Below are 112,843 nucleotides of genomic sequence, written 5' to 3' on the forward strand. Positions count from 1 at the left end.
GGCTGGCGGTCGCGACTGACGTCGCTCCTACAGAGGTCCCGATCCACTGTAGGAGCGACGTCAGTCGCGACCGCTCTACGCCCCTGCCATGCCCGCAAAGCCCGGACATGCCGGGCCGCATCCGCTCACCCCCGCAACGCCAGCCACTTCCCCGCCATCCGCCGCATCGATTCGTCGGCGCCGGCGTCCTCGGCGATGCCGGCCACCGGCCGCCAGGCCAGGTCCAGCGACTCCTCGCTGACCACGAACGCCTCGTCGGCGCCGGCGCGCACCACGTAGCGCACGTCGTAGTGCCAATGGCCCGGCACGCCCTTGCGCTCGGGAATCCAGTGCCGGTCCAGGTCGAAGATCCGCGGCGACGGCAACCACAGCCCTGCCATTCCCGATTCCTCCTGCGCCTCGCGCAGCGCCACCCGCGCCAGGTCGCGATCGCCGTCGGCGTGCCCGCCCGGCTGCAACCAGCGGCCGAGCTTGCGGTGGTGCGTCAGCAGCACCCGCGCATCGTCGCCGGCGACCAGCCACGCGCTGCCGGTGAAGTGTCCGGCAAGGCGTTCGCGCACGAACGGGTCCTGCGGATCGTCCAGAAGTCCGGCGAACATGTCGGCCACGTCGGCTTCCTGCGGCCAGCGCCGGCGATAGTCCTGCAGCTGCTGCCGCAACGTCGATTCCCCATCCTGCATGCGCGTTCGTCCGCCTTTCGTAGCCAGCGGCGATTATCGCCGCTCATGCTGCAACCGCGCTTGTGGTGGATCGCCGGCTTTGGCAAGGTAAGGCGCTTGCACGGCTCCACCCGGAACGCCGCGCGCCACAACGGCCGGCGATGACGGATCGCCGGCCACCATCACCTGGGGAAGCAACCGAATGCTCAAGTCTCTGTTGAGGGTCAAACCGATCGAGCCTGCCGCTCACGTCGATGCCGGCGAACCCATCGAAGGCAGCCTGGAAGGCGAAGCGACACTCAAGAGGACTCTGACCGCGCGGCACCTGATCCTGCTGGGCATCGGCGCGGTGATCGGCGCCGGCATCTTCGTGCTCACCGGCCAGGCCGCGGCCAACCATGCCGGCCCGGCGGTGATGCTGTCGTTCGTGTTCGCCGGCCTGGCCTGCGCGCTCGCCGGCCTGTGCTACGCCGAGTTCGCGGCGATGATGCCGGTCTCCGGCAGCGCCTATTCCTATTCCTACGCGACCCTCGGCGAGGGCATGGCCTGGTTCATCGGCTGGTGCCTGGTGCTGGAATACCTGTTCGCCTCGGCCTCGGTCGCGGTCGGCTGGTCGGCGTACCTGATCAGCTTCCTGACCACCACGCTCAGCGTGCCGTTCCCGGACGCGCTGACCGCCGCCCCCATCGCCTGGACCGGCAGCGAGTTCGTCGCCTCCGGCAAGCTGTTCAACCTGCCGGCGGTGCTGATCGTGGCCGCGATCACCGGCCTGCTGTACGTCGGCGTGACCCAGTCCACCTTCGTCAACGCCATCATCGTGGCGATCAAGGTGACCGTGATCTGCCTGTTCATCGGCTTCGGCGCGATGCACATCGATCCGGCCAACTGGACCCCGTTCATCCCCGAGAACACCGGCGTGTCCGGCGAGTTCGGCTGGAGCGGCGTGTTCCGCGCGGCCACCATCGTGTTCTTCGCCTACATCGGCTTCGACGCGGTCTCCACCGCCGCCGGCGAGACCAAGGACCCGCAGCGCAACATGCCGATCGGCCTGCTCGGCTCGCTGGCGGTATGCACCCTGGTCTACATCGTGGTCTGCGCGGTGCTGACCGGGATGATGCCGTTCAACCTGCTGGGCACCGACAAGCCGGTGGCCACCGCGCTGGAGCCGTACGCGGACCTGGCGTGGCTGAAGACCGCGGTCGAGATCGGCGCCATCGCCGGCCTGTCCTCGGTGGTGCTGGTGATGATGATGGGCCAGACCCGCATCGCCTACACCATCTCCCGCGACGGCCTGCTGCCCAAGGTGCTCGGCAAGGTCCACGCCCGCTTCCGCACGCCCTACGTGGCCACCGTGATCGTCGGCGTGGTCGCCGCGGCGCTGGCCGGCATGGTGCCGCTGAACGTGCTCGGCGAACTGGTGTCGATGGGCACGCTGCTGGCCTTCGCCACGGTCTGCATCGGCGTGCTGGTGCTGCGCTATACCCGGCCGGAGATGCCGCGCCCGTTCCGCGTGCCGGCGGTGTGGCTGATCTGCCCGCTGGGCGCGCTGGCCTGCCTGTTCCTGTTCCTGCAGGCGTTCGCGGTGCACTGGCACCTGTTCGTCGGCTGGACCGTGCTGGGCGCGCTGATCTACCTGTTCTACGGCATGCGCCACAGCCGCCTCAACCAGGCCTGACCACCAGGGGCCGGCGCCAGCGCCGGCCCCTTCCTTTTCCCCCCATCCCATCGGTGCCCGATGTCCGACGCGCCCCGCAAAATCGGTCCGGTCCTGGCCACGTTCGTGGTGGCCAACAACATGATCGGCTCCGGCTTCTTCCTGCTCCCCGCCACCCTGGCCAAGTCCGGCGGCGTCACCGCGCTGAGCTGGCTGCTGGCCACGCTGCTGGCGGTGCTGCTGGGCAGCACCTTCGCCCGGCTGGCGCGCGACTATCCCAACCTGCAATCGCCCGACGACTACGTGCGCCCGTCGCTGGGCCGCGACATGGGCTTCCTGACCACCACCCTGTACTGGATCTCCTCGTGGATCGGCAACAACGCGATCGCGGTGGCGGCGTTCGGCTACCTGGTCATCCTGCTGCCGCTGGGCGACGGGCAGATGACCCGCGTGCTCGGCCAGATCGCGCTGATCTGGCTGATGTTCGCGCTGAACCTGCTCGGGCCGCGGCCGATCGCGCGCTTCCAGTCGATGTGCGTGGTGCTGGGGCTGCTGCCGGTGGCGGTGATCCTGATCTGGGGCTGGGGCAGTTTCGACCCGGAGCTGTACCGCGCGGCCTGGAACGTCTCCGGCCGTTCCGACGCCAGCGTCGTGTTCAGCTCGCTGGCACCGATCTTCTGGGCCTTCGTCGGCCTGGAGACCGGCGCGATGGTCGCCGGCGTGGTGCGCAACCCCGAGCGCAACGTGCCGCGCGCCACCCTCGGCGGCATCCTCATCGCCGGGCTGGTCTACCTGGTCTCCTCGGTGCTGATGATGGGCATCGTGCCGGTCGAGCTGCTGGCCGCGTCCAGCGCCCCGTTCGCGCTGGTGGCCGGGCAGATGTTCGGCGCCTGGGCCATTCCCATCATCGCCGCCGCCGCCGCGCTCAAGGCGACCGGCACGCTGGGCGGCTGGATGCTGGTCACCGGCGAGTCCGGCGCGCGCGCGGCCCATCGCGGCTTCCTGCCCTCGATCTTCGGAAAGCTGCGCCGCAACGGCTCGGCCGGCTGGGGCCTGTTCATCGTCGCCGTGTCGATGACCGCGCTGGCGATCATGACGCTCTCGCCCACCGTGTCCGGCCAGTTCGAGACGATCATCAACATGGTGGTGACGCTGGTGGTGATGGCCTACGCCGCCGCCGGCCTGAGCCTGATGCTCGGCACGCCGCAGCGGCCGGCCAGCGGCCGCGACCGCGTGGTCGGGATGGGCGCGCTGATCGCCTGCGGCCTGCTGGTCTACTCCACCCCGGCCGATACGCTGGTGGGCGGCGTGGTGATCGCGCTGCTGTCGCTGGCCGCCTACCGCGGCTTCTCCCGCCACCATCGCGCACTGCGGGCGGGCGCCGGCGACAGACGCTAGAATCGCCGCATGAACGACACCCCCCCGCCCTATGACGCGCTGCGCCTGCAATCGCTGGCGCAGCTGCTGATCGACAACATCCGCGAACTGGCGCAGGCCGGCTGGACCCCGGCCACCAGCAGCAACTTCTCGCACCGGCTGGACGCGCAGCACGCGGCGATCACCGTCTCCGGCCGCGACAAGGGCCGGTTGGTGGAAGACGACATCATGGTCGTGGATTTCGACGGCAACGCCGTCGGTCGGCCGCTGCGGCCGTCGGCCGAGACCCTGCTGCACACCCGCCTGTACCGTCGCTTCCCGGACGTGAACTGCGTGCTGCACACCCACTCGCCGGTGCAGACCATCGCCTCGCGCCTGTACGCGCCGCAGGGCCACATCCGCCTGGAAGGCTACGAGCTGCTCAAGGCCCTGCACGGCAACAGCACCCACGAAACCGCGGTGGACGTGCCGGTATTCGCCAATACCCAGGACATGAACGTGCTGTCGGCGCAGGTCGACGCGCTGCTGGACAAGCAGTCCATGTGGGGCTACCTGATCGACGGCCACGGCCTGTATGCGTGGGGCCGCGACATGGCCGAGGCGCGCCGCCACCTGGAAGCCTTCGAGTTCCTGCTGCACTGCGAACTGGAACTGCGCAGGCTGCGCGCGGGCCACTGATTCCCGTCTTCACCCGTACCGGTCGCGGCAGCGGTGCCGGCGACGTGAAACGGGCGTCACCGCTCAGATGGCGCCAGCGAGGCGAAACGCGGCGCGCGCCTGCGGCAAGGGCGCTCCGGCAACCATGGCGATCGGGCGTATCGTCATGGCGAAATCTGCTTTCCACGGCCGCCTCTGGCAACCGCGGCGACAGCTGATAATCTTTGGTCCCCCCACGCCACAGCCTACCGCCATGAGCCGACTGCGCATCTTCAACGACAATGCCCCCGACGCGCCGCTGCTGGACAGCCGCGACGGCGACGTCATCGCCGCCGAGCTGCAGAAGATCGGCGTCACCTTCGAGCGCTGGCAGGCCAGGCACCCGGTGGCGCCCGGCGCCAGCCAGGAAGAGGTGTTCGAGGCCTACCGCGAGGACATCGACCGGCTGGTGGCCCAGCACGGCTTCAAGAGCGTCGACGTGGCCTCCATCGCCCCGGACAACCCCAACCGCGAGGAGATCCGCAGGAAGTTCCTCGACGAGCACTACCACAAGGAAGACGAGGTGCGCTTCTTCGTCGCCGGCTCGGGCCTGTTCACCCTGCACGTGGACGACAAGGTGTACGAGGTGGAGTGCGTGAAGGACGACCTGATCTCGGTGCCCGACGGCACCACCCACTGGTTCGACATGGGCCCGGAACCCAGCTTCGCCGCGATCCGCTTCTTCACCGAGCCGGACGGCTGGGTCGGCCACTTCACCGGCACCGACATCGCGCAGAAATTCCCGCGCTACGAGCCCGCCGACCGCGGCGAGGCGGCCTGAACCATGGCGCGTCCGCTCGCGATCCTGACCGATGTCGAAGGCACCACCAGCAGCATCTCCTTCGTCAAGGAGGTGCTGTTCCCTTATGCCCGCAACGCCCTGCCCGGCTTCGTGCGCGAGCACGGCGACGAACCGCAGGTGCGGCGCTGGCTCGACGCGGTGGCCACCGAGATCGCCGCCAGCGCCTGCCAGGACGAGGTGATCGTCGAGACCCTGCAGGGCTGGATCGACCAGGACCGCAAGCACACCGCGCTCAAGGCGCTGCAGGGCATGATCTGGGAAGCCGGCTACCGCAACGGCGACTACACCGCGCACCTGTACCCGGAAGTGGCCGCGGTGCTGCGCGGCTGGCACGCGGCCGGCATCCCGCTGTACGTGTATTCCTCCGGCTCGGTGGCGGCGCAGAAGCTGTTCTTCGGCTACAGCGACGCCGGCGACCTGACCGGCCTGTTCTCCGGCAACTTCGACACCGAAGTCGGCGGCAAGCGCGAGGCCGCCAGCTACACCCGCATCGCCGGGACCATCGGCATCGCCCCGCACGACATCCTGTTCCTGTCCGACGTGGTCGAGGAACTGGACGCCGCGCGCGAAGCCGGCCTGCGCACCGTGCTGCTCGACCGCCTGCCCGATTACCCGATGCCGCGCACCGGCGATGCCACCCACGGCCACGCGCGGGCGGAGAATTTCGAGCAGGTCGCGCTGTAGCGCGATCCGCTGTGGACACGGCGGCGATCCCGCATCCGCTGGCCGTCCTGTCGCGACTTACGTCGCTCCTACAGAAGCCGGTGCCGTTGTAGGAGCGACGTAAGTCGCGAACGCCCGCACCGATCGTCATCTACACCCACACCGCATCCCAGTAGGAATACTCCCGCGGTGTCCTTGCCAATCGGGCACGAACCGGATTCATGACTAGGTAGCGAGCCGCAGCCAGTAATTCCTCGTCCTTGCGCAAGGCGTGATCGTGGAATCCGGAAGCCCATATCGGCCAGGCGATATGCGCCGGGAGGTTTCTTGCGGTGTTCGCTTTCAGGCGTTGAATCAGTGCCGACAGCGCCTCATGCTCGCCGAGCTGGACCAATCCATGCCAATGATCGGGCATCAATACCCAGGCCAGCAGCCGCGAACGTTGCCAAAGACATCCCGCGGTCATTGCACGGGCAGCTGCCATCGCACTGCAGGACTCAGCAAAAACCGGCTTGCGCCGGTGCGTGGTGAAGGTGATCAGATACACCTGATTGGGCAGGGAAACGCGCCCGCGTCGCAATGCGGCGTGCCCCTGAGGTACTGGTCTGGCGCGATTTTCCATGCACCGAGACTGCCATTGCCACAAGAGCCACGGCCATCGGGAAAGAGTCGCGATTTCCTGTAGGAAAACGTCGCGACTGACGTCGCTCCTACAGCGACGCCGGCATCCGGGCGATTCGCGTCCGGTGCCAGATTCGCCGGCAAGCGAAACGGCACGGCTGGCCATCACCCGGCCGCCACCCGGCGCCGGCTAGCGTTTCCGCATCCCGTGCCATGGCCGCACTCCCGGCCCTTCACAGACAGGCGTCCGCATGAGCATCGCTTCCCAGATCGGCCAGGCGCTCGCCGCCGAGTTTTCGCTTCCCGATGTCGGCACGCTCACGGTGATCGTCTCGCGCCTGCTCACCGCCATCGTGCTGGGCGCGGCGCTGGGACTGGAGCGCGAGAGCAAGGGCCGCGCCGCGGGCCTGAGGACCCACATCCTGGTTTCCATGGGTTCGGCGCTGTTCGTGCTGGCCCCGCTGCTGGCGGGCATCGCCCCCGGCGACGTGACGCGGGTCATGCAGGGCATCGTTTCGGGCATCGGCTTCCTCGGCGCCGGCGCCATCCTCAAGCTGGGGCGCGAGGAACGCGTGCAGGGCCTCACCACCGCCGCCGGCATCTGGATGACCGCCGCCATCGGCATGGCCGCCGGCATGGGCATGGAAATGGTGGCGCTGGCCACCACCCTCGCCGCGCTGCTGGTGGTCGGCGCGATCCCGCATGCGATGGCGGACCGGAAGGAAACCGACAGCGACGGGAAATGAGCAGGCGCGGACGGTTGCCCGCCCGCGCCTGCCGTCCTCAGCACAACGCGGTCATGCCTGCTTGCCGGCGATCCAAGCGTCGATCTTGGCTTCCAGCACGTCCAGCGGCACCGAGCCGTCCTTCAGCACCTCGGCGTGGAACCCGCGGATGTCGAACCCGTCGCCCAGCTGCTGCTCGGCGCGCGCGCGCAGTTCCTTGATCTTCAGCTCGCCGGTCTTGTAGGCCAGCGCCTGGCCCGGCCAGGCGATGTAGCGCTCGGCCTCGGCAACCGCGTCCGGCTCGCTGACCGAGGAGTTGGCGAACATGTAGTCCAGCACCTGCTGGCGGGTCCAGCCCTTGCTGTGCAGGCCGGTATCGACCACCAGCCGCACCGCGCGCCACAGCTCGCCCTGCAGGCGGCCGAAGTAGCTGTACGGGTCGGTGTAGACGCCCAGGTCCTTGCCCAGCCCCTCGGAATACAGGCCCCAGCCTTCGATGAAGGCGGTCTCGCCGCCGAAGCGGCGGAACGCCGGCACGCCTTCCAGTTCCTGCTGCAATGCCAGCTGGAAGTGGTGGCCGGGGATGGCCTCGTGCAGGAACAGGTCCTCCGCGTCCCAGGTCTTGCGGGTGGGCAGGTCGAACGTGTTGACGTAGAAGATGCCCGGACGGCTGCCGTCCTCGCTGGGCGTCATGTACTCGCCGCCGGCCGCAGACTGGGCGCGGAACGCTTCGATCGGGCGGATCTCGAAACCGGCCCTGGGCGTGAGCGAGAACAGCTCCGGCACCCTGGCCTCGATCTTCGCTTCCAGCGCCCGGTAGTGGGCCAGCAGCGCGTCTTCGGACGTGAACTCGAACCGCTTGTCGGTCTGCATGAACTTGAAGAAGTCCTGCAGCGAACCCTTGAAGCCGACCTGCTCCATCACCTTGTGCATTTCGCCGTGGATGCGCGCCACCTCGTCCAGGCCGATCTGGTGGATCTGTTCCGGGGTCTGCTCGGTGGTGGTGCTCTGCTTGGCGGCGAAGGCGTACCAGGCCTTGCCGTCGGGCAGCGCGTCCAGCCCCACCGTCTCGCGGGTGGCCGGCAGGTACTCGCTGGCGATGAAGTCGCGCTGGCGCTGCAGTGCCGGCATCAGCTCATCGGCGATCAGCGTGCGGTAGGCGGCGGTCAGCCGTTCCCGTTCCGCGGCCGGGAAATCCTCCGGCATCGCCTTGATCGGCCCCCAGAACTGGCTGTCCTCCGGCTTGGCGACGATGACCGCGTCCAGCTGCGGCAGCACCTTCTCCATCACCACCCGCGGCTGCACCACGCCGGCCTTCATGCCTTCGCGCATGTTGCCGATCTCGGTGTCCAGCAACACCGGCAGCCGGCCGGCGCGCGCCAGCCAGTTGTCGTAGTCCTTCACCGTCTTGAACGGCTGCGCCACCTGCCCCGAACCCAGCATCACCGCATAGCTGGCGATGCTGCCCATCTGGTTGACCGGCATCATCCAGCCCGGGAACTTCTCCGACTCCAGCGCGCTGCGGCGCTCGCGCACGAAGATGCGGTAGCTGAGCAGGTCCTGCCCCTGCAGCCCGGCCTCGCCGATGCCTTCCACCTTCTCCAGCCAGCGCTGGTTGAAGTCGTGGACCTGCTGGCGATATTCGGCCGATCCGAAATCGGGCAGCTGGTCGTCGTAGCGGTGGTCGCCCTGGAAGGTGGCCTGCACCGGGTTGAGCTTGAGCGTCTCCTCCCAGAACTCCGCGTACAGCGCCGTCAACTGCGGCGCCTTGTCCGCCTGCTGCGAGGCGGTGGGCGCGCCCTCCTGCGGGGACGGCGAACACGCGGTCAGGGCCGCGGCCAGGGACAGCGAAACGGCAAGCGCGAGCGGACGTAGGCTCATGGATTGTTCCAGGCGGGAGGAGGCGGCCAGCGTCGCCGGCCCGCATCCGCGCGGACAAGGGCCGAAGGTCACGCGCCGCGCCGGTATGCCGACACTGCCTCCGACCATCTGCACGGCGCCCCGGGCCAGGCGCCGCAACCCCCCGGTCATGCCGCCGGACGATCGCAAACGCCGGCATCGTCGTGGCGCACGCAAGCGGTCATAATTGCGCGCCGCGCCGGCCCGTTCCGGATCGCGCATCCCTTCCCTGCCCCCTCCGAATCGCGCCCCGGGCGCGGTCCGGTCCGCCTCACGCCCGTACCTGCGCATGAACAACTCCCGCCGCCCGCTGGGCTTCTGGTCCGCCACCGCCCTGGTCGTGGGCAGCATGATCGGCTCCGGCACCTTCCTCCTGCCCGCCGCGCTGGCGCCCTACGGCGCCGCCTCCACCCTCGGCTGGGGCATCACCCTGTGCGGCGCGCTGTTGCTGGCGGTCACCTTCGCCCAGCTGGCGCGGCGCTGGCCGCAGACCGGCGGTCCCTACGTGTTCGCCCGCAATGCCTTCGGCGAACTGCCCGGGTTCGTGATCGCCTGGAGCTACTGGATCTCGATCTGGTGCGCCATCGCCGCCATCGCCGTGGCCTTCGCTGGCAGCATCGGCGCCATCTTCCCCGTCCTCACCGCCACCCCGGTGCGCGCGGCCGCCTGCGCGCTGGCCGCGCTGTGGCTGTGCAGCGCCATCAACATCGCCGGCACCCGCCAGGCCGGACGCATGCAACTGCTCACCACGGTGCTGAAGGTGGTGCCACTGCTGCTGTTCGGCGGCATCGCGCTGTGGTTCGTCGACAGCAGCCACTACGTGCCGTTCAATCCCAGCGGCGAAAGCCTGCCGGCGGTGGCCAGCGCCACCGTCGCGCTGACGCTGTGGGCGATGATCGGCCTGGAAGCGGCCACCGTGCCGGCCGAAGCGGTGGACGACGCGCCGCGTACCGTCGCCCGCGCCACCGTGGCCGGCACCGCCATCGCCGGCATCGCCACCATCCTGGCCTGCACCACCGTGATCGGCCTGCTGCCGCTGGACGTGCTGAAGAACTCGTCGGCGCCGATGGCCGACGCCGCCGCCGCGCTGTGGGGACCGACCGCCGGCACCATCCTCGCGGTGGTGATGGCGATTTCCTGCCTGGGCGCGCTCAACGGCTGGATCCTGCTCTCGGCCCAGCTGCCGCTGGCCGCCGCCCGCGACGGCGTGCTGCCGCGCGCCTTCGCCCGCCTCAACGCCCGCGGCGCCCCGGCGTTCGGCGTGGTCGCCAGCAGCGTGCTCGCCACCGTGCTGGTGATGGCCAACTACAACCGCTCGCTGGTGCAGCTGTTCACCTTCTCGGTGCTGCTCTCCACCACCGCCACCCTGCTGCCGTACGTGGCCGGCGCCGCCGCCTGGCTGTGGCGCGGCAGCGGCGCGCCCACCCGCATCCTCGCCGCCGGCGCGCTGGCCTACAGCCTGTATGCCGTGGCCGGCGTGGGTGGCGAAGCGCTGCTGTGGGGCGGCGTATTGATCCTGGCCGGGTTGCCGATCTACTTCGGGCTGCGCTGGCGGCAAGCCCGCTGAAGCCGCATCAGTTGTCGTTGAGCCCGTAGGGCGCCCGCGTGTGCAGGCGCTCCTTCCAGGCGTTCTCGATCGGCACGATGTCCTCGGCCGGCAGATCGGGCGAAACCCGCTGCAGGATGCTGAAGACGAAGTCCTCCGGGTTGCGCCCGCGCAACAGCCGGTTGCCGCCGTCGCCGCTGGCGGCATAGTCCAGCCAACGTCCCAGCAGGTTCTCGCCACCGCTGGCGGAACCGACATACCCCAACCGCGCGGCCCGGTCGAAAATGAAGTAGATGCCGCGCCACTGCGCCAGCGCCTGGCGCCAGCTGGCCGGCAGCAGCTGCAGTTCGCGCCATCCCAGCGCCAGCGTCTGCCAGTCCGGCATCGCCTTCACCAGCAGGCTTTCCTCGTGGATCGCCTGCACCGGCAGCACGTTGCGTGCCGCCCAGCGCCACCACGATCGCTCGATCCCGCTCCATTCGATCACCAGCCGGCCTTTCAACGCCGCGCCTTGCTCCGTGGGCAGCAGTTCGAACCACAGCGGATCGCGCTCCTGCGGCCCGCGCGTTCCCAGCTCGCGCAATTCGGCGTTGCCCGGTAGCGTCCAGAACGCATCGGCGGCGACCCTGCGATGGCCGGCCACCTCGTACAACCCCACGAACACCGCCCGGCCCGGCGCATGCCCGATGAACGATGCCAGGTACCGTGCCTTCGCCAGCGCCGCTTCCACCTTCGGCCCGTGCTGCGACTGGTAGGCGTTGTAGACCTCGTGCCGCTCGGCCGCCAGCCATGGCAGCACCGCGCGCAGCTCCTTCTCGGTCGGGCGATGGCGCATGACCATCACCTGCTTCGGGTCGATGCCGGCCTTGGCGAGAAGATCGTTGAGTTCCAGCATGCGGCTACTCGTCCCCGGCCAGGAACCACACCGGCTTGAGCGGCAGGCGGCGGCGGGCGCTGTCGTCAAGCTGGCCGTAGTGGCGGGTCCACAGTTCGACCAGCCGGGTGATGTCGATCAGGGTGATGCGGCGGTGGCTCTGCCGCGCTTCCAGGTCGGCGTCCCTGGTGAAGCCGGACAGGGCCACGAACAGGCCGACGTCGCCCTCGCCCAGCACCGCCATGAAGCTGCGCAGGCCCATCACGTCGATCTTCGGCGAGTTGGCGTTGCGCTTGACCTGCACCTTGATCCGCGGCGGGCGGGTGCCCAGCGGGTCGTTGTAGGCGATCACGTCCACGCCGCCGTCCTTGCCGGGCGGGGCGATCCACGCCACGTGGTAGCCCATGGCAACGAGCAGCGCGCCCACCAGTTCCTGGAACTCGTAGGGCGGCATGTCGGCCAGGTAGTTCTCGATCTCGGACCAGGCCATTTCCTCGGCCTGCTCCAGGGTGATGCTGGCGGACTTCTCCACCGCCTCGTCGTCACCTTCGTCGGCCTCCGCCACCGGCTGCGCCTTCTTCCACTTGTGGTACAGCCGCACCGCCTCGCGGTAGAACTGCTCGCCGTCCGGATACTGCCGGAAGGCCAGCGCGCCCTCGCCGGTCACGCTCCAGATGCCCTTGTCCTTGACCAGCCAGCCGGCCTTGACCGTATCGACGGTGGCGAAACGGACGATCTTCTCGAAACGACGGCCGCCGGTGGGGTAGTCGCCGGCTTCATAGGGCGTCATCTCGACCTGGGCGGCCAGGGTGGCCAGGGCATCGGCCGCCTTCATTCCGTCGGGATGGGCCTGCAGGATGCCGAACAGCCTGCGCATCAGGAGGCCCGTCCGGGCCTTGGTCACTTCCGCCATCCCCACTCCCCCCTTTGGGATTCCTTGTCCGGTCGGGTCGCTCCACCGATCCGGCGCCTGTGTTTCCGGGCGCACCCGCGGCCCGGTTCCTTGGTCTCCGATTCTAGCGGGGTGGGTCCCGGACCGTGGGCTTGCGCAGGTTCAGGCATGGGTCGAGGGCTTGCCTCGTGCCGGGCAAGGCTTCTTCTTGTTTGCGGGGGTACACATTCCGGGACCTGCCCGGAAAGCTCGCGACTGACGTCGCTCCTGCAGGCAGCAGGAATATTTGCAGGAGCGACGCAAGTCGCGACAGGGCCACATGAAATTGCCGAGGAACGCTCGTCGGCCCCGAAGCCTGGCCGGGTCGGCGTGTACCTCTCCTCTTGCCAGAAGACGAACACAAAAAAGCGGGAGCCCCACCGGGGACTCCCGCCCTTTGTCCTGCTTTACGGCCTGCCGCTTACCAGATCCGCACGCGGTCTTCCGGGGCGATGTACAGCGGGTCCGTATCGGTCACATTGAAGGCCTCGTACCACGCGTCGATGTTGCGCAGCGGGGCGAAGGCGCGGATGTGGCCCGGCGAGTGGGTGCCGTTGACCAGCTGCTGGCGCAGCGCGTCGTCGCGCCACAGCGTGCGCCATACCTGCGCCCAGCCCATGAACAGGCGCTGCTCGCCGCTGAAGCCGTCGATCACCGGCGCCGGCTTGCCGTCCAGCGAGCGGCGGTAGGCCTCCAGCGCGATGGTCAGGCCGCCGAGGTCTCCGATGTTCTCGCCCATGGCCACCTTGCCGTTGATGTGCATGCCCGGCAGCTGCGGGAACTCGTAGGCCTCGTACTGGGCGCCGAGCTTGGCCGCCTGCACTTCGAACTTGGCCGCGTCCTCGGCGGTCCACCAGTCGCGCAGCACGCCGGCGCCGTCGGACTTGCGGCCCTGGTCGTCGAAGCCGTGGATGATCTCGTGGCCGATCACGCCGCCGATGCCGCCGTAGTTCACGGCCGGGTCGGCATCCGGGTCGAAGAACGGCGGCTGCAGGATCGCGGCCGGGAACACGATCTCGTTCTTGACCGAGTTGTAGTAGGCGTTGACGGTCTGCGGGGTCATGCCCCACTCGCCCTTGTCCACGTCCTTGCCCAGGCGGGCACGGCGGTATTCCCACTCGAAGCGGTTGGAGCGCAGCGCGTTGCCGAACACGTCGCCATTGCGGATCTCCAGCGCGCTGTAGTCGCGCCAGGTATCCGGATGGCCGATCTTCAGGCCGAAGCCCTTGAGCTTGGCGTGCGCCTCGGCCTTGGTGGCCGGGCTCATCCATTCCAGCGTGTCCAGGCGGGCGCCCATGGCGACCTTCACGTTGGCGACCAGCGCATCCATCTTGGCCTTGGCGTCGGCCGGGAAGTACAGCTCCACGTAGTCGCGGCCGATGGCCTCGCCCATCGCGTCTTCGGTGAAGGCCACCGCGCGCTTCCAGCGCTCGCGCTGCTGCGGCTGGCCGGAAAGGAATTTGGAACGGAACTCGAAGTGGGCATCGACGAAGGCCCGGGACAGCAGCGGCGCGGCGCCGTCGATGGTGTGGAACGCCTGCCAGGCCTGCAGCGTGGCCATGTCGGTCTCGCCGAAGATGGCCGCCAGCTTCGGAATCGCGCTGCTCTGGCGCACCACGGCTACCGGCGCCTGGTCCACGCCGGCGGCGGCGAAGAACTCGGCCCAGGCGAAGCCCGGCGCGTGCGCAGCGAAGCCCTTCAGTTCGACCGGGTTGTAGGTCTTGTCGCGGTCGCGGCTCTCGGCGCGGGTCCAATGGGCATCGGCGATGCGGGTCTCCAGGGCGAGGATGGCCTTGGCGTTGGCTTCCGGCCGGGGCCAGCCGCCCAGCTTGAGCATCTGCGCCACGTAGGCCTCATAGCGCTCGCGCTGCGGGGCGAAGTTGTCGCGCAGGTACATCTCGCGGTCGCCCAGGCCCAGGCCGGACTGGCCCAGGTACAGGGTGTAGCGGTCCGGGTTGCGCTGGTCGTCGGAGACCATCAGCGAGAACGGGCCACGGGTGAAACCTTCGCGGGCGCCGAGCAGGGTGGCCAGCGACCGGTGGTCCCTGGCTGCGCGGATGCTGGCCAGCAGCGGCTGCAGCGGCTTGTCGCCCAGCGCCTCGATGGTCGCCTCGTCCATGAAGCCCTGGTACAGCGCGGCGATCTTGGCCGCGTCGCCGTCGCTGGCCGGGTCGCCGAGCCGGTAGGTTTCCAGCAGCGCGTGCACGCGCTTCTCGGAAAGATCGCGCAGCATCAGGAACGAGCCGTAGCTGGACTTGTCGGCCGGGATCTCGGTTTCGCTGGCCCACTTGCCGTTCACGTAGCCGAAGAAATCGGCACCCGGCCTGACGCCGGTGTCCATGCCCGCGGTATCGATGCCCCAGCTGCCGTAGCGCTGCGTGGCGATGCTCTCGCCGCCGGACGCACCGGCGTCGTCGGCGAACAACGCCTGCGTGATGCAGGCCTCGTCGAGGCAGGTGCGGTCCTGGTGGGCCGATACCGGGCCGGCAACGCTCAGCGCCAGCAGGGTGGCCGTGGTCAGCAAGGTCTTCTTCAACATGGTTCTCCGTAAAGCGGTGGAATGGCGCGCGGCCGGGCAGCAAAGCGGGACAAGCATATCCAGCATCGCCCGGCGGCCCATGTGCCGAACGATAGAGGACAGCGCCGCTGGCCCGGGCCGGCGCGGGGACGCACTGTACAGGCCGCCGGGGCTTGGGCACTCTTGCCGCGCATGCACAGACACCCTGCCCTGCGTTCCCTGTTGCGGCACCTGAGACCGGTGGCGCTGGCCATCGCGCTGTCGGCCGGCGCGGCGCCCACCGTGGCCGGCGCCGCCGACCTGCCGGCATGGAAACCGACCACGCCCGCCCTGGAAGGTGCCGAGCTGGCGCGCCTGGACGCCGCACTGGGACAGCTGCAGCCGCAACGGCCGGGGATACCGGACCTGTACGTGCTGGGCGTGGCCGGCGATGCCGACGAGGACGTGTTCCGCAACGAGGTGCTGTACCTGCAGCAGCTGTCCGCGCAGCGCTTTGGCGCCGGGGGCCGCAGCATCGGCCTGATCAATCATCCCGAGAACCGCACCGCCGACACCCCCGCCCCCATCGCCACCTGGGAAAGCCTGGGCTACGCGCTCGATGCGCTGGGCCGGATGCTCGATCCGGACGAGGACATCCTGCTGCTGTACATGACCAGCCACGGGCTGGAGGACAGCTCCTTCTACCTGCAGACCGCTCCCGGGCAGGAGGACGTCATCGCCCCGGACGATCTGGCGCGACTGCTGGACGAGGCCGGCATCGGCAATGCGGTGATCGTGGTCTCCGCCTGCTACTCGGGTGGCTTCATCCCGGCGCTGCAATCGCCGCGGCGCATGGTGATCACCGCCGCCCGCCACGATCGCCCCTCGTTTGGCTGCGGCAACAGCGACAGCGCCACCTGGTTCGGTCGCGCGTTCCTGGTGGAAGCGCTGAACGAAACGCAGGACTTCAAGGCCGCCTTCCAACAGGCCAGGGCCGCCGTGCGCCGGCGCGAGAAGGAGGAAGGCGAGCTGCCTTCCGAACCGCAGTTCCAGGCGGGCAGGATGGTCGTGGCGGCACTGGAGAAATGGCGTGCGGAGCTGCCGGAAACCGCGGCGGTGCCCTACCCGTTCGTGCATCGTCCGACCGCCGCTGCGCCGGCGCCTGCGAACAGGACGACGTCGGGCCGGAGCAACCGGAAGGAACGATAGCGGTCGCTGCCTGGCCGCGGATTGCCGCGTCCGCGCCGCCAGCCGGGTCGCCGCCGTCCCTCCGCCGCATGGACTCCGGGCGCCGGAGCGCAAGGCGTCCCGCTGCGGCAAGCCGCGCTCAAGTGGCGGGCACGGGCCTGCCGGGCTGGAGGCGCATGCCCTCGCTGGCCTCGTCGTCGGCGCGGGCATGCGGCACCCGGCCCGGTTCGATGGCGTCCTTGCGGTCGCGCGGCTCCAGCACGGTGATGGAACGGGCAGCGATCGAAGTGACGGTGCCCGCGGGATCGCCGCGGCCGACGCGGCGGCCGCTGCTGCGCGGCTGGTCGGCGGTGGTCTCCCGCGGCAGTTCCATCACCTTGCCGCGGACCATGACGCGGTCGCCGCTGCGCACGCGCGGGCCCAGGCGCAGGGTGTATTCGCTTTCGGCGGGCAGGTTGAGGCTGGTGTCGTAGCCCTGGTCCAGCACGAACAGCGCGTCGGAGGTGGCCGGGTCGCCATCGCCCGCGTCCTGCACGAACCAGCCCACCACCTTGCCGCGGTTGCCCTCGCCCAGGGTCACGCCCACTTCCTGGGCGAAGTCGTCGGCATCGCCCGTCAGGTTGCGGACGACGATGCCTTCGATGGCCACGTCCCGGTCCAGCAACGGGCTGACGTCGCCGCTGCCCTGGACCTGGCCGATCGGCACGCGATCGGCGTCCATCGGCTCGGGCGGGTATCCGCCATCTTCCAGCGAGGGCAGCTTGCAGCCGGCCAGCATCAGGCCGGCCAGCGCGACGACGGCAACGGCCGGCGCACGATGGTCACGCATCACGGTGGTTCCCCCTGTTTCTCGTTGGCGACAAGCCTAGCCTGCGGCCCGGACATGGCCGGCGCGGGGCGGGACCGGCGCCGCGATCAGGGCTGCGCGGACTGCAGCCGGTAGCGGGTGCGGGCGCCGTACTCGCGCCCATCGAGCACGGCGCGCACTTCGACGTCGTGTTCGCCTTCGTCCAATGCGGTGGGCAACGCCCCGCGCCACAGGTGGGTGGACGGCGTGGCCTCGGGCGAGCGGTCGTAGCCGCGCAGGGACCCGGCCAGGTCGTCGGCGACGTTCTCCACCAGCAGCCGCGGGTCGGGCTGGTCCACCTTCTTCATCGGCTGCCAGTCGCCACCGTCGATGCGGTACTCGACCCGGGTACCGGCGTGGCCCATGTAGACGTTGGCGTACACGCCCCATGCCGGGTAGGCGCCCTTGCGCAGCACGCGCGGCGCATGCAGGGCGATCTGCTCGTCCTCCGGGGCGCGGGCGGCTCGGTACTCGACGCTGTAGCTGCCGTCGGCGGCCACGTTGAGCAGGCCGTAGCCGTTGGGCGTGCCGTCGCTCATGGTGGCATCGGGGATGCCCTGTTCGTCCTTCACCCCGGACCAGAACGCACCGCAGGCCGCGCCGACGTTGTACTCGTGCAGGCTGCCCTGCCCCTTCCAGCCGGCGGCGGCATCATGGAAGACGTGCTGCTGGGTATGGGTATGGGCGCTGAGCACCAGGCGCCTGGGGAAGCGCGCGAGCAGATCGAACAGGCGCTGGCGGTCGGCGGCGCGGAACCTGGGATCGAACAACGGCATGTGGATGCCGATCACCACCAGGCGGTCGGTATCGAGGGCGCCCAGGTAGCGTTCGAGGAAGCCGAACTGGTCCTCGCGGAAGCCGCCGATATAGGCCGGCCGGGCGCCGGGCGTGGCGACGATGTCGTCCAGGCCGATGAACACCATCTGCGGTTCCTCCCAGGCATAGGTGTCCGGGCCGAGGTGGCGGTGGTAGCTGCGCAGCGAATCGGCGTCGCCGGTGGCGTCCAGGTCCATGTCGTGGTTACCGGGCACGTGCAGCCACGGCACGCTCAACTCGGTGGTGGCGGCGGTGAGCAGCGGGTACAGCGCGGGATCGTCGTTGGTGATGTCGCCCAGGGTCATGCCCAGCTGCGCGCGATGCCGGCCGACCAGCGGCTGCACGATGTCGCGGCGGTAGTAGTCCACGTCCTGCACGCTGGAGGTCTGGCTGTCGGCCATGACCAGCGCCTGCAGCGTGGCCGGCGCCCCGGCCTGCGGCACCAGCGCGAACGGGCGGCACCTATCGGAACCGGCCTCGGTGTCGCCGTGGCCGGCCTGGCGCCAGATGTCGGGCAGGCCGTCGGCACGGGCCGCGGCGCGGTAGCCGGCCGGCTTGATCACGAACACCATGCCGGCATCGGCCGACGCAAGGCGATAGTCGCCGCGGGCGTCGGTGACGGCGATGTGCTCGCCGTCGGACACGCGCACGCCCGCCAGGCCGCGCTCGCCCGGCCCGCGCAGGCCGTCGCCGTCGGCATCCTCGAACACGCTGCCGCTCTGGCAGGGCGCGGCGGCGGCAAGGACGGGGGCAGTCGCCAGCAACAGGGCGGTCAGCAGCGGCAGGCGCATGGGAACTCCGGCGGGGTGAAGACGCGCCATTATCGCCGTTGCCGGTGTCGCCGGTTTTGCGGCGGCTGGCCGCGCCCCGGAAAAGCTTCCCGCCCGCGGAAGAGCGCCGCCATCGATTCCCCGACACCGCGATGGACCGCCGGGCGAGACGGGCCGCCCGGCACCGGTCAGCGGACGGCTTTCTCCGCCGCCTTGCCGTGGCGCTGCTCCAGCACCTCCACCGCGTCGTGCAGCGACAGGCTGCGCGCACGCAGCAGCACGATCAGGTGGAACAGCAGGTCGGCCGATTCGCCCAGCAGTTCCTCGTCGCGCTGGATCACGCCGGCCAGCGCGGTCTCCACGCCCTCCTCGCCCACCTTCTGCGCGATGCGGCGGATGCCCTTCTCGAACAGGCTGGTGGTGTAGCTGTTGAGCGGGCGGTCGTGCTCGCGCTGCTTGACCAGCGCATCGAGCGTGCCCAGGAAGTTGCCCGGGGCGCGGTGGAAGCAGCTGGCGCTTCCGGTGTGGCAGGTGGGGCCATGCGGATGGGCGGTGACCAGCAGGGTGTCGTTGTCGCAGTCGATGCGGATGTCCACCAGTTCCAGGTAGTGGCCGGAGGACTCGCCCTTGGTCCATAGCCGCTGCCTGCTGCGGCTGTAGAAGGTGACCCGGCCGCTGCGGCGGGTGGTGGCCAGCGCCTCGGCGTTCATGTAGCCGAGCATCAGCACGCGCAGCGTGGTGGCGTCCTGCACGATGGCCGGCACCAGCCCATCGCCCTTCTTCCAGTCCGGTGAGTACAGCGGGTCCACGGGACCGGAAACATCAATAGACATCGCGAACCTCGATCTGTTGCGTACGCAGGAACCGCTTGAGTTCCGGAATGGCGATATTGCCGCTGTGGAAGACGCTGGCGGCCAGTGCGCCGTCGACGTCGACCCGGTCGAACACGTCGGCGAAGTGTTGCATCTCGCCCGCGCCGCCGGAAGCGATCAGCGGCACATTGCAGGCGGCGCGCGCATGGCGCAGCTGTTCCAGGTCGTAGCCGCGGCGCACGCCGTCGCTGTCCATGCAGTTGAGCACCACCTCGCCGGCGCCGCGCTGCTGCACTTCGCGCAGCCAGTCCAGGGTGCGGATCGGTTCGGCGCGGGTCTTGCCGGGGTCGCCGGTGTAGGAACGCACCCGCCACTGGCCATCGGCCTCGCGGATGGAGTCGATGCCCACGACCACGCACTGCACGCCGAAGGCCTCGGCCAGTTCGCCGATCAGCGCCGGGCGCTCCAGCGCCGGCGAGTTGATCGAGATCTTGTCGGCACCGGCATGCAGCACGCGGCGTGCGGTCTCCACGTCGCGGATGCCGCCGGCCACGCAGAACGGGATGTCGATCAGGCGGGCGATCCGTTCGACCCAGGCGTAGTCGACCGAGCGCCCCTCGGGGCTGGCGCCGATGTCGTAGAACACCAATTCGTCGGCGCCCTGCCCGCGGTAGCGCATGGCCAGCTCGGCGATGTCGCCCATATCGACGTGGTCGCGGAAGCGCACGCCCTTGACCACGCGGCCGTCGCGCACGTCCAGGCAGGGAATGATGCGGCGGCTCAGCATGCCAGCGCCTCCTCCAGCTGCAGGCGGCCTTCCAGCAGCGCCTTGCCCAGCACCGCGCCGCCGCAGCCCGCGGCCCGGGCGGCGGCCACGTCGTCCGCGTCGCGCACGCCGCCGGAAGCCTGCACCGCCACGCCCGGCAGCGACGCGGCCAGGTGCGCGTACAGCGCGATGTTGGGGCCGGAGAGCATGCCGTCGCGGGCGATGTCGGTGCACAGCAGGTGCTTCATCCCCGCCTGTGCGTATCGGCCGGCCAGTTCGTCCAGGGTGAGGTCGGCGGTTTCGGTCCAGCCGTGCACCGGCAGCCGCCACACGCCGTCCTCGCCCTGGCGGGTATCCAGCGCGATGGTCAGCCGCTCCGGGCCGAACTCGTCCAGCCAGCCCAGCACCGCCGCGCTCTCGCGCACCGCGAGCGAACCGACCACCACCCGCGCGGCGCCGGCGTCGAGGATGCGCGCCACGTCGTCGCGGCTGCGCACGCCGCCGCCGGTCTGCACCTTCAGCCCGGTCCCGCGGACGATGTCGCCGAGCAGCGGCGCCAGGGTGTAGCCGCCGGCGCGGGCGGCATCCAGGTCGACCAGGTGCATCCAGCCGGCGCCGGCCGCGGCGAATGCCCGCGCGCGCGGCAGCACGTCGTCGCCGTAGCTGGTCTGCCTGTCGTAGTCGCCCTGCAGCAGCCGCACGACGCGGCCGTCGCGGATGTCCAGTGCCGGGTAGACGATGAAGCTCATGCGAAGTCGGTCTCGAGGAAGTTGCGCAGGATGCGCGCGCCGGTATCGGCCGAGCGCTCGGGGTGGAACTGCGCGCCGCAATAGCGGCCGCGCTGCACCACGGCGGTGAACAGGCCGCCGTGGTCGCAGGCGGCGACGCTGTCCGCGGTGAGCGGGGCGGCGTAGCTGTGCACGAAGTAGGCGCTGGCGCGCTCGGCCACGCCGTCGAGCAGCGGCGATTCGCGCAGCGGCAGCAGCCGGTTCCAGCCCATGTGCGGCACCCGGATGCCGGTGGCCGGATGCAGCCGCCGCACCACCCCGGGCACCAGCCCCAGGCATTCGACCTCGCCCTCTTCCGAGCGCTCGAACAGCAGCTGCATGCCCAGGCAGATGCCCAGCAGCGGCACCTGCAATTGCCGCAGCGGTTCGACCAGCCCCTGCGCCCGCAGCCGCGCCATGCCCGGCGGCGCCGCGCCGACGCCGGGCAGGATCACCCGCTCGGCGCCCGCCAGCCCGGCGGCATCGGACACCAGCCGCGGGCTCACGCCCAGCCGCTCCAGCGCGTAGCGCACCGAACCCAGGTTGGCGCCGCCGGCGTCGATCAGCGCGACATCGGTCATAGCGTCCCCTTGGTCGAGGGCAGCTCGGTGCCTTCGCGGCGGATGGCCTGGCGCAGCGCCCGCGCCAGCGCCTTGAAGCAGGCCTCCACCTTGTGGTGGTCGTTGTCGCCCTGCACCCGCAGGTTGAGGTTCAGCCCGGCGGCGTCGCACAGCGAGCGGAAGAAGTGCGGCACCAGCTCGGTCGGCATGTCGCCGACGCGTTCGCGCCGGAACTCGCCGTCGAACACGAAGTACGGACGGCCGCTGAAATCCAGCGCGGCGCTGGCCAGGGTCTCGTCCATCGGCAGGGTGAAACCGTGCCGGCCGGTGTCGCCCGCCGCGAGCCAGGGACTCTCCGGCGGATCGAAGCCGTAGCGGCCGATGCCGCGCTTGTCGCCGAGTGCCTCGCGCAGCGCCTGGCCCAGCGCCAGGCCGGTGTCCTCGATGGTGTGGTGCTCGTCGATGTGCAGGTCGCCGACGGCTTCCACCTCCAGCGCGAAACCGCCGTGGCGGCCGATCTGGTCGAGCATGTGGTCGAAGAACGGCAGGCCGGTGGCGATCTTCGCCGGCGCGGCCTGGTCGAGGTCGACGAACACGCGGATGCGGGTTTCCCTGGTGTCGCGCTGCACCGTGGCGCGGCGCGGCGCGTCGGCCAGTTCGTGGGCGATGGCGGCCCAGTCCCACTCCCCGCCGAACTGCGCGGTGCGCAGCTGGAAGCCGCGGATGTTCATGTTCTGCGCGAACTGGATGTCGGTGGGACGGTCGCCGACCATCGCCGAGCGCGACCAGTCGATGCCGCGGTCCTGCAGATACCTGACCATCATGCCGATGCCCGGCTTGCGGTTGGGGCTGTTGTCGGCCGGCCGGCTGGGATCGATCAGCACGTCGCGGAACGCGATGCCCTGGCTCTCGAAGACCTGCAGCATCAGTTCGTTGGGGCCGTCGAAGCTTTCCTGCGGATAGTCCTCGCTGCCCAGCCCGTCCTGGTTGGAGACGATGACGAACTGGTAGCCGGCGTCGCGCAGCCTGAGCATCGCCGGGATCACGTCCTTCACGAAGCGCAGCTTCCGGTAGGCGTCGATCTGGAAGTCTTCCGGCTCCTCGATCAGGGTGCCGTCGCGGTCGACGAAGAGGATCGGGGTCATGCCGCCACCTTCAATGCCCGCAGTGCTCCCAGCACGCGGTCGTTCTGTTCGGGGGTACCGATGCTGATGCGCAGCGCATCGCCCAGCTGCGGCGCGGCGCGCTGGTCGCGCACCACCACGCCGGCGGCCAGCAGCGCACGGAACGCGGCCTCGGCATCGGCGAAGCGCAGCAGCAGGAAATTGCCCTGCGAGGGATAGACGCGGGTCACGCCAGGCAGGTCCTGCAGCGCGGCCTGCAGGCGCGTGCGCTCGGCCTTGACCCGCTCCACCCGCCGGGCGGTCTGCCGCAGGGACTCGGGCGCCAGCGCCGCCAGCGCCAGCTGCGAACACGGCGCCGGCACCGGATAGGGAGCCTGGCAGGCGCGCAACACGGCGACCAGCGCCGCATCGGCGATCACGCAGCCGATGCGCGCCGCCGCCAACGCATGCGCCTTGGACAGCGTGCGCAGCACCGCGAGGTTGTCGTGGGTGGCCAGCAGGCTCACGGCCGAGGGCTGCTCGGCGAACTCGCCATAGGCCTCGTCCACCACCACCAGCGCCCTGCCCCGCAGCGCGCTGGCGGCGCGTTCGATGTCGGCCAGCGCCACCGGCGCACCGCCCGGATTGGACGGCGAGCACAGGAACACCAGTTTCGCCTGTCGTTCCAGCGCGACGGCGACGATGGCGTCGATATCCGGCAGCAGGCCGTCGTCGCTGTCGATCAGCGGCACCTCCAGCAGCGGCGCCCCCTGCAGGCGGGCGCTGACGGCGTACATGCCGAACACCGGCGGCGTCACCAGCACCGCGTCGCGGCCGGGCACGCACAGGGCGCGTACCAGCAGGTCGATGGCCTCGTCGCTGCCGCGGCCGATCAACAGCTGCGCCGGCGTGCAGCCATACAGCTCCGCCATCGCCTGGCGCAACGCCCCGGGCTGCGGGTCGGGATAACGGCGGGCGATGGCGCCGCCGTCGGCAGGATTGGCCCATGGCGCCTCGTTGGCGTTGAGCCAGACCTCGCCCTGCAGCGCGGCGCTGCGTGCGGAGGAGTAACCGCCAAAACCGCGCAGGTCGTCGCGGACCAGCGCGAGCACGGAGCCGGCGGCGGAACGGGCATCGCTCATGCCGCCGCCTCCATCCGCAGCGCCACCGCGTTGCCGTGGGCGTCGAGCCCTTCGGCCGCGGCCAGCACCCGCGCGCAGCCGCCGATGGCGGCGATGCCGGCGGGCGACGCGGCCTGCACGCTGATCTGGTTCTGGAAACTGGCCACGCTGACGCCGCTGTAGGCGCGCGCGGCGCCGGCGGTAGGCAGCACGTGGTTGGTGCCGCTGCAGTAGTCGCCCAGCGCCTCGGGGGTGTAGTCGCCGAGGAACACCGAGCCGGCCGCCTCCACGCTCGGCAGCCAGGCGCGCGGCTCGCGCAATGCCAGGATCAGGTGCTCGGGCGCGTAGCGGTTGGAAATCCCGAATGCCTGGGCGATGTCGTCCACCCGGATCAGGCGCGAAGACGACAGCGCCTGGCGGGCGATGCCGGCGCGCGACAACCGCGCCAGCTGCGCTTCGATCTCGGCTTCGACCCGTTCGATCAGCGCCGCGTCGTCGGACAGCAGCAGCACCTGCGAATCCGGGCCGTGCTCGGCCTGCGACAGCAGGTCGGCGGCGACGAAGGCGGGATTGGCGCCGGCATCGGCGATCACCAGCACCTCGGACGGACCGGCCGGCATGTCGATGGCCGCGGCGCCGGCCTGCGCCACCTGCTGCTTGGCCTCGGTGACGAAGCCGTTGCCGGGGCCGAACAGCTTGTCGCACGCCGGCACGCTGTCGGTCCCATAGGCCATCGCCGCGATCGCCTGCGCACCGCCGAGCTTGAACACGCGGCCCACGCCGGTCAGGCGCGCGGCCACCAGCACCGCCGGATCGGCGCTGCCGTCGCGCCGCGGCGGCGTGCACAGCACCACCTCGCGGCAGCCGGCCAGCCGCGACGGCACCCCCAGCATCAGTGCGGTCGAAGGCAGCGGCGCGCTGCCGGCCGGCACGTACAGGCCGACCCGGCCGATCGGCCGCACCACCTTCTCGCAGACCACGCCGGGCGCGGTTTCCACCGCATACCCCTGGGTCATGCCGGCGCGGTGGAAACGTTCGATGCGCGCGGCCGCCTGTTCCATCGCCGCGCGCAGTCCGGCCGGCACCGCGGCTTCGGCCGCGGCGAATTCCGCTTCATCCACCTCGAAGGAGGCCAGTTCGATGCCATCGAAGCGCGCGGTGATATCGCGCAGCGCGGCGTCGCCGCGGCGGCGCACGTCGTCGATCAGGCGCGCCACCGACTCGCGGGTCCGCGCGGCGACGGCCTGCACCGGGCGCAGCAGCGCCTGCGCCTGCTCCTGTGCGTCGAGTCGGTTCCAGTCCAGTCGGTTCATGCCAGCGACCGCTCCACCGTCAGCACCATCAGCCCCTGCGCGCCGGCACGCTCCAGCTCCTCCAGCCGCTGCCAGCTGATCGCGCCATGGCACATGGTCTGCAAACGCAGGTTGCCGCCGTCGTCGGGCAGCTGCACCAGCGGATCGGCATCGGGCAGCAGGCGCGCCAGTCCGGCCACCTTGTCCTGGCTGGCGCGGAACATCAGCAGCTTGCTGTCGCGCAGCTTCACCACGCCGTCGAGCCGGCGCAGCAGCATGGCGATCAGCCCAGCGCGGGCGTCGTTGAGTTCGCGTACCGGGCCTGCCAGCACCGCCTCGCTGTCCAGCAGCGTTTCCACCGGCACCAGCTGGTTGGCTGCCAGCGTCGCGCCGCTGGAGACCAGGTCGCAGATCAGGTCGGCGGTGCCCAGGCGCGGCGCGATCTCGACCGAGCCGGACAACTCCACCACCTGCGCGTCCACGCCCTGCGCTTCCAGCCAGTCGGCCAGGATCGCCGGGTAGCTGGTGGCGATGCGCTTGCCGGCCAGCTGCGACACTCCCTGCCACTCCCATTCCTCCGGCACCGCCAGCATCAGCCGGCACTGGCCGAAGTCCAGCCCGCGCAGGCTGCGGTAGGCGGCCGGCAGGCCGGCGCGGCGCCGGGCCGAGCCCTGCTCGTCCAGCTCGTTGCGGCCGACGATGCCCAGGTCGCAGACGCCGTCGGCGATCAGACCCGGGATGTCGTCGTCGCGCACCAGCAACAGGTCCACCGGCAGCGACTCGCCGTAGCAGAACAGCTTGTCGCGGCTCTGCCGCCAGCTCAGGCCACAGGCCGTCAGCAGGCTGCGGGCCGGCTCGGCCAGGCGGCCGCTCTTCTGGATGGCGATGCGCAGCCGGTCGCGTGCCGGGGCTGCCTGGGAAGCGCTCATGGGGGAGTTCTCAGTTGGATTCGGTAGTGCGGGAAGGCGGGCGGCGCATGGCGGCGGCATAGCCGCCGCTGCCGTGCTCCAGCGAGCGCGCGACGCGGCCGATGGTGGTGACGCTGACGCCGGTCAGCTCGTGGATCTCGCGGTACGGCACGCCCTTGAGCAGCAGCGGCACCACGCGCCAGCGGTCGGACATCGCCTCCAGCTCGGCCGGCGTGCACAGGTCGCGCAGGAACGCGACCACTTCGGCCGGCTTGTCGAGGCCGGCGAACGCCCGGGCCAGCGCCTTCAGCGAGGCGTCGGCTTCCTTTCCGGGCAGGGGTGATGGACGTTGCTTCATCGTCTTAATGTAATAGCGTGCTGTTACATTAATGCGTTCGCACACACCCGTCAAACCGGGGACGTTCAGCCTTTACCCGGGACGCCTCTCCTGCTCCAATGCCGTCATCGTCCGACCGGACTGCCCGATGCCTGCCCGCCGTTGGATACTGGCCACCCTGCTGGCCGTCGCCGCCACCTGTACGGCCACCGAACCGGCCCCGCCGGCGATCGATTCGGAACCGGCATTGCGCCGCTACCTGCAGGCACATGCCGGGCAAGCCACCCCGCTCGATGCCCTGCCCGCCGGTGCCCGCGTCCGCTTCCTGGATACCCTGCGCTTCGGCCCGCGCGGCGCCGACGTTTCCATCGGCGACCTGCACCTGCTCACCCGCGAACAGGGCCGCGCGCTGCTGGCGCTGTTCGGCCTGCAGCGGCTGGCCGATGGAACGCCGATCGGCCGGGTCGATGACCTGCCCCGCCCTCCCATCCCGCCCTTTGTATCCGTGATCTGTATCTGTAGGAGCGACGTGAGTCGCGATGGGGCCTTCCCGATTCGTGAGGCTGTCGCGACTCACGTCGCTCCTACAAACAAGCCGCTGGAATCATCGTCATGCACTTCATCATTCATCCGCAGCAATGCTCCCGCCGCCTTGCTCGGCCAGACCATCGCCACTGGACTCGTTCCCGATGACGAACTGTGCGTACCGGAACGAATGCCCACGGTTCGCCTGCTACTCCCCGCCGGCGGTGACCACGGCTGGCCTGCTGCGCCCGTTCTTCACCAGCGACGCGCCGGAAGGCGAACTGGCCGACATCTGCGCCGAGGCCTCCAATTACCTCCCCTGCAGGCCATCGCCACCAGTACGGAGGTCGACGCACTCGCCGCTGGCCCCGACAGCCGATCCCGGGTTCCCCGCTGAACAGTCCCGGTGCTTACCCATTCCGCCCCTTCGTATCCGTAGGAGCGACGCCGGGTGGCCTCGGGCCATAAGTCGCGACAGCTTGCAGGACAGGGAAAGCTCCATCGCGACTGACGTCGCTCCTGCAGGCATACCCTTCGGAAGCACACCATGCACTTCATCGTCGGCACGCTCCCTGGCTGCCCCACAGGCGATGCCGCGCATCGCCAACGGCTGCTGCGGATGCTGCGGCGCGCGGGCCTGCTTGCCGCGGACGCGATGCCGCCGTCAGCGCCCCGCTGACGGCGGCAGGCAGCTCACCCGGGCCCGCAGCGCACCGGAACGCGGGCATTCGCCGAACAGGCTGCCCTGCCGCGAGGGGCGCCGCTCGAATCCCTGCGGCAACGCATAGCCGGCGGGACACAGCTCGGCGGCACGGCGGGCGATGTCGTTCTCCAGCTCCTGCCGCTCGAGCACGCTGCAGCGGTCGCTGCCGACCATATAGCTGCCGCCTCCCAGCCGCTGCACCCGGATGCGCGGATCGCTGGCGCAACCGGCCAGCAGCGCTGCAAGCGCGAGCAGCAACGGGAAACCCGCCCGCATCACATCACCCGCGCCTGTTCCAGCTCCACCTGCAGGGCGCTGGCCAGCTCGTCGCGGGCGACCTCGAACTGCTGCTCGCGCAGCAGGTCCTTGACCGCGACCACGCCGCGGGCGAGTTCGTCCTCGCCGGCCAGCGCCACGAAGCGGATGCCGGCGCGGGCGGCGTACTGGAACTGCTTGCCGATCTTCTTCGGCTCCATCTGCACTTCGGTGTTGATCCCGCCGGCGCGCAGCCGCCGGGCGATGTCCAGCGAATCCGGCAGGCCGGCCTCGTCCATCAGCGCGACCATCGCCTGCACGCTGCTGGCCTCGATGCCTTCGATCAGGCCGGCCTCGCGCAGCTGCCAGAACAAGCGGGTCAGGCCGATGGAAATGCCCACGCCCGGCAGCTTCGACTTGCTGTAATGGCTGGCCAGGTCCTCGTAGCGGCCGCCGGAGCAGATCGAGCCGATCTGCGGGTGGTCGGTGAGCGTGGTCTCGTAGACGGTACCGGTGTAGTAGTCCAGGCCTCGGGCGATGGAGAAGTTCAGGCGATAGGCGGCTTCCGGCACGCCCAGCGCCCTGACCAGCTCCAGCACCTCGCGCAGCTCGGCCGCGCCGGCGCGCAGCGATTCGCTGGCGCCCTCGCCGGCCTCGGCCAGCACCGCGTCGATCCTGGCCAGCGCATCGGCATGCGAGGTCGAACGCACTTCGACGAAGGCGAGGATGCGCTCCACCGCCGCGGCCGGCAGGGCGAACTCCGGCCCCACCAGCGTCTCGCGCACGTAGTCGGCACCGCGCTTGTCGAGCTTGTCCACCTCGCGCAGCACCAGCGCCTGCTGCTGCGGATCGGACACGCCCTGGGCCTCGAAGAAGCCGCGCATCAGCTTGCGGTTGTTGAGCTGCACGGCGAAGTCGCCGATGCCCAGCTCGGAGAACACGGCGTGGATCACCGCCAGCACCTCGGCGTCGTAGCGGATGCTCAGCGCGTCCTTGCCGATCACGTCGATGTCGCACTGGTAGAACTCGCGGAAGCGGCCGCGCTGGGCGCGCTCGCCACGGTACACGCGCTGCATCTGGTAGCGGCGGAACGGGAACGCCAGCTCGTGCTCGTGCTCGGCCACGTAGCGCGCCAGCGGCACGGTCAGGTCGAAGCGCAGCGCCAGCTCCGGCAGGCCGCCCGCGCCGTCGCCGGCGGCATTGGCCAGCGCGCCGGTGGACTGCACGAAATACACCTGGCGCTCGGTCTCGCCGCCGGACTTGGTCAGCAGCACGTCGGACAGCTCGAACACCGGGGTTTCCACCGGCAGGAACCCGAACCGCTCGTAGTTGCGGCGGATGACGTCCAGCATGCGCTGGAACGCGATCTGCTCGCGCGGCAGCAACTCCATGATGCCGGGCGGCGTACGGGGTTTGATCACGGGGGAACTCCTGCAGAAACGGGGGAAGGACAGGGGCGCAATTCTAGCCGCACGGCGCCCGCGGGGCGGCATGAAGTATCATGGTCGGCACCCCCGCCCCGCAGATGCCATGACCCGGCCCCCTTCCGGCACCGCGCTGTCGCCCGCAGAGTCCGACACCCCCGACGGCGTCGCCCTGCACGAGTGCCTACAGTGCTCGGTACGCCACCTGTCGGTGTGCTCGGCGCTGTCCTGCGACGAAGTGCTGGCGCTGGAGAAGGTCACCGTCTCGCAGCCGGTGCCGCTGGGCGCGACCCTGGCCCGCAGCGGCGAGCCGCGCAGCCATGTCTACACCGTGACCGCCGGCGCCCTGCGGCTGGTGCGCACCCTGGCCGACGGCCGCCGCCGGGTGAGCGGCTTCGTCCTGCCCGGCGATTATCTGGGCCTGTCCGGCAGCGACCACCACCGCCACGACATCGAGGCGATCGCCGAAAGCCGGGTGTGCCGCGTCGCGCTGGCGCACATGCGGGAACTGCGCCTGCGCTACCCGCACCTGGAGCGCAAGCTGTTGCAGCGTGCCTGCCAGGAACTGGACACCGCGCAGGACGCCGCGCTGGCGCTGGCGCGGCTGCAGCCCACCGAGAAGCTGGCCGATTTCCTGCTGCGGCTGGCCGCGCGCGAAACCGTGCACGGGCACCCCGGCAACCGGGTGCCGCTGCCGATGGGACGCGGCGACATCGCCGACCACCTCGGCCTGACCATGGAAACGGTGAGCCGCACCTTCACCAAGCTGCGCCAGCAGGGCCTGATCGCACTGCCGCAGTTGAACGTGGTGGAGATCCGCGACCTTCCCGCGCTGCAGAAGCTCGCCACCAGCGACCTGGCCTGAGCCGCCCGGTCATTTTCTCGCCAAGGTGGCAGCGGCCCTTGCGGCACAGGGCATCGGCCGGCTTATCCACAGATTCTCCCGGCCGTGCTCCACATCGGATGTGGACAACCGCAGCGATGCCCCTCGACCCAGCTCGCCCGGCGAATGCTTCGGCAGGCTGGCGACACCCCCGCCACGAACGCCCACGACTCCTGCCGGCCTGCTGCAAACACGCATGCGGACACCCGATCGGCACCGATCCCCCGCCGTCATATCGAAATCGACCGTGGCCCCCGCATGACGTTTTTCAACGGCCGCGTGGCCGCTCGGGTGGGAGGCGCCTTCAACAACCGGCAGGCTGGCCGGCCAGCAATCCGAAGCTTGCTGCGGCAAAGGCACCGGGTGACCATTGCCCTGCGCTGTCGTGAAGTCCCTCCCGCCTGCGCGGGGACGACGATATCCAGGCGACTGCCGAAACCCGGCCCAATCCGCTGCAGGCACGCGCGGCGAACCGCACCTGCCCCATGCCGGAGTCCGGCGATCAATCCAGCAGGCGCGCGCGCAACGCCGCGTACTCGGGCGCGCAGGGCTCGGCATGGGCCGGGCGCTGCAGCAGCGCCGCCAGCGCCGGCGGCACCGGCACTTCGCGCCCGATCAGCGGCTCGACCACCGCCTCGAACTTGGCCGGGTGCGCGGTCGCCGCCACCGCCCAGTCGTCGCCGGCGGCCGCCTCGCCATCGGCGCGCAGCCGCTCCAGCACCCGTACCGCGGTGGCGGTGTGCGGGCAGAACACCTCGCCGAAACGCTGGAAGCGCGCGCCGATGGTGTCGCGGATGGCGGCATCGTCCACCGATTGCGAGAGGAACCCCGCGCGCAGTGCCGCATCGTCGCCGCGGTACAGCCAGCGCAGGCGCTCGAAGTTGCTGGGCGCGCCCACGTCCATCGCATTGGCCAGCGTCGCCACGCTCGGGGCGGGCGCGTAGTCGCCGCCGTCGAAGTAGTCCGGCAGCACCCGGTTGGCATTGGTCGCCAGCACGATGCGGCCCAGCGGCACCCCCAGCCGCCGCGCCAGGATCGCGGCCATCGCATTGCCGAGGTTGCCGGTGGGAATCACGACGTTCAGCACACGCCCGGTGCGCTCGCGGTGCTCCAGCGCGGCGTGCGCGTAGTAGGCCATCTGCGGCAGCAGCCGGCCCAGGCTGATGCTATTGGCCGAACTCAGCGGCACCTGCGCCTGCAGCGACGCATCGCCGAGCGCCTGCTTGGCCATCGCCTGGCAGTCGTCGAACGAGCCGGCCACGCGCAGCGCACGGATGTTGTCGCCCAGGCAGCCGAGCTGGTGCGCCTGCCGTGGCGATACCCGCCCGTCGGGATACAGCACCACCACCTGCAGGCCGGGCTGGCGGTGGAACGCCGCCGCGACCGCGGCGCCGGTGTCGCCGGAGGTGGCCACCACGATCGTCAGCGGCCGGTCGCTGCCGCGCCGCAGCCGCGAAAGGCTGGCGGCCAGGAAGCGCGCGCCGAAGTCCTTGAACGCCGCGGTCGGGCCGTGGAACAGCTCCAGCACGTGGTCGTGCGGCGTGGCCAGCGGCCGCAGCGGCGCCGGGAAGTCGAAGGCCTCGGCGCAGATCGCATCCAGTTCGCCTTCCAGCGCATCGCCGGCGAAGAACGGACGCAGCAGGTCGGCGGCGGTCGCCGCCAGCGTGGCAGCGGGGAGCAGCGGGCGCACCGCGGGCATCCGCTCCGGCACGTACAGGCCGCCATCGGGCGCCAGTCCGGCGGCGATGGCCTGGCCGAGCGAGGCGGCGGGAGCGTTGTTGCGGGTGGAGATGAAATGCATGGCGATGATTCCGAAAGGCTTGTCTGTAGGAGCGACGTGAGTCGCGACGAAGCTTTCCCAGCTCTGCAAGCTGTCGCGACTCACGTCGCTCCTACAACGGGGCAGGATGATGGGGTCAGAGCAGGTACGCACCCGGGCTGTTCAGCGGCGTCACCCAGGATTGGCTGTCGAGGCCGGCGGCGGCGAAGGCCGCCCGCACCCGCGGTGCGGCGGCTTCGGCCTCGGTACGGGTTTCGTACCACGCGAACACGCTGGGGCCGGCGCCGGAAATGCCCGCGCCCATCGCGCCGGCCTCCAGCGCGGCGCGCTTGGCCGCATCGAAGCCGACGATCAGCGGCGCGCGGCGCGGTTCGACCAGCGCGTCGGCCAGGCCGGCGCGCACCAGTTCGGGGTCGCCGGCATGGCAACCGGCCAGCACCAGCGCCAGGTTGGTGCTCTGCGCGACGAATTCGCCGAGCGCGTAGTTGCCGGCCAGCGCGGCGCGCGCGCGGCGGGTTTCCAGCACCGCGTCCGGGTGCACCAGCAGGCTGTGCCAGGTTCCCGACACCGGCACCGGCACCAGCCGGTCGGGCGTGGACAGCACCAGCCCGCCCAGGAACATCGGCCCGAGGTTGTCGCCATGGCGGCTGCCGCTGGCCACCGCCTCGCCATCCAGCGCATGCAGGTACAGCTGGCGGCTGTCCAGCGGCTCGTCCAGCAGCGCGTTGGCCGCCACCAGCGCGGCCACGCACGAGGCGGCCGAACCGCCCATGCCGGAGCCGAGCGGAATGCCCTTGTCGATCTCGATCTCGAAACCGAACGGCAGCGCCAGCGCCTGCCGCAGCGACATCAGCGCCGCGCCGGCGGTGTTGTCCGCCGCCTCCAGCGGCAGCGCGGCGGTGGTGCCACGGATCGCGGCGATGCGCACTTCCGGCGCATCGATGCGGCGCACGCCGACGGTGTCGCCGACGCCGGCCAGCGCGTAGCCGAGCAGGTCGAAGCCGACCGCCACGTTGGCCACCGAGGCCGGCGCGAACGCGCGCGCCGCACGCAGTCCGCCCTCCTTCGCGGCGGACGACATGGCGGAGATCGCAGGCGCGCTCACAGCCGCGCCCCCTCGCCCGCCGCCACCCGCAGCACGTCGGCGAACACGCCGGCGGCGGTGACTTCCGGCCCCGCGCCCGGCCCCTGCACCACCAGCGGGTTCTCGCAGTAGCGGCGCGTGGTGAACTGCACCACGTTGTCGGTCAGGCGCAGGTTGGCGAATGCGTGCCCGGCCGGCAGTTCCACCAGCCCCACGCTCGGCGGTTGCGAGGCCGACAGCTGGGCGACGTAGCGCAGCACGTTGCCGCGCGACCTGGCCGCGGCCAGCCGCGCCGCGAAGGCCTCGTCCACCTCGTGCAGGCGCGCCATGAAGTCCTCGACACTGGCCTGGCGCAGCGCCTCGGGCACCAGGCTTTCCACCTCCACCTGCTCCAGGCTCAGGTCGCGGCCGGCCTCGCGCGCCAGGATCACCAGCTTGCGCGCCACGTCCACGCCCGAAAGATCGTCGCGCGGGTCCGGCTCGGTGTAGCCCATGGCGCGCGCCTGCGTCACCAGCCCGGAGAACGGCACGCTGCCGTCGTACTTGTTGAACAGCCAGGCCAGCGTGCCGGAGAAGATGCCGGCGATGGCGCCGACCTCGTCGCCGGTATCGACCAGGTCGCGCAGGGTGGTGATCACCGGCAGGCCGGCGCCGACCGTGGCCTCGTAGCGGAAGCGCGCGCCGCTGGCCGCCGCCGCGGCGCGGATGGCGTGGAAGCGCGGCAGCGGGCCGGCGCCGGCCTGCTTGTTCGGCGTGACCACGTGGATGCCGGCCGCCAGCCAGCCGGCATAGCGGTCGGCCACCTCGGCGCTGCCGCTGCAGTCGATGATCATCGCGTGCGGCAGCCGCGCGCCCAGCAGGTGCTCGGTGAAGCGGTCCAGGTCGGTGCCGGCGTCGGTCGCGGCGAACGCCGCGCGCCAGTCGCCTTCGACACCGCGCTCGTCCAGCAGCATGCGGCCGCGCGAGGCGACCGCCCGCAGCCGCAGGTCCAGCCGCGCCTTGGCCAGCAGCTGCGGCTGCGCCGCGTGCAGCTGGTCCAGCAGCGCCGCGCCGACGTTGCCCGGCCCGATCACGCCCACCGAGAAGGTCTGCGGCGACAGCCAGAAGCCCGCGTGCGCGGCGCGCAGCGCCTTGGTCGCATCGCGTTCGTCGATCGCCACCGAGATGTTGCGCTCGGACGAGCCCTGCGCGATCGCCAGGATGTTGACCTGCGCCCGCCCCAGCGACTCGAACAGGCGCGCGGCCACGCCCGGCTGCCCGGCCATGCCATCGCCGACCGCGGCCAGCACGCTGATCCCTGGAGTCAGCTGCACCCGCTGCACCTGCCCGAGCGTGAGTTCGTGCGCGAACGCATGCAGCAGCGCATCGCGCGCGCGCGCCGACTCGGCCTGCTTCACCACGCAGCAGATCGAATGTTCCGACGAGCCCTGCGAGATCATCACCACCGACACGTGCGCGTTGCGCAGCGCCGCGAACACCCGCTCGGCGGTGCCGGGCACGCCGATCAGGCCGGTGCCCTCCAGGTTCAGCACCGCCAGGTCCGGGCTCAGGGTCAGGCCCTTGATCGGACCGCTGCTGGCGCTGTCGGCGGTGATGCGGGTGCCCGGGTGGTCGGGCTGGAAGGTGTTGCGGATGATGATCGGCAGGCCGCGTTCGATCGCCGGCGACATGGTCTGCGGATGCACCACCTTGGCGCCGAAGTAGGCCAGCTCGCAGGCCTCGTCGTAGCTCAGCGCCTGCAGCTGCACCGCCTCGGGCACCACCCGCGGGTCGGCCGACAGCACCCCGTCGACGTCGGTCCAGATGTGCAGTTCGTCGGCGTCGAACAGCGCGGCGAAGATCGCGCCGGAATAGTCGCTGCCGTTGCGGCCCAGCGTGGTGATGCGGTCGCCGCGATCGCGGGCGACGAAGCCGGTCACCACCACCCGCGACTGCGGATTGCGCTCGCGCCAGGCGGCCAGGCGCTGGGCGCTGGCCGCCCAGTCCACGTCCACGCCGAGCTCGCCGCGGTCCACCACCAGCACCTCGCGCGCATCCAGCACCGCGCAGTCCTCGCCCAGCGCCTGGAAGTGCTGGCCGAGCAGCTGCGCCGAATACACCTCGCCCAGCCCCTGCACCCGGTCCAGCACCTCGGCGGGCAGCTCGCCGATCACCGCCAGCGCCGACAGGACCTGCGCCAGGTGCTCGAAGCGCTCGTCCAGCCATTCCACCGCCGGCCCCGCGTGCTCGCCCAGCAGCGCCACCGCCGCGCCGCGATGGCGCGCGCGCAGCTCGTACCAGCTTTCGCGCCATTCCGGACGGTCCTGCGCAGCCAGCTGCGCCAGCCCGATCAACGCGTCGGTCACGCCCTTCATTGCCGACACCACGGTCACCTGCATCGCCTCCCCGCGCGCCAGCAGCAACCGGGCGACATGGCGATAGCGTTCGGCATCGGCCACCGATGTACCGCCGAACTTGTGGACGACGGTGCGCGCCACGGCTTCGGCGGAGGGATCGGGCTTGGGCTCTGGAGCAACGGCTGACGACATCGTGAAGGAACCTCGGTTGGAGGCCCCGGCACACCGTCAGGTTGGGGGATTCCCCGCATCCTGGTCCGGGTGCGGGGCCGTGGTTTTCGGAAAACTACGCGAAGACGACGGGCCGCACCGGGCTAGTGGTGGCGGTAATGGTGGTAATGGTGGTAATGGTGGTCGTCGCGGCGCACGGCGCGGACAGCCCGGTGAGGGACTGCGGAAGGAACCCGGCGGAGGCGGCGATGCGGTGCATGGCCTCAAGAGGACACCAGCAACGCGGCGGCTGTCAAGTGCTGCATCGCAAAACGCCAGTTGCCGCCATCGTCAGCGATCGCACAGGCAAAAGGTTGCAAATGTCATCAAACGGCATCATCGCCCATCGAGCGCGCAACTTGCGGCGAAAACCTGCGACCAACGGCTGCCGCCCTTTCCCGCACCGGTACTCCGGTACCTGCCGGCCCACGATGGTGGTCGCCCACCCATCGGACGCGCGACACCGGCCCGTGCGCGGATCTTCGCCGACGACGGGTCTATGCCGCGGCTTCCAGCGCCGGCCACGGCCGGTGCGCGGCGGCGCACAGCATCACCCCGGCGACGAGGCAGCCGATGGCCAGCAGTTCCAGCCCGCTCGGCCAGCGCTGCTGCCACAGGAACCCGTACAGCAGGGCGAACAGGGTCTCGAACACGATCATCTGCCCGCTCAGGGTCAGTGGCAGCAGCCGGCTGGCGCGGTTCCAGCAGGCGTTGCCCAGGATCGAGGCCAGCACCGCCACCGCCGCGGCGACCGCCCAGAACCCCGCCCACTGCGACGGATCGTGCTGCCCGCCTCCGCCGACGAACGCCACCGGCACCAGCAGCAATGCCAGGCCGCCGGTCGCCACCCCGGTCAACAGCGACCAGTCATGCCCCGAGATGTCCGGGCAGCGCACCAGCCAGCGCGCATTGCCCACCGAATACAGCGTCCACGACAGCAGCGCGCCCACTGCGCACAACAGCCCCAGCACCCGTTGCAGCGCCGATCCGGCGACATGCCCGGCAGCGATCGCCTCGTACCCCATCAGCAGCACGCCGGCCACGCACAGCAGCAGCGCGGGCGCCAGCCTGGCCAACGGCAGCGCACCGGCATCGCGGGTCCCGGCCAGCGATACCAGCACCGGCACCAACCCCACGATCAGCGACGCCGCCGCGCCCCCACTCCACTGCACCGCCATCGCCAGCAGCACGAAGTAGACCAGGTTGCCGAGCAGGCTCAGCCGCAGCAGCGCCATCCATTCCGTACGACCGACCCGCGCGCGGATGGTCCTCCAGCGCGGCGCCAGCAGCAGCACCGCGATCAGGCCGTAGACGAGATAGCGCGCGGCGGCCAGCTGCACCGGCGAGAACCGGGCCAGCACCGCCGGCGCCAGGAACACCACGCCCCACAATGCGCCCGACGCCACGCCATTGGCGATCCCGCCCCACATCCGACCGTTCATGCCGCTGCCATATCCGCAAGGAACCGCGGCCAGCATCGTCCGGCCGGCATTGGCTGTATTGACCGATCCACGCGCACCGTTGACCCGGACTACGACAGCTGCCGGCGCCGGTACTCGCCGGGCGTCACGCCCAGGTCGCGGCGCATGGCGCGGGTCAGCGCGCTCTGGTCGGAATAGCCGGCCAGGCCGGCGATCTGCGCGATCGGCAGCGTTCCCGTGGCCAGCTGTTCCTGCGCCCAGCGCAGGCGCAGCTGCGACAGCCAGGCCTGCGGGGTCTGCCCCAGCTCGCTGCGGAACCGCGCATGCAGCGCACTGGCGCTCATGCCGGCCAGCCGCGCCATGCGCTCCACCGGCCAGGACTCGCCAGGCGATAGTTCGATCCGCCGGCACAACGCCCCCAGCCGCATTCCACCGCTGCCGGGTGCCGCCGAAAACGCCTGCAGCAACAGCGGCAACGCGTGCCGGGCCACTTCCGCCGGCACGCCGGGCCCGGGACTGGCCAGCTCCACGAACTCGGCCAGCCGCCGCACCGCTGCCGGCAGGACCATGTAAGGCGTCCGCTGCCCCTGCTCCAGCACCTCCGCGGGCAGGTCGCCGGCATCGCAATCCACGACCAGGAAACGGTTCTGGCCGCGGCCGCACTGCACATGCCGGGAACCGGGTACGACCACCGCCCCATGCAGCACGTCCAGGCGCCCGCCGCGCCCCTCGATCTCCATTTCCAGTTCGCCACGAACCGGCAGCACCAGTTGCACATGCCGATGCCGGTGCGGCACGCCGCTGGCATCGTAACTGCGGAAACTCAGCGGGCAGCTCGGCGTCATCGGGATCGGATCGGTTCGGCACCGGGCGGAAGGGAGCCGGCGGCAAGGCCGCAACCGGCGAAGGCCACGAAGTGGCGGCCCCGACACGATTCGAACGTGCGACCTGTCCCTTAGGAGGGGACCGCTCTATCCAGCTGAGCTACGGGGCCTGAAGCCGGCATTGTCGCATGACCGTCGCGTCGGCCGCACCCTGCCCCCTGGTCGCAGACGGGGCGCCCCCTCCCGCTCTGCTAAAATTGCCGTTCTGCATGCCGCACCCCACCGTTGCCAGCGGCTGCGCCCCAACAATGCAAAGCAATCAGGAGATTTCATGTCCTTTGACCTGCTCAAGGCGCTCGGCCTCGACGCTTCCAACGCTGGCACCTACCTCGGCAACGGCGAGTGGTCCACCGCCACCGGGGCCGGCGTGATCAAGCCGCTCAACCCGACCACCGGCGAGGCGATCGCCGAGGTCCAGGCCACCACCGACGCCGATTACGAGACGGTCATCGCCCGCGCCCAGGAAGCCTTCAAGGTCTGGCGCACCACCCCGGCCCCGCGCCGCGGCGAAGCCATCCGCCTGTGCGGCGAAGCGCTGCGCCGGAACAAGGATGCATTGGGCTCGCTGGTCGCGCTGGAGATGGGCAAGAGCAAGCCCGAGGGCGACGGCGAGGTGCAGGAGATGATCGACATCGCCGACTTCGCGGTCGGCCAGAGCCGCATGCTGTACGGCTACACCATGCACTCCGAGCGCCCCGGCCACCGCATGTACGAGCAGTACCAGCCGCTGGGCCTGGTCGGCATCATCAGCGCGTTCAACTTCCCGGTCGCGGTGTGGAGCTGGAACGCGTTCCTGGCCGCGATCTGCGGCGACGTGTGCATCTGGAAGCCGTCCAACAAGACCCCGCTGACCGCCATCGCCTCGATGAGGATCTGCAACGAGGCGCTGCGCGAAGCCGGCTTCCCTGACATCTTCTTCCTGATCAACGACGCCGGCACCGCGCTGTCGGAGAAGCTGGTCGACGACCGCCGCGTGCCGCTGATCTCCTTCACCGGCTCGACCCAGGTCGGCCGCCTGGTCAACGAGAAGGTCGCCCGCCGCCTGGGCCGCTGCCTGCTGGAGCTGGGCGGCAACAACGCGATCATCCTGGACGAGACCGCCGACCTGAAACTGGCCATCCCCGGCATCGTGTTCGGCGCGGTCGGCACCGCCGGCCAGCGCTGCACCACCACCCGCCGGCTGATCGTGCACGAATCGATCTACGACAACGTGCTGGCCACGCTGGTCAAGGCCTACAAGCAGGTCGAGGGCAAGATCGGCGATCCGACCGACCCGGCCAACCTGATGGGCCCGCTCAACAGCCCGGCCGCGGTGGAGCAGTTCCTGGCCTCGATCGAGAAGGCCAAGGCCAGCGGCGGCACCGTCGAGACCGGCGGCACCCGCATCGACCGTCCGGGCAACTTCGTGCTGCCGGCGATCGTCACCGGCCTGAAGAACAGCGACGAGGTGGTGCAGCACGAGACCTTCGCGCCGATCCTGTACGTGATGAAATACGCGACCCTGGACGAGGCCATCGACATGCAGAACGGCGTGCCGCAGGGCCTGTCCTCGTCGATCTTCACCCAGAACCTGAAGGCGGCCGAGAAGTTCCTGTCGGCGGCCGGCAGCGACTGCGGCATCGCCAACGTCAACATCGGCACCTCCGGCGCAGAGATCGGCGGCGCGTTCGGCGGCGAGAAGGACACCGGCGGCGGCCGCGAGTCCGGCTCGGACGCATGGAAGGTCTACATGCGCCGGCAGACCAACACCATCAACTACTCCGACTCGCTGCCGCTGGCCCAGGGCATCAAGTTCGACCTGTAAGAGGCCTTGCCCCCGCCGCGGCGGGGGCCTGGCGGCGATCATTCTGGGATAATGGCGGTGCGCGCCATCGCGGCGCGGCCGCCGCGAAACCCCGACCAAGAAAAGGAGTTTCCCCATGAATACCGTGAATACCGTTCGCCAGACCAGCACCCTCGCCGTCATCAGCCTGGTGGCCGGCATTCTCGGCTGGACCCTGATGCCCGTGCTCGGCAGCCTCGCCGCGATCATCACCGGGCACATGGCGCGGGCCGAGATCCGCCGCGCCCCGGGGCGCCTGGAAGGCGATGGCCTGGCGATCACCGGCCTGATCCTGGGCTGGATCAACGTCGCCCTCGTCGTGCTCGCGATCCTGGCCATCTTCCTGTTCTTCGGCGGCCTGGCCTGGTTCGCCGCCATGCAATCCTGAGCCGCATGCACGGCCTGTCCTCCAGCGAGCGTTTCAGCAGTCGGGTCGCCGACTACGTCCGCTATCGCCCCGGCTACCCGCCGGCGCTGCTGGAGTGGCTGCACGGCCCGCTGGGCGTCGCCACGACCACCCTGGTCGCCGATGTCGGCGCCGGCACCGGCATCTCCTCGCAGATGTTCCTGGCCGCCGGCCATCCGCTGGTCGCGGTGGAACCGAACGCCGCCATGCGCGCCGCGGCCGGGCAATGGCTGCAGCGTTACCCGCACTTCCGCGCGGTGGACGGCACCGCCGAGGCGACCACGCTGGACGATGCCAGCATCGGGCTGGTGTCGGCGGCGCAGGCATTCCACTGGTTCGACACCGATGCCGTCCGCGGCGAGTGGGCGCGGATCCTCGTCCCCGGCGGGCTGGCGCTGGTGTACTGGAACTCGCGCGAGCTGGACAGCTCGCCGTTCATGGCCGGCTACGAGCAGCTGCTGCTCGAGTTCGGCACCGACTACAGCGCGGTGGCCGAGCGCTACCAGGACGATGCCACCATGCAGGCATGGTTCGGCGACGGCCTGCGCGGCAGCATCCGCCTGCCCAATGCCCAGCGACTGGACATGGATGCCCTGCGCGGGCGCCTGATGTCCTCCTCCTATGCACCGCAGGCCGGGCACCCGCGCCACGCGCCGATGCTCGAAGCCCTGCAACGGCTGTTCGACGCGCATGCGCGCGACGGCCACGTCGTTTTCGACTACCGCACCCGCGCCTTCGCCGGCACCCTGAACTGACCCCTATGTATTCGCTCGCCCGCCCCTTCCTGTTTGCCTTCGATGCCGAACGCGCCCACGGCCTGGGCCTGTCCGCGCTGGAGCTGGCCTGGCGCACCGGCACCACGCCGCTGCTGGCGCGGAAGATCCAGCCGATGCCGACCCCGGCGTTCGGCCTGTCCTTCCCCAACCCGGTCGGGCTGGCCGCGGGGCTGGACAAGAACGGCGAGCACATCGATGCGCTGTTCGCGCTGGGCTTCGGCTTCGTCGAGATCGGCACCGTCACCCCGCGCCCGCAGGAAGGCAACCCGAAGCCGCGCATGTTCCGCCTGCCGCGGCACATGGCGATCATCAACCGCATGGGCTTCAACAACCTGGGCGTGGACGCGCTGGTCGGGAACGTGGAGCGCGCGCGGCGCCGCGACGGCCTGCTCGGCATCAACATCGGCAAGAACAAGGACACCCCCAACGAAGAGGCCATCGCCGACTACCGGCACTGCCTGGAACGGGTCTATCCGCTGGCCGACTACGTCACCGTCAACATTTCCTCGCCCAACACCGCCGGCCTGCGCGAGCTGCAGGAAGAACAGGCGTTGCGGCAGCTGATCGGCAAGCTGCGCGAAGCGCAGGAAAGCCTGGCCGCGCAGCACGGCCGCCGCGTGCCGATGCTGGTCAAGGTGGCGCCGGACCTCAACGACCGCGACATCGACGCCGCCGCGCGGGTGCTTTCCGAGCTGTCGGTGGATGGCGTCATCGCCACCAACACCACCGTTTCCCGGCAACTGGTCGAAAGCGATCCGCAGGCGCACGAGGCCGGCGGCCTGTCCGGCGCGCCGCTGATGGGGCAATCCACCCTGGTGCTGCGCCGCCTGCGCGCGCGCCTGCCCGAATCGATCCCGCTGATCGGCGTGGGCGGCATCCTCTCCGGCGCCGACGCGGTGGCCAAGATGTCCGCCGGCGCCTCGCTGGTGCAGTGCTACAGCGGCCTGATCTACCGCGGCCCGGAACTGATCCGCGAGTGCGTGGAGGCGATCCGGCGCCGGCGCGAGGCCCCCAGCGGCGGAGCGGTCGCCCCGCTATGAGCAATCCCGGCTGGTCGCTGACCGAGAACACGCCGCTGCAGGCCCTCAACACCTTCCACGTCGCCGCCACCGCGCCACGGCTGCTGGAGGTATTCGATCCCGCCGCGCTGCCGCAGGCGCTGGAAACCGTCGCCGGGCGGCCGCTGCTGGTGCTGGGCAGCGGCAGCAACGTGCTGCTGGCCGCCGACCCGCCGGACACCGTGCTGGTGTTCGGCAACGACGACATCACCACCCTCGAACACCGTGCCGACCACGCCGTGGTCCGCGCCGGCGCCGGCGTCAACTGGCACCAGCTGGTGATGTGGTCGCTGGCCCAGGGGCTGTCCGGGCTGGAAAACCTGGCCCTGATCCCCGGCACCGCCGGCGCCGCGCCGATCCAGAACATCGGCGCCTACGGCGTGCAGGTGGGCGAATTCATCCATGCCGTCGATGCCTGGGACACCCAGGCGCAGGCATTCGTGCGTTTCGACGCGGACGGCTGCCGCTTCGGCTACCGCGACAGCGTGTTCAAGCAGGAACCCGACCGCTACCTGATCGCCGCCATCGAACTGAAGCTGCCGCTGCTGCACGAACTGCGCATGGACTACGCCGGCATCCGCGAGGAACTGGAAGCGATGGGCGTGGAACTGCCCGGTGCGGCCGACGTGGCCAACGCGGTCATCGCCATCCGCCGTCGCAAGCTGCCCGACCCGGACGTGCTCGGCAACGCCGGCAGCTTCTTCAAGAACCCGGTACTGCCGCTGGAGCAGGTGGACGTCCTGCTGCAGCACTACCCGCGATTGCCGGTGTTCCCGGCCGAGCAGGACGACCGCCGCAAGGTTTCCGCCGCCTGGATGATCGATGCCTGCGGCTGGAAGGGCCATCGCGAGGGCGATGCCGGCGTGGCCGACAGCCATGCGCTGGTGCTGGTCAACCATGGCCACGCCAGCGGCGCGGAACTGCTGCAACTGGCGCGCAAGATCTCCGCCTCGGTGCTGGAGAAGTTCGGCGTCCCCCTCGAACCGGAGCCGCGCCTGATCGGCGAACGCTGGTGAACGCGGCGGCCATCACCCCCCTGCCCGCACCGCTGCGCGCGGCGCTGCTGATGCTCGGCAGCACCCTGGCGTTCGGCGTGATGGCCGTGGCCATCCGCCTGGCCACGGCACACGTGCCGACCCAGGAGGTGGCCTTCTTCCGCAACGGCTTCGGCCTGCTGGCACTGCTGCCGATGCTGCTGCGTCCGGGCCGCGCGCCGTTGCGCACGCAGCAGCTGCCACGCTATTTCCTGCGCAGCGCGATCGGCCTGGGTTCGATGCTGTGCGGATTCTGGGCGGTGGGCCACCTGCCGCTGTCGCAGGCGGTGTCGCTGTCCTATTCCACCCCGCTGTTCGTGACCATCGCCGCCGTGCTGTGGCTGGGCGAAACCGTACGCATCCGCCGCTGGGCCGCGGTGATCTGCGGCTTCGTCGGCGTGCTGGTGATCGTGCGCCCGGGCCACGCCGGCTTCGAGGCCGGCACCCTGGTCGCGGTGCTGGCGGCGGTGCTCAGCGCGCTGGTCGCCATCCAGATAAAGCAGCTCACCCGCGTCGACGGTGCCGACACCGTGGTGTTCTACACCTACGTGTTCTGGGTGCCGCTGTCGCTGGTCCCGGCAATGTTCGTATGGGTATGGCCGGCCGGCATCGCCTGGCTGTGGCTGATCGCCACCGGCGTGTTCGGCACCGTCGGCCAGCTGCTGTGGACGCGCGCGCTGCGGCTGGGCGAGGTCTCGGCGCTGACGCCGATCAGCTTCATGCAGCTGCCGCTGGTGGCGCTGTTCGGCTGGTGGCTGTTCGACGAGACCCTGGACCGCTGGACCGTGATCGGCGCAGCCATCATCCTCGGCTCCAACGCCTATATCGCCCACCGCGAAGCGGTGCTGGCCCGCCGCGCGGCCAGCAAGGCGCCCACCTCGGCCGCCACGCCCGGCGAGTGAAGATACCCCGGGAGATTGGGAGAAGAAATCGTCATAATTGGCGATTTGACTCGAGTATCCATCATATTTCGCCATGTTTGGCGAAATATGAAATGTGTATATCTCGCCTTTATTGACGAAATATGAAGTAAATTGCTATCAAGTCGCCGGAGGTGGCGATTTATGCGCATAGAAAACATCCTCAGCGACGAAGCCGTGACCCGCGAACTGGGGCAGCGCCTGGCCGCGCTGCGGCTGGCCCGCCAGATCACCCAGGCGCAGCTGGCCGAAAAGGCCGGCATCTCCAAGCGCACCGTGGAACGCCTGGAAGACGGCGCCTCCACCCAGCTGTTCAACCTGATCCGTTACCTGCGCGCGCTGGAAAGGCTGGACGCCCTGGAAGGTCTGCTGCCCGCCGCCGCGGCCAACCCCATCGACCTGCTGGAGCGCCGCGGCCGGACCCGCCGGCGCGCGCGGCCCGACGCCCATGCCGTGGCCGAACCCGACACTCCCTGGACCTGGGGCGAGGACCGGTGAGCACCGTCGCCCAGGTCAACCTGTGGGGCAGCCGGATCGGCGCGGTCTCGCTGGAGGAAGGCGACCGGGTCGCCAGCTTCGCCTACGACCCGGCATTCGTCCGTTCCGGCATCCAGCTGGCGCCGCTGATGATGCCGCTCGGCACCGCCACCTACCGCTTCCCCGGCCTCAACCCCGACAGCTTCCACGGCCTGCCGGGCATGCTGGCCGATGCCCTGCCCGACCGCTACGGCAACACCCTGATCGACGCCTGGCTGGCGACCCAGGGGCGGACCCCGGAAAGCTTCAACGCCATCGAGCGCCTGTGCTACACCGGCTCGCGCGGCATGGGCGCGCTGGAATTCGCGCCCGCGCAGGGGCCGCGCCCGCGCAAGGCCAGCACCATCCACATCGATGCGCTGGTGGCGCTGGCCTCGGAAGTGCTGAGCAACCGCGACAACCTGCGCGCCTCGTTCGGCGACGAGGACAAGGCCGATGCCCTGCGCGACATCCTGCGCGTGGGCACCTCCGCCGGCGGCGCCCGCGCCAAGGCGGTGATCGCCTGGAACGAGAGCACCAACGAAGTCCGTTCCGGCCAGGTCGAGGCCGACCCCGGCTTCAGCCACTGGCTGCTCAAGTTCGACGGCGTGCAGAACAACCGCGACAAGGAACTGGCCGACCCGCAGGGCTATGGCGCGGTCGAGTACGCCTATGCGCGGATGGCCCGCGCTGCCGGCATCGACATCTGCGAGTGCCGCCTGCTGGAGGAAGGCGGCCGCCGCCACTTCATGACCCGCCGCTTCGACCGCCCGGCCGAAGGCGGCAAGCTGCACATGCAGTCGCTGGCGGCGCTGGCCCATTTCGACTTCAACGACCCCAACGCCTACAGCTACGAGCAGGCGCTGCTGGTCATGCGCCGGCTGGCGTTGCCGATGGCGGAACTGGAACAGCAGTTCCGGCGGATGGTGTTCAACGTCATCGCCCGCAACCAGGACGACCACGTCAAGAACATCGCGTTCCTGATGGACAAGCGCGGCCACTGGCGGCTTTCGCCCGCCTTCGACATCACCTGGGCCTACAACCCCGGCGGTACCTGGACCGGCCGCCACCAGATGTCGATCAATGGCCGGCGCGACGATTTCAGCCTGGCCGATTTCGACGCCTGCGCCCGCAGCGCATCGATCAACGCCGCGCGGGCGCGGGCCATCGTCGAACAGGTGCGCCAGGCCGTGCGGCAATGGTCGCGGTTCGCCGACGAAGCGGAGGTCGCCCCGTCATGGCGCGACCAGATCGCCGCCAGCCTGCGCACCGACATCGCCTGAGGCGCGGTCGCCGGCATTGCCGCGCCAAAGGGCATGGGCGCGATCGGCCGACTCGACCGCATCGTCGGGTGCGAACTGCGATCGCCTCCACGCCAGCGCCACCTGCCGGCGCTCCGCCTTCCGGGCAATCCCGGTGGCGCCGCGAGCCGCGATGCCACGGCATCATCGGCCGGATCCGCGCCGACCCAACCACTCCTTCAACCGGCGTCGCGGCTCCATCGGGCCGCTCCCGGGTTCGCCGGTCCCCACTGGCAGGTGCTGCCCACCGGAGCAGAGCGGAAGCAATCACCGGCGTCCGTATTCCGCGAGCAGGCCAGGCAGCCGGGCAGCCGGACGGTTCGCAGCGGATGCCGGTGCCGCACTCATCCTGCCCCGGCCGGAAAGACGATGCGGACGGTCAGCCCGCCGGACTGCCCGTTGGCCAGCTCCAGCGTCCCGCCATGTGCGCGGACGATCTCCTGCACGATCGACAACCCCAGGCCGACGCTGCCGGGGCGGCTGTTCCGGGAAGAGTCCAGGCTGACGAACGGCTCGAGCACGTCCTGCAGGCGATCCGACGGTATGCCGGGACCGTCGTCCCTCACCTCGACCAGGATCCGGCCGCTCCCGACCGATGCGCTGACATGGACCGACTGCCCGTAGTGCAGCGCGTTCTCGATCAAGTTGATCAGCGCGCGCTGGATCGCGTCGTGCCGGCAGCGGAAGCGAATGCAGCCCGGCCCCTGATAGCGGATGTCCGCGCCGCATTCCTGGTAGTCGTCGCACAACGTCGCCAGCAGCGCGTCCAGATCCAGCCATTCCAGTTCCTCGCCATCGGAGCCATCGTTCAGGAAGCCGAGCACCGAATTGACCATCGTCTGCATCAGCTCGATGTTCTTCAACAGTTTGTCCGGGTCGGCGTCCTGCTGCGCCGTCTCCAGCTGCAGGCGCATCCTCGCCAGCGGCGTCCGCAGGTCGTGGCTGATGGCCGCCAGCATCCGCGTGCGCTCCTGCATCGAGCGGGTGATGCGTTCCTGCATCAGGTTGAAGGCACGGGTGAGGTTGCGGATTTCGGTGGGCCCCGCCTCGGCCATCGGCGCGGGGGAAATCTCCCGACCGAAGGCCTCGGCCTTTTCCGACAACCGCCGCAGCGGCCGCACCACGCGCCAGATCGCCCAGGACGACAGGGCGATGATGCTCAACAGCATGAACAGCAGCGCGTTGAACACCGGGGAGTTGAAGTTGACCGGGATCAGGCCGACGTTGCCGGTGCGCACTTCCAGCACCTGCGGCCCCATCGGCACGCGTACCTGGATCTCCGTGGCCACCATCTCGCCCGGGCAGGTGGCCACGGTCATGCCGGGGTGCTTCCGCAGCTCGGCGCGCAACGCGGCCTCCAGGACGCGGGCGTTCAACGAATCGCCGGTGCAGGCCGACACCGTGTCGCGCACCACCGCCGTGAGGTTCGCCTGCTGCGAGGAAGCCAGCAACGAGGCGCGCCCGCGATGCTGTGCCGGCACGTCTTCCAGCAGGTTGACCAGGCTGATGATGCGGTGGGCCACCGGCCACGGCCAGGGCCGGTGCAGCGGCGCGGTGTTCTGGGCGAATATCAGCGCGACGAACAGCACGAACGTCGCCAGCGTCGAGCAGGCGACGATGGCGAATATCTGCCCCAGGGTGGTGGAAAGCAGCCGGCGCATCAGTCGGCGGTCACGTCGGTCTGGAAGGCGTATCCGCCGGCACGGGCGGTCTGGATGAGCTCTCCCTGCGGATGGTTGCCCGACAGCTTGCGCCGCAGGCGGCTGACCAGCAGGTCGATCGAACGGGTGACGATGGGGAAACCTTCGCCACGGGTCAGGTCGATCAATTCCCTGCGCGAGAGCACCTGCCGCGGGTGCTCGCACAGCGTCAGCAACAGGTCGGCCTCGGCACCGGTGAGCGGAACGCGCAGGCCGGCCGGCGAGCGCAACAACCGGCGGTGGGGATGGAAGGTGAAGCCGGAGAACTTCAATGCCAACGCCAGCGTAGGCGGCCGTCCGGCAGCATCGGCCGCCGGCACCCGGCGCAGCACGGCACGGATGCGTGCCAGCAGTTCGCGCAGGTCGAACGGTTTGGTCACGTAGTCGTCCGCACCCAGCTCCAGCCCGACGACCTTGTCGGTGGATTCGGACAGGGCGGTGAGCATGATGATGCGCGGCCCTTCCTGTGTGCGCCGCAGGCGGCGGCAGAAATCCAGCCCGCTTTCTCCCGGCAGCATCACATCGAGCAGGATCAGGTCGATGTTGCCGCGCTGGAGAAGAGCCTCGGCAGCCTCGGCGCTTTCGGCCACCTGTACGGCGTAGCCCTTGCCATCCAGGAACCTTGCCAGCGGTGCGCTGATGTCAGGGTCGTCCTCGACGACAAGGATGTGGGGGACAGTCAATTCGCGTCGCCATCTTCAGGGGGAGCCGATGCGGATACCGGAACCGACCTCCCGGGAAGCCGCAAGGGAAGACCTCGACGCTCCGGGACGATCCATCCGGCGACTCATCGCAATGTGCCGCCGGCATGCAAAAGAGCACGGCGCACTTGTCGCGCATTGTCCGCCATACGCCGAACGGCCGCGACCCGCCGGCATGTGTCAATTCTTAAACAATGTGTCAAATGCTATATAAATCAATGGCTTAATTGATTTTTCCAGTTGAGAGTAAATATCATTCTCGCCTCGATGGCGCCCGGTTCGCAGCCCCTCACATGTGCCAGGCAGCCGGTCCGCAACGAACTCAAGCCACACCGCCAGAGTTGCCTCATTTGGATTTCATCGCTTCACGACTCTGGAGAAATATCGATGGCTGATGTTCACCGACCGCCAATGCCTGCCCGTCAGCAGGAGCGGCCATCTGCGTCCTTCGCCTGCATGCTGCGCCGTTCCGTTGCCCATCACCCACTGGCCGTTGCGCTTGCCACCGGATTGCTGGCGCTGGGCGCCCCTACCCCTCCGGCGATGGCGCAGCAGGGAGTCGGCCAGGAAGCCGTAGAAATGGACACGCTGGTTGTCACCGCATCGGGCTACGAGCAGAACATCCTGGATGCGCCCGCGACCATCTCGGTGATCGATGCGGAGGAACTGCGCGGCAAGGCCTACACCAACATCACCGATGCCCTGCGCGACGTGGCGGGGATCATCATCACCGGCAGCGGCGTGTCGCAGGGTGTCTCCATCCGTGGCATGGGCGACGAGTTCACGCTGTTCCTGGTGGATGGGCGCCCGGTCGCCGGCCTGGATGCATTCCAGTTGGTGCGCGGCGCCAGCGTCGGCGGCAACAGCGTCAACCTGCTGCCCCCGCTGGAGGCCATCGAGCGGATCGAAGTCATCCGCGGCCCCGCTTCCAGCCTGTATGGCTCCGATGCGATGGGCGGCGTGATCAACATCATCACCCGCAAGGTCAACAACGAGTGGAGCGGGAGCGTTTCAGCCGAGTACACCGTTGCGGACAACGACATCAGCTCCGATGGGTTCAACACCGACTTCCTCGTCAACGCGCCGCTGGTGAAGGACACGTTGTCGCTGCAGTTGAGCGGCGGCTACCAGAGCATCGACGAAAGCACCTATCGCGGCAGCAATTCGACGCCCGAATACAAGCAGCGCAGCTTCGGGAGCAAGTTCGGCTGGAACATCGACGAACGCAACAGCGTCACCTTCGGCAACAACTTCATCCAGGGCGACCGCTCGCGTACCCCCGGGGTGAGCCTGGAGCCGGATGCCACCGTCAGCGCGACCGACCAGAGCCGGTCGGTCAGGAACAGCTACTTCGTCACCCACGACGGCAAGTACGACAATCTGGCATGGAGCTCGTACGTCAACTACGACGAGTCCGAAAACCGCACCAGCGGCGTGCACATGGAAGTGTTGACCCTGAACACCCAGGCGACGCTGTTCCTGGAAAACCACGATCTCGTCGGCGGCATCAACTACAAGGACGAGTCGCTGCAAAGCGGTGAAACCAACAACCTGTTCCCGGACACGGTGCTGGACCGCTATCACTGGGCGGCCTTCCTGGAAGACACCTGGTCGCTGAGCGAAAAGTTCGCGGTCACCCTCAGCGGTCGCTACGACCACAACGAGAATTTCGGCGGCAATTTCAGCCCGAAGGCCTACGCGGTGTACCACCTGACCGACAACCTGGTCCTGAAGGGCGGGCTGACTTCCGGCTTCAAGGTGGCCAGCCTGCGCGACGCCGCACCCGATTACGGCTTTGCCTCCAATGGCGGCATGCGCCTGGGCAATCCGGACCTGAAGCCGGAAGAGAGTCTGAACAAGGAAATCGGCATCGCCTACAGCAACCGGGAACGGGGCTTGAACACCAGCCTGACCGCATACAGGACCGACTACAAGAACAAACTGACCCGCACCGGACGCATCTGCGAGCAGAACGTGGAGTGCGAGTTCAACGGCATCATCTACCCGGCCAATGCCTCCGGCTACACCACCACGGTCAACATCGACGAGGCCGAGCTGAAGGGCGTCGAGCACACGCTCGACTATCGCATCCGCCCCAACCTGACCTACCGCCACAACTACACCTGGTCCGAGACCGTGTACAGCCAGGGCCAGCAGACCGGCATTCCGCTGAACAACAACCCCAAGGACATGTTCAATGCATCGCTGTACTGGGACCCGGGCGAGCGGCTGACCGTGTGGGGCCGGGTGAACTACCGCGGCAAGACCTCCGGTGTGACCCTGACCGTGCGTGGCAACCTATCGGACCAGTTCGATCCGGATTCGGTCAATCGGGCCTACGTGTTCTACGACGCCGGCCTGAACTTCAACGTCAGCCAGCATCTGCGCCTGAATGCCGGCATCTACAACATCGCCAACAAGCTGATCACCACCGACGACGGCTACAGCTCGACCCTGGACGGGCGCCGCGTCGTCTTCAGCATGACCCAGCGTTTCTGATCTCCACGACGCAGGCGGTCATGGCGGCCGCCTGCCCGTCGCTTGTCCAGCATCCACCCGTGCCTATCGGTTGTCACGGTCAACAGAGGAGTTTCCATGAAGAAGAAGCATCAGAAGTCGCCGGGCGGAATCCTGCGCACCGTGCTGCTGGCTCTCGTTCTGGCCAGCGCCGCCGGCACCGCCGCTGCGCAGGCGCCGGGGCGTGGTTCGGCAGGCCCCACGGTGCGCGCGACCACGCCGCTGATCCAGGCCGGCGATACCGTCGAAGTGGGTGGCACCGGCTTCAAGGCCGGCCAGAAGGTCACGCTGTCGGCGGCCGGCGACACGCTGAACGCCCTGCCCTTCGTGGCCGATGCCGAAGGCAGGTTCAGCGGCAGGATCACCGTCCCGGGCGATGCTTCGCTGGGTGCCTGGCCGGTCGCGATACAGGCCGAGGGCGCGGCCGATTCCAGCTTCGATCTCAAGATCTCCAGGCGCTTGCCGTTGTCGGGCCAGGAACGCTTCTCCATCGCCGGCAACAAACTGGTGCAGGGCCTGTACCAGTCGGCCTACAGCGCCCGCAGCAATGCGGTGTACGTGACCAGCGCGATCGGCCGCCCACCGGTGAAACAGTCCGAACTGCTCAAGGTCGATCCGGCGACGTTGCAGATCGTCGCCCGCGCCGTGCCTGCGCCCGCCCCCGCCCGCGAACCGCAACCTGGCCAGAAGCCGCGCGAGAGCGGTCTGTACGCCGTCTATGGCGTTGCCGTGGATGATGCCCGCGGCACCGTGTGGGTCACCAACAGCCGCCAGAACACGGTGGCCGTCTACAACCAGTCCGATCTGTCCCTGGTCAAGCAGTTCCCGGCCGACGCGGTGCCGCACGCACGCGATGTGGTGATCGATGCCGGGCAAGGCAAGGCCTTCGTATCGGCCACCAGCGGCAGCTTCGTATCGGTATTCGACACCCGCACGCTGGAACAGCTCGAACACATCCAGATCCCCTCGGGCAAGGCCGGCCAGGATTTCCGTCCGGCCAGCCTGGAACTGGATGCCGATAACGGACGGCTGTACGCGGTGGGCCTGGGCGCAGCCGAAGTGGCGGTGATCGACACCGCTTCGGACAAGGTCGAGAAGGTCTTCCCGCTGGACAACGCGCGCAGCGCCATCGGCGTGGGCTGGGATGCGGAAAACAAGCGTGTGCTGGTGGTTTCCCAGGGCAGCGACAACCTGCTGGTCGTCGATCCGCGGACCGGCAAGACCGTGCATGACGTATATGTCGGCGCCGGCGCACTGAACGTGGACTGGGATCCGGCGAGCAAGCTGGCCTATGTCAGCAATCGCGTCGCCGGCACCGTGGCGGTGGTCGATACCGCCAGCGGCAAGCTCGTCGCCAACCTGGATGGCGGCAGCAATCCCAACCATGTGTACGCCGATGGCAAGGGCAATGTTTTCGCGATCAACAAGTCGCGCGGCACGGACGACCCGAAGGGCGACCGCATCACCCGCATAGCGGCGAAGGTGCAGTAACCACCGCCGAGTCGAATATCGCGCGGGCGCATGGCGACATGCGTCCGCATCAGCGGAGAACGGAAATGACGGCGATGACGATGCAAGCGACGGTGGAATCGCGCCCTGTCCCCCACCACCCGGGAAGTCTGCACGCGCAGGCGCTGCGCCGGGCCGGTTTGCGCGCGACCTCGGCACGGATAGCGGCGTTGCGGGCGGCGCCCGAAATACTGGCCAGGCATGGGCACCTTTCCCCATCGTTGCTGGCCGATGCCTGCCGGCGCCTGGGCTACCACCTTCATCTGAGCGTCTTCTACCACCTGCTGCCGGATCTGGCCGCTGCCGGCTTGATACCGGTACATGCGATACAACTTCCCGCCAGCCGGATGGCGGGCTTGTCGCTTGTGCGAGGCGGTGGCGGCGCGGACCAGGCGTAGGCCGTTCGCTGCCGATCCCGTTCGATCGCCTGCCGAGGGATATCTGATCCCGTACCGCATGCGGGTGGGAGGCCGCATCGCCCACCGCTATCATCGGACGCACCCGTCCCGGCAGCGCGTGGCGGCGGCAATGGAAGCCACAAGGAAGGAACATGCTCGACAGAACCTGGGACCTGCTGTCCCGACACCTCGAAGACGACACCTACGACGTCATGTCGGCCCGCGAAAACGCGCCTCCGGTCGCACAGTTGCAGGCCCTGGCCGAGGAACTGCAATGCCGGTTCCCGGACGAGTTTCTCGCCCACGCATCCGGCAGGTACGGCGGCGTCTACGTGGCGGTCAAGGAAGAACTGTGGCCGCGTCCGCGCGAGTTCGATGTCGGCCCGTTCTGGACCTTCCTCTGGGGCTTGTGCACGTTCAACGACGCCGAAGGCATTCCCGACTTCATGGACCTGCGCGCGATGACCCTGCAGTTCCGCGACGACACCGGCCTGCCGCTGGTGCCGTTCCTGAAGGTATTCGGCGACGCCAACCGCTACTGCTTCGACCGCGACGGCAACATCGTCTACTGGGAGCACGAAACCAACGAAGCCACACCGACCGGCAAGGACTTCTTCCAGGTGCTGGAAGAAGAACTGGTCGAACTGCGCGAGCGCAAGGACAAGAAGCTGGCCAGCCGTCCGGCCAACGCCAGTCGCCTGCCGTAACCGCACAGCGGATCCGGAACTTCCTGAAACGCCTTGGCCTTGATCCCCCATCGGGGAATGGCGGCTCGCACCTCGATTTTTCCGATGATCTGCAAGGAAGACGGGGGCGTCGATCACATCCGCAACAGCACGGCATGCCGACACGGCCATTCCCCGACGCACCGCCACGACGGCGCTTGTCCGGCCGGCGCAGGAATGACGTTGAGCGAAGAAAGCCGGCTACGGCGGCGCCATCGAGCGTGCGAAGGGAAAACCCGGGGTTCCATCAGCGCAGTCGGCACCATCGGTCGCGACTGGCGTCGCTCCTACCAGCAGCAGGAGACGTTGCAGGAGCGACGTCAGTCGCGGGCTTTTCAGCGACCCGCTCCGCCCGCAGCTCACCTGGCCGTCGCAACGCCTGGAGAGCGGCGAAGACGCTCGACATGGTGGCGCAAGGCTTTGTCTGGACCGGACGGGATCGGATTCATCCGATTGCCCGCGGCCTTCGGTCCTGACCGGGCTTTCCCGGCAGGGCCGGCGTCGGCTCCACCGCCCTTGCGCCTCATGCCCTACTCCCATCCAGGCGCGGCGAACCTTCCTCCTGCCCAGCCCTTGCCGCGCTGCGGAGCCAATCCATGACTGCCACCGCAGCAGCGCTGGGGCGCCGGTCTTCACGGGTCACCAGGTGATAGGTATAGCCCGCGATTGCCGGTCCGAACGGCTGCACAAGCCGCCCCGCCGCAATCTCCTCGGCCACCAACGGCACGCTGAGCAGCGCAATCCCCTGGCCAGCCACCGCCGCCTGAATCGCATGCCCCTCATCGGAGTAGCGAAGCTCCGCCTGGGACGGCGACCAGGGAAGGCCCGCCTCCGAGTACCACCTCGTCCAGGTGGGATTGTCCGGCGCTGCCTTTTGCCAGTCGAAATGGATCAGGGGATATGCCCCCAGGTCCTCATAGGACCTCACCTGGAGCATGGGGTTGATCACCGGCACGTATTCGTCGGCAAACAGGATCTCTGTCCGGGCGCCCGGATACCGGCCTTTGCCGTACCGGATCGCCATGTCGAACGCATGGCTGGCGAGATCCACCACCGCGTCCGAGGCGTGGAGTTGCAGATCGATGCCGGGATGCTCCGCCCGGAAGCCGGCCACCCGGGGAACAAGCCACTTCGCAGTGAACGCATTGGTCGCCGAGATCGTGACGCGTTCCCGCTCGCCAGGCGCCATCAGCCGCCGGATCGCACCATCGAAGGCGTCGAAGCCCCGCTGGAGCACCGGATACAACTGCAGGCCGGCATCCGTGAGGAGCACCTGGCGCACCTGGCGATCGAACAGCTTGATCCCGAGGTACTCCTCGAGCGCCCGGATCCGGTGGCTCACCGCCGTCGGAGTGACGGCCAGCTCGGCGGCCGCCTGCTTGAAGCTGCAATGGCGGGCCGCCGCCTCGAAGGCGCGCAGCGTAGACATCGGCGGAAGGCGGCGTACCGGGCTCTTCATGGATGAAACCATATCATCAATGGAGTGATGAATGATCGTTTGTCACCAATAAATGCGCACCTGATGATCGGTACCCATGGGAAATCGATGAATCCACATCATCCCATTGGACCTACAACCAGGAGCCGGAAATGCGCGAACGCATCATTACAGAACCCGACCACTACGCCCCCTACCTGCTCTCGCAGGGCATCCGCTTCGGGGACCTGGTCTTCATCTCGGGCCAGGCGGCAGGCGGCGAGGACGGCAAGATCGTCCCCGGCGACTTCCTCGCCCAGGGCCGCCAGGCCTTCTCCAACCTGTCCCGGGCACTGGAAGCCGGCGGCTCCAGCCTGCACGACGTCATCAAGGTCACCATCTTCGTCACCGACATGGGCAACTTCCAGGACGTCGTGCAACTGCGCCGCGAGTTCTTCTCGGAGCCGTACCCGGCCGACACCATCGCCGAGATCACCGCCCTGTACGACCCCAGGGCCCTCATCGAGATCGAGGCCATCGCAGCCGTCGCCAAGCCGAAGGAAGCGCAATGACCATCGAGAATCGCCCCGCGCAGGATGTCGCGACCGACCCTGCCGTCCTCTTCGAGCCGCTCGCCATCGGGAACCTGGAGCTGCCCAATCGCCTGGCCGTCGCCCCCATGACCCGGGTAAGCGCGACGTCGGAAGGAGTGCCCACCGAGCGTATGGCCCGCTACTACCAGGCCTTTGCGGAGGGCGGATTCGGGCTCGTGATCACCGAGGGGTTGTACACGGACCTGGCGTTCTCGCAGGGCTATGCCTTCCAGCCCGGCCTGGCGACGGATGCGCACCGCGAGGGGTGGCGGGCGATCGCGGGCGGCGTCCATGCCGGCGGCGCCAGGTTCATCGCCCAGCTGATGCATGCCGGAGCGCTCTCGCAGGCGAACGTTCATCGCGCCACGACCAAGGGCCCATCGGCCCTTCGGCCCAAAGGAACGCAGATGGCATTCTATCGGGGCGCCGGCGAGTACCGTTTGCCCGAGGCGATGACGGTCGACGAGATCGCCGAGGCCGTGGCCGGCTTCGCCGGCGCAGCCCGACGCGCGGCGGAGGCCGGTTTCGATGGCGTGGAAATCCATGCCGCCAATGGCTATCTGATCGACCAGTTCCTATCGGAAGCCACCAACGCGCGCGAAGACGCGTACGGCGGCGACCTGGCATGCCGGATGCGGCTTGCCGGGGAAATCGTCCACGCCGTGCGGGCCGCCGTGGGACCCGATTTCGTGGTCGGCGTCCGTGTTTCCCAAGCCAAGGTCAACGACTTCACCTACAAGTGGAATGGAGGCGAGCAGGAGGCCGCGGAGCTGTTCCGGGCACTGGGCGCCCTGCCGATCGACTATCTCCACGTTACCGAGTACGAGGCCTGGCAACCGGCCTTCGGCACGGGGCCCAGCCTTGCCTCCCTGGCCAGGGAACACAGCCGCCTGCCGGTGCTTGCCAACGGCTCGCTGCATGACGCCCGCAAAGCCTCCCTCGTGATCCAGGAAGGGCACGCCGACTGGGTCTCCCTGGGCCGGGGAGCGCTGGCCCATCCGGATTGGCCGAAACGGCTGCGCGAGGAAAGAGTGCTGGCAGCGTTCGACCCCGGCATCCTCTCGCCAATCGCGGACCTGGAGCACGAGGATCGCTACAGGTCGCGCGCGGGGACGTGATGCTGGGATCCAATGCGTCCACAGGATTGCCGGACGCGGATACCAGGAGACAACCGGCCTCCTCCGAAGACTACGAAACCATTGCGCTTCTCCGCTTCCGGGGACGACCTTGCGCGCCTTGACGGCACACGGGAGCGGGCTACTGTCGCGGACGAGGTGATGAAGTCAGGGGAGACGGCCGGGCAAGGCAACGGCCGCCTCCTTGTGCGGGGCGCACGGCAAGCGAAGCGCGCAGGCCCGGATCTGGAAGCCGGGCCGGAGACATGGGTGACGACGTGCCAGCCGCCGACACCGCGCAACCTCTCTCCAGCGGCACAGCGGAAGGGGGCCGAAGCCCCCTTCCCTCACGGCCGGTCGTGTTCAGTGAAAGCCATCGCCCGGTCGCCTGCGGCGACGATGCGATCCAGCGTGCGCATCTCGATCGGCGCCAAGGTTTGCCCGAGCCGCTGGGCGACGGCCTTCCTGGCGTCGCTCGGCTTTCCGCGGGTCCGAGGCCAGCGAGACGCCGGCCGGCCCGCAACGGCCGATGGTCAGCGTCTCGCGCCCGATCTCACTCCCACTCGATCGTCGCCGGCGGCTTGCCGGAGATGTCGTAGACCACCCGCGAGACGCCGCGCAGCTCGTTGATGATGCGGTTGCTCACCGTGCCGAGGAAGTCGTACGGCAGGTGCGCCCAGTGCGCGGTCATGAAGTCGATGGTCTCCACCGCACGCAACGCGATCACCCATTCGTAGGCGCGGGCGTCGCCGACCACGCCCACCGACTTGACCGGCAGGAACACCGCGAACGCCTGGCTGGTCCTGTCGTACAGGTCGGCCTTGCGCAGTTCGTCGATGAAGATGGCGTCGGCCCTGGCCAACAGTTCGGCGTACTCGCGCTTCACTTCGCCGAGGATGCGCACGCCCAGGCCCGGGCCCGGGAACGGGTGGCGGTAGACCATGCTGCGCGGCAGGCCGAGTTCGACGCCCAGGCGCCGCACCTCGTCCTTGAACAGCTCGCGCAGCGGCTCGACCAGGCCCAGCTTCATGTGCTCGGGCAGGCCGCCGACGTTGTGGTGGCTCTTGATGACGTGGGCCTTGCCGGTCTTGCTGCCGGCCGATTCGATCACGTCCGGGTAGATCGTGCCCTGCGCCAGCCACTTGGCGTTGGCGAGCTTGTTCGACTCCTCGTCGAAGATCTCGACGAACAGGTTGCCGATGATCTTGCGCTTGGCCTCCGGGTCGCTGACGCCTTCCAGCGCCTTGAAATAGCGGTCCGCGGCGTTGACCCGGATGACCTTGACGCCCATGTGCTCGGCGAACATCGCCATCACCTGGTCGCCTTCCTGCCAGCGCAGCAGGCCGGTGTCGACGAACACGCAGGTCAGCTGCTCGCCGATGGCCTTGTGCAGCAGCGCGGCGACCACCGAGGAATCGACGCCGCCGGACAGGCCCAGGATCACCTCGTCGCTGCCGACCTGCTCGCGCACGCGCGCGATCTGGTCCTCGATGATGTGCTCGGCGGTCCACAGCGTCTGGCAGCCGCAGATGTCGACCACGAAACGACGCAGCAGCGCCTGGCCCTGCAGGGTGTGGGTCACTTCCGGGTGGAACTGCACGCCGTACCAGCGCTTGTCCTCGTTGGCCATCGCCGCGACCGGGATGCGGTCGGTGACGGCGGTGACGGTGAAGCCCGGCGGCGCCCTGGAAACGTGGTCGCCGTGGCTCATCCACACGTTCAGGCGCGACTTGCCGGCATGGTCGGTCAGGCCCTTGAACAGCGCATCGGGGGCGACCACATCCACCTCGGCATGGCCGAACTCGCGCTGGTCGGCCGCCTCGGTGGCGCCACCCAGCTGCGCGGCCAGGGTCTGCATGCCGTAGCAGATGCCCAGGATCGGCAGGCCGCTGTCGAACACCTGCTGCGGCGCGGCGGGAGCGCCGGGCAGCGTGGTCGATTCCGGGCCGCCGGACAGGATGATGCCCTTGGCGCCGAACGCGGCGATCTCGGCCGGATCGTGGTCCCAGGCCCAGATTTCGCAGTACACGCCGATCTCGCGGATGCGACGGGCGATCAGCTGGGTGTACTGCGCGCCGAAGTCGAGGATGAGGATCTTGTCGCTATGGAGGTCGGTCATCGGGAAAGTCTGTTGTCAGGAGCGAAGTGGATTCAGCGGCGCGCTTCGGTCGCCATCCGGACTGCCAGTCCGGCAAGGGTGCCTGCCATCAACCAGCGTTGCACGGCGATCCAGATGGGGCGCCCGGCGAGAAAGCCGGCAATGGAGCCTGCGGTCACCGCGATCGCGGCATTGACGCCGACGCTGATCGCGATCTGCGCCGTGCCCAGGATCAGCGATTGCGCCAGTACGCTTCCAAGCTGCGGATCGATGAACTGCGGCAGCAGCGACAGGTACATGATCGCGATCTTGGGGTTGAGCAGGTTGGTGATGAAGCCCATGGCGAACAACTTGCGCGGCCCGTCGTCCGGCAGATCGTGCACCTGGAACGGAGAACGGCCGCCGGGCCGGATCGCCTGCCAGGCCAGCCACAGCAGATACAGCGCGCCACCGATGCGCAACGCGTCGTAGGCGTAGGGAACCGCCAGCACGATCGCGGTGATGCCGAAGGCCGCGCACAGCATGTAGAAGACGAATCCCAGCGCAACGCCGCCCAGCGAGATCAGCCCTGCCGCCCTGCCCTGGCATATCGAGCGCGATACCAGATAGATCATGTTGGGCCCCGGCGTCAGCACCATGCCCAGCGCTATCAGCGAGAAACCGATCAGACTCGACAATTCCGGCATCGCGATGCTTCCTGGTCAAAACCGATGGGGACAGCGCAGGGCCTCCGGTGCCGCCAGTTCAGCCCATCCGGTAGTTCGGCGGCTCCTTGGTGATCTGCACGTCGTGCACGTGGCTCTCGCGCTGGCCGGCGCCGGTGATCTTCACGAACTTCGGCTTGCTGCGCATTTCCTCGATGGTGGCGCAACCGACGTAGCCCATCGTCGCGCGCAGGCCGCCCACCAGCTGGTGGACGATGCCGCCGACCGGGCCGCGGTACGGCACGCGGCCTTCGATGCCTTCGGGCACCAGCTTGTCGGCGTCGGCCGAATCCTGGAAGTAGCGGTCCTTGCTGCCCTTCTCCATCGCCGCCAGCGAGCCCATGCCGCGGTAGCTCTTGTAGCTGCGGCCCTGGAACAGTTCGGTCTCGCCCGGGGATTCCTCGGTGCCGGCGAACAGCCCGCCGATCATCACCGTGGAAGCACCGGCCACCAGCGCCTTGCCGATGTCGCCGGAATAGCGGATGCCGCCGTCGGCGATCAGCGGGATGCGGTCCTGCAACGCCTCGGCCACCATGTCGATGGCGGTGATCTGCGGCACGCCGACGCCGGCGACCACGCGCGTGGTGCAGATCGAACCGGGGCCGACGCCGACCTTGACCGCATCGGCGCCGACGTCCATCAGCGCCAGCGCGGCATCGCCGGTGACGATGTTGCCGCCAACGACCTGCAGCTGCGGATAGTGCTTCTTGGCCCAGCCGACGCGGTCGATCACGCCCTGCGAATGGCCGTGCGCGGTGTCGACGATGATCACGTCGACGCCGGCGGCCACCAGCGCCTCGATGCGCTGCTCGGTATCGCCGCCCACGCCCACCGCGGCGCCGACCAGCAGCCGGGTGGCGCTGTCCTTGGCGGCATTGGGGTTGTCGGACTTCTTCTGGATGTCCTTGACCGTGATCAGCCCGCGCAGCTCGAACGCGTCGTTGACCACCAGCACCTTCTCGATGCGGTTCTTGTGCAGCAGCTGCAGCACTTCGTTGGCTTCGGCGCCTTCCTTGACCGTGATCAGGCGGTCCTTCTTGGTCATGATGTGGCGGACCGGATCGTCCAGCTCGGTCTCGAAGCGCATGTCGCGGTGGGTGACGATGCCCACCAGCTGGCCGCCGTCGACCACCGGCACGCCGGAGATGTTGCGCGCGCGGGTCAGCGCGAGCACGTCGCGGATGCTGGTTTCCGGGTCGACCGTGATCGGGTCGCGGATCACCCCGGACTCGAACTTCTTGACCTTGGCCACCTCGGCCGCCTGCTGTTCCAGCGACAGGTTCTTGTGGATGATGCCGATGCCGCCGAGCTGGGCCATGGCGATGGCCAGGCGCGATTCGGTCACGGTATCCATCGCGGCCGAGACGATCGGCAGCTTCAGCCGCAGGTCGCGCGTCAGGCGCGTCTCCAGGCTGACGTCCTTGGGCAGGATGGTCGAATGGGCGGGGACGAGGGAAACGTCGTCGTAGGTGAGTGCTTCAGCCTGGATGCGTAGCATCGGCGGACCCGAGATGTGGGGAAGCGCGACATTTTACCCTTTTTCGGCCGCCGGTGGCAGGGGCTGGAAGCGCATCCGGGTATCGCAAACCGCAATTCACCGTTGTATCCGTGCGCCCCATCCGGGCATGGGCCAAGAAGCCCCCGCGATCATTACCGAGGAAGGCCCCCTGAGTCAGGGGGCAACCGCGTAGCGGTGGGGGTATGGATGGTTATGAGGCGGGGCCCATGGCCTGCAACGCAGGTCATGGGGCGTCAGCGCGAATGCGATGACGCTCCCCCCCTGAGTCAGGGGGCAACCGCGTAGCGGTGGGGGTATGGATGGTTATGAGGTGGGGCCCATGGCCTGCAACGCAGGTCATGGGGCGTCAGCGCGAATGCGATGACGCTCCCCCTGAGTCAGGGGGCAACCGCGTAGCGGTTGGGGGTATGGATGGTTACGAGATGGGGCCGCGCGCCCCGGCAACCCCGAAGCGCCATGACCAGGAACGCGTCGCCATGCGCCAGCGACCACCCGCCACCTTCAGCCCCGGTGAACACCCGCGGCGCGCCCCGCCGGCCGAGCAACTGCCGTTCAGTCCGCGGCTTCCGCGGCCTCGATGGTGTTCTGCATCAGCGTGGCCACGGTCATCGGCCCCACCCCGCCCGGCACCGGGGTGATCCAGCTGGCGCGCTGCGCCGCCGCCTCGAAGCCGACGTCGCCGACCAGGCGGCCGTCGTCCAGGCGGTTGATGCCGACGTCGATGACCACCGCGCCGGGCTTGACCCACTCGCCCGGCACGATGCCCGGGCGACCCACCGCCACCACCAGGATGTCGGCATTGCGCACCGCCTGTTCCAGCACGTCGCGCGGGGTGAACTTGTGGCAGCTGGTCACGGTGCAGCCGGCGATCAGCAGTTCCAGGCCCATCGGCCGGCCGACGTGGTTGCTGACGCCGACGATCGTGGCGTTGCGGCCGCGCACCGGCTGGTCGGTATGCGCCAGCAGGGTGACGATGCCGCGCGGCGTGCACGGACGCAGGCCGAACTCGCGCAGCACCAGGTGGCCGACGTTCTCGGGGTGGAAGCCGTCCACGTCCTTGCGCGGGTCGATGCGGTGGATCAGCCGGCTGGCGTCGGGGATGCCGGGCAGCGGCAGCTGCACCAGGATGCCGTGGATCTTCGGATCCGCGTTGAGCCGGTCGATCAGCGCCAGCAGCTCGGCCTCGCCGGTACCGGCCGGCAGGTCGTAGTCGAACGCCTCGATGCCGACCTTCTCGGCCGCGCGGCGCTTGTTGCGCACGTAGACAGCGGAGGCCGGGTCGCCGCCGACCAGCACCACTGCCAGTCCCGGGCGCGAACCGCCGGCGGCGATGCGCGCGTCCACCCGCACCTTCAGCCCGTCGAGCAGGTCTTCGGCGATGCGCCGGCCATCGAGGATACGGGCCGTCGCGGCGGCGTCTGCGGAAGCGGTCATGGGTGCGCGGGGTGTAGAGTCGGGGCTGCCTATTGTCCCCGATTCCGCCATGGCCGACATCATCGCGATCGCCGTCCTGCACGCCCGCCGCCTCCGGCCGCACCGGCTCCTGCCTCGATGAGGCGGCCGCTGTCGCTCGTCGCCGGCGTGTCAGCGGCCGCCTATCTGGCGGTATGCGGCTTCCTGTTCGTCAAGCAGCGCGAGCTGCTGTACTTCCCGCAGGCCACCCGCATCCCGCCCGAAGACACCGGCTTCGAGCTGCCGCGCGAGGATGGCCTTGTCCTGCGCGGCTGGCGACTGACCCCGGCCGCTCCCCGCGCCCTGCTCTACTTCGGCGGCAACGCCGAGGACCTGCGCGGCTTCCGCGACCAGGCCAGCGTGGTGCTGCCCGGCCATACGGTCTATCTGCTGGCCTACCGCGGCTACGGCGCCAGCGACGGCCGGCCGACGCAGCCGGCGCTGCTGGCCGATGCGCTGGCGCTCTACGACCATGTGCGCCGGCAACGCCCGGAGGTGGAGATCGACGTGATCGGCCGCAGCCTGGGCAGCGGCGTGGCCAGCTACGTGGCCTCGCAGCGGCGGGTGTCGCGGCTGGCGCTGGTCACCCCGTTCGACAGCGTGCGCGCCACCGCGCAATCGCATTACCGCTGGGTGCCGGTGCGCTGGCTGCTGCGCGACGCCTACCCTTCGACCGACTACCTGCCGCGGCACGCCGGGGAACTGATGATCGTGCGCGCCAGCCACGACACGGTGGTGCCAGCAGCCAATACCGACAGCCTGATCGCTGCGCTGCCGCGGCCCCCGCAGGTGGCCACGATCGCCGGCAGCGACCACAACAGCATCGCCAACAGCACCGATTACCTGGCGCTGCTGCGACAGTTCTTCGCTCAGGACCCGCGCTCGCCCTGACCGGCCTCGCCCGCCGGCAATGCCTCGGCATTCAGGTTGCGCGCCTCGCGCCGCGGCGGCGTGAACGGCGTGGGCCGCGGCACGGCCGGCGCACCGGTGCCGTACAGCAGGCCGGCACCGGCGCTCAGGTCGCCGCCGGCCATCTCCAGTTCGAAGCGCTCGCCGTCGCGCTGACGGATGTCGCGGGCGAGTTCGTCGGCCTCCACCTCGTCCACGCCCAGCTGCATCAGCGCCGAGCGCCCGAACTCGACCGCCGATTCGAAGGTCTCGCGGATCTGGTAATCCACCCCGGCCCGGATCAGCGCCAGCGAATGCTCGCGATCGTACGAACGCACCAGCAGGCGCGCCTGCGGGAATACGTGGCGGGCCAGCTCGACGATGCGGTCGGCGGCCTCGCGCTGGTCCACGCACACCGCGATCACCCGCGCACTGCCGGCGCCACTGGCATGCAGCACGTCCAGCCGGGTGCCGTCGCCGTAGTAGATCTTGAAGCCGAAATCGGCCGCGCTCTGGATCATCCCGATGTCGTTGTCGATGATGGTCACGTCCACGTCGCGCGCCAGCAGCGACTGGCTGGCCACCTGGCCGAAGCGGCCGAAGCCGATCACCAGCACGCTCCCGCTCAGTCCTTCCGCGGCCTCCACGCCATCGAGCGACGGCGACCGCGTCGGCTTGAAGCGCGTGTACAACAGCACGAACAGCGGCGTCAGCGCCATCGACAGCACCACCACCGCGGTCAGGGTGGCGTTGACCGGCCCATCGATCACCCCGGCCGATACCGCGGCGGCGAACAGCACGAAGGCGAATTCGCCGCCCTGCGCCATCAGCACCGCGCGATCCAGCGCCTGCGGGTGGTCGCCGCCCAGCAGCCGGCCCACGACGTAGATGCAGACCGCCTTGGCCAGCATCAGCAACAGCACCAGCGAGGCGATCCGCAGCCAGTCCGCGATCACCACCTGCAGGTCCAGCGCCATGCCGACGCTGAGGAAGAACAGCCCCAGCAGGATGCCGCGGAACGGCTCGATGTCGGCCTCGATCTGGTGGCGGAAGATCGAGCCGGACAGCAGCACGCCGGCCAGGAACGCGCCCATCGCCATCGACAGCCCACCCAGCTGCATCAGCAGCGCCGCGCCCAGCACCACCAGCAGCGCGGCCGCGGTCATCACCTCGCGCGCCTTGGCCGCGGCCAGCAGCCGGAACAGCGGATTGAGCAGGAACCGGCCCACCACCACCAGGCCGACGATGGCACCGGCGCCGGTGGCGATGGCGATCCAGCGCGACGCCTCCCCGCTCGCCGCATGTGCCGGCGCCATCCATGCCACCACCGCCAGCAACGGCACGATCAGCAGGTCCTCGAACAGCAGGATCGAGACGATCTTCTGCCCCGAAGGCAACGCGATGTCGCCGCGTTCGGCCAGCAGCTGCATCACCACCGCGGTGGACGTCAGCACGAAGCCGGAGGCGGCGACGAACGCCACCGGCCACGGCAGGCCCAGCAGCCTGCAGATCACCGCCAGCACCACGGCGGCGGTCATCACCTGCGCCGTGCCCAGCCCGAAGATCTCGCGGCGCAGCCCCCACAGGTGCGCCGGCCGCATCTCCAGCCCGATCACGAACAGGAACATCACCACGCCCAGTTCGGCCACGTGCAGGATCGCCTGCGGGTCGGAGAACCAGCCGAATCCGAACGGCCCGATCGCCAGGCCGGCGGCGAAATAGCCCAGCACCGAGCCCAGCCCCAGCCGCCGGAACAGCGGCACGGCCACGACCGCCGCACCCAGCAGGGCCACTACTTTCACCAGTTCAGTGGAGGCTTCGGTCGCCATGCGGATCGCCCGTTCGGTTCAGATCGCTCCACGATAGGACAAGCGCGGGCCGTTGACGACGACCGCCGGCGCTCAGGCCGCGCTGGAGCAGAACGCGGCGTAGTCGATGTAGCCAGGGAACGGCCGGCCCTGCGCGCAGACCGGACAGGCGGGATCGGCCGGCAACCGCGTCTCGCGGAAACGCATCGCCAGCGCGTCGAAATGCAGCAGGCGCCCGGCCAGCGGCTGGCCGATGCCGAGCAGCAGCTTGAGCACCTCGTTGGCCTGCAGCAGGCCGACGATCCCCGGCAACACGCCCAGCACGCCGGCCTCGGAACAGTTGGGCGCGAACTCCGGCGGCGGCGGCTCGGGGAACAGGCAGCGGTAGCAGGGCGCCTGGCCGCGATGGCGGCCGGCGTCGAACACGCTGACCTGTCCTTCGAAACGCTGCACCGCGCCGTACACCAGCGGCTTGCCCAGCTTCACGCAGGCATCGTTGAGCAGGTAGCGCACCGGGAAGTTGTCCGAGCCGTCCAGCACCACGTCCACGTCCTGCAGCAGCTGCTCGACATTGGCCGAGGTCACCCGCTGCTGCACCGCCTCGACCTGCACGCCGGGGTTGAGCGCCGACAGGCTGGCCGCCGCGGACAGCACCTTGGGCTGGCCGATCCGCGCCTGGGTGTGCAGGATCTGCCGCTGCAGGTTGCTCAGGTCGACCACGTCGTCGTCGGCGATGCGCAGGTGGCCGACGCCGGCCGCGGCCAGGTAGAAACCGGCCGGCGATCCCAGCCCGCCGGCGCCGATCATCAGCACCCTTGCCTGCTGCAGGCGGCGCTGCCCGTCGATGCCTACTTCCGGCAGCCGCAGGTGGCGCGAATAGCGCTCCAGGAAATCCCGTTCGTCGGCCGGCAGCAGCGGCCGCACCAAAGGCAGGCCCTCGGCGCTCCAGCGGCTGGTGCCGCCGGCCACCGAAACGACGTTGCGGTAGCCGGCCGCGGCCAGCACCCCGGCGGCTTCCAGCGAACGCCGCCCGCTCTGGCAGATCAGGATGAGCTCGGTGCCGGGATCGGCGACATGGGCGGCCGGATCGGCCTGCAGGTCGCCCTTGGCGATGCCCAGCGCGCCCTCGGCCTGTCCGCCCGCGCGTTCGTGGAGTTCGCGCACGTCGATCAGCGTCGCGCCCTGCGCGACGCGCTGGCGGGCCTGGGCGGGAGTGATTTCGGCGATGCTCATGCCGGCATTATCCCCGGCCGGAACGGCGCTGGCGACGGACGTGGCGGGAACCGAGCGTCCGCCCGGCGGTGCCGGTCGCCTGCGGGCAACCCGTACCGCGGGCCGCCAGCGCGGGAGACGCCGCCACGAACCGCACGCAAACCGATGGCGCGTGCGGGCGCGGCCCGGCGCAGCGGCCTACTTGCGGCCCTTCACGTGCCGGATCAGGCGCCGCTTGCGCGCGATCTGGCGCTCGGTCAGCACGTTCTTCTTGCCCTCGTAGGGGTTGGCGCCCTCGCGGAAGATGAACTGCACCGGCGTACCGACCAGCTTGAAGCGCTTGCGGAAGAAGTTCTCCAGGTAGCGCTTGTACGACTCCGGCAGCTCCTTCAGGCGGGTGCCGTGGACGATGAAGGTCGGCGGGTTGCTGCCGCCCGGGTGCACGTAGCGCAGCTTGGAGACATGGCCGCGGATGCTCGGCGGCGGGTTGGTCTCGTAGGCCACTTCCAGCGCCTTGTTGACCTCGCTGGTGCTGAACTCCTTGGTGGCCGAGGCGTGCGCGCGGTGGATCGCGCGGAACAGCTCGCGCAGGCCCGAGCCATGCTTGGCGGAGATGCGCACCACTTCGGCCCACGGCACGAAACCGAGCTTGAGCGACAGCAGGGTCTCGGCCTGCTCGCGCTGGTAGTCGGTCAGACCGTCCCACTTGTTGATCGCCACCACCAGCGCCCGGCCGGCATCGAGCACCGCGCCCAGCACGCTGGCGTCCTGGTCGGTCACGCCCTCGCTGGCGTCCAGCATCAGCACCGCCACCTGGCAATGCTCGATCGACTGCAGCGTCTTGACCACGCTGAACTTCTCGACCACTTCGTCGACCCGCGCCTTGCGCCGCAGGCCGGCGGTATCGATCAGCCGGTACTCGCGGCCGTCGCGTTCCAGGTCCACCGCGATCGAGTCGCGGGTGGTTCCGGGCACCTCGGAGGCGATCATCCGCTCCTCGCCGAGCAGGCGGTTCACCAGCGTCGACTTGCCCACGTTCGGGCGGCCGACGAAGGCGATGCGCATGCGCGAGGGGTCGTCGTCCAGGGTTTCGGTGGTGCCTTCTTCCGGCAGGCGCTCGACGATCTCGTCGAGCAGGTCGTCCAGGCCCTGGCGATGCGCGGCGGAGACCGTCAGCATTTCGCGGAAGCCGTAGCGGGCGAATTCCGAGCGCACCGCCTGCTCGTCGGTGCCGTCGATCTTGTTGATCAACAGCAGCGTCGGCCGCGACAGCTTGCGCAGCCACGCCAGGATCTCGTCATCCAACGCCGAGGTGCCCTCACGGGCATCGACCACGAACAGGATCAGGTCGGCCTCGGCCGCGGCCGCGCGCGCCTGCCGCGCGGTGGCGCCGGCCAGGCCCTCGTCCTCACCGGCGATGCCGCCGGTGTCCACGACCAGGAACGGGTTGTCCTCGTCCAGCCGGCAGACACCATAGTTGCGGTCGCGGGTAACGCCCGGCTGGTCGTGGACCAGCGCGTCGCGGGTGCGCGTGAGCGCATTGAAAATGGTGGACTTGCCGACATTCGGCCGTCCGACCAGGGCGACCAAAGGCAGCATCGCGGAACTCCTTATTGTCCCAACCGGAATGCGGTCAGGTCACCATCAACATTCTGTACCAGCAGAATCCCGTCCACCACGACCGGCTGCGCCAACAACGCGTCGCCCCCGGCCCTGGCGCGGGCAGCGAGCTCGCCGTTGTCCAGACGCAACCAATGCAGATACCCCTTGTAGTCGCCGACCACGGCGTAGTCGCCATGGATCGCGGCACCGGTCAGCGAACGCCGCGCCAGCGCCTGCTGCGACCACAGCGCTGACCCGCCATTCTTGTCCAGGCCGTACACGATGCCCTTGCTGTCGGTCACCACCACCAGGCCGGAGGAAAGCGCCACGCCGCCGGCACCGCCATGGTCGCGCGACCACAACGGCCGGCCGGTCGGGCCTTCGATGGCCAGGGTCTCGCTCTTGAAGCTGGTCGCGTACAGGATGTTGCCTTCCAGCACCGGGGCGCCGTCCACGTCGGCCATGCGCTCCAGCTCGGTACGGCCTTCCGGCGTGCCCACCTGCTGATCCCAGATGGTGCGGCCGTCCTGCATGGACAGCGCGGCCAGGCTGCCGTCGTCGTTGCCGATGAACAGCACGCCCGGGCCGGTCACCACCGGCGCGTTGCCGCGCACGGTCAGGGTCGGCAGTTCGCGCGGATTGAACCAGCGACGCTCGCCATCGGCGGCGTCGAACGCGGTGATGCGGCCATCGTTGCTGCGCACGAACACCAGCCCCTGGGCCACGGCCGGCGCGGTGATCACTTCACCCGGCACCTTGGCGCGCCACTTCTCGCTGCCGTCGTTGGCGTCGAGCGCGATCACCTGCCCGTCCAGCGTGCCGATCACCACCAGCCCGTCGCCCACGCCCGGGCCGCCGGACAGACGCAGCTTCGGCTGCTTCTTGACCTTGGCCGGTTCGTATTTCCAGATCTGCTTGCCGCTCTGCAGGTCCAGGGCGCGCACGCCGCCTTCCACCGCCGCGGCATAGACGCGGCCATCGGCCACGGCCGGCGCCTGGCGGATGCCGATGCGTCCTTCGCCCTTGCCGACGCTGGTGGACCACAACTTGCCGACGCTGACCGTCTGCTCGAACTTGACCAGTTCCGCCGGCTCCAGCGCCTTCTTCGCTTCCGCGTCCTTGCCGGCGAACCAGCCCTTGACCGTGCTGCAACCCGAAAGCGCAGCGCCCAGCAGCAATACCGTCGCCACACGCTTGAACATGACTACCTGCTTCATCAGATCTGCTCCACGGCAGGGTCAGCCACCGTGCCGCCCGCATCCATCAGTTTGGTTTCCACCAGCCGACGCTGCGGTGCCGCCACGTCCAGTGCCGCCAGCGACTTGGTGTACAGCTCGCGCGCTTCGTCGCGCTTGTCCTGGGCGATCAGCGCGTCGCCGCGGATCTCCAGGCTGGCGCTGTCCTGCGCATCGGCCAGCAGCGACAGCGCCTCGTCGGCCTTGCCGGTCTCGATCAGCAACCGGGCGATGCGCTGGTCGATCAGCAGCTTGAAATCGCCTTCGGTCTTCAGCCCGCGCAGGGTGGCGATGGCATCGTCGTTCTTGCCGGCCTCGACCTGCGCCTTCGCCAGCTCCAGCGCGGCCAGGTCGGCATAGATGCTGGCCTTGCCGGCTTCCAGCGCCGCCACTTCCTTGGCCGCCTCGTCCAGGTCCTTGGAGCGCAGGCTGCGGGTAACCGCGTCGTAACGGGCGTTGGCCTGCGCCAGCTGCCCCACCTGTTCCTTCTGCCACCACTGCCAGCCGCCGATGACGGCAATGCCGATCACCACACCGCCGACGATGCCGGCGCCATTCTTGCGGATCCAGGTGCGGACACGTTCGCTTTGTTCGTGCTCGTCGAGCAGGTCGTCGATCGCCATGCGTACTCTCGCCCCGCCCGACTGGGGGAGCCATTGGATTTGAATTGGAAAACGTCGTGACTCAGTGCGAAACCGGGGCCACGGAACCGTCAGAGGATACCGTAAAGCGTGCGACATTGGCTCGCTGGAATGGGCGGACGTCGACGGTACTACCCGCCCGCTGAACCTCGACCTCCGAGGCATTGCCCAGCACCACCCGCCCGACTTCGCCGGGGCGGTAGCTGCGCTTCTCGCCGCTGCGGATCAGCGCCTTCTCCACCGCCGCACCGTCCGGGGCGGAAATCTCGACCCAGCTGTCGCCCTTGAAATCGAGCGAAAGGACCGGCGCCTCGGACGGCACCGACCGCGCGATCGGCGCCATCGAGGCGATATACGGCGCATTGCCCGGCTTGGCCCGCGGCGTCGCGGCTTCCACGGCGCGGCCGGCCGGCGCATCGGAACCGGCCACCGGCGCAAGCGCGTCGGGCACCACGTCGAGCGAGGCGGTACTGGGAGGCGTGTCGCTGAAATGACTACGGCTGGCATACCACACCGGAACCGCCAGCACTGCGGTGATGACCACGTATACCGCGCGACGGCCGATACTCTCGGCCACCCGCCGCATGCGCGGCGTATGCATGTGGCTGACCAGCTGCGGCGGCTCGACCGGCGCGATCTGCGCCTGCTCCAGCAACCCGCTGATGTCCACGTTCAGCAGTCGTGCGTAGCTGCGCAGCTGGCCGCGGACGAATACCGGGGCTCCCAGCCGCTGCCACTGCTCTTCTTCCAGCGACCGCACCACCTGCATCGGCATCTTCAGCCGGGAAGCCACCTGATCGAGCGACAACCCGGCCGCTTCACGTGCCTGGCGAAGACGGACGCCACATCCCACTGCACCTTCGAAAGCATTCACACCTGGATCATTGATCACAATGCATCAGCCCTGGGGATTCAAGGTTGCGTCCTGAGGGAACTCCTCGCGCAACCGTCGTTGATATCGACTGGCGGCAGCCTTGTCGCCCAGCCTGTCCTCAATCTGAACGGCCAGTTGTAACACGGAAACCGTGGCCGGCGCAGCAGCCAGCCTGCGTTGGGAGAAAGCCCGCGCCTCGAAATAGCGACCGGCGGCGTACTCGCCGCGGGCCATCGACTCCAGCGCATAGGCGTTGGCCGGGTCCAGCTCCAGCGCCTGCCGCAGGTCGCGGGTGGCCCGCTCGCGTTGCCCGGCATCCAGCGCACACCCCCCGGCATTGGCCAGCGCCGAGGCCCGCGCGCCATATCCGCCGTCGGCCAGGGCACGGTCGAACCAGACCAGGGCCTCGGCCGGATAGCCGTTGGCGCACAACCAGGCCCCGTAATTGTTCAGTACGTCGCCCTGCCCCGGCGCCATCTCGGCCGCCTGCCGGTAGAGCTGCCCGGCCTTCTCGGCCTCGCCGCGCTGGCCGGCGATCGCCGCCAGCACGGTATAGGCATCGGGAATGCCCGATTCGATCTTCAGTGCGGAGCGGGCATGGCGCTCGGCCTCGTCCAGTTCGCCATGGCGCAGGCGGTCGACCGCGATCCGCAGCAACTCCCGGAACTGCATCCCCTTGCGTGCCTGGCGGCTGTCGCGGACGTCGTAGGTGGGCGCCACCTGCTGCGTGCTGCGCACGGTGCCGGTCCTGGCATTCTGCCCGTTGCCGCAACCGGCCAGGGCCAGGGCAGCAACGAGCAGCAACCAGCCGGTGTTACGCCGCTGCATCCTTGCCGCCTCGGCTCTCGAGTTGCCGGAGGAACTCTGCCTGGCGGCGGGTGCGGTCCATCACCTGCCCCTTCAGCTGCCCGCAGGCCGCGTCGATGTCGTCGCCGCGGGTCCTGCGCACCATCGTCAGCACCTGCGAATCCAGCAGGATCTTCTGGAAGGCTCGGATCTGCGTCTCGTCCGAGCGCTCGTAGCGGGTGCCCGGGAACGGGTTGAACGGGATCAGGTTGACCTTGCCCGAATCCCTGGCCTGCACCGCGTTGTCGAACTGGCGCATCAGCCGCGCCAGCTGGCGCGCATGCTCGGGCTGGTCGTTGATGCCCTTCATCAGGGTGTATTCGAAGGTGACCGATTCGCGGCGCTTGTTGGCGCGCAGGTAGCGTGCGCACGAGGCCATCAGCTCGGCGATCGGGTACTTCCTGTTGAGCGGCACCAGGGTCTCGCGCAGCTCGTCGTTGGGCGCGTGCAGCGACACCGCCAGCGACACGTCGCTCTCGGTGGACAGCCGGTCGATCATCGGCACCAGGCCGGAGGTCGACAGGGTCACGCGCTTGTTGGCCAGGCCGTAGCCCAGGTCGTCGCGCATCACGCTCATCGCGCGCACGACGTTGTCGAAATTCATCAGCGGCTCGCCCATGCCCATCATCACCACGTTGGTGAGGCGGCGCTGCTGGTGCGGCACGTTGCCCAGGTGGCGCGCGGCCACCCACACCTGGCCGATGATCTCGGCGGTGGACAGGTTGCGGTTGAAGCCCTGGGTGGCGGTCGAGCAGAACGTGCAGTTCAGCGCGCAACCGACCTGCGAGGACACGCACAGGGTGCCGCGGCTCTTGTCGGGGATGTAGACGGTCTCGATGGCGTTCTTGCCATCCACGCCCATCGCCAGCAGCCACTTGTGGGTGCCATCGGCGGACGGCTTGTCGAACACGACATTGGGGACGACGACCTCGGCATGCGCATGCAGCTTGGCGCGCAGCGCCTTGCCGAGGTCGGTCATCTGGTCGAAATCGGTGACGTAGCGGTGGTGGATCCACTTCATCACCTGGTGGGCGCGGTAGCGCGCCTCGCCGAGGGTCTCGGCGAAGAAGCGCTCCAGCCCCTCGCGATCGAGGTCGAGCAGGTTCTGCTTGCCAGCCGTCGGCACCGATTTCGGCAGCGGCTGGATGGCGGGTGTCTGTACGACCTCGTTCACGACTTCAACCTTTGTTTAGCGCGAAACCACTTCGGTCGCGGCAAAGAAGTAGGCCACTTCGATGGCGGCGTTCTCGACCGAGTCCGAGCCGTGGGCGGCGTTGGCATCGATCGACTCGGCGAAGTCGGCACGGATGGTGCCCGGTGCGGCTTCCTTCGGATTGGTGGCGCCCAGCAGTTCGCGATGGGCCAGCACGGCGTTCTCGCCTTCCAGCGCCTGGATCATCACCGGGCCGGAGATCATGAACTCGACCAGCGCGTTGAAGAACGGACGCTCGCGGTGCACGGCGTAGAAGCCTTCGGCTTCGCGGCGCGACAGCTGCTTGTACTTGGCGGCCACGATCTTCAGCCCGGCCTTCTCGAAGCGGGCGTAGATTTCGCCGATGACGTTCTTGGCGACGGCATCGGGCTTGATGATGGAAAGGGTGCGCTCCAGCGCCATGGGAGTTTCTCCGTTGGGCGGGCCACTGATCGGCCCGAGGTTAGCATGAAAAAAACCCGCGTCAAAACGCGGGCTTAGCCTGAATTTCAGCTGGCAATTCTATCTCCTCGCCCGGGTCTTGCACAGCACCGGCCTGAATCATGCTGCACTGCAAAATGAACTATGGACTTGACGGGCCTAATATCAAACAATCGTTTGATTGACTGTCGTCCGCGCAATGGCCAAGCCCACCCATTTCTCCACCAAGGACCGCATCCTCGGCGCCGCCGAGGAACTGTTCGCCCAGCACGGCTTCGCCGGGACCTCGCTGCGCCAGGTCACCAGCCAGGCGGACGTCAACATCGCCGCGGTCAACTACCACTTCGGCTCCAAGGAGAATCTGGTCAACGAGGTATTCCGCCGGCGCATGGACGAGATGACCGCCGCCCGCCTGGCCCAGCTGGCCACGGCTCAACGCGAGCACCCGGGCGAGCTGCGCCAGGTGCTGGCGGCGTTCGTCGAGCCGGCCCTGGCGATGGCCCAGGACCGCCAGACCGGGGGCGCCTTCGTGCGGGTGATCGCCCGCGCCTATGCCGAGAAGAACGACAACCTGCGCAAGTTCCTGTCCGACCACTACGGCCACGTGCTGCGCGACTTCGGCAAGGCCATCGCCGTCTGCGTGCCGGGCCTGAGCAAGGAAGAGCTGTACTGGCGCCTGGACTTCCTGGCCGGCGCGCTGACCTATGCGATGGCCGACTTCGGCCTGATCAAGCGTCCTGCGGATGTCACCGAAGCCGCGCATCGTGCCCATGCGGCACGCGAACTGATCCACTTCGCCGAAGCCGGGTTCCGCGCCAGCGCGACCCAGGCCGCGGCGATGTCCCTTTCCACCCAGTAGTTGCAGACCAACAAAGGCTTATCGACATGTCCAATTCCCTGCCAGTCCGCCGCGCCGCCGTGCTGGGCGCCGGCGTCATGGGTGCCCAGATCGCCGCCCATCTGACCAATGCCGGCGTCGACACCGTGCTGTTCGACCTGCCCGCCAAGGAGGGCCCGGCCGATGGCATCGTGCTCAAGGCCATCGCCAACCTGGGCAAGCTCAGCCCCGCCCCGCTGGCCAGCAAGTCGCTGGCCGAGGCGATCACCCCGGCCAACTACGAGTCCGGCCTGGAGCAGCTCAAGGACTGCGACCTGATCATCGAGGCCATCGCCGAACGGATGGACTGGAAGCAGGACCTGTACAAGAAGATCGCCCCGTTCGTGGCCGACCACGCCGTGCTGGCCTCCAACACCTCGGGCCTGGGCATCAACAAGCTGGCCGACGTGCTGCCCGAGCAGCTGCGCCACCGCTTCTGCGGCGTGCACTTCTTCAACCCGCCGCGCTACATGCACCTGGCCGAGCTGATCCCGGCCAGCACCACCGACAAGGCGGTGCTGGAAGGGCTGGAAACCTTCCTGACCACCACCCTGGGCAAGGGCGTGGTCTATGCCAAGGACACCCCGAACTTCATCGGCAACCGCATCGGCGTGTTCTCGATCCTGTCCACCATCCACCACACCCAGCAGTTCGGCCTGGGCTTCGACGAAGTGGACGGCCTGACCGGCCCGCTGGTCGGCCGCCCGAAGTCGGCCACCTACCGCACCTCCGACGTGGTCGGCCTGGACACCATGGCCCACGTCATCAAGACCATGGCCGACACCCTGCCCAACGACCCGTGGCATGAATTCTTCAAGTCGCCGAAGTGGCTGGAGGCGTTGATCGCCAAGGGTGCACTGGGCCAGAAGACCGGCGCCGGCATCTTCCGCAAGGTCGGCAAGGACATCGTGGTGCTGGACCTGGAGAAGCAGGACTACCGCCCGGCCGACCGCAAGGCCGCCGACGAGGTGGTCGAGATCCTGAAGATCAGAAACCCGGCCGAGAAGTTCGCCAGGCTGCGCGAGAGCCAGCACCCGCAGGCGCAGTTCCTGTGGGCGACCTTCCGCGACCTGTTCCACTACAGCGCCTACCACCTGGCCGACATCGCCGAGACCGCGCGCGACGTCGACCTGGCGATCCGCTGGGGCTACGGCTGGTCGCTGGGCCCGTTCGAGACCTGGCAGGCCGCCGGCTGGAAGCAGGTGGCGCAGTGGATCGCCGACGACATCGTCGCCGGCAAGAGCATGAGCAGCGCGCCGCTGCCGGACTGGGTGTTCGACGGCCGCGACGGCGTGCACGCCGCCGAGGGCAGCTATAGCCCGTCGCGCAATGCCAAGCTGCCGCGTTCGGCGCTGCCGGTGTACCAGCGCCAGCGCTTCCCCGACCCGCTGCTGGGCGAAACCTTCAGCCCGGGCGAGACCGTGTTCGAGAACGATGGCGTGCGCATGTGGCACGACGGCGACGGCATCGCCGTGGCCAGCTTCAAGACCAAGATGAACACCGTCTCCGACCAGGTGCTCGACGGCCTGCAGGAAGCCATCACCCGCGCCGAGAAGGACTTCAAGGGCCTGGTCATCTGGCAGCACAAGGAACCCTTCTCCGCCGGCGCCGACCTGGCCGGCGCGCTGGGCGCGCTGCAGGCCGGCAAGATCGCCGAGTTCGAGGCGATGGTCGCCAACTTCCAGCGCACCAGCCAGCGCATCAAGTACGCGCTGGTGCCGGTGGTGGCCGCGGTGCGCGGCCTGGCCCTGGGCGGCGGCTGCGAGTTCCAGATGCACTCGGCCAAGACCGTGGCCTCGCTGGAAAGCTACATCGGCCTGGTGGAAGCCGGCGTCGGCCTGCTGCCGGCCGGTGGCGGCCTGAAGGAACTGGCGGTGCGCGCTTCGCAGGCCGCCGGTCCGGGCGGTGATGTGTTCGCCGAGCTGAAGAAGACCTTCGAGACCGTGGCGATGGCCAAGGTGTCCAACTCGGCGGTCAACGCCAAGGAGCTGGGCCTGCTGCGCGCGACCGACAAGGTGGTGTTCAACAGCTACGAGGCGCTGTACATCGCCAAGCAGGAAGTGCAGGCGCTGGCCGAGGGTGGCTACCGTCCGCCGCTGCCGGCACGCCGCATCCAGGTTGCCGGCGACGTCGGCATCGCCACCTTCAAGATGATGCTGGTCAACATGCTGGAAGGCCGCTTCATCAGCCCGTACGACTACGAGATCGCCGTGCGTATCGCCACCGTGCTGTGCGGCGGCGAAGTCGACCGCGGCACGCTGGTCGACGAAGAGTGGCTGCTGACGCTGGAGCGCAAGCACTTCGTCGAGCTGGCCCAGCAGGAAAAGACCCAGGCCCGCATCGCGCACATGCTCAAGACCGGCAAGCCGCTGCGGAACTGAGTGGGCGTCGGCGCGGCGGCAACCTGCCGTCCGCACCCGCTTCTCACGCTCACAACACTTTCAAGAGATCACAGCAATGACCAAGCAAATCCAGGACGCCTACATCGTCGCCGCCACCCGCACCCCGGTGGGCAAGGCGCCCAAGGGCATGTTCCGCAACACCCGTCCCGACGACATGCTCGCCCACGTGCTCAAGTCCGTGGTCGCGCAGGCGCCGGGCATCGACGTCAACCGCATCGACGACGCCATCATCGGCTGCGCCATGCCCGAAGCCGAGCAAGGCATGAACGTGGCGCGCATCGGCGTGCTGCTGGCCGGCCTGCCGGACACCATCGCTGCGCAGACGGTCAACCGCTTCTGTTCCTCGGGCCTGCAGGCCGTGGCCATGGCCGCCGACCAGATCCGCCTGGGCAACGCCGACCTGATGCTGGCCGGCGGCACCGAGTCGATGTCGATGGTGCCGATGATGGGCAACAAGATCGCCATGGCGCCGAGCGTGTTCGACAACGACCATGTCGCCATCGCCTACGGCATGGGCATCACCGCCGAGAAGGTGGCCGAGGAATGGAAGGTCTCGCGCGAGGAGCAGGACGCCTTCGCCCTGGCCTCGCACCAGAAGGCCATTGCCGCGATCCAGGCCGGCGAGTTCAAGGACGAGATCAGCCCCTACGAGATCGTCTCTCACCTGCCCGACCTGGCCGATGGCAAGCGCATCATCACCCGCAACAAGCTGGCCGACACCGACGAAGGCCCGCGCCCGGACTCCTCGGCCGAGGGTCTGGCCAAGCTGCGTCCGGTGTTCCGCAACGGCCAGTTCGGCGGCACCGTCACCGCCGGCAACTCCTCGCAGATGAGCGACGGCGCCGGCGCGGTGCTGCTGGCCTCCGAGCAGGCGGTCAAGGACTACGGCCTGAAGCCGCTGGCGCGCTTCGTCAGCTTCTCCGTGGCCGGCGTGCGCCCGGAAGTGATGGGCATCGGCCCGATCGCAGCGATCCCGAAGGCGCTCAAGCAGGCCGGCCTGACGCAGGACCAGCTGGACTGGATCGAGCTCAACGAAGCCTTCGCCGCACAGTCGCTGGCGGTGATCCGCGATTGCGGCCTGGACCCGTCCAAGGTCAACCCGCTGGGCGGCGCCATCGCCCTGGGCCATCCGCTGGGCGCCACCGGCGCGATCCGTACCGCGACCCTGCTGCACGGCCTGCGCCGTCGCCAGCAGAAGTACGGCATGGTCACCATGTGCATCGGCACCGGCATGGGCGCGGCCGGCGTGTTCGAGGCGCTCTGATCCGACTCGCCGTGTTGCAAGCGAAAAGGGCAGCCTCGCGGCTGCCCTTTTCGCGTCCGGCGCCCCGGATGGGCACCGGCAATACATGCCACCCTACTCGGCCAGTACCTTCCGCATCATCTCGCGCGCCGGTGCGGCCAGCTTCTCGTTTTCCAATGCAAAGCGGATGGTGGCCTCGACCAGGCCCAGGTGGGTACCGCAATCGAAACGGGTACCCTCGAAGCGATAGGCATCCACCGGTTCGCTTTCGAGCAAACGGGCGATGGCATCGGTCAGCTGGATTTCACCGCCCGCACCAGTACCGGTCGCCTCCAGCAGTTCGAAGATCTTCGGGCTCAGCACGTAGCGGCCGACCACGGCCAGATCGCTGGGGGCATCCTCCGGCTTCGGCTTCTCGACGATCTGGGTGATATGGCCCTTGCGCCCGTCGAACTTGTCGGTGGCGACGATCCCATAGCTGCCCGTCTTCTCGTGCGGCACGTCCTCCACCGCGATGACGCTGGCCCCGCTGGCTTCATTGAGGTCGGCCATCTGCTTGAGCGCACCCGTACCACGGTTCCAGATCAGATCGTCCGGCAGCAGTACCGCGAAGGGTTCATCGCCCACGATGGGCTTGGCGCACAGCACCGCGTGGCCCAGGCCCAAGGCCTCGGTCTGGGTCACGAACACCGCACGCACGCCCTCGGGCAACACGTGGCGGATTTGCTCCAACTGCTCCCGCTTGCCCGCGCGCTCGAGTTTCTGCTCGAGCTCGTAGGCCTTGTCGAAATAATCCGCCACCGCATGCTTGTAGCGGTTGGTGATGAAGATCAGCGTGTCGCAACCGGCTTCGATGGCCTCGTCGACCGCATACTGGATCAATGGCCGATCGATGATCGGCAGCATTTCCTTCGGCACCGTCTTGGTGGCGGGCAGGAACCGTGTGCCCAGTCCTGCGACCGGGAATACCGCCTTGCGAATACGTGTACGCATCAAAACCTTTTGGCCTCACGTGCTGGGAAAGGCACAACGGTAGCAGAGCGGAAGTTATCGTCCTGTACTACGGGCAGGAACTCCGGCATCGTCGCGAACAGGATGGATCTGATGGCCTCGTTGTCATAGGCGGCCACCGCTTCGCGCAGCTTCGGGATATTCGACAGTACCTGCTCGCGCGAGAAGGTGCGGACGCCCGCCTCCAGGATCTTGGGATGGGAGGTGGCGCGGTAGTCCTCGTCCGAATAGAACAAGGTCTCGTGCAGTTTTTCGCCCGGCCGCAAACCGGTATAGATGATGGCGATGTCGCGCCCGGGCTGCTTGCCCGCGAGCCGGATCATCTGCTCGGCCAGCACCCGGATCGGCACCGGCTCGCCCATGTCCAGGGTGTAGATGGCACCGCGAGATGCGGAAGCTGCCGCCTGGAGGATGAGCTGGCAGGCTTCCGGGATCGTCATGAAGAAACGGCTGACTTCCGGATCGGTCACGGTCACCGGCCCGCCACGGCGTATCTGCTCGCGGAACAGCGGTACGACGCTGCCCGCGGAATCCAGCACATTGCCGAAGCGGACCGTCACGAAGCGGGTACTCGCCGTCTTCTGGTCGAGGCTCTGGCAGATCATTTCCGCATAGCGCTTGCTCGCGCCCAGGGCATTTGCCGGTTCCACCGCCTTGTCGGTCGAGATGAAGACAAAACTGTCGACGCCGGCCTCGGAACACGCGCGGGCCACGTTCTCGGTCGCCAGGATGTTGTTGCGCACCGCTTCGCGCAGCTGCCCCTCCAGCAACGGGACCTGCTTGTAGGCGGCGGCATGGAACACCGCGTCCGGCTGCGCAGAGGTCAACACATGCCGGATGACGGCCGGATCGCCGCAATCGCCGAGTACGCAATCGACCTGCAGGTCAGGGAAACCGCGCTGCAACTCCCCATGGATCTTCAGGATCGACAGTTCGCTGATCTCCAGCAGCACGATCCGTCCCGCGCCATGCCGTGCACATTGCCGGCACAGTTCGGAGCCGATCGACCCCCCCGCCCCGGTGATCAATACTGTCCTGCCGCCCAGCCAGCCGCGGATCAGACTCCAGTCCGGCATGACCGGCTTGCGCCCAAGCAGATCCTCGATGGCGACCTCCTTGAGTTCGCCCGGCAGGGAATACCCTTCGAGAATGTCGTGCAGCTTGGGCACGGTCCGGAATGGAATGCCCGTGCTTTCGCAGATCGCGACCACCCGCTGCATGCCGGTCGCATCCAGCGTGGGGATGGCGATCACCAGCAGCTTGGCCGCAGTCTCCCGCGCCACGATCACAGCATCGTCCAGGGAGCCCAGAATCGGCAATCCCTGCAGCTTGGCGCCGTGCAGATGCGGCGCGTCGTCCAGCAATCCGACCGGCTGGTAATGCCCCAGGCGCCGCAGGTCGCGCACCAGCGCCTCTGCCGCATGTCCCGCCCCCAGGATCAGTACCCGTTGCGCCCCGGCATCGGACTGTTGCGCCTGGTAGTCCTTCCATGCCCGATAAAGCAGCCGGGGCGCTCCCAGCAATGCCGACAGCGCAAACGGGTACATCACCAGCACCGAAAGCGGTACCCCATCGAAACGCTTGTAGGCCAGGGCAATCATGATTGCCACCAGGCCGATGAAACTGGCCTTGAAGATATTCATCAAGTCCGCGACGCTGGCAAAACGCCAAAGCCCGCGGTACAGGCCGACGCGCCAGAACACTACCGCCTGGAATCCCAGCACAATCAGGGTATCGACGTTCCACAATGGCAGCGCCGGCGCATCCGGCAACAACGAATAGCGTCCTGCATGCAGCAATTGCCAGCAGGCCCACACCATGAAGAGGTCATGGGTGATGATCGCGGCCCGCGGCATCAAACCGGTAAAACGTTCCCGCCAAGACATCATGAATCCAGTCCTTTTTTTTCAGCTTCCCTGCGCAGGAGCAACCAGAGGCTGATCGAACAAACCAGCCATGCAATAACCACGACCGCCGCAGCCGTCCCCTGAATCGACTGCGATATGCATATTATCGTGAACAGTGTAATACCCAACGCCGTGTGAACCGAATACGCAAACGTCACCGAAACATGGCTGGTTCCGCGTTTGACCAGACGCTGGTAGAGATGCTGGTTGTGCGCCTCCATCCACCGCTCGCCGGCAAGCATGCGCGAAACCAATGTGAAGCCTGCGTCCACGAGAAATGCTGTCAGCGGCAACAGCAGTACCAGCCAATTCTGGTCCGTTGCAACCGTCGCCAGGCACACAAGTGCGGCAATGGCGAAGCCGAGCGCCCCGCTTCCCACGTCGCCCAGGAAAATAAGCGCCCGGGGGAAATTGAAGGGCAGGAAGCCGAGGCTGGCGGCAGCCAACAGCCAGCCCGCCAGGGACAGCGGACCAGGCAACACCAGTGCCATCGCCGCTCCGACGAGAATCGCCTGGGATGCGGCCAACCCGTTGATCCCATCCATGAAGTTCCAGATGTTGATCAGCGATGCGGTGAACGCCAGCGCCAGCAGCGCGTGCCAGACATTCCCGGTCGCGTGCCATACCAGGCCCGCCAGCATGGCCGCGGCGAGCACATGTACGAGCAGCCGGGTCCACGCCGGCAGTGGCCGGTGGTCGTCCCACCAGCCGATGCCCGCGACCATCGCCAACCCAATGGCGAAGGTCACCAGGTACAGGGCCTGGGGGGGCCAGGAAAGTGCCGCCAGCAGGCTGCCCGCCAGCAGGACGACGACGATCGCGATCCCGCCGCCCCGGGGGGTCGCCGTCCGGTGGCTGCGGCGCTCTCCCGGCTGGTCGAGCAGATTGCGACGCAGCGCGTAGCGCCGCGCCCACCAGGTCATGCCGGCCGATGCCGCGACGGCGGCCATGAACGCCGTTGTCCCTGGAACCTCGCCCAGCACTAAAGCACCGCGAAATTGAGCAGCGGCTTCACCGACCCCCACTCCTTGCAGCTGGGGCATTGCCAATGGTGGGTACGCGCGCCGAAACCGCAACGCGTGCAGCGATAGGCCGGATTGCGTACCAGCAACTGGTCGGTGATGTGCTTGAGATCATGCAAGGTGGCGGTGGCATCCGCACCTTCCGCCAGGGTCAGATCGATCAGCGCCGATTCGCCGCGTACCGATGGGCGGTCCTTGAGCTGCCGTCCCAGGTACGCGCGCGCGGGCGCCACCCCTTCCTGCTCTTCCATCAGCCGGGTCAATGCCAGCACCGGCGCGATGCCGCGGTAATGCTCGGTCATTTCCGACAGGAACGCGCGTGCGCCGGCCAGGTCCCCCACCTTGCGGTAGTCCTGCAGGAGCGCCGGGAGTATCTCCGGCAGGTAGTCCGGGTCGTTGCGGGCGGCGCGTTCGAACGCGCGCACGGCCGCTTCGCTGTTGCCGGCGTCGGTTTCCAGACGCCCTTCGATGATGCCGGCGCGCACCGACATCGCGTCGGCCTGATAGGCGCGTGCGATCGCCTGGCGCGCCAGCTCGATATTGCCGGCGCCGCGATGGCGTTCGGCCAGCTCGCACTCGAACTGCCCGATCAGCTTGCCCATCGGCTCGCCGCTGACCTCCTCGTAGCGGGTGGCGTTGTCGATGGCTTTTTCCCAGTCGCGCTCGGCCTGGTAGATGCCGATCAGGTGCTTGAGCGCCTGCGGGGCGCGCTGGTCGATCTGGGCCAGTTCCGTGAACACGGTTTCCGCACGATCCAGCAGCCCGGACTTCATGTAGTCCTCGCCCAGCGCCAGCAATGCCTGCACGCGCTGCTGGTCGCTCAGGTCGCTGCGGTTGACCAGCCCCTGGTGCAGGCGGATCGCACGGTCGACCTCGCCACGACGGCGGAACAGGTGTCCCAGCGCCACCTGGGTCTCGAAGGTTTCCTTGTCCAGCTCGGCGATATGCAGGAACAGCTCGATCGCCTTGTCCGGCTGCTCGTTGAGCAGGTAGTTCAGGCCGCGGAAATAGGTGCTGGACAGCCGGCTGACCTGGTTGTCGCCGTGGCGCTGCCCGCCACGACGACCGATGACCCAGCCGCCAAGCGCCGCCAACGGCAGGAACAGGAAGAACCAGAACCACTCACTGACAAATGCCATCTGCGATCAGCGTCCATCGAAAGGAGAAGGGGCCGGCGCCACGGCGGAGGATTCGCCCTGCCCGGCAAGCGCGGCCTTGTTCGCACGCCGCAAGCGCGCATACAACGGGATGACGACACCTGCGGTCACCAGCGCCCCGCCCAGCAAGGTGCCCAGCAACAGTGAAACGATGATGGCGATGCCGGAAGTGGTCTGCAGCACCCAGAACCCCAGGCTGATGTCGATCCGCTGGGAATTGAGCGAGCCGATGACGAGCCCACCTACCAGAACCGCCAGCAGGATCAGCAGACGTACGACTTTCATGCGGCAACTCCGGTTGCGGGAGCGCCTAGCTTATCCGACTCGGGGAAGCTTCCGCAGCACCCATGGCGGCAGGGCTCAGCCCTGATTGTCTTCCTGGGGCACGACGTCGCTGACGCGCTCGCGAAGTTCCTTGCCCGGCTTGAAGTGCGGGACATGCTTGCCCGGCAATGCGACCGACTCCCCGGTTTTGGGATTGCGCCCCAGGCGCGGCGGTCGATAGTGCAACGAGAAGCTGCCGAAGCCGCGGATCTCGATGCGGTCCCCGCCGGCAAGTGCTCCCCCCATCATTTCCAGCAACGACTTCACCGCCAGATCGACATCGTCCGACTTCAGATGCGCCTGCCGGCGCGCCAGGATTTCGATCAGTTCGGATTTGGTCATTACGGGCTCGCCCTGGTCTCCTACCCTGAAACGGCCCGGACACAGTCCGGGCCGTCCAGTAAACAACTACAGCGGAAAGCCGATTACTCGGACTTGTTGCCGTTCAACTGCGCACGCAGCAGCGCGCCGAGGCTGGTGGTGCCGGTGGCGGCTTCGGTCGAGGTCTTGTTGAACTCGGCCAGTGCCTCGGCGGTCTCGGCTTCGTCCTTGGCCTTGATCGACAGCTGCAGGGTGCGGCCCTTGCGGTCCATGCCCACGAACTTGGCTTCGATCTTGTCGCCGACCTTCAGGTGCTGCGAAGCATCGTCCACGCGGTCGTAGCTGATGTCGCGGGCCGACACGTAGCCTTCGATGCCGTCGGCCAGTTCGACCACGGCGCCCTTGGCGTCGACTTCCTTGACCACGCCCTCGACCTTGGAGCCCTTCGGATTGGCGGCCATGTACTGGCCGAACGGATCCTGCTCAAGCTGCTTGACGCCCAGCGAGATGCGCTCGCGCTCCGGATCGACCGCCAGCACGACGGCATCCAGGGTGTCGCCCTTCTTGAAGTTGCGCACGATGTCTTCGCCGGTGGTGTTCCAGCTGATGTCCGACAGGTGCACCAGGCCGTCGATGCCACCGTCCAGGCCGATGAAGATGCCGAAGTCGGTGATCGACTTGATCTGGCCGGACACCTTGTCGCCCTTCTTGTGGATGGCGGCGAAGGTTTCCCACGGATTGGCGGCGACCTGCTTCATGCCCAGCGAGATGCGGCGACGCTCTTCGTCGACGTCCAGCACCATCACTTCGACTTCGTCGCCGACCTGCACGACCTTGGACGGGTTGACGTTCTTGTTGGTCCAGTCCATTTCCGAGACGTGCACCAGGCCTTCGACGCCCGGCTCGATCTCGACGAACGCGCCGTAATCGGTGACGTTGGAGACCTTGCCGAACACGCGGCTGTTGGCCGGGTAACGACGGGCGATGTTGTCCCACGGATCCTCGCCCAGCTGCTTCAGGCCTAGCGAGACGCGGTTGCGCTCGCGGTCGAACTTCAGCACGCGCACGTCCAGCTCGTCGCCGACGTTCACGACTTCGGACGGATGGCGCACGCGCTTCCAGGCCATGTCGGTGATGTGCAGCAGGCCGTCGATGCCGCCCAGGTCCACGAACGCGCCGTAGTCGGTCAGGTTCTTGACCACGCCCTTCAGGATCGCGCCTTCCTGCAGCTTGTCCATCAGCTGCTCGCGCTCTTCCGAGTGCTCGCTCTCGACGACGGCACGGCGGGAAACGACCACGTTGTTGCGCTTGCGGTCGAGCTTGATGAGCTTGAACTCCAGCTCCTTGCCTTCCAGGTAGGCCGGGTCGCGCACCGGGCGCACATCGACCAGCGAACCGGGCAGGAAGGCGCGGACATCCTTGATGTCCACGGTGAAACCACCCTTGACCTTGCCGCTGATGCGGCCGGTGATGGTCTCGTTCTTTTCCAACGCTTCTTCCAGCTCGTCCCACACCATGGCGCGCTTGGCCTTCTCGCGCGACAACACGGTTTCGCCGAAGCCGTTCTCGATCGAGTCGAGGGCGACCTTGACCTGGTCGCCTTCGGCGACATCGATCTCGCCTGCGTCGTTACGGAACTGTTCGATCGGCACGATGCCTTCGGACTTCAGGCCAGCGTTGATCACCACCACGTCGCCACGGACTTCGACGACGGTACCGACAACGATGGCGCCGGGCTTCAGCTTGGCCAGATTGGCCTGGCTGGCTTCAAACAGTTCGGCAAAAGATTCGGTCATTAGATTTACTCTGTTGAACACAAGGGCAGCGGATTCCTCAATGGAATGCGTACCGCCCGCCTGTTAGTCGACCCCGGTACCGCAGGTCGTGTGTGAAGTGGAAAAACCGCCACGCATCATTGCGCGACGGAGCTGTTGTTGCCTTGCGATATTGCGACTGCCGCCGATGCGCTGGCGACGCTCCTGCCGGCCGGATCAGGCCTCCGCGGACGGAAGCAGATCCAGCACCCGGGCAACGACTTCGTCGATGCCGATACCACTGGTGTCGATGAGGACGGCATCGTCTGCCGGCTTCAGGGGCGCCACGGTGCGCTGGGCATCACGGGCGTCACGGGCCATGATCTCGCGCAGGAGGTCGTCAAAGTTAACCGAAACACCCTTGTCTTTCAACTGCTTATGCCGCCTTTCCGCGCGTTCCTCGGCGCTGGCGGTCAAAAACACCTTGTACGGGGCGTCCGGGAAGATCACCGTGCCCATGTCGCGGCCGTCGGCCACCAGCCCCGGCGGCTGCCTGAATGCGCGCTGACGCTCCTTCAGCGCCGCCCGCACCTCGGCGATCGGGGCGATGGCCGAGGCAACGGCACCGGCCGTCTCCAGCCGCAGTTCGTCGGTGGCGTCGATCCCGTTGACCATCACCCGCAGCCCGCCGTCATCCTGTTCGACGAAGGCGACCCGGGTATCGAAGGTGCAGCGCACCAGCGCCGCGGCGTCGGAAATGTCCAGGTTGGCCCAGCTCGCCGCGACCCCCACCGCCCGGTACAGCGCCCCGGAATCAAGGTAGTGCCAGCCCATGCGCCGCGCCACAATACGGCTCACGGTACCCTTGCCGGCACCGGATGGGCCATCGATGGTCAGGACGGGAGGGAGCTGGCTCATGGGGTTCCTTGGAAGGGGGAATCGCGCATTCTAGACCCCTCGGCGGCGCGACTTCGAGCCATCCTCATGCAACCACTTGAAAGCACGACGAAAAGCCCGGTAGAATGGCGGGCTTGAACGAGCGTCAACCTGCATTCCGCGGCCGCGCTCCCTACGAATTCCACGTTTACGCCGAGGTATGCCATGAAAGTCCTGTCCTCCCTGAAGTCGGCGAAGGCCCGTCACCGCGACTGCAAGGTGGTCCGTCGTCGCGGCAAGATCTTCGTGATCTGCAAGTCGAACCCGCGCTTCAAGGCTCGCCAGCGCTGAGCCGGACGGCCTCCGGGCCGCCGCCGGAGTCTGCACGGGTTCCGGAGTTTCTGACAGAAAGCCGCCTCCGGGCGGTTTTTTGTTGGCGTTTTTTTGCTGTAATCGCCATTCGTCCACTGGGGAGTAGTGACCATGAAGCGTTTCCTGTATGCCCTGCCGCTGATCGCCTTGCTCGGCGCCAGCGCCACCGTCCACGCCGACACCTTGTTGATCGACCGCAGCAAGGAAAAGCCCGCCGGGACCCTGCCCGTCCGCGGCCAGAGCATGAGCCAGGTCGAGGCCAGCTTCGGTGCGCCGCAGGAGCGGCTGGAGCCGCGCGGCGGACAGAAGCGCCAGTGGCCCACCATCAATCGCTGGGTCTACCCCGGCTTCACCGTCTATTTCGAGAAGCAGCGGGTGATCGACGTGGTCGCCAACCAGGCCAGCCCCGAAGAGATCGGCCCCAAGCCGCCGATCCGCTGATCCAGGCAGCACAGGCGCCTCAGGGCGCCTCGTGCCGCCCGGCGGCCGAACCGCGATAGAGTCCGCAACAACGCCGCCCGCGCCAGGCCTCCGGCGCAGGACGCATTCAAGCAAGTGAACATGAACGATACGCTCCGCTTTCCGGCCGAATGGGAATCCCAGTCCGCCGTGCTCATCGCCTGGCCCCATGCCGATACCGACTGGGCCGAGCGCCTGGCCGAGGTCGAGGAGACCTACATCGCGCTGGTCGCGGCCATCACCCGCTTCCAGCCGGTGCTGATCTGCGTCGCCGACGACGATCTGGAAACCTATGCGGAAATGCGCCTGCGCTCCAATCGCGTCGACATGGAGAAGGTCCGTTTCGTCTCCGCCGAATACGACGATACCTGGCTGCGCGACTCCGGCCCGATCACCCTCCTGCGCAGCGAGGGCGGCTTCCGCCTGCTGGATTTCCGCTTCACCGGCTGGGGCGGAAAGTTCGAGGCCAGCCGCGACGACCAGTTGGTCGGCGCACTGCACGACGCCGGCGTGTTCGCCGACGTGGAGGTGCAGAGCATCCCGTTCGCGCTGGAAGGCGGTGCCATCGATACCGACGGCGACGGCACCCTGCTGACCACCTGGCAGTGCCTGCACGAGCGCCACCCGCAACGCTCGCGCGAATCGCTGGAATACGACCTGGCGCGCTGGCTGGCGCAGGCGCGCGTGCTGTGGCTGGACCACGGCCACCTGGAGGGCGACGACACCGACGCCCACATCGACACCCTCGCCCGCTTCGCCGCGACCGACAGCATCGTCTACCAGGCCTGCGACGACGCCGGCGACTCGCACTACGCCGGGCTGCAGGCGATGGCGCGCGAACTGGCGGCGCTGCGCACGCGCGATGGCCGGCCTTACCGGCTGTTCCCGCTGCCCTGGCCGCACCCGGTGATCGACCAGGGCCGCCGCCTGGCCGCCTCGTACGCCAATTTCCTGATCGTCAACGGCGCGGTGCTGATGCCGGCCTACGGCGACCCGGCCGATGCCCAGGCGCAGGCCGTGCTGGCGCAGGCGTTCCCGGGCCGCGAGATCGTCCCGGTGCCGTGCCGCTCGCTGATCTGGCAGAACGGCAGCCTGCATTGCATCACCATGCAGCTCCCGGCGGGGCTGTTCGCCGCAGCCTGATCGCATCCCGCGGGCAGCCGCACACGTGGCCGGCCGGCCCCCGCAAGGCGGCGCCACGACGACGGCGTGGCTGCGTTTTCCGTTCAGCCGCAGACGCGATCCGCGTGCGCCATCCGCGCTAACATGCGCGTTTTCTCCCTGCAGGACCCGCATCCGGATGAGCCGCCAAACCCTTGCCGTCGCCCTGGTCCAGGAACGCAACCACGGCGACGCCGAAGCCAATCTGGCCGTCATCGAATCGCGCGTGGCCGAAGCGGCCGCACAGGGTGCGAAGCTGGTCCTGCTGCAGGAACTGCACAACGGCGCCTACTTCTGCCAGCACGAATCGGTGAACGAGTTCGACCTCGCCGAGCCGATTCCCGGCCCCAGCACCGAGCGGCTGGGCGCGTTGGCCAAGAAGCACGGCGTGGTGATCGTCGGCTCGCTGTTCGAGCGCCGCGCCGCGGGCCTGTACCACAACACCGCGGTGGTGTTCGAGAAGGACGGCAGCCTGCTGGGCAAGTACCGCAAGATGCACATCCCGGACGACCCGGGCTTCTACGAGAAGTTCTACTTCACCCCCGGCGACCTCGGCTTCAAGCCGGTGGACACCTCGGTCGGCCGCCTCGGCGTGCTGGTGTGCTGGGACCAGTGGTACCCGGAAGCGGCGCGGCTGATGGCGCTGGCCGGCGCCGAGCTGCTGCTCTACCCCACCGCCATCGGCTGGGACCCGGACGATGCGCAGGACGAGAAGAACCGCCAGCGCGATGCCTGGGTGCTGAGCCATCGCGGCCATGCGGTGGCCAACGGCCTGCCGGTGCTCAGCTGCAACCGGGTCGGCCACGAGCCCTCGCCGCTGGGCGCTTCCGGCATCCAGTTCTGGGGCAACAGCCATGTGCTGGGTCCGCAGGGCGAGTTCATCGCCGAAGCCGGCGCCGAGCCGACCGTGCTGGTCTGCGATATCGACCTGCAGCGCAGCGAGCACGTGCGCCGCATCTGGCCGTTCCTGCGCGACCGCCGCATCGACGCCTACGGCGACCTGCTCAAGCGCTACATCGACTGAGCCCCGTATCCTGCAGGAGCGACGTCGGTCGCGGCAGGACGTTTGTGGAGAAGCCCCGGTCGCGACCGACGTCGCTCCTGCAGTTGCAACCCGCCCTCATGACCCTCTCGATCCGCAACGCCGACGCAGCCGACATCCCCGCCATCACCGCGATCTACGCGGTGGAGGTCACCGACTTCGTCAACACCTACGAGTACGAGGTGCCCGACGAGGCGGAGATGCTGCGGCGCATGCGCGACATCATCGCCCGCGGTTTTCCGTACATCGTCGCCGAGGTCGATGGCCGGCTTGCCGGCTACGCCTACGCCAACACCTACCGCAGCCGCGTCGCCTACCAGTGGACGGTGGAGAACTCGGTCTACGTCGACTACGCCTTCCAGGGCCGCGGCGTCGGTGCGGCGCTCATGCAGGGGTTGATCGACGCCTGCACGCAGCGCGGCTACCGGCAGATGGTGGCGGTGATCGGCGAGCCGTCCAATACCGCTTCGATCAGGCTGCACGAACGCTTCGGTTTCCACCTCGTCGGCGTGTTCAAGGGGCTGGGCCGCAAGCATGGCCGCTGGCTCGACACCGTGCAGATGCAGCGCGCGCTCGGCGATGGTGCCGACGGCGCTCCTCCCAATGAGTAACCCGATGACCGATACCCTTCCGACCACCGGCGAAGACCTGTTCGCCGGCCAGCCCGTGCGCGTGGTCGAGCGCGACGGTACCCGCTACACCCTGCTCGGCACCGCCCATGTCTCCCACGCCAGCGTCGAGGCCGTGGAGAAGGCCATCGACAGCGGCCGTTTCGACGCCGTCGCGGTGGAGCTGGACCCGCAACGGCTGCAGGCGCTGACCGATCCGGACGCACTGGCGCGACTGGACCTGGTGCAGGTGATCCGCAGCGGCCGCGTCGCCCTGTTCGCGGCCAACCTGGCACTGGCCGCCTACCAGCGACGCCTGGCCGAACAGCTGGGCATCGAGCCGGGCGCCGAGCTCAAGCGTGCCGTTGCCCTGGCCAACGAACGCGGCCTGCCGGTGCACCTGATCGACCGCGAGGTCGGGCTGACCTTCCGCCGCGCCTCGCAGCGGCTGGGCTTCTTCGGCAAGCTGAAGCTGATCGCCGGTCTCGGCGCCGGCCTGTTCTCCTCCGAGGAGGTGGGCGAGGACGAGATCGAAAAGCTCAAGCAGGGCGACATGCTGGAGTCGAGCTTCGGCGAGTTCGCCAGCGAGAACCCGGCCCTGTACGAAACCATCATCGGCGAGCGCGACCGCTACATGGCCACGCGCCTGCGCGAGGAGCGCAGCGACAGCCAGCGCGAGGTGCTGGCCGTGGTCGGCGCCGGCCACCTGGCCGGCCTGGCGCGCCACCTGGAAAGCGACACCGAGGCACCGCGTCCGCTGCGCGAGCAGCTGGAAGCGATTCCGAAGAAGCGCAACATCCCGTGGGTCACGCTGACCATCCTGGCCGTGGTCCTGGCCGGTATCGGCATCGGTTTCTGGCGTGGCGGCCTGGGCATGGGCACCGAGATGCTGGCGGTCTGGGCGCTGTACACCGGCGGCCTGGCCGGGCTGGGCTGCCTGCTGGCGGGCGGCCATCCGCTGAGCATCCTCACCGCGATCGCGGTGGCGCCGTTCAAGCCGTTCCGTCTCAGCATCCCCACCGGCGCTTTCGCCGCGCTGGTTGAAGCGCGGCTGCGCAAGCCCGCCTATCGCGACTTCCTGCAGCTGCGCGACGATGCGCAGACGCTCAAGGGCTGGTACCGCAATCGCGTCACCCGGGTGGTGCTGACCTTCATCCTCACCAACCTGGGCAGCATGCTCGGCCTGTGGCTGACCGGCTTCACCGTTTACGGCAAGCTGGCCGGCTGACCGCCAGCCCCCCCTGCAGGAGCGACGTCAGTCGCGACCCAGGGCCTGCGCAGCCCCTCGGCAACAGGCCCGCATCTCCATGCGCCGGGATTCAAGGGAAAGCCAAGGTCGCCACTGACCTCGCTCCTACGGGAATGCCGGGTTCATCGGCAGCCGGCAGCGCCCCGCGGGCGCCGCCGGCGATGTCAACCCGCCGCCGGGTCCGGCGATGCCACGGCGTCCACTTCCGTCGCCGGCAGGCCGCGCGCGCGGCGCACCAGCCGCGCGGTGCCCATGCGCAGATCATCGAGGATGGCGTAGATGGTCGGCAGGAACAGCAGGCTGACCACGGTGGAGAACGCCAGGCCGCCGGCGATGGCGCGCGCCATCGGATGGTACGGCGGCATGCCGTCGGCGGTTTCGGTGTTCAGCGCGATCGGGATCATCGCCAGGATCGCCGTGCCCATCGTCATCATGATCGGCCGCAGGCGCTCGCGGCTGCCTTCCACCAGTGCATCGGTGCGCGCCATGCCGCGCCGTCGCAGGTTGTTGATGTGCTCGATCATCACGATGCCGTTGTTCACCACCACGCCCATCAGCACCAGGATGCCGATCACCGCCATGATGTTCATCTCGGTGCCGGTGATCCAGAACAGCCAGTACACGCCGAAGATCGAGAACAGCACGCAGGACATGATCGCCGCCGGGAACAGCAGCGACTCGAACACCGCGGCCATGATCACCAGCATCAGGATCAGGGCGATGAAGATGCTCCTGACCATCTGGTCCATGCCGTCGAAGTTGATGTTGAAGCTGCCGCCGGCGAAGGTGTAGCCATAGCCCGGCGGGAACTGCACGCCGTCGAGCGTGGCCTCGATGGACTTGCGCGCCGCGTCCATCGGCACGTCCTTGGCCAGTCCGGCCTCCACCCGCAGCATGGTCTGGCGGTTCAGCCGCTGGATCGAATTGGCCGCCGGGTTGATGCTCACGTCCACCATCGCCAGCAGCGGCACCTCGGTGCCGCTGGACGCGCGCACCATGAAGGTGGACAGGTCCTCGATGCCGTAGTTCTCCGAACCGGCGAAGCGCACGTTGACCGGGATCTCGATGTCGTCGCGGTGGAAATCGCGCAGCGAGGAACCGCGCAGCGCCATGCCGACGAACTGCGCCACCTGCTGCGCGCTGAAGCCGTAGGCCGCGGCGCGCTCGCGGTCAACCGTCACCGCCAGCTCGGTGTTGGCGTCGCCGGTGTCCACGCGCACGTCGCGCAGCTTCGGGTCGCGCGCCAGCATCGGCACGATGTCGTCGGCCAGTTCCTTCAGGGTCTGGGTCGAGTCGCCGATCAGGCTGAAGCGGATGCCCTGCCCGTCGCTGCCCATGCCGCCGGGCCAGCCGATGCCGATCTTGGCCCGCGCCGACTGCGGCAGCCCCTTGCGCACCTCCTCCTCGATCTTCTTGCTCAGGTCGCGGTCGTCGATGTCCAGGAACAGCCGCGTCATCGCCCAGCCCTGCTCGCTGTAGCGGCTGTAGACGCGATCGATGTGGAATTCCTTGCGGTGGGCGTTGACGAACTGCTCCACGCGCGCCACTTCCCGCCCCATTTCCTCCTTGGAATAGGCCCCCCGCCACTGGTAGAAGATGTTGATCTGGCTCGGGTCGCTGTCGTCGCCACCGCCCTGGGTGTTCATCATCGGGAACACGCTGACCAGCGAGATCGCGACGATGCCGGCCACGGCCCAACCGCGGTGCTGCAGGGTCCAGCGCAGCATCCGCGCATAGCGCTCCTGCATGCCGCTGATGAACGGCGACTTCACCGCCGGCGGGGTCTTCATCCGCGCCGACAGCATCGGGATCAGGCTCACCGCCACCAGCCACGAGGCCAGCAGCGAGACCGAGATGGTCACCGCCAGCTGCGACAGGTAGATGGTGATGATGTTCTTCTCGCCGAACATCATCGGCAGGAACACCACGCAGTGGCACAGGGTGCCGGCCGACAGCGCGATGGCCACGTGGCGGGTACCGATGATGGAGGCCAGCGAGGGCTGGTCCGGGTATTTTTCCCGTTCCTGGTAGATGCTCTCCACCACCACCACCGCGTTGTCCACCAGCATGCCCACCGCCAGCAGCAACCCCATCATCGAGATGATGTTCAGGGTGATGCCGGAGAAGTACATGAAGCCCAGGGTCATGATGAAGCAGATCGGGATGGCGAGGGACACCATCAGCGTCGAGGGCCAGTGGCGCAGGAACGCGTACAGCACGATCACCGACAGCAGCAGGCCGATCGCACCGGCCTCGGCCAGCGCCAGCAGCGAGCTGGTCACCGCCTGCCCCTGGTCGTCGGTGATCTCGATGCCGATGCCGCGCATGGTCGGGTCGTCCTGCAGCACCTTGAGCTCGGCGCGCACCGCGCGCGACAGGTCGACCAGGTTGGCCGCGCGCTCCTTGTAGATGTCCACGCCGACGCTGGGCCTGCCATCCATCTGCCGCACGTAGCTCATGCGCTGCGGCTGCAGGCTGACCTGGGCGATGTCGGACAGGCGCGTGCCGCGGTTGTCGACAGGCAGGTCGCGCAGCGCCTGCAGCTCCTGCAGCTCGCCACGGGGCTGCACACGCAGCCGTCGCCCGGCCTCGGTGATCTGCCCGGCCGATACCGAGAAGTTGGCCGCCTGCAGCTTCTGCACCAGATCGTTGAGGGCGACCCCGTGCGCACTGAGCCGGTCCTTGTCCAGCGCCACCAGCACTTCCTGCTTGGCCACGCCCTCGACCTCGACGCGGGCCACGCCCGGCAGGCGCTCCAGGCGCTGCTTGATGCTGCGCTCGATCAGGTCCGCGCGCGCGGTCAGGTTCTCTTCGCTGGTCAGGCGCAGGCTCATCGCCTCGCGGTCGGTGGTGCTCCAGCGCTGCACGTAGTAGCGGCGGAAGTCGTCCGGCAGTTGGTCGCGGATGGCGTCGATGCGCTCGCGCGCTTCGGAGGCGGCCACGGCGATGTCGCGGCTCCAGTCGCTGAACTCGACCTGGATCTGCCCGCCCTCGGCGTTGGCGCGCGAGTTCATCGACTTGATGCCCGGCATCGTGGCGATGGCTTCCTCGACCGGACGCAGCAGGTTGCGCTCCACTTCCTCGGGGGTGGACCCCGGGTACGGCAGCGAGACGAAGAAGAACGGGATGGTGGCCTCCGGCTCGGCTTCCAGCGGCAGCCGGAACGAGGCGATCAGGCCGATCGCCACCATCGACACGAACAGCATGATGGTGGTGACGGGACGGCGTATGGACAGCTCGGTGATGTTCATCCGTCTCAGCTCTCCAGCCCGCCGTCCAGCGCTTCCTGCTCGTGCGCCAGCACCCGCGCCGCCTGTTCGGCATCGCGGCGCGCGCGGCGCCCGCGTTCGGCGTAGTACTCGTCCGGCTTGCGGTCCAGCAGGTCATACACCACCGGGATCACCACCAGCGTCAGCAGGGTGGACACCAGCAGGCCGCCGATCACCGTGATCGCCATCGGCGAGCGCACCTCGGCACCCTCGCCAAAGGCCAGCGCCAGCGGCAGGAAGCCGAACACCGCGCACAACGTGGTCATCATGATCGGCCGCAGGCGCGAACGCGCGCCCTCGACCAGCGCCTCGCGCTTGGCCACGCCCTCCTCGCGCAGCTGGTTGACCTTGTCGATCAGGATGATGGCGTTCTTCACCACCAGTCCGACCAGCAGGATCAGGCCGATGAACACCACCACCGAGATCGGCGAGCGCGACAGCATCAGCGCCGCCACCGCGCCGACCAATGCCAGCGGGATGGTGAACAGGATCACGAACGGGTGCAGCAGCGACTCGAACTGCGAGGCCATCACCAGATAGACCAGGAACACCGCCAGGGCGAAGGCGAACAGCAGCGAGCGGATCGACTCGCCCAGCTCCTCGCCCTGGCCGCCGATGCGCATGCCCACGTCGGTGCCCAGCGGGTTCTCGGCCACCATCTTCTGCACTTCGGTGATCGCCTTGCCCAGGTCGATGTCGCGCAGGTTGGCCGAGACGATGGCCACGCGGCGCTGGTCGGCACGGTGGATCTCGCTCGGCCCGGTGGTGGCGACCACCTCGGCCACCGAGGCCAGTTCCACCGGCTTGGCGCCTGTCGGGTTCACGATCAGGCGGCGGATGTCGTCCACCGAGGAACGCTCCGATTCCTGCACCCGCACCAGTACGTCGATCTTGCGGTCGCGGAAGCTGTAGCGGGTGGCGACGTTGCCCTTGACCTTGTTGACCACCGCATCGGCGATCTGCCGGGTGGTCAGGCCCAGCGCCGCGGCGCGGTCCTGGTCGAACAGGACCTGGATTTCCGGAAAGCCCTGTTCCACCGTCGACTTCACGTCGGCGTAGTGCGGGTTCTGCCGCAGCATGTCGGCCAGGCGGTTGCCGGCCACGCGGATCGCCTCCAGATTGTTGCCTTCGATCTCGATCTCCAGCGGCGGCGACAGCGCGAACAGCTCGGGGCGGGCGAAATCGACCTGCGCGGCCGGATAGGCCTTCATCGTCTCGCGCAGCTTGTCGACCAGCACGGCCTCGGCCTTGGTGTCGCTCATCACCACCGACAGCTTGCCGATGTTCTCGCCGCTCTCGGTGGGGTTGGCATCCAGCCGCGTGCCGGTGCCGGACACGCCGTACAGCAGGCGCACGCCCTTCTCGTCGGCATGCTTGCGCTGCACCTCGCGCACCAGCGCGTCGGTCTGCGCCAGCGGTGTGCCGGGCGGCAGCTTGGCGGTCATCTCGAAACGGTCCTGCGCCAGCTGCGGGATCAGGTCGACGCCGAGGAACGGCAGCACCCCCAGCGTCAGCGCGAACGCCAGCGTCGCGCCCCCCAGCACCGGCCACGGCCGCACCAGCGCGGCGGGCAGCAGGCGCAGGTAGCTGCGCTCGGCACGGCCATAGGGCGCCATCGCCAGGTCGCTGGCCTTGCGCATCACCGGACCGACCACCGCGGTAATGCCGCGGAACACGCGCACCACCATCCAAACCGCGGCGAAGAAGCCGTAGCGGAACATCGCACCGATGCCGCGGCCGGCAAACGCGGCCGGCTTCTGCCAGCGGCTTTGCGGGCGCCATGGCCCACGCGGAGCTTCGGCCGGGAATTCCAGCGGCGGCCGCCCCTTCAGCGCGCTCAGCATCGGGATAAGCGTCATCGACACCACCAGCGACACCGCGATGGCGATGGACACGGTCAGCGCCTGGTCGCGGAACAGCTGCCCGGCGATGCCCTCGACGAATACCAGCGGCAGGAACACCGCGATCGTGGTCAAGGTCGAAGCCACCACCGCCATGAACACCTCGCGGGTGCCCTTGATCGCCGCTTCCAGCACGCCCAGGCCGCGCTCGCGCGCCTTGGCGATGGACTCCAGCACCACGATGGAGTCGTCCACCACCAGGCCGGTGGCCAGCGCCAGGCCGCCCAGCGACATCACGTTCAGGCTCAGACCGAGCTGGCCCATGAAGAAGAACGTGGCGATGATCGAAATCGGCAACGACAGCGAGATGACGAAGGTGCTCCAGCCATCGCGCAGGAACAGGAAGATGATCAGCACCGACAGCAGGCCACCGATCACCGCATCGACCTTGACGTCCTTGATGGCGTGGCGGATGAACACCGACTGGTCCTCCACCACCGTCATCTCGATGTCCTTGGGCATCTGCTTGCGGATCAGCTCCAACCGCGCTTCCAGCGCATCGGCGGTGGACACGGTATTGGCGTCGCCCTCCTTGTAGACCGCCAGCTCGACCGCCTCGAGGCCGGCGCTGCGGATCACCGCCTCGCGCTCCTTGTAGCCCTGGTACACCTCGGCCACGTCCTTCAGCCGCACCGGCGCGCTGCCGCCGCCGCTGCCGTCGCTGCGCAGCGCCGCGATCACGTTCGGGTCGCGGCTGCCCAGGATCGCGGTCATCAGCTGGCGGTTCTCGCCCGACGACGACGTGGCCGAACCACCGCTGGTGTTCAGCAGCATCTCGCGCATCTGCTCGACCGTGGCGAACTGATTGACCGTACGCACCAGGTAGCGCTGCGAACCTTCCTCCAGGCGGCCGCCGGACAGGTTGACGTTCTCCTGCTGCAGGCGCTGGATCACGCTGTCCAGCGACAGCCCCAGCTGCGCCAGCTTGCGCTGGTCGATCTCCACCTGGATCTCGTCCTCCAGGCCGCCGCCGACCTTCACCGCGGCCACGCCGTTGACCGGCTCCAGCTTGCGCTTGAGGTCCTCGTCGGCATAGCGGCGCAGCTCCATCAGCCGGCGCACCGCGTCGGCCTCGCTGCCGCCCTCCTGCTTCGACGACAGCGCCAGCCGCATGATCGGCTGGGTGGACGGGTTGAAGCGCAGCAGCACCGGCGGCTTGGCCTCCAGCGGCAGCTGCAGCGTTTCCATCTTGTCGCGCACGTCCAGCCCGGCCTGCTGCATGTCCGTGCCCCAGGCGAACTCCAGCACCACGTCGCTCTGCCCGGTGCGCGAGATCGACTTGAGCTTGCGCAGCCCCTTGACGATGCCCAGCACCTCCTCGGCCGGCTGCGAGATCAGCGTCTCCACTTCCGCCGGGGCCGCGCCTTCGTAGTCGGTGCGCACGGTCAGCGTGGGATAGCTCAGGTCCGGCAGCAGTTCTACCTTCAGGCTCGACAACGAAATCAGGCCGAACAGCACCAGGGTGAGTGTCATCATCGCGATGGTGACGCGACGGCGGGTGGCGAATTCGATCAGGTCAAAGCCACTGCCGGAAACCGACGGGCCATGCGCACTCATTGCTTGGCCGCCTGTGCGGCCGGCGCCGTTGCCACCGCATCACCCGGCTTGTCCTGGCCGATCACCTGCACCGCACTGCCTTCGCGCAGCGCGGCCTTGCCGGCGACGACCACTTCATCGCCCTGCTCCAGGCCTTCGCGCACCTCGATCCAGCCGGTATCGTCGTAGCCGAGCTTGAGCGGCGTGCGCAGCACCCTGCCTTCGCGCACGACGTAGACCGCCGATTCGCCGCCGTCCTCCAGCAGCGCGCTGCGCGGCACCACCAGCGCATCGGCGCGCTGGTCGTAGTTGATGCTCAGCCGCCCGAACATGCCCGGCTGCAATTCGCCGTCGCCGGAGAACGCGGCGACCACGCGGAACGTACCGGTGCCGTTGTCGACCACCGGCGACACCCGATCCACCGTGCCGCCGAACCTGCGGCCCGGCAGCGCGTCGGCGACCAGTTCCACCACCTGCCCCGGCTTGAGTTTGGCGATCTCGCGCTCGGGCACGTTGAGCGTGGCTTCCAGGCGGCTGCTGTCGACCACGCGGATGATCGGCGAGTTGATCTGCACGAAGTTGCCCGGCTTGATGTCGCGCGAGGCGACCACGCCGGAAATCGGCGCCACCACCGTGGTGTAGGAAAGCTCCAGCTGCGCCAGGTTGTGCTGGGCGCGTGCGTTCTCCAGGTCGTAGCGCATCTGGTCGACTTCGCCGGTGCTGATCAGCTGCTGGGCCACCAGCTGCTGGGCGCGGCGGTAGTTGTTCTCCAGCTTGCGCAGCTGCGCCTCGCTCTGCGCCACCGCCAGCCGCGCGCGGTCCGGGTCCAGCCGTACCAGCGGCTGCCCGGCCTTCACCTGCTGCCCTTCCTCCACCAGCACGGCCAACGCCACGCCCGAAGTCTTGGCCACCACCTGCGATTCGGCACGCGCCTCCAGCGCCGCGGTGCCGGTGTAGCTGGCCGCGATGGCGCGACGAGTCGCCTGGGCCACCTCCACCGGCACCGCGTCGACGGCCTTCTCGCCGCCCTGGTTCTTGGCCTGGGCCTCTTTGCCGCCGGCTTTGCAGCCGCCCAGCAGCAAGGAAACGGAAATCAACAGTACGGCAGCGCAGCGTCCGGTGCGGCCGTGCAGGGAAAAGTGTCGCGACATCGTCGTGTCCATAGGGATGCGGTGGCAGGTGTGGTAGGAAAGTAATGCACCAAGGCACCGCAACACCATGCCCCAAAGGTCATGGTGACTTGCGGCGTCGCGTCATCGGCCCCTGTTTCGGACGCGTGAATACGCAGGCTATACTCGGGCCGTTCCGTGTCCCCCACGGCGGAACGACCAGACCCGCACTCCGGACCACGAAACCATGCGCCCGCAGCCGCTCGCCGCTTGTCTCGCTCTGGCCGTCCTCCTGCCCCTCGGGGCGGCATCGGCCACTCCGCAGTCCGAAACACCCGCTCCTTCCGCCGCTCCCGATACCGCTCCTGCCGCAGTCGCCGGCCGGCCGGAGGCCGGGCGGGTCCTGGCCTACACCTGCCAGGGCTGCCACGGCATCACCGGCTACAAGAACGCCTATCCGAGCTACAAGGTTCCCAAGATCGGCGGCCAGTCGGCCGAATACCTGACCCAGGCGCTGACCGAATACCGGGAAGGCAAACGCAAGCATCCGACCATGCAGGCGCAGTCGCTGAGCTTCAGCGCGCAGGAGATCGCCGATCTCTCCGCCTACCTGTCCACCCTGAAGTAGGCATCGCCCATGTCGAAAGCCACGCACGCAACGCGTCTCGCCATCGTCCTGTTCGCTGCCTCCGCACTGGTGGCCTGCTCGCCGTCGCAGGAAGACCCGTCGGCCTCCGAGGCAGGCCATTCCGGCAGTTCCTCGGCCGGACTGCCGGCCGGACGCATCGCCGTCGGCGAGCGGCTGGTACAGGCCAAGGGCAAGGCGACCGGGCAGAGCTGCATCGATTGTCATGGCGCCGACGGCAACGAACCCATCGACGTCGTCTATCCCAAACTCGGTGGCCAGTACGCGGACTACCTGGCCCACGCGCTCCAGGCCTATCGTTCCGGCGCCCGCGATCACGCGCTGATGACGCCGCAGGCCACCGACCTGAGCGACCAGGACATCGCCGACCTCTCGGCCTGGTTCGCCTCGCGCCCCACCCAGCTGCGCGACCTGCACGGCCTCAACTGAAACCGGCGCGCGCCGCGGCCCCACGGTCGCGACGCGCCTTGTCTCCCGGCCCTCGGCGGCGGGTACTCCGTCGCCTTCAGCGGCTGCCGTTGTCTTCCTGCAATTCCGGCTTGAATGGCACGTCCGGCGGCGGCCGCGCCTCGGCCGGTTGCTCGTTCATGTTCGGGTTGCTCAGCCCGCAACCGCCCCCGAACTGCAACAGCGAAACCACGCAGGAAATGCGGGTGTTGGTGCCGGGAATCGGGATCTCGATGTTCTTGATGCCCTTGCGCACCCATTCGGCCAGCAGCGATTCGTTCGGCACCCAGTACCTGTCGAACGAGGTGGGGGTGTGGTCGTAGGGCGGACGCTTGAGCCAGGTACCGGATGCGGCGATGCGGTCGCGCGTCCAGGTATCGGAATCGCCACCGGGCGCACCGCGACGGTTTTCGCCGGCGTCGCCATCCTGCCCGGGCAGGCGCACGCTGCCGTCGCGGTTGTACACGCCTTCCCCCTGCCGGGCGCTGTCGCCACCGCGGTCGCGGGCGGCGGCGCTCCAGTCGTCGCCACGTGTCGGCGCGGACCAGTCCCCGGCAGCAGGTTCCTGCGACCGGGATGCTGTCTCCTGCCCGGCACCGGCGGCCGCAGCCGTCGCCGGCGCGGCTGCCGCTGCAGGCGGGGTCGCCGCGGATCCCGGCGCGGCCACCGGGGACGGAGTCGGAAGTACGGCCGTCCCAGCCTCCGTGGCCGGAACCTGCACCTCGCGCACCGCCAGTTCGGGCGTGCGCACGCCCGCCTCCACCTCCCGGCCGCGCGGTTGCGGCAACGCCAGCGGCGGCGATGGCGCCACCTCGATCTCGCGTTCGCGCACCTGCACCACCGGCGCCTCGATCGATTGTGGCAATACGGGACGCTCGCGGACCTGCGGCGCCGGGGGCCGTTCGTCGACGATCTGGATCTCGCGCTCGCGCACCTGCACCACCGGTGCCTCGATCGATTGCAGCGGTACCGGGCGCTCGCGGACCTGCAACGCCGGAGGACGTTCGTCGACGACCTGGATCTCGCGCTCGCGCACCTGCACCGTCGGCGCCTCGATCGACTGCGGCAGTAGCGGGCGCTCGTGGATCTGCAGCGCCGGGGGCCGCTCGTCGACGATCTGGACCTGACGCTCGCGCACCTGCATGTCGCGCGTCGGCAACTCCCGCGGCGTCACCGACGGCATCCGCACCGTAGGCGGCGGCAACACGAATTCGCCGGTGGGCTCCGGGGTCTCGGTGACCTGCAGCGGCTGCTCGGCCGGCGCTGCGGCATCGACCGCGGCCGACGGTGCCGGTGCGGCCGGTGCGGGCATCTGCGCCGCGGCCGGTGCGGGCGCAGGTTCAGCGGGAACAGTCGCCGATGCCGTCGCCTGCCGTGGCGCGCCTGGAGCCGGCGCCTCCACCTGCTCCGGCGATCCGCCCCCCGCTTCCGCTGCCGCCGCAGGCGCCCCCGTCCCCAGGAATTCGACCTGCACGCGGTTGTCGCCGCCGCCGGCCGGTTGCGGTGGCGTCGCCAGCCGCACCAGCGCCACCCACAGCAACAGCAGGGCAAACAGCAGATGCACCAGGAAACTGCAGGCGGCCGCGGTCCAGCGCATCCAGCGCTGGTCGCGCGGCGGCGGATCCCAGTCCTGCCACCACAACCGCCGGAATGCGCGCCACATGCCCAACTCGGGCAGGACCCCGGACGCAGGCGGGCGCGGGCGCTGCAACATCACCGCAACCACATCGCCGCCATGGAAAGGCCGCGGCAGCGGCGACAGCGCGCGCAGCCAGATGCCCCAGCCGTAGGGCAGGCCGGTCTTGCGCTCCAGGATGAGCTTGTCCGGCCGGCGCGCCAGCAGCAGTTGCAGGATGTCGGCGGCTCGCGTCACCGGCGCGGCGGGGAAATGGATGGATCAGCCCGCGCGGTCGCGCGGTATGTAGGGAGCCTGGCCACTGTCGTGGTCGGTGGCGTCGCGCACCGCGGTCACGCCCGGCACGCGGCCCATCAGGGTCTTCTCGATGCCCTGCTTCAGGGTGACGTCGGCCATCCCGCAGCCATGGCAGCCGCCGCCGAAGCGCAGCAGCACCACGCCGTCGGCGGAGACCTCCTGTACCGCGACGCGGCCGCCGTGGGACGCCAGCTGCGGATTGATCTCGTTCTCCACCACCCAGTGCACGCGCTCCACCATCGAGGCGGATTCGGCCGGCGCCTCGCCCTTGATCTTGGGTGCCTTGATGGTGAGCTGCTGGCTGCCGGTGGCCTGGGTGATGTAGTCGATTTCAGCCCCGTCCAGCCACGCCACGCTGGTGGCCGCCACGTAGAGGGTGAAACCGTCGCAATCCACCGCCCACTCGTCGCCGCTGAGCTCGGCCGGCTCGGCGAACTCCAGCCGCGCATCGGCGCGCGGCGTTCCCGGATCGACCGCGCTCAGGCGCACGCCCATGCCGGGAATGGCCTCGCGTTCGATCAGCTTGCGGAAATGACGCTGTGCGGTGTCGGAGATCTGGATCATGCGGTTATTCTAGCTTGTCCTTGCCGGTGGCTCATTCGCCAGCGACGCCCCGCGACACAACGTTCAGCCAACACGACAGTGGAGACCCCCATGGCCGACCTGATCCCCCTCGTCCAGGCCCATTGCCTGCCGCGCAAAGGCGTCGAACACAAGCTGGGCGAAGCCCGCCTTTCGGAGCTGCTGCCCCAGGTGCCGGGCTGGGAACTGGCCGAAAACGGGCTGGCGCTGGTGCGCACCTTCGGCTTCCGCAACTACTACGAGACCATGGCCTTCGTTAACGCGCTGGCCTGGGTCGCCCATCGCGAAGACCACCATCCCGATCTTTCGGTGCACTACGACCGCGCGGTGGTACGTTTCTCCACCCACGACGTGGGCGGCCTGAGCGAGAACGACTTCATCTGTGCAGCCAAGGCCTCGGCCCTAGCGGAGTCAAAGCCATGAACATGCGTCCCCTCCTGTGCGCCAGCCTTGCCACCGCCCTGCTCGGCGGCTGCGGGCCCTCCGCCGGCCCCGACGCCGCACCGGCGATCGCGCCGACCCAGGTGGCGGCCGTGCAGACCCCGCCGCCGGACTATCCGATCGAGCTGGCCTGCATGGGCGTGGGCGGCAAGAGCGTGCTGAACGTGGTGGTGGGAACGGAAGGCACCCCCACCGAGGTGAAACTGCAGACCAGCAGCGGCAATCCGCAGCTGGACGAATCGGCGCAGCGGCGCGTGCGCGAGTGGAAGTTCAAGCCCGCCACCCGCAACGGCCAGCCGGTGCCGACCACGATCCAGGTGCCGGTCAGCTTCAACCCGCCGCAACCGCGCCCGGACGAGTGCTTCGCGATCGAGGAGCGGTTGCGCCGCGGCGGCTGATCCACGCCGTACATTGGTTGTCGCCACCGCTGCCGGCGCCCGCCGGCAACGCCCCCTCCCGCTCCACCCACCCTCCCCCGGCGCATGATCGAAATCTCCGGCGACAACCTCTGGATCGCCTTCAGCGTCACCCTCGCCGCCGGCCTGGCCACCGCCATCGGCAGCCTGATGGTGCTGTTTTCGCGGCGCCCCAATCCGCGGCTGCTGGCCTTCGGCCTGGCCTTTGCCGGCGGTGCGATGGTGTACGTATCGCTGTCGGAAATCCTCAACAAGTCCATCGCCTCGTTCGCGCTGACCTATGGCGACAGGCTGGGCTTCGCCTACGGCACCCTCTCCTTCCTCGCCGGCGTGCTGCTGATCATGGGAATCGACCACCTGATCCCCAATCCGCATGAAAGCCTGGACAAGCAGGATCCGATGTTCCGCGAGAACAACCGCGCCTACATCAAGCGGGTCGGCCTGCTCACCGCGGTGGCCATCACCGCGCACAACTTCCCGGAAGGATTGGCCACCTTCTTCGCCACCCTGGAAAGCCCGTCGGTCGGCATGCCGCTGGCCTTCGCCATCGCCATCCACAACGTGCCCGAAGGCATCGCCATCGCGGTGCCGGTGTACTTCGCCACCCACAACAAGTTCTACGCCTTCGGCGCCAGCCTGCTGTCGGGGCTGGCCGAACCGGTGGGCGCGGCAATCGGCTATTACGCCCTGGCCAACGTGCTCTCGCATGGCACTTTCGGCATCGTGTTCGGCCTGATCTCCGGCGTCATGGTGTTCCTGGCGCTGGACGAACTGCTGCCCGCCGCCAAGCGCTACGCCAAGGGCCACGAGACGGTCTACGGCCTGGTGGCCGGCATGGGCGTGCTGGCGATCAGCCTGGTGCTGTTCAAATGGTGATGGCCCGCCGGCACGGCGCCGGTACCGGCATGATGCGGATTGCGCTGGCACTCGCCGTACCGCTTCTCCCGCACGGTTCCGCCGCCCTGGCCGCGACCGCCGCACATGCCGAGGCCGCCCCCACGCATGGCGCCAGCGTCGATATCCGCTCGAAGAACATGAACCCGCCGCGCTACCCGGCCGAGGCATGGCGCGACGGTATCGCCGGTACCGCCTGGATCAGGGCGCGGGTGGATGCAACCGGCGCCCTGACCGGGGTCGAGATCGACGAATCCAGCGGCCACGAGGCGCTCGACCAGGCCGCCGCCGAGGCCGCCCGGCGCTGGCAGTATCGGCCCGCGATGCAGGATGGGCGGCCCATTGCCGGGCAGGTCCGCATCCCGCTGCACTTCGAACGCTGACGCTCGCCGCCATCGCGCGGCGGCGGCGCTATCCCAGACGGTCCAACGCTTCGGCCAGTTCCCCGGCCAGCGGCGCATTCAGCAGATAGGGCGTCTTGCCGGCGTCCAGCGCGAACTCCAGCGAGGCGGCGTGCAGGAACAGCCGCTTCAGCCCGACCTGTTCGCGCAGGCGCTTGTTCACCGCCGGATCGCCGTACTTGTCGTCGCCAGCCACCGCATGCCCGATGTGCTGGGCGTGCACCCGGATCTGGTGGGTGCGGCCGGTCTCGATCCTGACCTCGCAATAGGAATGCCCGCCGCGCCGCTCCAGCACCCGGAAATGGCTGAGCGAGGGCTTGCCCGCCGGATTCACCTGGACATGCCGTTCGCCGCCCTGGCGCAGGCCCACGTGCAGCGGCGCATCGACCGTCATCACCCCGTCGGGCATGCGACCGGTCAGCAGGGTCAGGTAGCGCTTCTGGATGCGGCCGCCTTCCTCGCGCATCAGCGCCTGCAGTTCGCTCAGCGCCGAACGTTTCTTGGCCATCACCAGCAGCCCGGAGGTATCCCGGTCCAGGCGATGGACCAGTTCCAGGTTCTGTTGCGGGCGCAACACCCGCATGGTCTCGATGGCGCCATGGCTGATGCCGCTGCCGCCGTGGCTGGCCACGCCCGAGGGCTTGTTCAGTACCAGCAGCCGCGCGTCCTCGAACACGATGGCCTGTTCCATCCGCTGCAGGAAGGCGCTCGGCGGCGGGGTCTTGTCGCCGACCTCGGTGAGACTGACCGGCGGCACCCGCACCTCGTCGCCGCCCTCCAGCTTGCGCTCGGCCTTGGCACGGCCGCCATTGACGCGGACCTGGCCACTGCGCACCAGCTTGTAGATCAGGCTGCGCGGCGCCCCCTTGAGCTGTCCCAGCAGGAAGTTGTCCAGGCGCTGGCCGCCGCGGTCATCGGGCACCTTGATCAGGCGCACGCTCGATTTGCCCGCAGACGGCTTGCGGATGTGTTCGGAGTCGGTCATCGGGCTGTTTATTCTGTTACACTCGGGGCGCGAGATAAGGGATTGATTTCGTTGGAAGTTAGCAAGGGCCAGAAGCCCGACTTCCCACGAATCCGGCACAGTGCGCGGCCACCGCCCCCGGGGCGGCCATGTTAGCGGCTCACCGGCGTTCCCGGCCATCGCCGGATGCCGCAAGCATCTGCGCTGAACATGTCCCGCGCGGCGCTCCCAGCTTGGCTGGAAGCAGCCGCCGGCCCTGAAACACCTAAAAACAAAACATTAAGAAGCGCTCCCGCGGCCTGCCGTGGTGTCGTAGCGCTGGAAACCCAAGCCGCCCTACCCGCGCCTGCGCGAAGGGCGGCGAACCGTGACCAGAAGCGAAACCCCATGGCGTTCCGCGCGGTAGCAGCGCGCGAGGAACGCAAAAATGAAGCGAATGCTGATCAATGCCACGCAGGCCGAAGAACTGCGGGTAGCCATCGTCGATGGCCAGACGCTGTACGACATCGATATCGAACAGCCGTCCAAGGAACAGAAGAAGTCCAACATCTACAAGGGCCGCATCACCCGGCTCGAACCCTCCCTCGAGGCGGCGTTCGTCGAATACGGCGGTGACCGCCACGGCTTCCTGCCGCTGAAGGAAATCTCCCGCGACTACTTCCAGGCCGGGGTCGACCACAACAAGGCCGGCATCCGCGAGCTGCTGCGCGAAGGCCAGGAAGTCGTGGTCCAGGTGGACAAGGACGAGCGCGGCAACAAGGGCGCCGCCCTGACCACGTTCATCTCGCTGGCCGGCCGCTACATGGTGCTGATGCCCAACTCGCCCACCGCCGGCGGCGTCTCGCGCCGGATCGAGGGCGAGGACCGGGCCGCGCTGAAGGAAGCGATGGACAAGCTGAACATCCCCGACGACATGGGGGTGATCATCCGTACCGCCGGCGTCGGCCGCGACGCCGAAGAGCTGCAGTGGGACCTGGACTACCTGCTGCAGGTGTGGCGCTCGATCGCCGAGGCGGCGCTGACCAAGCCGGCGCCGTTCCTGATCTACCAGGAATCGCGGCTGATCGTGCGCGCCCTGCGCGACTACCTGCGCGCCGACGTCGGCGAGATCCTGGTCGATACCGAGGAACTGTACGAGACCGCGCGCGAGTTCATGCAGCAGGTGATGCCGCAGACCCTGCGCAAGCTCAAGCACTACAAGGACGACATCCCGCTGTTCAACCGCTTCCAGATCGAATCGCAGATCGAGGCGATCTACGAGCGCAACGTGCGCCTGCCCTCCGGCGGTTCGATCGTGGTCGACCAGACCGAGGCGCTGACCGCCATCGACGTCAACTCCTCGCGTGCCACCAAGGGCAGCGACATCGAGGACACCGCGTTCCAGACCAACCTGGAAGCGGCCGAGGAAGTGGCGCGCCAGCTGCGCCTGCGCGACCTCGGCGGCCTGGTGGTGATCGACTTCATCGACATGTCCTCGAACAAGCACCAGCGCGAAGTCGAGAACCGCCTGCAGAACGCGCTCAAGTACGACCGCGCACGCGTGCAGCTGGGCCGCATCTCGCGCTTCGGCCTGATGGAGATGAGCCGCCAGCGCCTGCGCCCGAGCCTGGGCGAATCCAGCCAGATCGTCTGCCCGCGCTGCGACGGCCACGGCCGCATGCGCAGCGTCGAGTCGCTGTCGCTGTCGATCATCCGCGTCGCCGAGGAGCACGCGATGAAGGAGAACACCGGACAGGTGCTGGTCCAGGCCCCGGTGGAGATCGCCAACTTCCTGCTCAACGAGAAGCGCAGCGCGCTGCGCGAGATCGAGAACCGCCACGACGCGCCGATCGTGATCGTCGCCGACGAGCAGCTGCACACCCCGCACTACGAAGTCACCCGCCTGCGCGAGAACGAGCTCGGCGAGGAAAGCAGCAAGCCCAGCTACCAGCGCGGCACCCCGCGCAAGCTGCCGGTGCATGCGCTGACCAAGGCCCAGCTCAACATCCCGCCGGCACCGGCGGTGACCCACGTCAAGCACAGCCAGCCGGCTCCGGTGCGCGAAGCGCCGGAACCGGCGCCCGCGCCTGCCCCGGCGCCGGTGACCCCGCCGCCGGCACCGGCCGCTACCGGCGTGGTCGGCTGGCTCAAGCGCATCTTCGGCGCCGAGCCGGCGGCTCCGGCCGAACCCGCACCGCGTCCGCGCCCGGAAGCCGGCAGCCGCGGCAACAACCGCGGCGACCGCAACGACCGCGGCCAGCGCCGTGACGGCAGCCGCAACGGCAACGGCCAGCAGGCCCGTGGCAACGGCCAGCGCCGGGAAGAGCGTCGCGACGAACGCCGCGAGGACCGTCGCCAGAACGGCGCGCAGCCGCAGGCAGCGCAGGGCGACAACGCTCCGGCCCGCCAGCCCAAGCAGCGCGGCGAACAACAGCCCAAGGCTCCGCGCAACGAACAGCAGCAGCCGAAGCTGAAGCAGAAGCAGCCGCGGCAGCAGCAGGACGGCGACCGCTCCGCGCAGGGCGACAAGCCGGCACGCCAGCCGCAGCCGGAAACCGCCAAGCAGGCCAATCCGGTCGATGGCAACGAGATCCGCACAGCCGCCGCAGCCGTTGCCGCACCGCTGGCAAAGGAAGCCGTGAAGGTTGCCGAGGACGTCGCCAAGCCGGTGGAAGCCCTGCTCCAGGACGCGACGCCCGCCGTGGATGGCGAGGCCCAGGTCGCCACCGGCGCAGCTGCGCCAACGGAAGCGACCGATGAAGGCAACGGCGAAGCCGGATCCCGTCGTCGCCGCGGCCGTCGCGGTGGCCGCCGCCGCCGTCGCGGCGGTAGCGATGCCGCCAACGGCAGCGAAACCGCCGGTGCCGACGAGGACGGCTTCGACGAGGCCGGCGACGACGCGGGCGAAGCCGCGCCGCAGCCGAACAGCAAGCAGCCCGAGTTCGATTTCGACGACGATGCGCCCGGCGCGCCGGCGACCCCGGCTCCCGCCCCGCAACCGCAGGCCATTGCCGAGCAGCCCAAGGCCGCTGCCGCGGCCCCGGTTGCGGGCAACCCAGCTGCGGCTGCACCGGCGGCGATTGCAACGCCGGCTCCGGCTGCCGTCGCCACTGCCAGCGTGCAGTCCAGCGTCGAAGCGCCGACGCCGGCGGAACCGGCTGCCGAACCGGCCGTGGTTCCGGCTGTCGAGACCGCTCCGGTGGCAGTCGTGGAGCCGGCGGCAACCGTTGTCGAAACCGCCGCAACGCCGGAAACGACCGCAACCGCGCGCCCCGAGCCGGTACAGACCAGCATGCTCGATGCGTTGACTGCCGAGCAGCCGCCGGCTGCCGTGACGGCCGTTGCTGCTGTATCCGGGTCCGTAGCCGACGCCGGCACGGAAGAAGCCGAAACCGCGGAAGCGGTGGAGGCAGTGGAAGTTGCGAAGAAGGATGTCGCCACGTCCGAGAACGGCCAGCTGTTCGCAGCCGCGGCGGCAGACGCCGAAACGGTTGCGTCCCCCGAGGCCGTCGCCGAAACCGTCGCCAGCGCCGATGACCGCGCCGGCAAGGGTGAAGAGAAGGACGAAGAGAAGGAACAGCACGCCAGCTGACCTTGCAGCGCCCCGGTGCTGAAACAGAAGAAGCGGCCTACGGGCCGCTTCTTCTGTTTTGGCAGAACGGTCGCCTCCATCGGTCGCGACTGATGGCCCGAGGCCACGCGAGCTTATCGGAGTGGCAACAACGCGCCTGCCCCACGGATGGGAGAACAGCCTCTTGTTCTCGCGTCATGTGTACTTGTAGCCTGGCCGCTTTCCGCCGCGGCGGGAACCGGCCTGGAACATTCCGCGAACGACTGGCACTCCGACCCGGATATCCGGCATGGCCAAGCCCATGCGCCGGAGCCGACCCGCGGCCCAGATCCCGACATGGCCGGAGAATCCCCCGCCCCGCCACCATGGCAGCCGCCGCGGAAGGCACCAGCAACCGCACCGACCTAGGGGTGTCGCAACCCGGCCATCCCCATCGAACCCATCGGCGGCGCATAAGAGCGCACCGCCAGGACGTTTCCATGCGAATACGCGCCTTCGCCACGAGGCCAACCGATACGGGAAACCGGCAGTCGGAACACGCGGCTCGCAACGCACAGGGCCATCCGCCGCATGCGATCACCCGGAAACGGTGTAAACGGAGGGAGGCCGCCCGGCATGCCTCGGCGCGGATCCCGCAAGGCACACGTGTTCGCCGCCGATGCGGCAAAGCGCCGTCGATACCCGGTCAGAGCGGCCGTGCCGGCTCCAGCAGGCCATACTGGCTGGCCAGCCGCGCCAGTGCGATGTTGTCCTGGATGCCGATCTTCTCGAACAGGCGCGCCTTGTGGGTATTGACGGTCTTGGCGCTCAGGCACAGGCGCTTGGCGATGTCTTCCTGGCGCAGCCCCTGGGTGAGCAGCAACGCCACCTCGAGCTCGCGCGGCGACAGCGCATCGAACGGCGAATCGCTGCCTTCCAGGTTGGCCAGGGCCAGGTTCTGCGCGATGCTGCTGCCGAGGTAGGGGCGGCCCAGCGCAACATCGTGCACTGCCCGCACCAGTTCCTGGGCGTCTCCGCCTTTGCCGACATAACCGGAGGCGCCGGCTTCGAGCAGGCGCTTGGGCAGCGGCCCGTCCTCCAGCACCGACACGATCACCACGCGGGTGCCGTGGTCGCCCTTGACGATGCGCTCGGTCACTTCCAGCCCGCTCACGCCCGGCAGGTGCAGGTCGCACAGCACCACGTCCGGCTTGAGCTGGCGGATCAACGGCAGCGCGGTTTCGCCACTGTCGGCTTCGCCGACCACCTCGATGCCGGTCTCGCCAGCAAGGATCATCTTGATGCCGGTGCGCACCAACGCGTGGTCGTCGATTAGAAATACCCTGATGGTCATCCCTGCGCTCCCCCGACAGCAAAAAACGAGGCCAGCCTAGCCCCGCGAACAGTTCCGGGCAAGCCAGTCCCTGGTTGCCCCTGCCCATTCTGGCATGCATCGCCCGTACCCCACGGGGCGACACAACGGTATTCTGCAGATGAACCACACCGGACTTACTCAAGGCCCGGCACGCAGGTTCGAGTGACCTGGCCTGACGCGTCCGGTTGGACGCGGGCCGGTGGCCTGCGGTTGGCATCGCCATTATCCAGGCGCTGCCGGGGCCGGCGCCATCGGAACTTTCCCGCATCGGCCCTAGGATTTTTCCGACACCACGACCATGGCCGGCCTCCGTCGCCGGCCCGCCTCAGCCCTGCCCGTCCCTGCGCAACCGCCGCCACGGATGCCGCTGGCGGAACATCACCAGATACACGCCGACGGTCCAGGCCAGCGCCGCGCACCAGCCGCCGAGGATGTCGGAGGGGTAATGCACGCCCAGGTAGACGCGCGACAGCCCCACCGACACCACGAACGCGATGGCGGCCGACAGCAGCGGCCAGCGCCAGCGGGTCGGCCAGGCCAGCAGCAGCACGGTCGCCGCCAGCGTCATCGATCCCATCGCGTGGCCGCTGGGGAAGCTGAAGGTGGTCTCCGGGGCAATCGACTCCCAGAGGCCCGGGCGGTCGCGCTGGAACAGCTGCTTGCTGGACAGGTTCAACAGCGCCGAGCCGGCAAAGGCGAGCGCCGCGAAGCTGCCTTCGCGCCATTGCCGGCGCGCCAGCAATGCGAACACGATCAGCACGTCGACCGGGATCACGCCCCACTGGTAGCCGATCTTCGACATGGCGACGAAGAACGCGTCCAGCCCCGGCGAGGCCAGCGCGTGCATGCGCCACAGCAGCGGCGCGTCGAAGTAGAACGACTCCAGTTCGTGGACCTCGTCGGCCAGCGCGACGAAGCCGGCCAGCGGCAGCAACACGCCGGCGAACAGCAGCGCGAAGCGCCATGCGTTGCGGGCCATCCAATGGCGGAAGCCGGCGGCTTCCTCGTGCGGCGCGCTACCCGGCGCCGCGGGCATACTTGTCTTCGACGTAGCTGTCGATCAGGGCGACGAATTCCCGGGCGATGTTCTCGCCGCGCAGCGTCACCTTCTTCTCGCCGTCGACGAACACCGGCGCCGACGGCGCCTCGCCGGTGCCCGGCAGCGAGATGCCGATGTTGGCGTGGCGCGATTCGCCCGGGCCGTTGACCACGCAGCCCATCACCGCCAGGGTCATGTTCTCCGCACCGGGGTGGCTGACCTTCCACACCGGCATCTTCTCGCGCACGTGGTTCTGCACCACCTTGGCCAGTTCCTGGAAGAACTCCGAAGTGGTGCGGCCGCAGCCCGGGCAGGCGGTGACCAGCGGCGTGAACGCACGCTGCCCGGTGGTCTGCAGCAGCTCCTGGGCGACGATCACTTCCTGCGTGCGCGACTGCCCCGGCTCGGGCGTCAGCGAGATGCGGATGGTGTCGCCGATGCCTTCCTGCAGCAGCACCGCCAGCGCCGCCGACGAGGCAACGATGCCCTTGCTGCCGATGCCGGCCTCGGTCAGGCCCAGGTGCAGGGCGAAGTCCGAACGCTGCGCCAGGTCGCGGTACACCGCGATCAGTTCCTGCACGCCGCTGACCTTGGCCGAAAGCACGATGCGGTCGCGCGCCAGGCCCAGCTCCACCGCCTGTTCGGCCGAATCCAGCGCCGAGCGGATCAGCGCTTCGCGCAGCACCCGGCCGGCGTCCCACGGCTGCTCGCGCCGGCTGTTCTCGTCCATCAGCCGCGCGGCCAGCGACTGGTCCAGCGAGCCCCAGTTGGCGCCGATCCGCACCGGCTTGCCGTAGCGGATGGCGAACTCGATCAGCTGCGCGAACTGGGTGTCCTTCTTCTTGCCGAAGCCGACGTTGCCCGGATTGATGCGGTACTTGGCCAGCGCCTCGGCGCAGGCCGGCTCCTGGCTCAGCAACTGGTGGCCGTTGTAGTGGAAGTCGCCGATCAGCGGCACTTCGATGCCCATCATCGCCAGCTTGTCGACGATGCGCGGGATGGCGGCGGCCGATTCGGGATTGTTGACCGTCAGCCGCACCATCTCCGACCCGGCCCGCCACAGCTCGGCCACCTGCTTGACGCTGGAGGCGACATCGGCGGTATCGGTATTGGTCATCGATTGCACCACCACCGGATGCCCGCCGCCGACCCGCACGCCGCCGATCTCGACGGTCTGGGTGATGCGGCGGGGCCACGCGGTCGCGTCGGTGGGCGGTGTCGGTCGGGTCACGGCGTCATGCATCCGCGCATTTTAGCGCGGGCCGCCGCCGCAGGTTGGCCGACGGCGGCCTGTTCATCCCGCAGTCGGGGCGATTCCGTGCCTGCGACCGATCGTCGCAGGCAGCCCGCAACGCGAACGCATACGATTACGCTCGATGAACGGCTCCGATGCTTCCTTCCTGCGCACCCTGTGCAGCCTGCGCTGGCTGGCCACCGCCGGCCAGGCCGCGACCATCGTGGTCGCCACCTGGCTGCTCGGGATGGACCTGCCGCAACTGCCGTTGTGGGCGGGCGTGGCGCTGCTGGCGTTGTTCAACCTGATCGTGCAGCAGCAGGTGGCCGATGCCGACCCGGCGCCGGTCACCGCCTTCGGCCACATCCTGGTCGACGTGGCGGTGCTGACCTGGATGGTCGGCTGGAGCGGCGGCATCGCCAATCCGTTCGGTTCGCTGTTCCTGATCCTGATCGCGCTGGCGGCGCTGGCGCTGCCGCTGCGCTGGACCCTGGCCGTGACCGCCAGTTGCCTGGCCGGCTACACCGTCAGCGCGGTGTTCGGAAAACCGCTCCCCGACGGCCGCTTCGATGCGATGGAACTGCAC

General features: G+C 68.8%; 99 protein-coding genes and 1 tRNA gene (1 of these 100 only partly in view). 42 read left to right on the forward strand and 58 right to left on the reverse strand.

All coding sequences use genetic code 11. The features are described from left to right. Positions 1–125: 125 nt before the first annotated feature. On the reverse strand, positions 126–680 hold the full coding sequence (locus OK345_RS09350; protein WP_265127697.1) for an NUDIX hydrolase: 555 nt from the start codon (positions 678–680) through the stop codon (positions 126–128). Between the two features lie 181 nt (positions 681–861). Here OK345_RS09350 and OK345_RS09355 point away from each other — a divergent pair, with 181 nt between their 5' ends. The 5 genes from OK345_RS09355 (at position 862) to mtnC (ending at position 5,872) form a co-directional block, all read left to right on the forward strand. After that, positions 862–2,334 (forward strand): amino acid permease, encoded by a 1,473-nt coding sequence (locus tag OK345_RS09355; protein ID WP_265127698.1) that lies wholly within the window; start codon positions 862–864, stop codon positions 2,332–2,334. A 60-nt stretch (positions 2,335–2,394) separates the two neighbouring features. Beyond that, positions 2,395–3,711, forward strand: coding sequence for an amino acid permease (locus tag OK345_RS09360; protein ID WP_265127699.1), 1,317 nt, complete (start codon positions 2,395–2,397; stop codon positions 3,709–3,711). Positions 3,712–3,720: 9 nt separating this feature from the next. Then, a complete protein-coding gene (locus OK345_RS09365; protein ID WP_265127700.1) occupies positions 3,721–4,368 on the forward strand; it encodes a methylthioribulose 1-phosphate dehydratase in 648 nt (215 codons plus the stop codon). Positions 4,369–4,600: 232 nt separating this feature from the next. Continuing rightward, positions 4,601–5,167, forward strand: coding sequence for a 1,2-dihydroxy-3-keto-5-methylthiopentene dioxygenase (locus OK345_RS09370; protein WP_265127701.1), 567 nt, complete (start codon positions 4,601–4,603; stop codon positions 5,165–5,167). 3 nt (positions 5,168–5,170) lie between these two features. Further along, positions 5,171–5,872, forward strand: coding sequence for an acireductone synthase (gene mtnC, locus OK345_RS09375; protein ID WP_265127702.1), 702 nt, complete (start codon positions 5,171–5,173; stop codon positions 5,870–5,872). Between the two features lie 130 nt (positions 5,873–6,002). On the opposite strand, the gene OK345_RS09380 is transcribed toward mtnC, so the two are convergent. Next, positions 6,003–6,473, reverse strand: a complete 471-nt coding sequence (locus OK345_RS09380; RefSeq protein WP_265127703.1) for an REP-associated tyrosine transposase — start codon at positions 6,471–6,473, stop codon at positions 6,003–6,005. Positions 6,474–6,723: 250 nt separating this feature from the next. On the opposite strand from OK345_RS09380, the gene OK345_RS09385 reads away from it, so the two are divergent. Next, positions 6,724–7,218, forward strand: coding sequence for an MgtC/SapB family protein (locus tag OK345_RS09385; protein WP_265127704.1), 495 nt, complete (start codon positions 6,724–6,726; stop codon positions 7,216–7,218). Between the two features lie 51 nt (positions 7,219–7,269). Here the strand turns inward: OK345_RS09385 and OK345_RS09390 are convergent, their stop codons facing one another. Then, entirely contained in the window at positions 7,270–9,078 is a 1,809-nt protein-coding gene (locus OK345_RS09390) for a DUF885 domain-containing protein (protein ID WP_265127705.1), read from the reverse strand. A gap of 307 nt (positions 9,079–9,385) precedes the next feature. Between OK345_RS09390 and OK345_RS09395 the strand changes: the two genes are divergently transcribed. After that, positions 9,386–10,663: an amino acid permease gene (locus tag OK345_RS09395; protein WP_265127706.1), complete on the forward strand. Its 1,278-nt coding sequence runs from the start codon at positions 9,386–9,388 to the stop codon at positions 10,661–10,663. Positions 10,664–10,670: 7 nt separating this feature from the next. Here the strand turns inward: OK345_RS09395 and OK345_RS09400 are convergent, their stop codons facing one another. The 3 genes from OK345_RS09400 to OK345_RS09410 all read right to left on the reverse strand — a co-directional run bounded on the left by OK345_RS09400 (position 10,671) and on the right by OK345_RS09410 (position 14,986). Then, complete coding sequence (locus tag OK345_RS09400) at positions 10,671–11,537, reverse strand: GIY-YIG nuclease family protein (RefSeq protein WP_265127707.1); 867 nt, start codon at positions 11,535–11,537, stop codon at positions 10,671–10,673. Between the two features lie 4 nt (positions 11,538–11,541). After that, a complete protein-coding gene (locus OK345_RS09405; RefSeq protein ID WP_306332093.1) occupies positions 11,542–12,429 on the reverse strand; it encodes a restriction endonuclease in 888 nt (295 codons plus the stop codon). Between the two features lie 439 nt (positions 12,430–12,868). Then, positions 12,869–14,986: a M13 family metallopeptidase gene (locus OK345_RS09410; RefSeq protein WP_265127709.1), complete on the reverse strand. Its 2,118-nt coding sequence runs from the start codon at positions 14,984–14,986 to the stop codon at positions 12,869–12,871. A 171-nt stretch (positions 14,987–15,157) separates the two neighbouring features. On the opposite strand from OK345_RS09410, the gene OK345_RS09415 reads away from it, so the two are divergent. Continuing rightward, on the forward strand, positions 15,158–16,153 hold the full coding sequence (locus tag OK345_RS09415) for a C13 family peptidase (protein WP_265127710.1): 996 nt from the start codon (positions 15,158–15,160) through the stop codon (positions 16,151–16,153). A gap of 118 nt (positions 16,154–16,271) precedes the next feature. Here OK345_RS09415 and OK345_RS09420 read toward each other — a convergent pair whose 3' ends face one another. From OK345_RS09420 to OK345_RS09470, 11 genes are all read right to left on the reverse strand, one after another. Continuing rightward, complete coding sequence (locus OK345_RS09420) at positions 16,272–16,961, reverse strand: single stranded DNA-binding domain-containing protein (RefSeq protein WP_265127711.1); 690 nt, start codon at positions 16,959–16,961, stop codon at positions 16,272–16,274. 86 nt (positions 16,962–17,047) lie between these two features. Continuing rightward, the gene (locus tag OK345_RS09425) at positions 17,048–18,586 is read right to left on the reverse strand and encodes a calcineurin-like phosphoesterase C-terminal domain-containing protein (protein ID WP_265127712.1); all 1,539 of its coding nucleotides are present in this window, start codon (positions 18,584–18,586) and stop codon (positions 17,048–17,050) included. A 167-nt stretch (positions 18,587–18,753) separates the two neighbouring features. Beyond that, positions 18,754–19,398, reverse strand: coding sequence for a bifunctional phosphoribosyl-AMP cyclohydrolase/phosphoribosyl-ATP diphosphatase HisIE (hisIE, locus tag OK345_RS09430; RefSeq protein ID WP_265127713.1), 645 nt, complete (start codon positions 19,396–19,398; stop codon positions 18,754–18,756). Beyond that, a complete protein-coding gene (gene hisF, locus OK345_RS09435) occupies positions 19,388–20,164 on the reverse strand; it encodes an imidazole glycerol phosphate synthase subunit HisF (RefSeq protein ID WP_265127714.1) in 777 nt (258 codons plus the stop codon). Before hisF ends, hisIE begins: the two co-directional genes overlap by 11 nt. Beyond that, positions 20,158–20,892, reverse strand: coding sequence for a 1-(5-phosphoribosyl)-5-[(5-phosphoribosylamino)methylideneamino]imidazole-4-carboxamide isomerase (hisA, locus tag OK345_RS09440; RefSeq protein ID WP_265127715.1), 735 nt, complete (start codon positions 20,890–20,892; stop codon positions 20,158–20,160). The genes hisF and hisA overlap by 7 nt, the downstream gene beginning before the upstream one ends. Further along, on the reverse strand, positions 20,889–21,491 hold the full coding sequence (gene hisH / locus OK345_RS09445) for an imidazole glycerol phosphate synthase subunit HisH (protein ID WP_265127716.1): 603 nt from the start codon (positions 21,489–21,491) through the stop codon (positions 20,889–20,891). The genes hisA and hisH overlap by 4 nt, the downstream gene beginning before the upstream one ends. After that, positions 21,488–22,615 carry a bifunctional histidinol-phosphatase/imidazoleglycerol-phosphate dehydratase HisB gene (hisB, locus tag OK345_RS09450; protein ID WP_265127717.1) on the reverse strand — a complete coding sequence of 376 codons (1,128 nt, stop codon included), beginning with the start codon at positions 22,613–22,615 and terminating at the stop codon, positions 21,488–21,490. The genes hisH and hisB overlap by 4 nt, the downstream gene beginning before the upstream one ends. Further along, positions 22,612–23,715: a histidinol-phosphate transaminase gene (gene hisC, locus OK345_RS09455; protein ID WP_265127718.1), complete on the reverse strand. Its 1,104-nt coding sequence runs from the start codon at positions 23,713–23,715 to the stop codon at positions 22,612–22,614. Before hisC ends, hisB begins: the two co-directional genes overlap by 4 nt. After that, positions 23,712–25,007 carry a histidinol dehydrogenase gene (gene hisD / locus OK345_RS09460; protein ID WP_265127719.1) on the reverse strand — a complete coding sequence of 432 codons (1,296 nt, stop codon included), beginning with the start codon at positions 25,005–25,007 and terminating at the stop codon, positions 23,712–23,714. The genes hisC and hisD overlap by 4 nt, the downstream gene beginning before the upstream one ends. Further along, on the reverse strand, positions 25,004–25,915 hold the full coding sequence (hisG, locus tag OK345_RS09465) for an ATP phosphoribosyltransferase (protein WP_265127720.1): 912 nt from the start codon (positions 25,913–25,915) through the stop codon (positions 25,004–25,006). The genes hisD and hisG overlap by 4 nt, the downstream gene beginning before the upstream one ends. 10 nt (positions 25,916–25,925) lie before the next feature. Continuing rightward, entirely contained in the window at positions 25,926–26,252 is a 327-nt protein-coding gene (locus tag OK345_RS09470) for a YerC/YecD family TrpR-related protein (protein WP_265127721.1), read from the reverse strand. 127 nt (positions 26,253–26,379) lie between these two features. Here OK345_RS09470 and OK345_RS09475 point away from each other — a divergent pair, with 127 nt between their 5' ends. After that, positions 26,380–27,153: a hypothetical protein gene (locus tag OK345_RS09475; RefSeq protein ID WP_265127722.1), complete on the forward strand. Its 774-nt coding sequence runs from the start codon at positions 26,380–26,382 to the stop codon at positions 27,151–27,153. Between the two features lie 267 nt (positions 27,154–27,420). Here OK345_RS09475 and OK345_RS09480 read toward each other — a convergent pair whose 3' ends face one another. Beyond that, on the reverse strand, positions 27,421–27,735 hold the full coding sequence (locus tag OK345_RS09480; RefSeq protein ID WP_265127723.1) for a hypothetical protein: 315 nt from the start codon (positions 27,733–27,735) through the stop codon (positions 27,421–27,423). Beyond that, positions 27,735–29,135, reverse strand: coding sequence for a histidine--tRNA ligase (gene hisS / locus OK345_RS09485; RefSeq protein WP_265127724.1), 1,401 nt, complete (start codon positions 29,133–29,135; stop codon positions 27,735–27,737). The genes OK345_RS09480 and hisS overlap by 1 nt, the downstream gene beginning before the upstream one ends. A 109-nt stretch (positions 29,136–29,244) precedes the next feature. Between hisS and OK345_RS09490 the strand changes: the two genes are divergently transcribed. After that, on the forward strand, positions 29,245–30,003 hold the full coding sequence (locus OK345_RS09490) for a Crp/Fnr family transcriptional regulator (RefSeq protein ID WP_265127725.1): 759 nt from the start codon (positions 29,245–29,247) through the stop codon (positions 30,001–30,003). Positions 30,004–30,523: 520 nt separating this feature from the next. Here the strand turns inward: OK345_RS09490 and thrC are convergent. The 6 genes from thrC to OK345_RS09520 form a co-directional block, all read right to left on the reverse strand. Then, entirely contained in the window at positions 30,524–31,822 is a 1,299-nt protein-coding gene (gene thrC / locus OK345_RS09495) for a threonine synthase (protein ID WP_265127726.1), read from the reverse strand. A 115-nt stretch (positions 31,823–31,937) separates the two neighbouring features. Then, positions 31,938–32,882, reverse strand: coding sequence for a homoserine kinase (locus OK345_RS09500; protein WP_265127727.1), 945 nt, complete (start codon positions 32,880–32,882; stop codon positions 31,938–31,940). Positions 32,883–32,902: 20 nt separating this feature from the next. Further along, entirely contained in the window at positions 32,903–35,413 is a 2,511-nt protein-coding gene (gene thrA / locus OK345_RS09505) for a bifunctional aspartate kinase/homoserine dehydrogenase I (protein ID WP_265127728.1), read from the reverse strand. A gap of 515 nt (positions 35,414–35,928) precedes the next feature. Further along, positions 35,929–36,873 carry a DMT family transporter gene (locus OK345_RS09510; RefSeq protein ID WP_265127729.1) on the reverse strand — a complete coding sequence of 315 codons (945 nt, stop codon included), beginning with the start codon at positions 36,871–36,873 and terminating at the stop codon, positions 35,929–35,931. A gap of 89 nt (positions 36,874–36,962) precedes the next feature. Then, on the reverse strand, positions 36,963–37,697 hold the full coding sequence (locus OK345_RS09515) for a helix-turn-helix domain-containing protein (protein ID WP_265127730.1): 735 nt from the start codon (positions 37,695–37,697) through the stop codon (positions 36,963–36,965). A 72-nt stretch (positions 37,698–37,769) separates the two neighbouring features. Further along, a tRNA-Arg gene (locus OK345_RS09520) sits at positions 37,770–37,846 on the reverse strand. Between the two features lie 161 nt (positions 37,847–38,007). Between OK345_RS09520 and amaB the strand changes: the two genes are divergently transcribed. The 8 genes from amaB to OK345_RS09560 all read left to right on the forward strand — a co-directional run bounded on the left by amaB (position 38,008) and on the right by OK345_RS09560 (position 45,551). Then, positions 38,008–39,540, forward strand: coding sequence for an L-piperidine-6-carboxylate dehydrogenase (gene amaB / locus OK345_RS09525; protein WP_265127731.1), 1,533 nt, complete (start codon positions 38,008–38,010; stop codon positions 39,538–39,540). Positions 39,541–39,655: 115 nt separating this feature from the next. Then, positions 39,656–39,946 carry a DUF4190 domain-containing protein gene (locus tag OK345_RS09530; protein WP_265127732.1) on the forward strand — a complete coding sequence of 97 codons (291 nt, stop codon included), beginning with the start codon at positions 39,656–39,658 and terminating at the stop codon, positions 39,944–39,946. 5 nt (positions 39,947–39,951) lie between these two features. Next, positions 39,952–40,719, forward strand: a complete 768-nt coding sequence (locus OK345_RS09535) for a class I SAM-dependent methyltransferase (protein WP_265127733.1) — start codon at positions 39,952–39,954, stop codon at positions 40,717–40,719. Positions 40,720–40,724: 5 nt separating this feature from the next. Beyond that, positions 40,725–41,780 (forward strand): quinone-dependent dihydroorotate dehydrogenase, encoded by a 1,056-nt coding sequence (locus tag OK345_RS09540; protein WP_265127734.1) that lies wholly within the window; start codon positions 40,725–40,727, stop codon positions 41,778–41,780. Continuing rightward, positions 41,777–42,814, forward strand: coding sequence for a UDP-N-acetylmuramate dehydrogenase (gene murB / locus OK345_RS09545; protein ID WP_265127735.1), 1,038 nt, complete (start codon positions 41,777–41,779; stop codon positions 42,812–42,814). The genes OK345_RS09540 and murB overlap by 4 nt, the downstream gene beginning before the upstream one ends. An 11-nt stretch (positions 42,815–42,825) precedes the next feature. After that, the gene (locus OK345_RS09550; protein WP_265127811.1) at positions 42,826–43,734 is read left to right on the forward strand and encodes a DMT family transporter; all 909 of its coding nucleotides are present in this window, start codon (positions 42,826–42,828) and stop codon (positions 43,732–43,734) included. 162 nt (positions 43,735–43,896) lie between these two features. Then, positions 43,897–44,250, forward strand: coding sequence for a helix-turn-helix domain-containing protein (locus OK345_RS09555; RefSeq protein ID WP_265127736.1), 354 nt, complete (start codon positions 43,897–43,899; stop codon positions 44,248–44,250). Then, positions 44,247–45,551: a type II toxin-antitoxin system HipA family toxin gene (locus OK345_RS09560; RefSeq protein WP_265127737.1), complete on the forward strand. Its 1,305-nt coding sequence runs from the start codon at positions 44,247–44,249 to the stop codon at positions 45,549–45,551. The genes OK345_RS09555 and OK345_RS09560 overlap by 4 nt, the downstream gene beginning before the upstream one ends. A 362-nt stretch (positions 45,552–45,913) precedes the next feature. Here the strand turns inward: OK345_RS09560 and OK345_RS09565 are convergent, their stop codons facing one another. After that, the gene (locus OK345_RS09565; RefSeq protein ID WP_265127738.1) at positions 45,914–47,230 is read right to left on the reverse strand and encodes an ATP-binding protein; all 1,317 of its coding nucleotides are present in this window, start codon (positions 47,228–47,230) and stop codon (positions 45,914–45,916) included. After that, positions 47,230–47,952, reverse strand: a complete 723-nt coding sequence (locus OK345_RS09570; RefSeq protein WP_265127739.1) for a response regulator — start codon at positions 47,950–47,952, stop codon at positions 47,230–47,232. The genes OK345_RS09565 and OK345_RS09570 overlap by 1 nt, the downstream gene beginning before the upstream one ends. A 597-nt stretch (positions 47,953–48,549) precedes the next feature. Between OK345_RS09570 and OK345_RS09575 the strand changes: the two genes are divergently transcribed. The 4 genes from OK345_RS09575 (at position 48,550) to OK345_RS09590 (ending at position 53,101) form a co-directional block, all read left to right on the forward strand. Further along, the gene (locus OK345_RS09575) at positions 48,550–50,469 is read left to right on the forward strand and encodes a TonB-dependent receptor domain-containing protein (protein ID WP_265127740.1); all 1,920 of its coding nucleotides are present in this window, start codon (positions 48,550–48,552) and stop codon (positions 50,467–50,469) included. A 96-nt stretch (positions 50,470–50,565) separates the two neighbouring features. Next, entirely contained in the window at positions 50,566–51,978 is a 1,413-nt protein-coding gene (locus tag OK345_RS09580; protein ID WP_265127741.1) for a beta-propeller fold lactonase family protein, read from the forward strand. A 65-nt stretch (positions 51,979–52,043) separates the two neighbouring features. Next, positions 52,044–52,394: a hypothetical protein gene (locus OK345_RS09585; RefSeq protein ID WP_265127742.1), complete on the forward strand. Its 351-nt coding sequence runs from the start codon at positions 52,044–52,046 to the stop codon at positions 52,392–52,394. A 152-nt stretch (positions 52,395–52,546) separates the two neighbouring features. Continuing rightward, positions 52,547–53,101 (forward strand): SMI1/KNR4 family protein, encoded by a 555-nt coding sequence (locus OK345_RS09590; RefSeq protein ID WP_265127743.1) that lies wholly within the window; start codon positions 52,547–52,549, stop codon positions 53,099–53,101. Between the two features lie 541 nt (positions 53,102–53,642). Here the strand turns inward: OK345_RS09590 and OK345_RS09595 are convergent. After that, entirely contained in the window at positions 53,643–54,578 is a 936-nt protein-coding gene (locus OK345_RS09595) for a LysR substrate-binding domain-containing protein (RefSeq protein WP_265127744.1), read from the reverse strand. A 131-nt stretch (positions 54,579–54,709) separates the two neighbouring features. Between OK345_RS09595 and OK345_RS09600 the strand changes: the two genes are divergently transcribed. After that, positions 54,710–55,108 (forward strand): RidA family protein, encoded by a 399-nt coding sequence (locus OK345_RS09600; RefSeq protein WP_265127745.1) that lies wholly within the window; start codon positions 54,710–54,712, stop codon positions 55,106–55,108. Beyond that, positions 55,105–56,247 (forward strand): NADH:flavin oxidoreductase, encoded by a 1,143-nt coding sequence (locus tag OK345_RS09605; RefSeq protein WP_265127746.1) that lies wholly within the window; start codon positions 55,105–55,107, stop codon positions 56,245–56,247. The genes OK345_RS09600 and OK345_RS09605 overlap by 4 nt, the downstream gene beginning before the upstream one ends. Before the next feature lie 550 nt (positions 56,248–56,797). Here OK345_RS09605 and guaA read toward each other — a convergent pair. From guaA to folD, 4 genes are all read right to left on the reverse strand, one after another. Then, entirely contained in the window at positions 56,798–58,363 is a 1,566-nt protein-coding gene (gene guaA, locus OK345_RS09610) for a glutamine-hydrolyzing GMP synthase (protein ID WP_265127747.1), read from the reverse strand. Positions 58,364–58,395: 32 nt separating this feature from the next. Continuing rightward, entirely contained in the window at positions 58,396–59,028 is a 633-nt protein-coding gene (locus tag OK345_RS09615; RefSeq protein WP_265127748.1) for a LysE family translocator, read from the reverse strand. A 58-nt stretch (positions 59,029–59,086) separates the two neighbouring features. Then, positions 59,087–60,544 carry an IMP dehydrogenase gene (gene guaB, locus OK345_RS09620; RefSeq protein ID WP_265127749.1) on the reverse strand — a complete coding sequence of 486 codons (1,458 nt, stop codon included), beginning with the start codon at positions 60,542–60,544 and terminating at the stop codon, positions 59,087–59,089. Between the two features lie 573 nt (positions 60,545–61,117). Continuing rightward, positions 61,118–61,999, reverse strand: coding sequence for a bifunctional methylenetetrahydrofolate dehydrogenase/methenyltetrahydrofolate cyclohydrolase FolD (folD, locus tag OK345_RS09625; RefSeq protein WP_265127750.1), 882 nt, complete (start codon positions 61,997–61,999; stop codon positions 61,118–61,120). Between the two features lie 117 nt (positions 62,000–62,116). Here folD and OK345_RS09630 point away from each other — a divergent pair, with 117 nt between their 5' ends. Beyond that, positions 62,117–62,908 carry an alpha/beta hydrolase gene (locus OK345_RS09630; RefSeq protein ID WP_265127751.1) on the forward strand — a complete coding sequence of 264 codons (792 nt, stop codon included), beginning with the start codon at positions 62,117–62,119 and terminating at the stop codon, positions 62,906–62,908. On the opposite strand, the gene OK345_RS09635 is transcribed toward OK345_RS09630, so the two are convergent. The 9 genes from OK345_RS09635 to ndk all read right to left on the reverse strand — a co-directional run bounded on the left by OK345_RS09635 (position 62,887) and on the right by ndk (position 72,738). Next, entirely contained in the window at positions 62,887–64,734 is a 1,848-nt protein-coding gene (locus OK345_RS09635) for a monovalent cation:proton antiporter-2 (CPA2) family protein (protein WP_265127752.1), read from the reverse strand. The two genes, OK345_RS09630 and OK345_RS09635, sit on opposite strands and share 22 nt — an antisense overlap. Before the next feature lie 72 nt (positions 64,735–64,806). Next, positions 64,807–65,946 (reverse strand): molybdopterin-synthase adenylyltransferase MoeB, encoded by a 1,140-nt coding sequence (moeB, locus tag OK345_RS09640; protein WP_265127753.1) that lies wholly within the window; start codon positions 65,944–65,946, stop codon positions 64,807–64,809. Positions 65,947–66,123: 177 nt separating this feature from the next. Further along, a complete protein-coding gene (der, locus tag OK345_RS09645; RefSeq protein WP_265127754.1) occupies positions 66,124–67,524 on the reverse strand; it encodes a ribosome biogenesis GTPase Der in 1,401 nt (466 codons plus the stop codon). 11 nt (positions 67,525–67,535) lie between these two features. Beyond that, positions 67,536–68,744, reverse strand: a complete 1,209-nt coding sequence (bamB, locus tag OK345_RS09650) for an outer membrane protein assembly factor BamB (RefSeq protein ID WP_265127755.1) — start codon at positions 68,742–68,744, stop codon at positions 67,536–67,538. Next, positions 68,744–69,385: a YfgM family protein gene (locus OK345_RS09655; RefSeq protein ID WP_265127756.1), complete on the reverse strand. Its 642-nt coding sequence runs from the start codon at positions 69,383–69,385 to the stop codon at positions 68,744–68,746. Before OK345_RS09655 ends, bamB begins: the two co-directional genes overlap by 1 nt. 61 nt (positions 69,386–69,446) lie before the next feature. After that, positions 69,447–70,295: a RodZ domain-containing protein gene (locus OK345_RS09660; protein ID WP_265127757.1), complete on the reverse strand. Its 849-nt coding sequence runs from the start codon at positions 70,293–70,295 to the stop codon at positions 69,447–69,449. Between the two features lie 6 nt (positions 70,296–70,301). Beyond that, entirely contained in the window at positions 70,302–71,105 is an 804-nt protein-coding gene (gene pilW, locus OK345_RS09665; RefSeq protein WP_265127758.1) for a type IV pilus biogenesis/stability protein PilW, read from the reverse strand. Further along, positions 71,092–72,297 carry a dual-specificity RNA methyltransferase RlmN gene (gene rlmN, locus OK345_RS09670; protein ID WP_265127759.1) on the reverse strand — a complete coding sequence of 402 codons (1,206 nt, stop codon included), beginning with the start codon at positions 72,295–72,297 and terminating at the stop codon, positions 71,092–71,094. The genes pilW and rlmN overlap by 14 nt, the downstream gene beginning before the upstream one ends. Positions 72,298–72,312: 15 nt before the next feature. Further along, positions 72,313–72,738, reverse strand: a complete 426-nt coding sequence (gene ndk, locus OK345_RS09675) for a nucleoside-diphosphate kinase (protein ID WP_265127760.1) — start codon at positions 72,736–72,738, stop codon at positions 72,313–72,315. A 217-nt stretch (positions 72,739–72,955) separates the two neighbouring features. Between ndk and OK345_RS09680 the strand changes: the two genes are divergently transcribed. From OK345_RS09680 to OK345_RS09690, 3 genes are all read left to right on the forward strand, one after another. After that, positions 72,956–73,615: a TetR/AcrR family transcriptional regulator gene (locus OK345_RS09680; RefSeq protein WP_265127761.1), complete on the forward strand. Its 660-nt coding sequence runs from the start codon at positions 72,956–72,958 to the stop codon at positions 73,613–73,615. Between the two features lie 26 nt (positions 73,616–73,641). After that, complete coding sequence (locus tag OK345_RS09685; protein ID WP_265127762.1) at positions 73,642–76,014, forward strand: 3-hydroxyacyl-CoA dehydrogenase/enoyl-CoA hydratase family protein; 2,373 nt, start codon at positions 73,642–73,644, stop codon at positions 76,012–76,014. A 76-nt stretch (positions 76,015–76,090) separates the two neighbouring features. Then, positions 76,091–77,299: an acetyl-CoA C-acyltransferase gene (locus OK345_RS09690; RefSeq protein WP_265127763.1), complete on the forward strand. Its 1,209-nt coding sequence runs from the start codon at positions 76,091–76,093 to the stop codon at positions 77,297–77,299. A 93-nt stretch (positions 77,300–77,392) separates the two neighbouring features. On the opposite strand, the gene galU is transcribed toward OK345_RS09690, so the two are convergent. The 8 genes from galU to cmk all read right to left on the reverse strand — a co-directional run bounded on the left by galU (position 77,393) and on the right by cmk (position 85,692). Next, positions 77,393–78,271 carry a UTP--glucose-1-phosphate uridylyltransferase GalU gene (gene galU / locus OK345_RS09695; RefSeq protein WP_265127812.1) on the reverse strand — a complete coding sequence of 293 codons (879 nt, stop codon included), beginning with the start codon at positions 78,269–78,271 and terminating at the stop codon, positions 77,393–77,395. Beyond that, complete coding sequence (locus OK345_RS09700) at positions 78,271–80,178, reverse strand: polysaccharide biosynthesis protein (RefSeq protein ID WP_265127764.1); 1,908 nt, start codon at positions 80,176–80,178, stop codon at positions 78,271–78,273. Before OK345_RS09700 ends, galU begins: the two co-directional genes overlap by 1 nt. Next, positions 80,175–81,146: an MraY family glycosyltransferase gene (locus OK345_RS09705; protein ID WP_265127765.1), complete on the reverse strand. Its 972-nt coding sequence runs from the start codon at positions 81,144–81,146 to the stop codon at positions 80,175–80,177. The genes OK345_RS09700 and OK345_RS09705 overlap by 4 nt, the downstream gene beginning before the upstream one ends. A 32-nt stretch (positions 81,147–81,178) precedes the next feature. Then, positions 81,179–82,357: a lipopolysaccharide assembly protein LapB gene (gene lapB / locus OK345_RS09710; protein WP_265127766.1), complete on the reverse strand. Its 1,179-nt coding sequence runs from the start codon at positions 82,355–82,357 to the stop codon at positions 81,179–81,181. 6 nt (positions 82,358–82,363) lie between these two features. Further along, positions 82,364–82,660, reverse strand: a complete 297-nt coding sequence (locus OK345_RS09715) for a hypothetical protein (protein ID WP_265127767.1) — start codon at positions 82,658–82,660, stop codon at positions 82,364–82,366. A gap of 75 nt (positions 82,661–82,735) precedes the next feature. Next, positions 82,736–83,041, reverse strand: coding sequence for an integration host factor subunit beta (locus OK345_RS09720; RefSeq protein WP_265127768.1), 306 nt, complete (start codon positions 83,039–83,041; stop codon positions 82,736–82,738). An 83-nt stretch (positions 83,042–83,124) separates the two neighbouring features. After that, positions 83,125–84,816, reverse strand: coding sequence for a 30S ribosomal protein S1 (gene rpsA / locus OK345_RS09725; RefSeq protein ID WP_265127769.1), 1,692 nt, complete (start codon positions 84,814–84,816; stop codon positions 83,125–83,127). A 195-nt stretch (positions 84,817–85,011) separates the two neighbouring features. Next, a complete protein-coding gene (gene cmk / locus OK345_RS09730) occupies positions 85,012–85,692 on the reverse strand; it encodes a (d)CMP kinase (protein WP_265127770.1) in 681 nt (226 codons plus the stop codon). A 183-nt stretch (positions 85,693–85,875) separates the two neighbouring features. On the opposite strand from cmk, the gene ykgO reads away from it, so the two are divergent. From ykgO to OK345_RS09760, 6 genes are all read left to right on the forward strand, one after another. Further along, on the forward strand, positions 85,876–86,001 hold the full coding sequence (gene ykgO / locus OK345_RS09735; protein ID WP_005409283.1) for a type B 50S ribosomal protein L36: 126 nt from the start codon (positions 85,876–85,878) through the stop codon (positions 85,999–86,001). 132 nt (positions 86,002–86,133) lie between these two features. After that, positions 86,134–86,463 (forward strand): hypothetical protein, encoded by a 330-nt coding sequence (locus tag OK345_RS09740; RefSeq protein ID WP_265127771.1) that lies wholly within the window; start codon positions 86,134–86,136, stop codon positions 86,461–86,463. A gap of 120 nt (positions 86,464–86,583) precedes the next feature. Further along, the gene (locus tag OK345_RS09745; protein WP_265127772.1) at positions 86,584–87,624 is read left to right on the forward strand and encodes an agmatine deiminase family protein; all 1,041 of its coding nucleotides are present in this window, start codon (positions 86,584–86,586) and stop codon (positions 87,622–87,624) included. Positions 87,625–87,781: 157 nt separating this feature from the next. Then, a complete protein-coding gene (locus OK345_RS09750) occupies positions 87,782–88,666 on the forward strand; it encodes a carbon-nitrogen hydrolase (RefSeq protein WP_265127773.1) in 885 nt (294 codons plus the stop codon). 98 nt (positions 88,667–88,764) lie between these two features. Continuing rightward, on the forward strand, positions 88,765–89,295 hold the full coding sequence (locus OK345_RS09755; RefSeq protein ID WP_265127774.1) for a GNAT family N-acetyltransferase: 531 nt from the start codon (positions 88,765–88,767) through the stop codon (positions 89,293–89,295). Continuing rightward, on the forward strand, positions 89,288–90,520 hold the full coding sequence (locus tag OK345_RS09760; RefSeq protein ID WP_265127775.1) for a TraB/GumN family protein: 1,233 nt from the start codon (positions 89,288–89,290) through the stop codon (positions 90,518–90,520). Before OK345_RS09755 ends, OK345_RS09760 begins: the two co-directional genes overlap by 8 nt. 185 nt (positions 90,521–90,705) lie before the next feature. On the opposite strand, the gene OK345_RS09765 is transcribed toward OK345_RS09760, so the two are convergent. Genes OK345_RS09765 through OK345_RS09775 form a run of 3 tightly spaced genes read right to left on the reverse strand, consistent with a single transcriptional unit; the run spans position 90,706 to position 98,398 of the window. After that, entirely contained in the window at positions 90,706–93,792 is a 3,087-nt protein-coding gene (locus OK345_RS09765; protein ID WP_265127776.1) for an efflux RND transporter permease subunit, read from the reverse strand. A 5-nt stretch (positions 93,793–93,797) separates the two neighbouring features. Further along, positions 93,798–97,268, reverse strand: a complete 3,471-nt coding sequence (locus tag OK345_RS09770) for an efflux RND transporter permease subunit (RefSeq protein ID WP_265127777.1) — start codon at positions 97,266–97,268, stop codon at positions 93,798–93,800. Further along, the gene (locus tag OK345_RS09775) at positions 97,265–98,398 is read right to left on the reverse strand and encodes an efflux RND transporter periplasmic adaptor subunit (RefSeq protein WP_265127778.1); all 1,134 of its coding nucleotides are present in this window, start codon (positions 98,396–98,398) and stop codon (positions 97,265–97,267) included. Before OK345_RS09775 ends, OK345_RS09770 begins: the two co-directional genes overlap by 4 nt. A gap of 205 nt (positions 98,399–98,603) precedes the next feature. Here OK345_RS09775 and OK345_RS09780 point away from each other — a divergent pair, with 205 nt between their 5' ends. Beyond that, the gene (locus OK345_RS09780) at positions 98,604–98,984 is read left to right on the forward strand and encodes a c-type cytochrome (RefSeq protein WP_265127779.1); all 381 of its coding nucleotides are present in this window, start codon (positions 98,604–98,606) and stop codon (positions 98,982–98,984) included. A gap of 9 nt (positions 98,985–98,993) precedes the next feature. Further along, positions 98,994–99,431, forward strand: a complete 438-nt coding sequence (locus tag OK345_RS09785) for a c-type cytochrome (RefSeq protein ID WP_265127780.1) — start codon at positions 98,994–98,996, stop codon at positions 99,429–99,431. A gap of 76 nt (positions 99,432–99,507) precedes the next feature. On the opposite strand, the gene OK345_RS09790 is transcribed toward OK345_RS09785, so the two are convergent. Both OK345_RS09790 and OK345_RS09795 read right to left on the reverse strand, forming a co-directional pair. Next, positions 99,508–101,322 (reverse strand): hypothetical protein, encoded by a 1,815-nt coding sequence (locus OK345_RS09790; protein ID WP_265127781.1) that lies wholly within the window; start codon positions 101,320–101,322, stop codon positions 99,508–99,510. Positions 101,323–101,346: 24 nt separating this feature from the next. Then, positions 101,347–101,946: an NfuA family Fe-S biogenesis protein gene (locus tag OK345_RS09795; protein WP_265127782.1), complete on the reverse strand. Its 600-nt coding sequence runs from the start codon at positions 101,944–101,946 to the stop codon at positions 101,347–101,349. 90 nt (positions 101,947–102,036) lie between these two features. On the opposite strand from OK345_RS09795, the gene OK345_RS09800 reads away from it, so the two are divergent. The 4 genes from OK345_RS09800 (at position 102,037) to OK345_RS09815 (ending at position 104,098) form a co-directional block, all read left to right on the forward strand. Beyond that, positions 102,037–102,387: a 4a-hydroxytetrahydrobiopterin dehydratase gene (locus OK345_RS09800; RefSeq protein WP_265127783.1), complete on the forward strand. Its 351-nt coding sequence runs from the start codon at positions 102,037–102,039 to the stop codon at positions 102,385–102,387. Further along, complete coding sequence (locus tag OK345_RS09805; RefSeq protein WP_265127784.1) at positions 102,384–102,803, forward strand: energy transducer TonB; 420 nt, start codon at positions 102,384–102,386, stop codon at positions 102,801–102,803. Before OK345_RS09800 ends, OK345_RS09805 begins: the two co-directional genes overlap by 4 nt. Positions 102,804–102,887: 84 nt before the next feature. Beyond that, entirely contained in the window at positions 102,888–103,697 is an 810-nt protein-coding gene (zupT, locus tag OK345_RS09810; protein WP_265127785.1) for a zinc transporter ZupT, read from the forward strand. Then, positions 103,691–104,098: an energy transducer TonB gene (locus OK345_RS09815; RefSeq protein ID WP_265127786.1), complete on the forward strand. Its 408-nt coding sequence runs from the start codon at positions 103,691–103,693 to the stop codon at positions 104,096–104,098. The genes zupT and OK345_RS09815 overlap by 7 nt, the downstream gene beginning before the upstream one ends. Positions 104,099–104,126: 28 nt before the next feature. Here OK345_RS09815 and OK345_RS09820 read toward each other — a convergent pair whose 3' ends face one another. Next, positions 104,127–105,101 (reverse strand): RluA family pseudouridine synthase, encoded by a 975-nt coding sequence (locus tag OK345_RS09820; RefSeq protein WP_265127787.1) that lies wholly within the window; start codon positions 105,099–105,101, stop codon positions 104,127–104,129. Positions 105,102–105,507: 406 nt separating this feature from the next. Here OK345_RS09820 and OK345_RS09825 point away from each other — a divergent pair, with 406 nt between their 5' ends. Further along, positions 105,508–108,651: an Rne/Rng family ribonuclease gene (locus OK345_RS09825; protein WP_265127788.1), complete on the forward strand. Its 3,144-nt coding sequence runs from the start codon at positions 105,508–105,510 to the stop codon at positions 108,649–108,651. Between the two features lie 664 nt (positions 108,652–109,315). Here the strand turns inward: OK345_RS09825 and OK345_RS09830 are convergent. The 3 genes from OK345_RS09830 to ispG form a co-directional block, all read right to left on the reverse strand. Continuing rightward, positions 109,316–109,963, reverse strand: a complete 648-nt coding sequence (locus tag OK345_RS09830; protein ID WP_265127789.1) for a response regulator — start codon at positions 109,961–109,963, stop codon at positions 109,316–109,318. 346 nt (positions 109,964–110,309) lie between these two features. Next, a complete protein-coding gene (locus tag OK345_RS09835) occupies positions 110,310–111,020 on the reverse strand; it encodes a phosphatase PAP2 family protein (protein WP_265127790.1) in 711 nt (236 codons plus the stop codon). Continuing rightward, positions 111,001–112,266, reverse strand: a complete 1,266-nt coding sequence (gene ispG, locus OK345_RS09840; protein WP_265127791.1) for a flavodoxin-dependent (E)-4-hydroxy-3-methylbut-2-enyl-diphosphate synthase — start codon at positions 112,264–112,266, stop codon at positions 111,001–111,003. Before ispG ends, OK345_RS09835 begins: the two co-directional genes overlap by 20 nt. Before the next feature lie 133 nt (positions 112,267–112,399). On the opposite strand from ispG, the gene OK345_RS09845 reads away from it, so the two are divergent. Further along, positions 112,400–112,843: the start of an ATP-binding protein gene (locus tag OK345_RS09845; RefSeq protein ID WP_265127792.1), read on the forward strand. The gene runs 780 nt beyond the window's last position; only the first 444 of its 1,224 coding nucleotides appear in the window; the start codon lies at positions 112,400–112,402; the stop codon falls past the right edge of the window.

This window comes from Xanthomonas chitinilytica, from assembly GCF_026107455.2.
Taxonomy (GTDB): domain Bacteria; phylum Pseudomonadota; class Gammaproteobacteria; order Xanthomonadales; family Xanthomonadaceae; genus Stenotrophomonas; species Stenotrophomonas chitinilytica.

What these genes read in the sequence shown, in the direction of transcription:
- OK345_RS09350 (WP_265127697.1), bottom strand. Translation starts at nt 680, where the DNA reads ATGCAGGATGGGGAATCGACGTTGCGGCAGCAGCTGCAGGACTATCGC.
- OK345_RS09355 (WP_265127698.1), top strand. Translation starts at nt 862, where the DNA reads ATGCTCAAGTCTCTGTTGAGGGTCAAACCGATCGAGCCTGCCGCTCAC.
- OK345_RS09360 (WP_265127699.1), top strand. Translation starts at nt 2,395, where the DNA reads ATGTCCGACGCGCCCCGCAAAATCGGTCCGGTCCTGGCCACGTTCGTG.
- OK345_RS09365 (WP_265127700.1), top strand. Translation starts at nt 3,721, where the DNA reads ATGAACGACACCCCCCCGCCCTATGACGCGCTGCGCCTGCAATCGCTG.
- OK345_RS09370 (WP_265127701.1), top strand. Translation starts at nt 4,601, where the DNA reads ATGAGCCGACTGCGCATCTTCAACGACAATGCCCCCGACGCGCCGCTG.
- mtnC (WP_265127702.1), top strand. Translation starts at nt 5,171, where the DNA reads ATGGCGCGTCCGCTCGCGATCCTGACCGATGTCGAAGGCACCACCAGC.
- OK345_RS09380 (WP_265127703.1), bottom strand. Translation starts at nt 6,473, where the DNA reads ATGGAAAATCGCGCCAGACCAGTACCTCAGGGGCACGCCGCATTGCGA.
- OK345_RS09385 (WP_265127704.1), top strand. Translation starts at nt 6,724, where the DNA reads ATGAGCATCGCTTCCCAGATCGGCCAGGCGCTCGCCGCCGAGTTTTCG.
- OK345_RS09390 (WP_265127705.1), bottom strand. Translation starts at nt 9,078, where the DNA reads ATGAGCCTACGTCCGCTCGCGCTTGCCGTTTCGCTGTCCCTGGCCGCG.
- OK345_RS09395 (WP_265127706.1), top strand. Translation starts at nt 9,386, where the DNA reads ATGAACAACTCCCGCCGCCCGCTGGGCTTCTGGTCCGCCACCGCCCTG.
- OK345_RS09400 (WP_265127707.1), bottom strand. Translation starts at nt 11,537, where the DNA reads ATGCTGGAACTCAACGATCTTCTCGCCAAGGCCGGCATCGACCCGAAG.
- OK345_RS09405 (WP_306332093.1), bottom strand. Translation starts at nt 12,429, where the DNA reads ATGGCGGAAGTGACCAAGGCCCGGACGGGCCTCCTGATGCGCAGGCTG.
- OK345_RS09410 (WP_265127709.1), bottom strand. Translation starts at nt 14,986, where the DNA reads ATGTTGAAGAAGACCTTGCTGACCACGGCCACCCTGCTGGCGCTGAGC.
- OK345_RS09415 (WP_265127710.1), top strand. Translation starts at nt 15,158, where the DNA reads ATGCACAGACACCCTGCCCTGCGTTCCCTGTTGCGGCACCTGAGACCG.
- OK345_RS09420 (WP_265127711.1), bottom strand. Translation starts at nt 16,961, where the DNA reads ATGCGTGACCATCGTGCGCCGGCCGTTGCCGTCGTCGCGCTGGCCGGC.
- OK345_RS09425 (WP_265127712.1), bottom strand. Translation starts at nt 18,586, where the DNA reads ATGCGCCTGCCGCTGCTGACCGCCCTGTTGCTGGCGACTGCCCCCGTC.
- hisIE (WP_265127713.1), bottom strand. Translation starts at nt 19,398, where the DNA reads ATGTCTATTGATGTTTCCGGTCCCGTGGACCCGCTGTACTCACCGGAC.
- hisF (WP_265127714.1), bottom strand. Translation starts at nt 20,164, where the DNA reads ATGCTGAGCCGCCGCATCATTCCCTGCCTGGACGTGCGCGACGGCCGC.
- hisA (WP_265127715.1), bottom strand. Translation starts at nt 20,892, where the DNA reads ATGAGCTTCATCGTCTACCCGGCACTGGACATCCGCGACGGCCGCGTC.
- hisH (WP_265127716.1), bottom strand. Translation starts at nt 21,491, where the DNA reads ATGACCGATGTCGCGCTGATCGACGCCGGCGGCGCCAACCTGGGTTCG.
- hisB (WP_265127717.1), bottom strand. Translation starts at nt 22,615, where the DNA reads ATGACCCCGATCCTCTTCGTCGACCGCGACGGCACCCTGATCGAGGAG.
- hisC (WP_265127718.1), bottom strand. Translation starts at nt 23,715, where the DNA reads ATGAGCGATGCCCGTTCCGCCGCCGGCTCCGTGCTCGCGCTGGTCCGC.
- hisD (WP_265127719.1), bottom strand. Translation starts at nt 25,007, where the DNA reads ATGAACCGACTGGACTGGAACCGACTCGACGCACAGGAGCAGGCGCAG.
- hisG (WP_265127720.1), bottom strand. Translation starts at nt 25,915, where the DNA reads ATGAGCGCTTCCCAGGCAGCCCCGGCACGCGACCGGCTGCGCATCGCC.
- OK345_RS09470 (WP_265127721.1), bottom strand. Translation starts at nt 26,252, where the DNA reads ATGAAGCAACGTCCATCACCCCTGCCCGGAAAGGAAGCCGACGCCTCG.
- OK345_RS09475 (WP_265127722.1), top strand. Translation starts at nt 26,380, where the DNA reads ATGCCTGCCCGCCGTTGGATACTGGCCACCCTGCTGGCCGTCGCCGCC.
- OK345_RS09480 (WP_265127723.1), bottom strand. Translation starts at nt 27,735, where the DNA reads ATGCGGGCGGGTTTCCCGTTGCTGCTCGCGCTTGCAGCGCTGCTGGCC.
- OK345_RS09490 (WP_265127725.1), top strand. Translation starts at nt 29,245, where the DNA reads ATGACCCGGCCCCCTTCCGGCACCGCGCTGTCGCCCGCAGAGTCCGAC.
- thrC (WP_265127726.1), bottom strand. Translation starts at nt 31,822, where the DNA reads ATGCATTTCATCTCCACCCGCAACAACGCTCCCGCCGCCTCGCTCGGC.
- OK345_RS09500 (WP_265127727.1), bottom strand. Translation starts at nt 32,882, where the DNA reads ATGTCGTCCGCCGCGAAGGAGGGCGGACTGCGTGCGGCGCGCGCGTTC.
- thrA (WP_265127728.1), bottom strand. Translation starts at nt 35,413, where the DNA reads ATGTCGTCAGCCGTTGCTCCAGAGCCCAAGCCCGATCCCTCCGCCGAA.
- OK345_RS09510 (WP_265127729.1), bottom strand. Translation starts at nt 36,873, where the DNA reads ATGAACGGTCGGATGTGGGGCGGGATCGCCAATGGCGTGGCGTCGGGC.
- OK345_RS09515 (WP_265127730.1), bottom strand. Translation starts at nt 37,697, where the DNA reads ATGACGCCGAGCTGCCCGCTGAGTTTCCGCAGTTACGATGCCAGCGGC.
- amaB (WP_265127731.1), top strand. Translation starts at nt 38,008, where the DNA reads ATGTCCTTTGACCTGCTCAAGGCGCTCGGCCTCGACGCTTCCAACGCT.
- OK345_RS09530 (WP_265127732.1), top strand. Translation starts at nt 39,656, where the DNA reads ATGAATACCGTGAATACCGTTCGCCAGACCAGCACCCTCGCCGTCATC.
- OK345_RS09535 (WP_265127733.1), top strand. Translation starts at nt 39,952, where the DNA reads ATGCACGGCCTGTCCTCCAGCGAGCGTTTCAGCAGTCGGGTCGCCGAC.
- OK345_RS09540 (WP_265127734.1), top strand. Translation starts at nt 40,725, where the DNA reads ATGTATTCGCTCGCCCGCCCCTTCCTGTTTGCCTTCGATGCCGAACGC.
- murB (WP_265127735.1), top strand. Translation starts at nt 41,777, where the DNA reads ATGAGCAATCCCGGCTGGTCGCTGACCGAGAACACGCCGCTGCAGGCC.
- OK345_RS09555 (WP_265127736.1), top strand. Translation starts at nt 43,897, where the DNA reads ATGCGCATAGAAAACATCCTCAGCGACGAAGCCGTGACCCGCGAACTG.
- OK345_RS09565 (WP_265127738.1), bottom strand. Translation starts at nt 47,230, where the DNA reads ATGCGCCGGCTGCTTTCCACCACCCTGGGGCAGATATTCGCCATCGTC.
- OK345_RS09575 (WP_265127740.1), top strand. Translation starts at nt 48,550, where the DNA reads ATGGACACGCTGGTTGTCACCGCATCGGGCTACGAGCAGAACATCCTG.
- OK345_RS09580 (WP_265127741.1), top strand. Translation starts at nt 50,566, where the DNA reads ATGAAGAAGAAGCATCAGAAGTCGCCGGGCGGAATCCTGCGCACCGTG.
- OK345_RS09585 (WP_265127742.1), top strand. Translation starts at nt 52,044, where the DNA reads ATGACGGCGATGACGATGCAAGCGACGGTGGAATCGCGCCCTGTCCCC.
- OK345_RS09590 (WP_265127743.1), top strand. Translation starts at nt 52,547, where the DNA reads ATGCTCGACAGAACCTGGGACCTGCTGTCCCGACACCTCGAAGACGAC.
- OK345_RS09595 (WP_265127744.1), bottom strand. Translation starts at nt 54,578, where the DNA reads ATGAAGAGCCCGGTACGCCGCCTTCCGCCGATGTCTACGCTGCGCGCC.
- OK345_RS09600 (WP_265127745.1), top strand. Translation starts at nt 54,710, where the DNA reads ATGCGCGAACGCATCATTACAGAACCCGACCACTACGCCCCCTACCTG.
- OK345_RS09605 (WP_265127746.1), top strand. Translation starts at nt 55,105, where the DNA reads ATGACCATCGAGAATCGCCCCGCGCAGGATGTCGCGACCGACCCTGCC.
- guaA (WP_265127747.1), bottom strand. Translation starts at nt 58,363, where the DNA reads ATGACCGACCTCCATAGCGACAAGATCCTCATCCTCGACTTCGGCGCG.
- OK345_RS09615 (WP_265127748.1), bottom strand. Translation starts at nt 59,028, where the DNA reads ATGCCGGAATTGTCGAGTCTGATCGGTTTCTCGCTGATAGCGCTGGGC.
- guaB (WP_265127749.1), bottom strand. Translation starts at nt 60,544, where the DNA reads ATGCTACGCATCCAGGCTGAAGCACTCACCTACGACGACGTTTCCCTC.
- folD (WP_265127750.1), bottom strand. Translation starts at nt 61,999, where the DNA reads ATGACCGCTTCCGCAGACGCCGCCGCGACGGCCCGTATCCTCGATGGC.
- OK345_RS09630 (WP_265127751.1), top strand. Translation starts at nt 62,117, where the DNA reads ATGAGGCGGCCGCTGTCGCTCGTCGCCGGCGTGTCAGCGGCCGCCTAT.
- OK345_RS09635 (WP_265127752.1), bottom strand. Translation starts at nt 64,734, where the DNA reads ATGGCGACCGAAGCCTCCACTGAACTGGTGAAAGTAGTGGCCCTGCTG.
- moeB (WP_265127753.1), bottom strand. Translation starts at nt 65,946, where the DNA reads ATGAGCATCGCCGAAATCACTCCCGCCCAGGCCCGCCAGCGCGTCGCG.
- der (WP_265127754.1), bottom strand. Translation starts at nt 67,524, where the DNA reads ATGCTGCCTTTGGTCGCCCTGGTCGGACGGCCGAATGTCGGCAAGTCC.
- bamB (WP_265127755.1), bottom strand. Translation starts at nt 68,744, where the DNA reads ATGAAGCAGGTAGTCATGTTCAAGCGTGTGGCGACGGTATTGCTGCTG.
- OK345_RS09655 (WP_265127756.1), bottom strand. Translation starts at nt 69,385, where the DNA reads ATGGCGATCGACGACCTGCTCGACGAGCACGAACAAAGCGAACGTGTC.
- pilW (WP_265127758.1), bottom strand. Translation starts at nt 71,105, where the DNA reads ATGCAGCGGCGTAACACCGGCTGGTTGCTGCTCGTTGCTGCCCTGGCC.
- ndk (WP_265127760.1), bottom strand. Translation starts at nt 72,738, where the DNA reads ATGGCGCTGGAGCGCACCCTTTCCATCATCAAGCCCGATGCCGTCGCC.
- OK345_RS09680 (WP_265127761.1), top strand. Translation starts at nt 72,956, where the DNA reads ATGGCCAAGCCCACCCATTTCTCCACCAAGGACCGCATCCTCGGCGCC.
- OK345_RS09685 (WP_265127762.1), top strand. Translation starts at nt 73,642, where the DNA reads ATGTCCAATTCCCTGCCAGTCCGCCGCGCCGCCGTGCTGGGCGCCGGC.
- OK345_RS09690 (WP_265127763.1), top strand. Translation starts at nt 76,091, where the DNA reads ATGACCAAGCAAATCCAGGACGCCTACATCGTCGCCGCCACCCGCACC.
- galU (WP_265127812.1), bottom strand. Translation starts at nt 78,271, where the DNA reads ATGCGTACACGTATTCGCAAGGCGGTATTCCCGGTCGCAGGACTGGGC.
- OK345_RS09700 (WP_265127764.1), bottom strand. Translation starts at nt 80,178, where the DNA reads ATGATGTCTTGGCGGGAACGTTTTACCGGTTTGATGCCGCGGGCCGCG.
- OK345_RS09705 (WP_265127765.1), bottom strand. Translation starts at nt 81,146, where the DNA reads ATGGCCGCCGTCGCGGCATCGGCCGGCATGACCTGGTGGGCGCGGCGC.
- lapB (WP_265127766.1), bottom strand. Translation starts at nt 82,357, where the DNA reads ATGGCATTTGTCAGTGAGTGGTTCTGGTTCTTCCTGTTCCTGCCGTTG.
- OK345_RS09715 (WP_265127767.1), bottom strand. Translation starts at nt 82,660, where the DNA reads ATGAAAGTCGTACGTCTGCTGATCCTGCTGGCGGTTCTGGTAGGTGGG.
- OK345_RS09720 (WP_265127768.1), bottom strand. Translation starts at nt 83,041, where the DNA reads ATGACCAAATCCGAACTGATCGAAATCCTGGCGCGCCGGCAGGCGCAT.
- rpsA (WP_265127769.1), bottom strand. Translation starts at nt 84,816, where the DNA reads ATGACCGAATCTTTTGCCGAACTGTTTGAAGCCAGCCAGGCCAATCTG.
- cmk (WP_265127770.1), bottom strand. Translation starts at nt 85,692, where the DNA reads ATGAGCCAGCTCCCTCCCGTCCTGACCATCGATGGCCCATCCGGTGCC.
- ykgO (WP_005409283.1), top strand. Translation starts at nt 85,876, where the DNA reads ATGAAAGTCCTGTCCTCCCTGAAGTCGGCGAAGGCCCGTCACCGCGAC.
- OK345_RS09740 (WP_265127771.1), top strand. Translation starts at nt 86,134, where the DNA reads ATGAAGCGTTTCCTGTATGCCCTGCCGCTGATCGCCTTGCTCGGCGCC.
- OK345_RS09745 (WP_265127772.1), top strand. Translation starts at nt 86,584, where the DNA reads ATGAACGATACGCTCCGCTTTCCGGCCGAATGGGAATCCCAGTCCGCC.
- OK345_RS09750 (WP_265127773.1), top strand. Translation starts at nt 87,782, where the DNA reads ATGAGCCGCCAAACCCTTGCCGTCGCCCTGGTCCAGGAACGCAACCAC.
- OK345_RS09755 (WP_265127774.1), top strand. Translation starts at nt 88,765, where the DNA reads ATGACCCTCTCGATCCGCAACGCCGACGCAGCCGACATCCCCGCCATC.
- OK345_RS09760 (WP_265127775.1), top strand. Translation starts at nt 89,288, where the DNA reads ATGAGTAACCCGATGACCGATACCCTTCCGACCACCGGCGAAGACCTG.
- OK345_RS09765 (WP_265127776.1), bottom strand. Translation starts at nt 93,792, where the DNA reads ATGAACATCACCGAGCTGTCCATACGCCGTCCCGTCACCACCATCATG.
- OK345_RS09770 (WP_265127777.1), bottom strand. Translation starts at nt 97,268, where the DNA reads ATGAGTGCGCATGGCCCGTCGGTTTCCGGCAGTGGCTTTGACCTGATC.
- OK345_RS09775 (WP_265127778.1), bottom strand. Translation starts at nt 98,398, where the DNA reads ATGTCGCGACACTTTTCCCTGCACGGCCGCACCGGACGCTGCGCTGCC.
- OK345_RS09780 (WP_265127779.1), top strand. Translation starts at nt 98,604, where the DNA reads ATGCGCCCGCAGCCGCTCGCCGCTTGTCTCGCTCTGGCCGTCCTCCTG.
- OK345_RS09785 (WP_265127780.1), top strand. Translation starts at nt 98,994, where the DNA reads ATGTCGAAAGCCACGCACGCAACGCGTCTCGCCATCGTCCTGTTCGCT.
- OK345_RS09795 (WP_265127782.1), bottom strand. Translation starts at nt 101,946, where the DNA reads ATGATCCAGATCTCCGACACCGCACAGCGTCATTTCCGCAAGCTGATC.
- OK345_RS09800 (WP_265127783.1), top strand. Translation starts at nt 102,037, where the DNA reads ATGGCCGACCTGATCCCCCTCGTCCAGGCCCATTGCCTGCCGCGCAAA.
- OK345_RS09805 (WP_265127784.1), top strand. Translation starts at nt 102,384, where the DNA reads ATGAACATGCGTCCCCTCCTGTGCGCCAGCCTTGCCACCGCCCTGCTC.
- zupT (WP_265127785.1), top strand. Translation starts at nt 102,888, where the DNA reads ATGATCGAAATCTCCGGCGACAACCTCTGGATCGCCTTCAGCGTCACC.
- OK345_RS09815 (WP_265127786.1), top strand. Translation starts at nt 103,691, where the DNA reads ATGGTGATGGCCCGCCGGCACGGCGCCGGTACCGGCATGATGCGGATT.
- OK345_RS09820 (WP_265127787.1), bottom strand. Translation starts at nt 105,101, where the DNA reads ATGACCGACTCCGAACACATCCGCAAGCCGTCTGCGGGCAAATCGAGC.
- OK345_RS09825 (WP_265127788.1), top strand. Translation starts at nt 105,508, where the DNA reads ATGAAGCGAATGCTGATCAATGCCACGCAGGCCGAAGAACTGCGGGTA.
- OK345_RS09830 (WP_265127789.1), bottom strand. Translation starts at nt 109,963, where the DNA reads ATGACCATCAGGGTATTTCTAATCGACGACCACGCGTTGGTGCGCACC.
- OK345_RS09835 (WP_265127790.1), bottom strand. Translation starts at nt 111,020, where the DNA reads ATGCCCGCGGCGCCGGGTAGCGCGCCGCACGAGGAAGCCGCCGGCTTC.
- ispG (WP_265127791.1), bottom strand. Translation starts at nt 112,266, where the DNA reads ATGCATGACGCCGTGACCCGACCGACACCGCCCACCGACGCGACCGCG.